Source organism: Serratia sp. CY47444 (assembly GCF_052168635.1).
GTDB classification, from domain to species: domain Bacteria; phylum Pseudomonadota; class Gammaproteobacteria; order Enterobacterales; family Enterobacteriaceae; genus Serratia; species Serratia bockelmannii.
Genome location: NZ_JBJNMH010000014.1, coordinates 55540 through 145934, shown reverse-complemented (window position 1 = coordinate 145934; position 90395 = coordinate 55540). Strand labels below are relative to the sequence as shown.

93 protein-coding genes and 5 tRNA genes (1 of these 98 running past the window's edge) are annotated in these 90395 nt (G+C 58.4%); 44 read left to right on the top strand and 54 right to left on the bottom strand.

Annotation, left to right across the window (positions count from 1 at the left end; genetic code table 11):
• Nucleotides 1-126: 126 nt before the first annotated feature.
• The 5 genes from ssuB to ssuE are packed head-to-tail and all read right to left on the bottom strand — an operon-like array spanning nucleotide 127 to nucleotide 4439.
• Nucleotides 127-900, bottom strand: coding sequence for an aliphatic sulfonates ABC transporter ATP-binding protein (gene ssuB, locus ACJ8IL_RS18085; protein WP_442516716.1), 774 nt, complete (start codon nucleotides 898-900; stop codon nucleotides 127-129).
• Nucleotides 897-1691 (bottom strand): aliphatic sulfonate ABC transporter permease SsuC, encoded by a 795-nt coding sequence (gene ssuC, locus ACJ8IL_RS18080; RefSeq protein WP_167324982.1) that lies wholly within the window; start codon nucleotides 1689-1691, stop codon nucleotides 897-899. The genes ssuB and ssuC overlap by 4 nt, the downstream gene beginning before the upstream one ends.
• Before the next feature lie 11 nt (nucleotides 1692-1702).
• Nucleotides 1703-2851 (bottom strand): FMNH2-dependent alkanesulfonate monooxygenase, encoded by a 1149-nt coding sequence (ssuD, locus tag ACJ8IL_RS18075; RefSeq protein WP_442516715.1) that lies wholly within the window; start codon nucleotides 2849-2851, stop codon nucleotides 1703-1705.
• A gap of 19 nt (nucleotides 2852-2870) precedes the next feature.
• On the bottom strand, nucleotides 2871-3836 hold the full coding sequence (locus tag ACJ8IL_RS18070) for a sulfonate ABC transporter substrate-binding protein (protein ID WP_147823337.1): 966 nt from the start codon (nucleotides 3834-3836) through the stop codon (nucleotides 2871-2873).
• Nucleotides 3837-3860: 24 nt separating this feature from the next.
• Nucleotides 3861-4439 (bottom strand): NADPH-dependent FMN reductase, encoded by a 579-nt coding sequence (ssuE, locus tag ACJ8IL_RS18065; RefSeq protein WP_043137622.1) that lies wholly within the window; start codon nucleotides 4437-4439, stop codon nucleotides 3861-3863.
• A 258-nt stretch (nucleotides 4440-4697) separates the two neighbouring features.
• On the opposite strand from ssuE, the gene pyrD reads away from it, so the two are divergent.
• Entirely contained in the window at nucleotides 4698-5708 is a 1011-nt protein-coding gene (gene pyrD, locus ACJ8IL_RS18060) for a quinone-dependent dihydroorotate dehydrogenase (RefSeq protein ID WP_019454516.1), read from the top strand.
• Between the two features lie 176 nt (nucleotides 5709-5884).
• Nucleotides 5885-6433 carry a cell division protein ZapC gene (locus ACJ8IL_RS18055; RefSeq protein ID WP_442516714.1) on the top strand — a complete coding sequence of 183 codons (549 nt, stop codon included), beginning with the start codon at nucleotides 5885-5887 and terminating at the stop codon, nucleotides 6431-6433.
• Between the two features lie 6 nt (nucleotides 6434-6439).
• On the opposite strand, the gene ACJ8IL_RS18050 is transcribed toward ACJ8IL_RS18055, so the two are convergent.
• Nucleotides 6440-7543 carry a YcbX family protein gene (locus tag ACJ8IL_RS18050; RefSeq protein WP_442516713.1) on the bottom strand — a complete coding sequence of 368 codons (1104 nt, stop codon included), beginning with the start codon at nucleotides 7541-7543 and terminating at the stop codon, nucleotides 6440-6442.
• Nucleotides 7544-7646: 103 nt separating this feature from the next.
• Here ACJ8IL_RS18050 and rlmKL point away from each other — a divergent pair, with 103 nt between their 5' ends.
• The 6 genes from rlmKL to rmf all read left to right on the top strand — a co-directional run bounded on the left by rlmKL (nucleotide 7647) and on the right by rmf (nucleotide 15704).
• On the top strand, nucleotides 7647-9773 hold the full coding sequence (gene rlmKL / locus ACJ8IL_RS18045; protein WP_442516712.1) for a bifunctional 23S rRNA (guanine(2069)-N(7))-methyltransferase RlmK/23S rRNA (guanine(2445)-N(2))-methyltransferase RlmL: 2127 nt from the start codon (nucleotides 7647-7649) through the stop codon (nucleotides 9771-9773).
• Between the two features lie 5 nt (nucleotides 9774-9778).
• The gene (locus tag ACJ8IL_RS18040) at nucleotides 9779-11683 is read left to right on the top strand and encodes an ABC transporter ATP-binding protein (RefSeq protein ID WP_025302303.1); all 1905 of its coding nucleotides are present in this window, start codon (nucleotides 9779-9781) and stop codon (nucleotides 11681-11683) included.
• Nucleotides 11684-11756: 73 nt separating this feature from the next.
• On the top strand, nucleotides 11757-13073 hold the full coding sequence (gene pqiA / locus ACJ8IL_RS18035; RefSeq protein ID WP_071826107.1) for a membrane integrity-associated transporter subunit PqiA: 1317 nt from the start codon (nucleotides 11757-11759) through the stop codon (nucleotides 13071-13073).
• The gene (gene pqiB / locus ACJ8IL_RS18030) at nucleotides 13060-14706 is read left to right on the top strand and encodes an intermembrane transport protein PqiB (RefSeq protein ID WP_025302305.1); all 1647 of its coding nucleotides are present in this window, start codon (nucleotides 13060-13062) and stop codon (nucleotides 14704-14706) included. The genes pqiA and pqiB overlap by 14 nt, the downstream gene beginning before the upstream one ends.
• Nucleotides 14703-15263 (top strand): membrane integrity-associated transporter subunit PqiC, encoded by a 561-nt coding sequence (gene pqiC / locus ACJ8IL_RS18025; protein WP_043137613.1) that lies wholly within the window; start codon nucleotides 14703-14705, stop codon nucleotides 15261-15263. Before pqiB ends, pqiC begins: the two co-directional genes overlap by 4 nt.
• A 270-nt stretch (nucleotides 15264-15533) precedes the next feature.
• Complete coding sequence (gene rmf / locus ACJ8IL_RS18020) at nucleotides 15534-15704, top strand: ribosome modulation factor (RefSeq protein ID WP_004928150.1); 171 nt, start codon at nucleotides 15534-15536, stop codon at nucleotides 15702-15704.
• 64 nt (nucleotides 15705-15768) lie between these two features.
• Here rmf and fabF read toward each other — a convergent pair whose 3' ends face one another.
• The 4 genes from fabF to ACJ8IL_RS18000 form a co-directional block, all read right to left on the bottom strand.
• A complete protein-coding gene (gene fabF, locus ACJ8IL_RS18015; RefSeq protein WP_025302307.1) occupies nucleotides 15769-17046 on the bottom strand; it encodes a beta-ketoacyl-ACP synthase II in 1278 nt (425 codons plus the stop codon).
• On the bottom strand, nucleotides 17043-17570 hold the full coding sequence (locus ACJ8IL_RS18010) for a winged helix-turn-helix transcriptional regulator (RefSeq protein ID WP_099817386.1): 528 nt from the start codon (nucleotides 17568-17570) through the stop codon (nucleotides 17043-17045). The genes fabF and ACJ8IL_RS18010 overlap by 4 nt, the downstream gene beginning before the upstream one ends.
• A 390-nt stretch (nucleotides 17571-17960) precedes the next feature.
• On the bottom strand, nucleotides 17961-18479 hold the full coding sequence (fabA, locus tag ACJ8IL_RS18005; RefSeq protein ID WP_004928144.1) for a bifunctional 3-hydroxydecanoyl-ACP dehydratase/trans-2-decenoyl-ACP isomerase: 519 nt from the start codon (nucleotides 18477-18479) through the stop codon (nucleotides 17961-17963).
• A 68-nt stretch (nucleotides 18480-18547) separates the two neighbouring features.
• Nucleotides 18548-20296 (bottom strand): AAA family ATPase, encoded by a 1749-nt coding sequence (locus tag ACJ8IL_RS18000; protein WP_442516711.1) that lies wholly within the window; start codon nucleotides 20294-20296, stop codon nucleotides 18548-18550.
• 210 nt (nucleotides 20297-20506) lie between these two features.
• Between ACJ8IL_RS18000 and matP the strand changes: the two genes are divergently transcribed.
• Nucleotides 20507-20965, top strand: coding sequence for a macrodomain Ter protein MatP (gene matP / locus ACJ8IL_RS17995; protein ID WP_004928138.1), 459 nt, complete (start codon nucleotides 20507-20509; stop codon nucleotides 20963-20965).
• Between the two features lie 105 nt (nucleotides 20966-21070).
• On the opposite strand, the gene ompA is transcribed toward matP, so the two are convergent.
• Both ompA and sulA read right to left on the bottom strand, forming a co-directional pair.
• The gene (gene ompA, locus ACJ8IL_RS17990; RefSeq protein ID WP_015377358.1) at nucleotides 21071-22150 is read right to left on the bottom strand and encodes a porin OmpA; all 1080 of its coding nucleotides are present in this window, start codon (nucleotides 22148-22150) and stop codon (nucleotides 21071-21073) included.
• Between the two features lie 356 nt (nucleotides 22151-22506).
• Nucleotides 22507-23013, bottom strand: coding sequence for an SOS-induced cell division inhibitor SulA (gene sulA / locus ACJ8IL_RS17985; protein WP_025302310.1), 507 nt, complete (start codon nucleotides 23011-23013; stop codon nucleotides 22507-22509).
• Between the two features lie 229 nt (nucleotides 23014-23242).
• Between sulA and ACJ8IL_RS17980 the strand changes: the two genes are divergently transcribed.
• The gene (locus ACJ8IL_RS17980; protein ID WP_025302311.1) at nucleotides 23243-23899 is read left to right on the top strand and encodes a TfoX/Sxy family DNA transformation protein; all 657 of its coding nucleotides are present in this window, start codon (nucleotides 23243-23245) and stop codon (nucleotides 23897-23899) included.
• Between the two features lie 4 nt (nucleotides 23900-23903).
• Here ACJ8IL_RS17980 and yccS read toward each other — a convergent pair whose 3' ends face one another.
• Nucleotides 23904-26039 carry a YccS family putative transporter gene (gene yccS / locus ACJ8IL_RS17975; protein WP_334273922.1) on the bottom strand — a complete coding sequence of 712 codons (2136 nt, stop codon included), beginning with the start codon at nucleotides 26037-26039 and terminating at the stop codon, nucleotides 23904-23906.
• Between the two features lie 26 nt (nucleotides 26040-26065).
• Nucleotides 26066-26518, bottom strand: a complete 453-nt coding sequence (locus tag ACJ8IL_RS17970) for a YccF domain-containing protein (RefSeq protein WP_089180747.1) — start codon at nucleotides 26516-26518, stop codon at nucleotides 26066-26068.
• Between the two features lie 166 nt (nucleotides 26519-26684).
• Here ACJ8IL_RS17970 and helD point away from each other — a divergent pair, with 166 nt between their 5' ends.
• Complete coding sequence (gene helD, locus ACJ8IL_RS17965) at nucleotides 26685-28739, top strand: DNA helicase IV (RefSeq protein ID WP_197769772.1); 2055 nt, start codon at nucleotides 26685-26687, stop codon at nucleotides 28737-28739.
• Nucleotides 28740-28772: 33 nt separating this feature from the next.
• Here the strand turns inward: helD and ACJ8IL_RS17960 are convergent, their stop codons facing one another.
• Entirely contained in the window at nucleotides 28773-29231 is a 459-nt protein-coding gene (locus ACJ8IL_RS17960) for a methylglyoxal synthase (protein ID WP_016928284.1), read from the bottom strand.
• Between the two features lie 123 nt (nucleotides 29232-29354).
• Nucleotides 29355-30020, bottom strand: a complete 666-nt coding sequence (locus ACJ8IL_RS17955) for a DUF2057 family protein (protein ID WP_025302315.1) — start codon at nucleotides 30018-30020, stop codon at nucleotides 29355-29357.
• A gap of 256 nt (nucleotides 30021-30276) precedes the next feature.
• Between ACJ8IL_RS17955 and ACJ8IL_RS17950 the strand changes: the two genes are divergently transcribed.
• Nucleotides 30277-30690 carry a CoA-binding protein gene (locus tag ACJ8IL_RS17950; protein WP_025302316.1) on the top strand — a complete coding sequence of 138 codons (414 nt, stop codon included), beginning with the start codon at nucleotides 30277-30279 and terminating at the stop codon, nucleotides 30688-30690.
• Between the two features lie 60 nt (nucleotides 30691-30750).
• Here ACJ8IL_RS17950 and hspQ read toward each other — a convergent pair whose 3' ends face one another.
• Nucleotides 30751-31068, bottom strand: coding sequence for a heat shock protein HspQ (gene hspQ / locus ACJ8IL_RS17945; RefSeq protein WP_004928104.1), 318 nt, complete (start codon nucleotides 31066-31068; stop codon nucleotides 30751-30753).
• Nucleotides 31069-31128: 60 nt separating this feature from the next.
• The gene (gene rlmI / locus ACJ8IL_RS17940) at nucleotides 31129-32319 is read right to left on the bottom strand and encodes a 23S rRNA (cytosine(1962)-C(5))-methyltransferase RlmI (protein ID WP_025302317.1); all 1191 of its coding nucleotides are present in this window, start codon (nucleotides 32317-32319) and stop codon (nucleotides 31129-31131) included.
• A gap of 93 nt (nucleotides 32320-32412) precedes the next feature.
• Here rlmI and yccX point away from each other — a divergent pair, with 93 nt between their 5' ends.
• Entirely contained in the window at nucleotides 32413-32691 is a 279-nt protein-coding gene (gene yccX / locus ACJ8IL_RS17935; protein ID WP_025302318.1) for an acylphosphatase, read from the top strand.
• Between the two features lie 34 nt (nucleotides 32692-32725).
• Here yccX and tusE read toward each other — a convergent pair whose 3' ends face one another.
• Together tusE and yccA are read right to left on the bottom strand one after the other, a co-directional pair.
• Nucleotides 32726-33055 (bottom strand): sulfurtransferase TusE, encoded by a 330-nt coding sequence (tusE, locus tag ACJ8IL_RS17930; RefSeq protein WP_004928095.1) that lies wholly within the window; start codon nucleotides 33053-33055, stop codon nucleotides 32726-32728.
• A 111-nt stretch (nucleotides 33056-33166) separates the two neighbouring features.
• Nucleotides 33167-33826, bottom strand: coding sequence for an FtsH protease modulator YccA (yccA, locus tag ACJ8IL_RS17925; protein WP_004928091.1), 660 nt, complete (start codon nucleotides 33824-33826; stop codon nucleotides 33167-33169).
• A 228-nt stretch (nucleotides 33827-34054) separates the two neighbouring features.
• Between yccA and ACJ8IL_RS17920 the strand changes: the two genes are divergently transcribed.
• From ACJ8IL_RS17920 to ACJ8IL_RS17910, 3 genes are all read left to right on the top strand, one after another.
• A tRNA-Ser gene (locus ACJ8IL_RS17920) sits at nucleotides 34055-34142 on the top strand.
• 228 nt (nucleotides 34143-34370) lie between these two features.
• Entirely contained in the window at nucleotides 34371-34586 is a 216-nt protein-coding gene (locus ACJ8IL_RS17915) for a hypothetical protein (RefSeq protein ID WP_016928277.1), read from the top strand.
• Nucleotides 34587-34613: 27 nt separating this feature from the next.
• A complete protein-coding gene (locus ACJ8IL_RS17910; protein ID WP_254599096.1) occupies nucleotides 34614-35006 on the top strand; it encodes a hypothetical protein in 393 nt (130 codons plus the stop codon).
• A 157-nt stretch (nucleotides 35007-35163) separates the two neighbouring features.
• Here the strand turns inward: ACJ8IL_RS17910 and ACJ8IL_RS17905 are convergent, their stop codons facing one another.
• The gene (locus tag ACJ8IL_RS17905) at nucleotides 35164-35424 is read right to left on the bottom strand and encodes a DUF1471 domain-containing protein (RefSeq protein ID WP_173889796.1); all 261 of its coding nucleotides are present in this window, start codon (nucleotides 35422-35424) and stop codon (nucleotides 35164-35166) included.
• A 150-nt stretch (nucleotides 35425-35574) separates the two neighbouring features.
• On the opposite strand from ACJ8IL_RS17905, the gene ACJ8IL_RS17900 reads away from it, so the two are divergent.
• The gene (locus ACJ8IL_RS17900; RefSeq protein WP_060432837.1) at nucleotides 35575-36504 is read left to right on the top strand and encodes a LysR substrate-binding domain-containing protein; all 930 of its coding nucleotides are present in this window, start codon (nucleotides 35575-35577) and stop codon (nucleotides 36502-36504) included.
• A gap of 7 nt (nucleotides 36505-36511) precedes the next feature.
• On the opposite strand, the gene soxR is transcribed toward ACJ8IL_RS17900, so the two are convergent.
• Nucleotides 36512-36982 (bottom strand): redox-sensitive transcriptional activator SoxR, encoded by a 471-nt coding sequence (gene soxR, locus ACJ8IL_RS17895; RefSeq protein ID WP_060432838.1) that lies wholly within the window; start codon nucleotides 36980-36982, stop codon nucleotides 36512-36514.
• A 144-nt stretch (nucleotides 36983-37126) separates the two neighbouring features.
• On the opposite strand from soxR, the gene ACJ8IL_RS17890 reads away from it, so the two are divergent.
• The 3 genes from ACJ8IL_RS17890 to ACJ8IL_RS17880 are packed head-to-tail and all read left to right on the top strand — an operon-like array spanning nucleotide 37127 to nucleotide 41728.
• Nucleotides 37127-37555, top strand: coding sequence for a DoxX family protein (locus ACJ8IL_RS17890; protein ID WP_060432839.1), 429 nt, complete (start codon nucleotides 37127-37129; stop codon nucleotides 37553-37555).
• Entirely contained in the window at nucleotides 37552-38637 is a 1086-nt protein-coding gene (locus ACJ8IL_RS17885; protein WP_442516710.1) for an efflux RND transporter periplasmic adaptor subunit, read from the top strand. The genes ACJ8IL_RS17890 and ACJ8IL_RS17885 overlap by 4 nt, the downstream gene beginning before the upstream one ends.
• Nucleotides 38638-38647: 10 nt before the next feature.
• Nucleotides 38648-41728 carry a MexW/MexI family multidrug efflux RND transporter permease subunit gene (locus tag ACJ8IL_RS17880; protein ID WP_049295354.1) on the top strand — a complete coding sequence of 1027 codons (3081 nt, stop codon included), beginning with the start codon at nucleotides 38648-38650 and terminating at the stop codon, nucleotides 41726-41728.
• 49 nt (nucleotides 41729-41777) lie between these two features.
• Here ACJ8IL_RS17880 and ACJ8IL_RS17875 read toward each other — a convergent pair whose 3' ends face one another.
• The 4 genes from ACJ8IL_RS17875 to ACJ8IL_RS17860 form a co-directional block, all read right to left on the bottom strand.
• Nucleotides 41778-42578 carry a DNA/RNA non-specific endonuclease gene (locus ACJ8IL_RS17875; RefSeq protein WP_015377376.1) on the bottom strand — a complete coding sequence of 267 codons (801 nt, stop codon included), beginning with the start codon at nucleotides 42576-42578 and terminating at the stop codon, nucleotides 41778-41780.
• A 191-nt stretch (nucleotides 42579-42769) separates the two neighbouring features.
• Complete coding sequence (locus tag ACJ8IL_RS17870) at nucleotides 42770-43084, bottom strand: hypothetical protein (RefSeq protein ID WP_016928271.1); 315 nt, start codon at nucleotides 43082-43084, stop codon at nucleotides 42770-42772.
• Nucleotides 43085-43320: 236 nt separating this feature from the next.
• Nucleotides 43321-43920, bottom strand: coding sequence for an NAD(P)H:quinone oxidoreductase (wrbA, locus tag ACJ8IL_RS17865; RefSeq protein ID WP_025302329.1), 600 nt, complete (start codon nucleotides 43918-43920; stop codon nucleotides 43321-43323).
• A 78-nt stretch (nucleotides 43921-43998) separates the two neighbouring features.
• Entirely contained in the window at nucleotides 43999-44616 is a 618-nt protein-coding gene (locus ACJ8IL_RS17860; protein WP_043141841.1) for a LysE family translocator, read from the bottom strand.
• Between the two features lie 68 nt (nucleotides 44617-44684).
• Between ACJ8IL_RS17860 and ACJ8IL_RS17855 the strand changes: the two genes are divergently transcribed.
• Nucleotides 44685-45608, top strand: coding sequence for a LysR family transcriptional regulator (locus tag ACJ8IL_RS17855; RefSeq protein ID WP_197769775.1), 924 nt, complete (start codon nucleotides 44685-44687; stop codon nucleotides 45606-45608).
• Here the strand turns inward: ACJ8IL_RS17855 and ACJ8IL_RS17850 are convergent.
• The gene (locus ACJ8IL_RS17850) at nucleotides 45592-46065 is read right to left on the bottom strand and encodes a helix-turn-helix domain-containing protein (RefSeq protein ID WP_025302332.1); all 474 of its coding nucleotides are present in this window, start codon (nucleotides 46063-46065) and stop codon (nucleotides 45592-45594) included. The two genes, ACJ8IL_RS17855 and ACJ8IL_RS17850, sit on opposite strands and share 17 nt — an antisense overlap.
• Nucleotides 46066-46182: 117 nt before the next feature.
• A complete protein-coding gene (locus ACJ8IL_RS17845; RefSeq protein ID WP_043141833.1) occupies nucleotides 46183-46758 on the bottom strand; it encodes a helix-turn-helix domain-containing protein in 576 nt (191 codons plus the stop codon).
• A gap of 67 nt (nucleotides 46759-46825) precedes the next feature.
• Here ACJ8IL_RS17845 and ACJ8IL_RS17840 point away from each other — a divergent pair, with 67 nt between their 5' ends.
• Nucleotides 46826-47749, top strand: a complete 924-nt coding sequence (locus tag ACJ8IL_RS17840; RefSeq protein ID WP_049204275.1) for a DMT family transporter — start codon at nucleotides 46826-46828, stop codon at nucleotides 47747-47749.
• A 48-nt stretch (nucleotides 47750-47797) separates the two neighbouring features.
• Here the strand turns inward: ACJ8IL_RS17840 and cycA are convergent, their stop codons facing one another.
• Entirely contained in the window at nucleotides 47798-49198 is a 1401-nt protein-coding gene (gene cycA, locus ACJ8IL_RS17835; RefSeq protein WP_043141829.1) for a D-serine/D-alanine/glycine transporter, read from the bottom strand.
• 349 nt (nucleotides 49199-49547) lie between these two features.
• On the opposite strand from cycA, the gene ACJ8IL_RS17830 reads away from it, so the two are divergent.
• Nucleotides 49548-49623: transfer RNA gene (locus ACJ8IL_RS17830), tRNA-Lys, on the top strand.
• A gap of 220 nt (nucleotides 49624-49843) precedes the next feature.
• On the opposite strand, the gene ACJ8IL_RS17825 is transcribed toward ACJ8IL_RS17830, so the two are convergent.
• Both ACJ8IL_RS17825 and ACJ8IL_RS17820 read right to left on the bottom strand, forming a co-directional pair.
• Nucleotides 49844-50347, bottom strand: a complete 504-nt coding sequence (locus ACJ8IL_RS17825) for a DedA family protein (protein WP_173889920.1) — start codon at nucleotides 50345-50347, stop codon at nucleotides 49844-49846.
• A 74-nt stretch (nucleotides 50348-50421) separates the two neighbouring features.
• On the bottom strand, nucleotides 50422-51735 hold the full coding sequence (locus ACJ8IL_RS17820; protein WP_025302337.1) for an MFS transporter: 1314 nt from the start codon (nucleotides 51733-51735) through the stop codon (nucleotides 50422-50424).
• Between the two features lie 384 nt (nucleotides 51736-52119).
• Here ACJ8IL_RS17820 and ACJ8IL_RS17815 point away from each other — a divergent pair, with 384 nt between their 5' ends.
• Entirely contained in the window at nucleotides 52120-52422 is a 303-nt protein-coding gene (locus ACJ8IL_RS17815; protein ID WP_147823345.1) for a putative quinol monooxygenase, read from the top strand.
• A gap of 111 nt (nucleotides 52423-52533) precedes the next feature.
• Here ACJ8IL_RS17815 and ACJ8IL_RS17810 read toward each other — a convergent pair whose 3' ends face one another.
• The 7 genes from ACJ8IL_RS17810 to ACJ8IL_RS17780 all read right to left on the bottom strand — a co-directional run bounded on the left by ACJ8IL_RS17810 (nucleotide 52534) and on the right by ACJ8IL_RS17780 (nucleotide 59626).
• A complete protein-coding gene (locus ACJ8IL_RS17810) occupies nucleotides 52534-53094 on the bottom strand; it encodes a hypothetical protein (protein WP_147823346.1) in 561 nt (186 codons plus the stop codon).
• Nucleotides 53078-53644: a GNAT family N-acetyltransferase gene (locus ACJ8IL_RS17805; protein ID WP_043141821.1), complete on the bottom strand. Its 567-nt coding sequence runs from the start codon at nucleotides 53642-53644 to the stop codon at nucleotides 53078-53080. Before ACJ8IL_RS17805 ends, ACJ8IL_RS17810 begins: the two co-directional genes overlap by 17 nt.
• 123 nt (nucleotides 53645-53767) lie before the next feature.
• On the bottom strand, nucleotides 53768-54487 hold the full coding sequence (locus tag ACJ8IL_RS17800; protein ID WP_060432846.1) for an enoyl-CoA hydratase-related protein: 720 nt from the start codon (nucleotides 54485-54487) through the stop codon (nucleotides 53768-53770).
• Nucleotides 54480-55652, bottom strand: coding sequence for an MFS transporter (locus tag ACJ8IL_RS17795; RefSeq protein ID WP_043141814.1), 1173 nt, complete (start codon nucleotides 55650-55652; stop codon nucleotides 54480-54482). Before ACJ8IL_RS17795 ends, ACJ8IL_RS17800 begins: the two co-directional genes overlap by 8 nt.
• Nucleotides 55649-56860, bottom strand: coding sequence for a 5-aminolevulinate synthase (hemA, locus tag ACJ8IL_RS17790; RefSeq protein ID WP_015377390.1), 1212 nt, complete (start codon nucleotides 56858-56860; stop codon nucleotides 55649-55651). The genes ACJ8IL_RS17795 and hemA overlap by 4 nt, the downstream gene beginning before the upstream one ends.
• Nucleotides 56861-56875: 15 nt before the next feature.
• On the bottom strand, nucleotides 56876-58087 hold the full coding sequence (locus ACJ8IL_RS17785) for an acetyl-CoA C-acyltransferase (RefSeq protein WP_060432848.1): 1212 nt from the start codon (nucleotides 58085-58087) through the stop codon (nucleotides 56876-56878).
• Nucleotides 58088-58096: 9 nt separating this feature from the next.
• Nucleotides 58097-59626, bottom strand: a complete 1530-nt coding sequence (locus ACJ8IL_RS17780; RefSeq protein ID WP_197780655.1) for a 3-hydroxyacyl-CoA dehydrogenase NAD-binding domain-containing protein — start codon at nucleotides 59624-59626, stop codon at nucleotides 58097-58099.
• 334 nt (nucleotides 59627-59960) lie between these two features.
• On the opposite strand from ACJ8IL_RS17780, the gene ACJ8IL_RS17775 reads away from it, so the two are divergent.
• The 3 genes from ACJ8IL_RS17775 (at nucleotide 59961) to ACJ8IL_RS17765 (ending at nucleotide 62144) form a co-directional block, all read left to right on the top strand.
• A complete protein-coding gene (locus ACJ8IL_RS17775) occupies nucleotides 59961-60677 on the top strand; it encodes a LuxR family transcriptional regulator (RefSeq protein ID WP_025302346.1) in 717 nt (238 codons plus the stop codon).
• Nucleotides 60678-60857: 180 nt separating this feature from the next.
• The gene (locus tag ACJ8IL_RS17770; RefSeq protein ID WP_025302347.1) at nucleotides 60858-61286 is read left to right on the top strand and encodes a universal stress protein; all 429 of its coding nucleotides are present in this window, start codon (nucleotides 60858-60860) and stop codon (nucleotides 61284-61286) included.
• A gap of 177 nt (nucleotides 61287-61463) precedes the next feature.
• Nucleotides 61464-62144 carry a hypothetical protein gene (locus ACJ8IL_RS17765; RefSeq protein ID WP_025302348.1) on the top strand — a complete coding sequence of 227 codons (681 nt, stop codon included), beginning with the start codon at nucleotides 61464-61466 and terminating at the stop codon, nucleotides 62142-62144.
• Nucleotides 62145-62189: 45 nt separating this feature from the next.
• Here the strand turns inward: ACJ8IL_RS17765 and ACJ8IL_RS17760 are convergent, their stop codons facing one another.
• Genes ACJ8IL_RS17760 through ACJ8IL_RS17745 form a run of 4 tightly spaced genes read right to left on the bottom strand, consistent with a single transcriptional unit; the run spans nucleotide 62190 to nucleotide 67425 of the window.
• Nucleotides 62190-63203 carry an Ldh family oxidoreductase gene (locus ACJ8IL_RS17760; protein WP_442516709.1) on the bottom strand — a complete coding sequence of 338 codons (1014 nt, stop codon included), beginning with the start codon at nucleotides 63201-63203 and terminating at the stop codon, nucleotides 62190-62192.
• A gap of 20 nt (nucleotides 63204-63223) precedes the next feature.
• Nucleotides 63224-64789, bottom strand: coding sequence for an APC family permease (locus ACJ8IL_RS17755; protein WP_025302350.1), 1566 nt, complete (start codon nucleotides 64787-64789; stop codon nucleotides 63224-63226).
• Nucleotides 64790-64833: 44 nt separating this feature from the next.
• Nucleotides 64834-66450, bottom strand: a complete 1617-nt coding sequence (locus ACJ8IL_RS17750; protein ID WP_442516708.1) for an aldehyde dehydrogenase (NADP(+)) — start codon at nucleotides 66448-66450, stop codon at nucleotides 64834-64836.
• Between the two features lie 54 nt (nucleotides 66451-66504).
• Nucleotides 66505-67425 carry a dihydrodipicolinate synthase family protein gene (locus ACJ8IL_RS17745; RefSeq protein WP_049204282.1) on the bottom strand — a complete coding sequence of 307 codons (921 nt, stop codon included), beginning with the start codon at nucleotides 67423-67425 and terminating at the stop codon, nucleotides 66505-66507.
• A gap of 29 nt (nucleotides 67426-67454) precedes the next feature.
• On the opposite strand from ACJ8IL_RS17745, the gene ACJ8IL_RS17740 reads away from it, so the two are divergent.
• A complete protein-coding gene (locus tag ACJ8IL_RS17740; RefSeq protein ID WP_153266251.1) occupies nucleotides 67455-67625 on the top strand; it encodes a hypothetical protein in 171 nt (56 codons plus the stop codon).
• Between the two features lie 9 nt (nucleotides 67626-67634).
• Here the strand turns inward: ACJ8IL_RS17740 and ACJ8IL_RS17735 are convergent, their stop codons facing one another.
• Entirely contained in the window at nucleotides 67635-68489 is an 855-nt protein-coding gene (locus ACJ8IL_RS17735) for an AraC family transcriptional regulator (protein ID WP_025302353.1), read from the bottom strand.
• 389 nt (nucleotides 68490-68878) lie between these two features.
• Between ACJ8IL_RS17735 and ACJ8IL_RS17730 the strand changes: the two genes are divergently transcribed.
• The 4 genes from ACJ8IL_RS17730 to ACJ8IL_RS17715 are packed head-to-tail and all read left to right on the top strand — an operon-like array spanning nucleotide 68879 to nucleotide 72468.
• Complete coding sequence (locus tag ACJ8IL_RS17730; protein WP_193402858.1) at nucleotides 68879-69826, top strand: 4-hydroxyproline epimerase; 948 nt, start codon at nucleotides 68879-68881, stop codon at nucleotides 69824-69826.
• Nucleotides 69826-70950, top strand: a complete 1125-nt coding sequence (locus tag ACJ8IL_RS17725; protein ID WP_167325000.1) for an NAD(P)/FAD-dependent oxidoreductase — start codon at nucleotides 69826-69828, stop codon at nucleotides 70948-70950. The genes ACJ8IL_RS17730 and ACJ8IL_RS17725 overlap by 1 nt, the downstream gene beginning before the upstream one ends.
• Nucleotides 70947-71207 (top strand): (2Fe-2S)-binding protein, encoded by a 261-nt coding sequence (locus ACJ8IL_RS17720; RefSeq protein ID WP_442516707.1) that lies wholly within the window; start codon nucleotides 70947-70949, stop codon nucleotides 71205-71207. The genes ACJ8IL_RS17725 and ACJ8IL_RS17720 overlap by 4 nt, the downstream gene beginning before the upstream one ends.
• Entirely contained in the window at nucleotides 71200-72468 is a 1269-nt protein-coding gene (locus ACJ8IL_RS17715; RefSeq protein ID WP_025302357.1) for an NAD(P)/FAD-dependent oxidoreductase, read from the top strand. The genes ACJ8IL_RS17720 and ACJ8IL_RS17715 overlap by 8 nt, the downstream gene beginning before the upstream one ends.
• 40 nt (nucleotides 72469-72508) lie before the next feature.
• Here the strand turns inward: ACJ8IL_RS17715 and ACJ8IL_RS17710 are convergent, their stop codons facing one another.
• A complete protein-coding gene (locus ACJ8IL_RS17710) occupies nucleotides 72509-72868 on the bottom strand; it encodes a hypothetical protein (RefSeq protein WP_025302358.1) in 360 nt (119 codons plus the stop codon).
• A gap of 542 nt (nucleotides 72869-73410) precedes the next feature.
• Here ACJ8IL_RS17710 and ACJ8IL_RS17705 point away from each other — a divergent pair.
• Together ACJ8IL_RS17705 and ACJ8IL_RS17700 are read left to right on the top strand one after the other, a co-directional pair.
• Nucleotides 73411-73725, top strand: a complete 315-nt coding sequence (locus ACJ8IL_RS17705; protein WP_127146676.1) for a hypothetical protein — start codon at nucleotides 73411-73413, stop codon at nucleotides 73723-73725.
• Nucleotides 73726-73895: 170 nt separating this feature from the next.
• Nucleotides 73896-74327, top strand: coding sequence for a hypothetical protein (locus tag ACJ8IL_RS17700; RefSeq protein WP_025302359.1), 432 nt, complete (start codon nucleotides 73896-73898; stop codon nucleotides 74325-74327).
• A gap of 17 nt (nucleotides 74328-74344) precedes the next feature.
• Here ACJ8IL_RS17700 and ACJ8IL_RS17695 read toward each other — a convergent pair whose 3' ends face one another.
• A complete protein-coding gene (locus ACJ8IL_RS17695) occupies nucleotides 74345-74686 on the bottom strand; it encodes a GlpM family protein (RefSeq protein ID WP_025302360.1) in 342 nt (113 codons plus the stop codon).
• A gap of 121 nt (nucleotides 74687-74807) precedes the next feature.
• Entirely contained in the window at nucleotides 74808-75032 is a 225-nt protein-coding gene (locus ACJ8IL_RS17690; protein WP_004927950.1) for a DUF2594 family protein, read from the bottom strand.
• A 702-nt stretch (nucleotides 75033-75734) separates the two neighbouring features.
• Between ACJ8IL_RS17690 and uvrY the strand changes: the two genes are divergently transcribed.
• The 4 genes from uvrY (at nucleotide 75735) to ACJ8IL_RS17670 (ending at nucleotide 79043) form a co-directional block, all read left to right on the top strand.
• Nucleotides 75735-76391 (top strand): UvrY/SirA/GacA family response regulator transcription factor, encoded by a 657-nt coding sequence (gene uvrY, locus ACJ8IL_RS17685; RefSeq protein WP_004927947.1) that lies wholly within the window; start codon nucleotides 75735-75737, stop codon nucleotides 76389-76391.
• Nucleotides 76384-78216, top strand: a complete 1833-nt coding sequence (gene uvrC / locus ACJ8IL_RS17680) for an excinuclease ABC subunit UvrC (protein ID WP_442516706.1) — start codon at nucleotides 76384-76386, stop codon at nucleotides 78214-78216. Before uvrY ends, uvrC begins: the two co-directional genes overlap by 8 nt.
• Nucleotides 78217-78274: 58 nt before the next feature.
• Entirely contained in the window at nucleotides 78275-78823 is a 549-nt protein-coding gene (pgsA, locus tag ACJ8IL_RS17675) for a CDP-diacylglycerol--glycerol-3-phosphate 3-phosphatidyltransferase (protein WP_004927937.1), read from the top strand.
• Nucleotides 78824-78967: 144 nt separating this feature from the next.
• A tRNA-Gly gene (locus tag ACJ8IL_RS17670) sits at nucleotides 78968-79043 on the top strand.
• A gap of 148 nt (nucleotides 79044-79191) precedes the next feature.
• On the opposite strand, the gene ACJ8IL_RS17665 is transcribed toward ACJ8IL_RS17670, so the two are convergent.
• Entirely contained in the window at nucleotides 79192-79377 is a 186-nt protein-coding gene (locus tag ACJ8IL_RS17665; protein WP_406903145.1) for a hypothetical protein, read from the bottom strand.
• A gap of 453 nt (nucleotides 79378-79830) precedes the next feature.
• A complete protein-coding gene (locus tag ACJ8IL_RS17660) occupies nucleotides 79831-81018 on the bottom strand; it encodes an isochorismatase family protein (RefSeq protein ID WP_442516705.1) in 1188 nt (395 codons plus the stop codon).
• Between the two features lie 104 nt (nucleotides 81019-81122).
• Between ACJ8IL_RS17660 and ACJ8IL_RS17655 the strand changes: the two genes are divergently transcribed.
• The 3 genes from ACJ8IL_RS17655 to ACJ8IL_RS17645 all read left to right on the top strand — a co-directional run bounded on the left by ACJ8IL_RS17655 (nucleotide 81123) and on the right by ACJ8IL_RS17645 (nucleotide 82733).
• The gene (locus ACJ8IL_RS17655; protein WP_368906567.1) at nucleotides 81123-82016 is read left to right on the top strand and encodes a LysR family transcriptional regulator; all 894 of its coding nucleotides are present in this window, start codon (nucleotides 81123-81125) and stop codon (nucleotides 82014-82016) included.
• A 547-nt stretch (nucleotides 82017-82563) separates the two neighbouring features.
• A tRNA-Cys gene (locus tag ACJ8IL_RS17650) sits at nucleotides 82564-82637 on the top strand.
• A 10-nt stretch (nucleotides 82638-82647) separates the two neighbouring features.
• Nucleotides 82648-82733: transfer RNA gene (locus ACJ8IL_RS17645), tRNA-Leu, on the top strand.
• 178 nt (nucleotides 82734-82911) lie between these two features.
• Here ACJ8IL_RS17645 and ACJ8IL_RS17640 read toward each other — a convergent pair.
• Nucleotides 82912-84252, bottom strand: a complete 1341-nt coding sequence (locus tag ACJ8IL_RS17640; RefSeq protein ID WP_025302367.1) for an anaerobic C4-dicarboxylate transporter — start codon at nucleotides 84250-84252, stop codon at nucleotides 82912-82914.
• A gap of 120 nt (nucleotides 84253-84372) precedes the next feature.
• Between ACJ8IL_RS17640 and ACJ8IL_RS17635 the strand changes: the two genes are divergently transcribed.
• The 3 genes from ACJ8IL_RS17635 to ACJ8IL_RS17625 all read left to right on the top strand — a co-directional run bounded on the left by ACJ8IL_RS17635 (nucleotide 84373) and on the right by ACJ8IL_RS17625 (nucleotide 85881).
• Entirely contained in the window at nucleotides 84373-84942 is a 570-nt protein-coding gene (locus tag ACJ8IL_RS17635; protein ID WP_442516704.1) for a PaaI family thioesterase, read from the top strand.
• Nucleotides 84943-85082: 140 nt separating this feature from the next.
• Nucleotides 85083-85364 (top strand): hypothetical protein, encoded by a 282-nt coding sequence (locus ACJ8IL_RS17630; RefSeq protein ID WP_197780642.1) that lies wholly within the window; start codon nucleotides 85083-85085, stop codon nucleotides 85362-85364.
• Entirely contained in the window at nucleotides 85330-85881 is a 552-nt protein-coding gene (locus ACJ8IL_RS17625) for a hypothetical protein (protein WP_025302370.1), read from the top strand. The genes ACJ8IL_RS17630 and ACJ8IL_RS17625 overlap by 35 nt, the downstream gene beginning before the upstream one ends.
• 67 nt (nucleotides 85882-85948) lie before the next feature.
• On the opposite strand, the gene ACJ8IL_RS17620 is transcribed toward ACJ8IL_RS17625, so the two are convergent.
• The 5 genes from ACJ8IL_RS17620 to proP all read right to left on the bottom strand — a co-directional run.
• The gene (locus ACJ8IL_RS17620) at nucleotides 85949-86218 is read right to left on the bottom strand and encodes a hypothetical protein (RefSeq protein WP_025302371.1); all 270 of its coding nucleotides are present in this window, start codon (nucleotides 86216-86218) and stop codon (nucleotides 85949-85951) included.
• Between the two features lie 102 nt (nucleotides 86219-86320).
• The gene (locus ACJ8IL_RS17615; protein ID WP_256376329.1) at nucleotides 86321-86449 is read right to left on the bottom strand and encodes a hypothetical protein; all 129 of its coding nucleotides are present in this window, start codon (nucleotides 86447-86449) and stop codon (nucleotides 86321-86323) included.
• Between the two features lie 169 nt (nucleotides 86450-86618).
• Nucleotides 86619-88247 (bottom strand): GMC family oxidoreductase, encoded by a 1629-nt coding sequence (locus tag ACJ8IL_RS17610; RefSeq protein WP_442516703.1) that lies wholly within the window; start codon nucleotides 88245-88247, stop codon nucleotides 86619-86621.
• A gap of 110 nt (nucleotides 88248-88357) precedes the next feature.
• Entirely contained in the window at nucleotides 88358-89284 is a 927-nt protein-coding gene (locus ACJ8IL_RS17605; RefSeq protein WP_025302374.1) for a LysR family transcriptional regulator, read from the bottom strand.
• Nucleotides 89285-89383: 99 nt separating this feature from the next.
• On the bottom strand, nucleotides 89384-90395 hold the 3' portion of the coding sequence (proP, locus tag ACJ8IL_RS17600) for a glycine betaine/L-proline transporter ProP (RefSeq protein WP_025302375.1). Its footprint extends 491 nt past the window's final position; only the last 1012 of its 1503 coding nucleotides appear in the window; its start codon lies beyond the right edge, outside the window; it ends in the stop codon at nucleotides 89384-89386.

Below are 90395 nucleotides of genomic sequence, written 5' to 3'. Positions count from 1 at the left end.
TGCGGACTTCATCGTGGCGCGGGTAACGCAGTGTTACCCATCAGACGCCGTATAGATTTAAGCAAGCCCATCATAAATCAAAATCGGTGTTGCAAAAACGGGGGTGACCATAGATTTTTTATCCGTTCAATTCGCTGCCTGACGAGGGCTGGCCGCGGTGACCGGCGGCGATAACACCCGTTCCAGCACTTCGGCCTCCAGTTCCGCCAGCCGGGCCGAGCCTTTTCGGCGTGGCCGCGGCAGATCGATGGTGAGATCCAGCCCGATATGTCCCTCTTCGATCAGGATCACCCGATCCGCCAGCGCGATGGCTTCGCTGACGTCATGCGTGACCAGCAGTACGGTAAAACCGTGTTGTTGCCACAGCGTCTCTATCAGCCCTTGCATCTCGATGCGCGTCAGGGCGTCCAGCGCCCCGAGCGGTTCGTCCAGCAGCAGCAGGCGAGGGCGGTGGATCAGCGCGCGCGCCAGGGCGACCCGCTGCTTTTGTCCGCCGGACAGCGCCGCCGGCCAGTCGCGGGCGCGATCCGCCAAACCGACTGCGTCCAGCGCCTGTAGCGCCGCGTCGCGCCAGTGGCCGCGCAGCCCCAGGCCCACGTTGTCTATCACCGTTTTCCACGGCAGCAGGCGTGCGTCCTGAAACATCAACCGGGTATCCTCTTTGGTGGCGGCAAGCGGCGCGTTGCCGCTGAGCAGCGCGCCGCTGCTGGCCTGTTCCAGGCCGGCCAACAGGCGCAGCAGGGTGCTTTTGCCGCAGCCGCTGCGGCCGACTACCGCCACGAACTGCCCGGCGGAAATGCGCAGCTGGATATTGTCCAGCACCGTGCGGTTGCCGTAACGTTTGCCGATGGATTCCAGCGTCACTGGTGTGCCTTGGGCAAGGCGAGCGGGAAGGGTCATAGCGCTTCTCCCTGTTTCAGTTGATAGGCCGGATGCCAGCGCAACCAGACGCGCTCAAGCAGCTGCGCGCCCACGTCCGCCAGCTTGCCGAGCAGGGCGTACAGCACGATCGCCACCACCACCACGTCGGTTTGCAGGAATTCACGCGCGTTCATCGCCAGGTAGCCGATGCCCGAATTGGCCGAAATGGTTTCGGCGACGATCAGCGTCAGCCACATGAAGCCGAGAGCGAAACGCACGCCGACCATAATCGACGGCAGCGCGCCTGGCAGCACCACCTGTGTAAACAGGCGAAAACCGCTCAGACCGTAGCTGCGCGCCATCTCCAGCAGGCCGCGATCGATGTTTTTGATACCGTGATAGGTATTGAGATAAATCGGGAACAACGTGCCGAGCGCCACCAGAAAGATCTTGGCGGACTCATCGATGCCGAACCACAGGATCACCAGCGGGATCAGCGCCAGGTGCGGCACGTTGCGGATCATTTGCACCGAACTGTCCAACAGGCGTTCACCCCAGCGCGACAGCCCGGTAATAAAGCCGAGGATCAGTCCGATGCTGCCGCCGATGGCAAAGCCGATCAACGCGCGCTGGCTACTGATGCTCAGGTGCTGCCACAGCTCGCCGCTTTGGCTCAGGCGCCAGAAGGCGGCGAGCACCGCGCTCGGCGCCGGCAAAATGCGGTTGGACAGCCAGCCAGTTTCGACGGCGATTTGCCAGAGGATCACCAGCGCCAACGGCAGCGCCCAGGGAGCCAGCCGATACAGGATGCGTTGTACGTTATTTGCCATCGGGGTGCTCCTCAGCTCTGCGACACTTTTTGCGGAACATAAATGTTGGCCACCACTTCGCCCTGCGGGCGCACCGGCTGAAGGCGCGCAGGCGTTTCTTCCTGCGCCAGATCGAGGTGAGGGAACAGCAGTTCTCCGACGCGGTAGGCCTCTTCCAGATGCGGATAGCCGGAGAGAATAAAGGTGTCGATGCCCAGATCGGCGTATTCCTGCATGCGCGCCGCGACCGTCGGGCCATCGCCCACCAGCGCGGTGCCGGCGCCGCCGCGCACCAGGCCGATGCCGGCCCACAGGTTCGGGCTGATCTCCAGGTTGTCCTTCTTGCCGCCGTGCAGCGCCGCCATGCGCCGTTGGCCGACGGAGTCGAAGCGCGCAAAGGCCTGCTGCGCGTTGACGATGGTTTCCTCATCGAGGTGGGCGATCAGCCGATCGGCGGCGCGCCAGGCCTCTTCGGTGGTTTCCCGCACGATGACATGCAGACGGATGCCGAAACGCACCTGTCGGCCCTTCGCCGCCGCTTTGGCGCGCACCTCTTCGATCTTCTCTTTGACCTGCGCCGGCGGCTCTCCCCAGGTGAGGTACATTTCTACCTGCTCGGCGGCCAGATCCTGCGCGGCGGCGGAGGATCCGCCGAAATAGAGCGGCGGGCGCGGTTGCTGCACCGGCGGGAACAGCAGCTTGGCCCCTTTCACCTGAATATGCTTGCCGTCGAAATCGACGGTTTCGCCTTCCAGTACCCGGCGCCAGATATGAGTGAACTCGGTCGAGGCCTCGTAACGCTCTTCATGACTGAGATGTAACCCCTCCGCCGCCAGCTCTTCCGGATCGCCGCCGGTGACCAGATTGAACAGCGCGCGCCCGTTGGACAGGCGATCCAGCGTCGCCGCCTGACGCGCCGCCAGCGTAGGGGAGATGATGCCCGGCCGCAACGCGACCAAAAATTTCAGCCGCTGGGTGACCGGGATCAGCGAGGCGGCCACCAGCCAAGAGTCTTCGCAAGAGCGACCGGTGGGGATCAGCACACCGCCGAATCCCAGCCGATCCGCCGCCTGGGCGATCTGCTGCAAGTAACCGTGATCGACGCTGCGAGCGCCCTGCGCGCTGCCAAGATAGTGGCCGTCGCCATGGGTGGGTAAAAACCAGAAAACGTTCAGGCTCATCGTCAATGTTCCCCCGTATTTATTGCGCGCTTGGGCGCCAGATGCGTTGCGAGATGTCGACCTTCACCGGCACCAACCGGTTGGCGTAAAACAGGTCGGCGGTTTGCTGCTGCGCGGCGATCGTATGCGCATCTAGCGGTGTGATGGCGGTCGGGGGGCGGTGATCCAGATAGCTGGCGATCACCGGTTCCGGCAGCCCCATGGCGTTGGCCAGCAGGGTCACGCTTTGCGCCCGGTCGCTGCGGGTGAGTGCATCGGCCTGGGTTAGCACCGTCAGGACCTGGCTGATAAAGGCGCCATTGGCTTCGACATAGGGGCGCGCCGCCAGATAGAAGGAACCGGTCTGGTTCAGATCGGTGCCGTCGCCGAGCACCCGCACGCCGCCCTGCAGCAGCGCGGCGGAATAATAAGGATCCCAGATAGCCCAGGCATCGACGTTGCCCTGCTGGAATGCGGCGCGCGCATCGGCGGGCGTCAAATAGGCGGGCTGGATATCCGTAAATTTCAGTCCGGCCTTTTGCAGCGATCGCAACAGCAGGTTATGTGAGCTGGATCCTTTCTGGAACGCGACCTTATGGCCTTTCAGATCGGCGACGGTTTTGATCGGGCTATTTTCCGGCACCAGGATTACTTCGGCCTTCGGTTTGGGCGGCTCAACGCCGACATACAGCAGATCCGCGCCGGCGGCCTGCGCAAAGATCGGCGGAATATCACCGGTGCTGCCCAGATCGATGCTGCCGACGTTCAAGGCCTCCAGCATCTGCGGGCCGGCGGGAAATTCAATCCAACTGATGCGGGTGGCGGGGAAGCGTTCCTCCAGCAGCCGGTGGCTTTTCGCCAGCACCAGACTCACCGATCCTTTCTGGTAACCGATGCGAAATTGCGCCGGATCCTGCGCGACGGCGGCGTTGGCCCAGACCAGCGACAGCAGGCCGGTGAAGGCCGCGGTGCTCAGCCAACGTCGCAAAGCGTTGCGTTGTTTCATTCAGGCCCTCCTTTTCCAGGCATGTCAGGCGGTTTGACGCGCCGTCAGCGGCGAGGCGACGCGCAGCGCGGGCGGTTTGCGGCGGCCAAGCGCCAAATAGAAACTGGCGAGCGCCTCTTCCAACCGGGCGGCCACGGCGTCGGTGAGCGTGGCGCTTTCGCCGGTCAGTTGGATCTGGCTGTCGTCGGCGAACACGCCGTGCAGCACCTCTTGCGCTTTCAGCGCCGCCAGCACCGGTTTCAGCGCATAGTCCACCGCCAGCATGTGGCCGACGGAACCGCCGGTCGCCAGCGGCAGCACCACCTTATGATCCAGTGCGCGTTCCGGCAGCAGGTCCAGCAGGGTTTTCAGCGCGCCGGAGAACGACGCTTTATAAACCGGCGTGGAAATCAGCAGGCCGTCGGCCTGCGCCAGCTGCTCGGCAAACGCCTTGATCGCCGGACTGTTGAAGTTGGCGTACAGCAGGTCTTCGGCGTCAAAGTCGTGCAGGGTATAGGCCGTCACTTCCACCCCTTGCTGCCGCAGCCAGTTCTGACTCAGCGAGAGCAGCGCGGCGGAACGTGATGGGATACGTGGGCTACCAGCCAGTGATATAACGCGCATTGCCACTCCTTATAACTAAAAGTTAGGTTTAATTAGAAAATCAATGGGAAGTGTTTTAAACCTACCAGCAACCGGGCGCGTTGTTTAAATCTCATTTTTTGATTTGGATATGCGCAAAAGCGGATTGGCGCCGATTTGGCGGTGAAGTGGGAAAACGATTGCGTAAAAACGGCTTTTTTTGCCTTTAATCAATTCCAATTAGGCGGGGGATACCGGATAATACGCCCCCGGTTTGCAACCGGGAAATCAGGAGAGTCCATGTACTACCCCCTCATCAGGAAAGCGTTGTTCCAGCTCGATCCGGAGCGCGCGCACGAAGTGACCTTTCGTCAGCTCAGCCGTATTACCGGCACCCCATTAGCGTTTCTTGTCCGTCAGTCCGTGCCGACCAAACCGGTCAGCTGCATGGGGCTGTCGTTTAAAAACCCGCTGGGATTGGCCGCCGGTCTGGATAAAAACGGCGAATGCATCGATGCGTTCGGCGCGATGGGCTTCGGCCATGTGGAAGTCGGCACCGTGACGCCGCGTCCGCAACCGGGCAACGACAAGCCGCGCTTGTTCCGCGTGGTTGAGGCGGAAGGCCTGATTAACCGCATGGGGTTCAATAACCATGGCGTGGACAATCTGGTTGAAAACGTTAAGAAATCCCATTTCGGCGGCATTCTTGGGATCAATATCGGCAAGAATAAAGACACCCCGGTTGAACAGGGTAAAGACGATTATTTGATCTGCATGGATAAAGTTTATCCGTATGCCGGTTATATCGCGATTAACATCTCTTCACCGAATACGCCGGGGTTACGATCCTTACAGTATGGCGAAGCGCTGGACGATCTTTTGGCTGCGATTAAAAATAAGCAGCAGGAATTACATGCGCGCCATCACAAATATGTGCCGGTGGCGGTAAAGATCGCGCCGGATCTTTCAGAAGAAGAATTGATCCAAATTGCAGACAGCCTGGTGCGGCATAATATCGATGGCGTGATCGCCACCAATACCACATTGGATCGAAAATTGATCCAAGGGTTAAATTACTGCGAACAAGCGGGCGGGTTAAGTGGGCGTCCGTTGCAATCACGCAGCACCGAAGTGATCCGTCGTCTCTCCACTGAACTGCAAGGGCGTCTGCCGATTATCGGCGTGGGCGGCATCGATTCGCTGACGGCGGCGCGCGAAAAAATGGAGGCCGGCGCGAGCCTGCTGCAAATTTATTCCGGATTTATCTATCACGGCCCGCGTTTGATTAAAGATATCGTTACCCATATCTAATATTTTTCCTCTCATTTTATTCCGGGGGTTTATTTCTGCCCCCGGCTCGTCTATATTTTGTTCGTTAGCATAAATATCGTTCGCGGAATTATCCGATGTTTAAGCTATTTTATCGGTGATAAAATCGCCTTTTAGGGTGAGTGCGGCGTTGGCATAGGCAGCGAGAAGGATACGAAATGAAGATAAAACCTGACGATAATTGGCGTTGGTATTTTGATGCCGAACACGATCGGCTAATGCTGGATTTAGCTAATGGTATGATCTTCCGTTCACGTTTCCCGGCCAAAATGTTAACGCCGGACGCCTTCGATGAATGCGCTTTTTGCGTGGATGACGCCGCCCTTTATTTCACTTATGAAGAACAGTGCAAACAGGTCAAGCTTAGCCATGAACAGCGGGCCGAGCTGGTGTTGAATGCGCTGGTCGCCTACCGCTTCCTGAAACCGCTGATGCCGAAGAGCTGGCATTTCTCGCAGCAACACTACCCGTTGCAGCCGAAAAACGGCGAGCTGGCGGCGGTGAAAGTGATGGAAAGCGGCGCGGAAGCGCGTTTGCTGGTGGTGGAGGCCGGGGATAACGCCAGCCTGTGCCTGCTGGCGCAAAATCAGCTGATGGTCGCTGGCCGTACCATGGTATTGGGCGATGCCATCAAGGTGATGCACGATCGGCTGAAACCCTGCGCGCAGGATGAAAGCGCCGCCCCGGCTTACGACAGGGCGGTATAAGGCGGATTACGCCAACGTCAAATCACTTTTCGGGATGCAGCTGCAGCACAGGATGGTGCCGTTGTCGCCCAGCGCGCTTTTCTTCAGGGGCGCGACCTCACCGCTCAACAACGTAATGCGGCAGCTGCCGCAAATCCCGGCGCGACAGGAGTAAGGTACGCGAATGCCTTGCTGTTCCAACTGTTCGAGCAGGATCTGCTGGTTATTGCCGGTAAACACCTTGCCTTCATATTCGATAGTGACGCTGTGCTCGCTGTCTTGCGGCGCTTGCACGCTCTCCACCACTTTCCCGGCGCCATAAGGGCGCGGCGGCTTAGTCGACAGCACTTCCACCGTATCGCCCACGCGAATGATGCCGCTGTTACGCGCGATCATATTCTGGCCAAAATCGATGTCGCCGTTGTCGGCGGAACGGAATTTTTGCAGCGTGCTCAGCGGTTCGCCGCTCGGATGCTTGCGGCCGCGCTCGGTGCTGACGGTGGTGAGCACGCAGCGGCTGCAGGGTTTCACCAGATCGAACATCACGTCACCGACGCGGATCACCTGCCAGCCGTCCTCGGCCCAGGCGGTTGCGCCGCTCACCACCAGATTGGGGCGGAACTGCTCCAGCTTGATGCTGCCGGGGCAACGCTGCTGCAGATCGTTGAACGAAGCCTGGTTAATCAGCAAATAAGGATAGCCGTCGGCAAACGTCAGCGGGATTTCGGGGTGCTTCTTCACCCGGCGGGTCAACTCCGGCCCCAGCCAGCGCAGCTGCACGTCACGCTGGAAATAGCCGCTCAGCCAGCGGTTGATCTCATCCGGCGCGATCAGCGCGGTGAAATGGTTGCCCCATACCTCGGTCGGCTGCGGCGCGGTGGCGAAGTCGCTGAAGCGAATGGCGGCGCTTTCGCCGTCCGGCGCGGTCAGGAATAGCCCGTCCGGCAGCAGCGCCGGCGTGAACAGCACCATCTGTGGGTATTGGCGTGCGGTAATAAAGGTGCCATCCGGCTCGGTGATCATAAAGTTGCGGTCGAAAGCCAGACCGCTGCTGCCGACCTGGGCGTAAGAAAGCTGCAGGCCACGCAATGATTTAACCGGATGTACGTAGAGTCTGGAAAGCGTGATCACCCTTATCTCCGTGCGATTATTAAATAGAAGGGAGCAACTTTATGACAAGCGGTGCGGATTAGCTATAATGCGCAACAATTTTCTTTTTGGTGATAAGCACGATATGAACTCTCTGTTTGCCAGCACGGCGCGTGGATTGGAAGAACTGTTAAAAAGCGAGCTGGAAGCGCTTGGCGCTCACGACTGCAAAGTGGTGCAGGGTGGGGTACATTTTCAGGGTGACGATCGTCTTCTGTACCAAAGCCTGCTATGGAGCCGCCTGGCTTCGCGCATTCTGTTGCCGCTGAACGAATTCCGCGTGCACAGCGATCTGGATCTGTACCTTGGGGTGCAGGCGATCGACTGGCCGAGTATTTTTGGCGTGGATAAAACCTTTGCCGTGCATTTCAGCGGCGTGAACGAAGAGATCCGCAACAGCCAATATGGCGCGCTGAAGGTGAAAGACGCCATCGTCGACAGCTTCACCCGTAAACTCGACCAACGCCCGACGGTTGCCAAGCAGCAGCCGGATATTCGCGTTAACGTCTTCCTGCAACGCGATATGGCCAGCGTGGCGCTCGATCTGAGCGGCGAAGGCCTGCACCAACGCGGCTACCGCGATCTCACCGGCCAGGCGCCGCTGAAGGAAAACCTGGCGGCCGCCATCGTGCTGCGTTCCGGCTGGCAGCCGGGCACGCCGATGCTCGATCCGATGTGCGGTTCCGGCACGCTCTTGATCGAAGCGGCAATGATCGCCGCCGATCGCGCGCCGGGCCTGCACCGCCAACACTGGGGCTTCAGCGCCTGGAACGGCCATAACGCCGAACTGTGGCGTGAAGTCACCACCGAAGCGCAGGTGCGCGCACGCTGCGGCCTGCAGGAAACCGCCTCGCGCTTCTTCGGCTCCGACATCGATCGTCGGGTGATTGAAATGGCGCGCGGCAACGCCCGCCGCGCCGGCGTCGCCGAGCTGATCACCTTCAACGTCGGTGACGTGGCGCGCTTGACCAATCCGCTGCCGGAAGGCCCGCACGGCACCGTGATCAGCAACCCGCCGTACGGTGAGCGTCTGGAAAGCGAACCGGCGCTGATCGCGCTGCACAACATGCTGGGCCGCGTGATGAAAAGCGCCTTCGGTGGCTGGCAGCTTTCGCTGTTCAGCGCCTCGCCGGAGCTGTTGAGCTGCCTGCAGCTGCGCGCCGAGCGCCAGTTCAAGGCGAAAAACGGCCCGCTGGAGTGCGTGCAGAAAAACTATCAGCTGGCGGCGAACCCGGCCGGCGCCACTACCGGCGGCGTGCAGGTGGCGGAAGATTTCGCCAACCGTCTGCGCAAGAACTTGAAGAAGCTCGACAAGTGGGCGAAACAGCAGGGCATTGAATGCTACCGCCTGTACGATGCCGATCTGCCAGAATACAACGTCGCGGTGGACCGCTACGGCAGCAAGGTGGTGGTGCAGGAGTATGCGCCGCCGAAAACCGTCGATGCGCAAAAAGCGCGTCAGCGCCTGTTCGATGTGATCAACGCGACGCTGGCGGTGCTGGAATTACCGTCGAATCAGCTGATCCTGAAAACGCGCGAGCGGCAGAAGGGTAAAAACCAGTACGAGAAACTGGCGCAGAAAGGCGAGTTCCTGCTGGTGGAAGAGTATAACGCCAAGCTGTGGGTCAATCTGACCGACTATCTCGATACCGGCCTGTTCCTCGATCACCGCATCGCGCGCCGTATGCTGGGCGAGATGAGCAACGGCAAGGACTTCCTCAACCTGTTCGCCTATACCGGCACCGCCAGCGTGCACGCCGGGCTGGGCGGCGCGCGCAGCACCACCACGGTGGACATGTCGCGTACCTATCTGGAATGGGCGGAGAAGAACCTGCGCGCCAACGGCCTGACCGGCCGCCAGCACCGGCTGATCCAGGCCGACTGCCTGTCGTGGTTGAGCAACGCCAACGAACAGTTCGACGTGATCTTCATCGATCCGCCGACCTTCTCCAACTCCAAGCGGATGGAGAACACCTTTGACGTGCAGCGCGATCACCTGGCGCTGATGAAAGATTTGAAACGGTTGCTGCGCCGCAACGGGACCATCATGTTCTCGAACAACAAGCGCGGTTTCCAAATGGATATGGCAGGGCTGAGTGCGCTGGGCCTGGAGGCGAAAGAGATCACCGCCAAGACGCTGTCGCAGGACTTTGCCCGTAACCGTCAGATCCACAACTGCTGGCTGGTGACTCACGCCGGCGAAGGAAAATAATTACTATGTCGTTAATCAGCATGTCCGGCGCCTGGCTTTCTTTCAGCGATGCGCCACTGTTAGACAACACCGAAATTCATATCGAAGACAACGAGCGCGTGTGTCTGGTCGGGCGCAACGGCGCCGGTAAATCTACGCTGCTGAAGATCCTCGGCAAAGAGATCCCGCTGGATGACGGCCGGGTGATCTACGAACAGGATCTGATCGTGGCGCGTCTGCAACAGGATCCGCCGCGCAATATCGGCGGCAGCGTGTTCGACTTCGTGGCGGAAGGCGTTGCGGAGCAGGCAGAACACCTGAAGGCGTATCATGCGATTTCCCACCTGGTGGAAAGCGATCCGAGCGAGAAAAACCTGGCGCGCATGGCGCAAATCATGGAGATCCTCGATCACCAGGGACTCTGGCAGCTCGACAGTCGCATCAGCGAAGTGCTGCTGCAGCTGGGGTTGAACGGCGACGCAGAACTTTCCTCGCTGTCCGGCGGCTGGCTGCGTAAAGCGGCGCTGGGCCGTGCTCTGGTGAGCTCGCCGCGCGTATTGTTGCTCGACGAACCGACCAACCACCTGGATATCGAAACCATCGACTGGCTGGAAGGTTTCCTGAAAGAGTTCGACGGCAGCATCGTCTTCATCTCGCACGACCGTTCGTTTATCCGCAACATGGCGACGCGCATCGTCGATCTGGATCGCGGTAAGCTAGTTTCCTGGCCGGGCAACTACGATCTGTACCTGCAGAGCAAAGAAGAAGCGCTGCGGGTGGAAGAGCTGCAAAACGCCGAGTTCGATCGCAAGCTGGCGCAGGAAGAGGTCTGGATCCGTCAGGGCATCAAAGCGCGCCGTACCCGTAACGAGGGCCGCGTACGCGCGCTGAAGGCGCTGCGCGTCGAGCGTTCAGAACGCCGTGAAGTGATGGGCACCGCCAAGATGCAGGTGGAAGAGGCGACTCGCTCCGGCAAAATCGTATTTGAGCTGGAAGACGTCAATTATCAGGTTGGCGAAAAAGTGCTGGTGCGCGGTTTCTCCGCTCAGGTGCAGCGCGGCGACAAGATTGCGCTGGTGGGGCCGAACGGCTGTGGCAAAACCACGCTGCTGAAACTGATGCTCGGTCAGCTGAAAGCCGACAGCGGCCGCGTGCACTGCGGCACCAAGCTGGAAGTGGCTTATTTCGACCAGCACCGCGCCGATCTCGATCCTGAGCGCACGGTGATGGACAACCTGGCGGAAGGTAAACAGGAAGTAATGGTCAACGGCCGCCCTCGCCACGTCTTGGGCTACCTGCAGGACTTCCTGTTCCACCCGAAGCGAGCGATGACGCCGGTGAAGGCGCTGTCGGGCGGTGAGCGTAACCGCCTGCTGTTGGCTAAGCTGTTTCTGAAACCGAGCAATCTGCTGATCCTCGATGAACCAACCAACGATCTCGACGTCGAAACGCTGGAGCTGCTGGAAGAGCTGATCGACGGCTATCAGGGCACCGTGCTGCTGGTCAGCCACGATCGTCAGTTCGTCGACAACTCGGTGACCGAGTGCTGGATTTTCGAAGGCAATGGCGTGATCAAGGCCTTCGTCGGCGGTTACTACGATGCGCATCATCAGCGCGCGACGGCGAAACCGATTCGTCAGGCGGCGCCGAGCGCGAGCAAACCGGCGGCGGAGAAAAAGGCCGAACAGCCGAAGAAAGCGGCGGCCAAGCTGAGTTACAACCTGCTGCGTGAGCTGGAACAGCTGCCGCAGCGGCTCGAACAGCTGGAAGCGGAAATCGAAGCGCTGCAGGCGCAGATGAGCGATGCCGACTTCTTCACGCGGCCGCACAGCGAAACGCAAGAAGTGCTGACGGCGTTGGCTAACGCCGAGCAGGCGCTCGAGCAGGCCTTCGCCCGTTGGGAAGAGCTGGAAGCGATGAAAAACGGCTGACCGTTGCGATACCGCCCGCGCGCTGCTGCGGGCGGTATCGACGTGCCGGTGAGCAACGTTATTGAGGAGGAATATGGTGTGTTCCCACAACAATCATCAGCAGCATAGTCATTCCGCACCTTCGGCGGCGCAGCAGGATAACCTGATGCTGTGCCCGCAGTGCGACATGTTGGTGGCGCTACCGCCGCTGGCCTATGGCAGCAAAGCGGTATGCCCGCGCTGCAAAACCACGCTCAGCGCCCGCTGGGACGAACCGCGCAAGCGGCCGATCGGTTACGCGCTCAGCGCCTTGTTCATGCTGGTGCTGGCCAACATTTTCCCGTTTATCAACATGCGCGTCGCCGGCCTCGGCAACGAAATCCGGCTGATTCAAATCCCGGAAGTCATGGTGGCGGAAGACTACGCCAGCATGGCCACCTTGTTTATGGTGTTCGTGCAGCTGATCCCGGCATTTTGCATGGTGGCGATCATTCTGCTGTGCGCCAAAGTGCGTTTGCCGCTGGGACTGAAAGAGTGGATGGCCCGGGTGCTGTTCCAGTTCAAAACCTGGTGCATGGTGGAGATTTTCCTCGCCGGGGTGCTGGTCAGCTTCGTCAAGCTGATGGCCTATGGCGATATCGGTATCGGCAGCAGCTTCGTGCCTTACTGTCTGTTCTGCCTGCTGCAGGTGCGCGCTTTCCAATGCGTGGATCGGCGCTGGCTGTGGCAGGACATCGAACCGGCACCGCGTCTCGATCGCCCGCTGACGGTAGGACGCACCGGCATGCGCCAGGGCGTGCGCTCCTGCGCGTGCTGCACGGCGATCCTGCCGGCCGATCAGGTGAGCTGCCCGCGCTGCCACACCAAGGGCTACGTGCGTCGCCGCCACAGCTTGCAGTGGACGCTGGCGCTGCTGGTGACCTCCATCATGCTGTATATTCCGGCCAACCTGATGCCCATCATGGTGACCGAGGCGCTGGGTAACAAAATGAACTCCACCATCATGGCGGGGGTGATCCTGCTGTGGGGGGACGGCTCTTATCCGGTAGCGATGGTGATTTTCATCGCCAGTATCATGGTGCCGTCGCTGAAAATGTTGGCGATCGGCTGGCTGTGCTGGGATGCGAACGGCAGGAAGAAACCGCGCGCCGACAGCGAGCGCATGCACCTGATTTATGAAGTGGTCGAGTTCGTTGGCCGCTGGTCAATGATCGACGTGTTTGTGATCGCCGTGTTGTCGGCGCTGGTGCGAATGGGGCAGTTGATGAGTATTTATCCCGCGACGGGCGCCGTGCTGTTCGCGCTGGTGGTGATCCTCACCATGTTCGCCGCCATGACATTTGATCCCCGGCTGACCTGGGATCGCGCAAGTGAAACAATCAACAAGGAGCCGCAAGGTGACGGAAAATAATCATAGCGTCGCGGACGTCGAGAAGATCAAACGCTGGTCGCCGGTGTGGATCATTCCCATCGTGACCGCGCTGATCGGCGCCTGGATCCTGTTTTACCACTTTAGCCATCAGGGGCCGGTAGTGACGCTGGTGACTACGACGGCGGAAGGGCTGGAAGCGGGTAAAACCAAAATCAAAAGCCGCAGCGTTGACGTCGGCGTGGTGGAAACCGTCACGTTGAGCGATGACCTGAGCAAGGTGATGGTGCAGGCGCGTCTTAATTCCGGCATGGAGAAATTGCTGCGCCAGGATTCCGCCTTCTGGGTGGTGAAGCCGCAGATCGGCCGTGAAGGCGTTTCCGGGCTTGGGACGCTGCTCTCCGGCGCCTATATCGAACTGCAGCCGGGCAACAAAGGCAAAGACGGTAAAGACAACTACCAGCTGCTCGACGCGCCGCCGCTGGCCTCTCCGGATGCCAAAGGGCTGCGTATCGTGCTGGACAGCGAGAAATCAGGCCAGCTTAACGCCGGCGATCCGGTGCTGTTCCGCGGTTATCGCGTCGGGTCGGTGGAAACCAGCTATTTCGATCCTAAAGCGCGCGCCATGCGCTATCAGCTGTTCATCACCGCGCCTTACGATCAGTTGGTCACCACCAACGTGCGCTTCTGGAAAGACAGCGGCGTGGCGTTTGACATGTCGGCGCAGGGCATGCGGGTAGAGATGGGATCATTGACCACGCTGTTCAGCGGCGGCGTCAGCTTCGACGTGCCGGACGGCTGGGATCGCGGCGAACTGGCGAAAGAGAAGGCGGAGTACCAGCTGTTCGACAACCAGCGCAGCACGCAGGATTCGCTGTATACCGTACATAAGGATTACCTGCTGTTCTTCTCCGACTCGGTACGCGGCCTGCAGCCGGGCGCGCCAGTCGAGTTCCGCGGCATCCGTCTGGGTACGGTGGCGCAGGTACCGTTCTATAAAGACGGCATGGCGCAGCGTCTGGATAACGATTACCGCATTCCGGTGCTGATCCGCATCGAGCCGGATCGCTTCCAGAAACAGCTGGGCGGCAACTTCGATATCGAAGGGCACTTGAAAGACGCTGAGTCCCGCGGCATGCGCGCCTCGATGAAGTCCGCCAACCTGCTGACCGGTTCGCTGTATATCGATCTCGACTTCTATCCGCAGGAGAAACCGTGGAAAGGGCCGCGCGAGCTGTTTGGTTATCCGCTGATGCCAACCACCAGCGGCGGTCTGGCGCAGATCCAGCAGAAACTGATGCAGACGCTGGACAAGATCAACGCGATGCCGATCAATCCGATGATCAACGAGGCGACCAAGACGCTGGCGGAAAGTCAGAAAACCATGAAGTCGACGCAGCAGACCATGAAGTCGTTGAACGACATCATCGCCAGCAAAGAGATGCAGGCGCTGCCGCAGGACATGCAGAAAACGCTGCTGGAGTTGAACCGCAGCATGAAAGGGTTCCAGCCAGGTTCGCCGGCTTACAACAAGATGGTGGGCGACATGCAGCGCCTCGATCAGGTCTTGCGTGAGCTGCAACCGGTGTTGCGCACCCTGAATGAGAAGAGTAACGCGCTGGTGTTTGAAGCCGCCGGCAGTAATGACCCTCAGCCGAAGAAGGCCACGAAATGATGAAATGGATCCCGGTAGCCCTGGCGCTGTTGCTCAGCGCCTGCAGCAGTTCGCCACAGAAGACTTACTATCAGTTGCCGGCGCTGGGCGCGCCGGCCGCGGCCAGCAGCAGCGGCGCCTCCACGCGCCAGCTGTGGCTGGAGCACGTGAGCGTGGCGGATTATCTGGCGCAGAGCGGCGTGGTGTATCAGACCAACGACGTGCAGTATGTGATAGCCCAGAACAACCTGTGGGCCAGCCCGCTCGACCAGCAGCTGCAGCAAACGCTGGTCACCAACCTGAGCAGCGCGCTGCCGGGTTGGGTGGTCTCTTCGCAGCCGATGAGCAGCGATCAGGATGTGCTGAACGTGACCATCAGCGGCTTCCACGGCCGTTTTGACGGCAAGGCGATCATTCGCGGCGAGTGGGTGCTGAACCGCCAGGGGCGCTTGATCAAACGGCCTTTCAGCCTGGAGCTGAAACAGGGTGAAGACGGCTATGATGCCCTGGTGCGCACTCTGGCGCAGGGGTGGCAGCAGGAAGCCCAGGCTATCGCCGCACAGATGGGCGGCATTTAGTCATAATTTGGTCTAAAATCGTCTAATCCCTGTCGCCGTGGAAATTCGTTTTTTCTCGCTGGCAGGGATTTCTATTTCATTTCAACTGGTTAACTCCTTCCCCGGCAGATCAGCCACTTAGCACTTTCCTCGGGCGTAGCTCACAAATATGACATTGGCGTGAATTTTGCGCATTGATCTTCTCTTCTTTTAGCGCTATTGATTACTCGTGGCTGCGCAAAAAGCAGCCATTGTTTTCTTTCCACCAGACCAAAATGAGGGAAACGAGGCATGAAGAGACAGAAACGCGATCGTCTGGAAAGGGCGCATTCGAGAGGGTATCAGGCAGGTATTTTAGGGCGTTCCAGGGAACATTGTCCCTACCAATCATCGGTGGACGCCCGGTCTCAATGGCTGGGAGGTTGGCGAGAAGCCATGGAAGACAGGGCTGTGACCGCTTAAGCGGCTCCCTGTCAAATAAAAGGAATAACCTCCGCCCTTTGGCGGAGGTTTTTGTTTCAGGCGTTTATTTATCCTGCCAGCGCTTCAGCAAAATACTCGCATTCACGCCGCCAAAGCCGAAGCCGTTTGATAAGGCGTAGGTCATATTCATCGATTCCGCCTGTTTCGCGACCAGATGCAAGCCTGCCGCCGCCGGATCGGGGTTATCCAGATTTAGCGTGGCAGGGGCTATCTGATCGCGCAGAGCCAAGGCGGTAAAGATGGTTTCCAGCCCGCCGGCGGCGCCCAGCAGGTGCCCCGTCGCTGATTTTGTTGAGGTCACGGCGACAGTCCCGGCCGTGCCAAACAGGTGTTTGATGGCGTTGATTTCGCCCAAATCCCCTACGGGTGTCGATGTCGCGTGCGCATTTAAATGCTGTACCTCCTCGGGAACGACGTTCGCCTGCTTCAACGCGATTTTCATCGCCCGATAGGCGCCGTTGCCGTCTTCAGCGCCGGATGTCATGTGGTAGGCGTCGGCGCTGGTGCCATAGCCGACGATTTCCGCGAGCGGGGTGGCGCCGCGCGCCAGCGCGTGTTCCAGCGTTTCAATCACCAGCATGCCGGCGCCTTCCCCCATGACAAATCCGTCCCGGGCGCTGTCGAAGGGCCGAGAGGCCTGTTGCGCCAATTCGGCCGGCGCGGTGGACATGGCGCGCGCGGCGGCGAACCCGCCCAGGCTGACGGTATCTATAGCGGCTTCGGTACCGCCGCACACGGCGATATCGGCTTCATCATTGCGGATCATACGCACTGCGTCGCCAATGGCTTGCACGCCGGCGGCACAGGCGGTGACCGGCGCGCCAATCGGCCCCTTGAAGTGGTGTTTGATTGAAACGTGGCCGGCCGCCAGATTGACCAGGAATGAGGGGATGGTGAACGGCGACAGCCGTTTGGCGCCGCGGCTGTCGGTTGTGCGCACCGCCTGGGCAATCGCCGGGAAACCGCCAATACCCGAGGCAATGACGGTGGCTGTGCGCTCTTGTTTTTCGTCCGTATCGGCTATCCAGCCGGCCTGACGAATGGCTTCATCCGCCGCCGCCATAGCAAACAGGATAAAGCGGTCCATTTTCTTTTGGTCCTTGGGGGCGACGGAGGCGTCGGGGTTGAAGCCCGCTTCAGCATCTTGCGCCAGCGCCGGGACTTGTCCTCCGACCTTGACCGGTAAATCTGCAACGATCTCGTCAGGCAACGCTCGAATGCCGGATTCTCCTTTTAACAAACGTTGCCAGATGGCTTCAATACCGCACCCTAGCGGTGAAACGGCGCCCATGCCGGTAATGACGATACGACAATTGCTCATGATGGCTCCTTGGTAAATTCGGGTAAATCGGCGAGGCGCCGCTGCCGCATCAGTTCGGCGCGTTGATATATGCCATCGCTTGCCGCCGGCCCTGGCGCCAGCGTAATGAACTGCGGCGGCACCGGCTGTTGGGTATCACGATTGACCAACTGGACTTGGATCGGCCGATTGTTGCGTCCGTCGACCAACAGGGCGCTGACGTCCCCGTCGGTCAGATGATTGTTGCCCCATTGTGAGAGCGCCGCCAACACCGGGAGAAAATCGTTGCCGCGCTCAGTAAGCAGGTAGTGATAGCGCACCGGCCGCGTTTGATAACGTTCTTTATACAGAATGCCGTGGGCCACCAAATCCTTCAGGCGACGCGCCAGTAGCGTGGGTGACATCCCCAGACTTTGTTGGAATTCGTCGAATTTGGACAACCCCTGAAAGGCATCACGCAGGATCAGAATGCTCCACCATTCCCCGACGCGATCTAATGAACGCGCGACGGGGCAAGGTGCATCGCTAAAGCGGGTTTTTTGCATACCTTTCTCACTAAGTACAATAATTGTAGTTACTATGCTAGTCATGTTAGAGGATCTTGAGGGGCAAGAGAATAACCGGATGCAAAAAAAGCGCTATTGCACTGATGCGGGGAGTGAGGGAGGCCGTCTTTCAGGCTGCCTATTGCTTTGGCCGCTTCGGGTAAGAATAGGGTAGAGACCTATGGCGGTGAAGGGTGATGAAATAAGGTACACCCAGCATCAATGCCAACGTGATGAGATATTCCATAACGCCGACGGCGGCTAAAAGAAGATGCGGATAGTCTTTGAAAGCCGGGAAGGGTAAGAGAAAGAAATGCCATCACGTTTCGACGTGATGGCATGCGAAGAGCGTTAGAAGAGAAGGCAGTGGCCGCCTTCTCGCCAGCGTGATTAGAATGCGGTGGTATCTTTGAACAGGCCCACTTTCAGATCGGTGGCGGTATAGATCACTTCACCGTCAACCAGCACTTCGCCATCGGCGACACCCATGATCAGTTTGCGGGTAATGACGCGTTTGAAGTTAATACGATAGGTTACCTTCTTCGCGGTTGGCAGCACCTGGCCGGTGAACTTGACTTCACCGACGCCCAGCGCGCGGCCTTTGCCTTCGCCACCCAGCCAACCGAGGTAGAAACCGACCAGCTGCCACATCGCATCCAGGCCCAGGCAGCCAGGCATGACCGGATCGCCGATAAAGTGGCAACCGAAGAACCATAGGTCCGGATTAATATCCAGCTCCGCTTCCACATAACCTTTGTTGTGAGTCCCGCCGTCTTCGGTCATTTTGACCACGCGGTCCATCATCAACATGTTACCCGCCGGCAACGGTGGGCCACCGGCGCCGAATAGCTCGCCACGGCCGGATGCTTCGAGGTCTTCTTTCGTATAGGAATCGCGTTTATCTACCATGTTCTCAGTAAGCCTTATTTTAATGAAGGACGCAGGTTAGCTAACACGTGTACGCTGAACAAGTCCGATCAGCCGTGGTTGAACCAGTTGAGCCAGCGTAGCGGCCACGGACGGCGGCGTTCCTGCAGGCTCACCTGCGCAATCCGTTCCTGAATGGTCGCCAACAAATTCGGCTGTTGTTCGTCAGAGTAGAGGCAACCTGTGAGTAAAGGCAAGGCTTCCGCCGCGCTCTCTACCGCCCACAGATGGAATTGCCCTTCGCGTACCGCGTCGACGATATCCTGGCGCAAGCACAGGTGGCGCACGTTGGTTGCGGGCAAGACGACACCCTGTTTGCCCGTCAGGCCGCGGCGTAAACAAACCTCGAAGAAACCTTCGATCTTTTCGTTAACGCCACCTATCGGCTGTACGTTGCCAAATTGGTCGACGGAGCCGGTGACGGCGATCTGCTGGGTGATCGGTTGCTGTGACAGGGCGCTGATCAATGCGCACAGCTCAGCCAGCGAGGCGCTGTCACCGTCCACTTCACCATACGATTGCTCAAAAACGATGGAAGCGGAGAAGGGCAGTTGCTGATCAAGATCCAGCTCGGCGATCAGGAACGCCTGCATGATCATCATGCCTTTAGCATGCAGGTTGCCGCCCAGTTCGGCTTTGCGCTCGACGTCGGTGAACTCGCCGTCGCCGAGATGCACAACGCAACTGATGCGCGACGGTTCACCAAAGCTGCGTGGATGGCCCGGATAATCCAGGACTGACAGACCATTGATCTGCCCGACCACTTCGCCCTCGGTCTCAATCAGGATCTGACCCAGCTCGATCTCATCCTGCATACGCTCGGCCAGATAGCTTTCACGCCATTCGCGGGCATTTAACGCCGCTTCAAGCGCTTTGGCCGTAATGCGGTCCTCTTCGGCATACAGTGCGGCTTCGGACAGTTGCTGGCCAAGCCAAACCGGCGAAAGTGGCAGGATGCCCTGGTCGCCACTGTAACGCACTGCCTGAACGATCAGCGGCGGCCAGGCGTCGGTCGCCAGCATCGGCAACTGCTGGTCGGCAATCACGCCGTTGACGTAGCCGCACCACTGCGTCATATCATCAATTTCAGTCAGCTGCAGGTCGTCTTCGAATTCACCGTAGATCGCTTGTTCACTCAGCTCAGGCTCGATATCGTGAAAATCGGCCAGGCCGTGACGATCGCCGACCACAATCAGCCGAAGATCCAGCGGCATCGGTGGAATGGCTACCGGCAGCGGGCGGGTTTCGTCTGGCGAAACCCAATGGAACTCACGCTGGCCGATCATCTGCTTCAGCCGCAGCCACAGTAACGGCTGAGCAAGCAGCGCACGTGCCGACAGAATCAGAATGCCGCCGTTGGCCTGGTGCACCAGACCCGGCTGTAGGGTAATGTCGCCATTGTGGATCCGTACGCAGCCAAACAGCTGTTCCGGTTCAATCCACTCCTGGTACAGGCAAGCACCGCCGGCGGCGAAAGGTTCATCGCCACGGCTGGCCGGTTCTACGCTGACCTTGCCATCGTGAATGACATAGTGGCTGCCGCAGCATGCCGTGTTTTTCGGCAGCAGGGGTTTGACGGCGTTAGCAACCAGTTCCAGATACTCTCGCGTTTCTTGCGCTTTCAACAGCATGAAACGCGGTGGCGATTGAGGGTGGCAAAATAGCGTCAGGGCATTTTCCAGCCGAGGCTGAATGGCGGAAAAGGGCACGGGTGCCAACTGAGCGGCGGTATCAAATATCGCCTGATAAGGCGTTACGTCCGGCAATAAAGATTGCCATTCAAGTCGGTTATTGGTCAAAGTGTTAGATGCAATCGTTAAAAAGGGAAAGGGCGATTATACAAGAATAACGGCGGCTTGATACATGCGGAGTGCCAGTTGGCATCAGGGAGTTTGACATCACGCGGTGACTGTGCAAAAAACAGTCTAAAAGACGGCTTAATTGCCGGGGAAATTCGGCGCAAAGCTGTTATGCTTATTTGAAGTTACGCGGTCACTGAAGAGCTCAAGATGAAATATCAGCAACTGGAAAATCTAGAGAGCGGTTGGAAATGGAAGTACCTGGTGAAGAAGCACCGGGAAGGGGAGCTTATTACCCGCTACATTGAAAACAGCGCTGCTCAGGAAGCGGTTAACGAGCTGCTGAAGCTGGAAAATGAGCCGGTAAAGGTACTTGCATGGATTGCCGCTCATATGAATCCGGAACTGGATAACCGGATGAAGCAAACAATCCGCGCCCGCCGCAAACGTCATTTTAACGCAGAACATCAGCATACGCGTAAAAAATCTATCGATCTGGAGTTTTTGGTTTGGCAACGATTAGCTGCCCTGGCGCGCCGCCGTGGCGTTACGCTTTCGGAAACCGTCGTGCAACTTATCGAAGACGCTGAACGCAAAGAAAAGTATGCAAACCAGATGTCATCGTTGAAAGAAGACTTGAAGGCGATTCTTGGCAAAGATCCCAAGTAAGTGCGTGAGAGCGCCTTTGTGGCGTTTGGCCTTGAAGGGTTGTGGCAACAACAATAGGACGAAAAAAAACCCCGCTAGGCGGGGTTTTTTATTAGGCGAGTAAACTTAGCCCTGAGGCTGAGTTACAACGTCTTTGATACCTTTAACTTCGATCTCTACGCGACGATCTGGTGCCAGGCAAGCGATCTGAGCTTTGGTAGCGCGGCCAGATTTGTAGCCACAGGTGTTGCCAGTAACTGCATCTGCTTCACCCATACCACGTGCAGAGATTTTGTCTGACGGGATGCCTTTGGAGACCAGGTAGTCAACAACGCTTTGTGCGCGCTGTTCGGACAGTTTCTGGTTGTACTGGTCAGAACCAACAGCGTCGGTGTAACCCAGAACAACTACAGAACCGTCTTTAGGATCCATGGAGCTCAGCTGGGTGTACAGCTGATCCAGAGCCTGCTGGCCTTCTGCTTTCAGAGTAGACTTGTTGAAGTTGAACAGCACGTCAGACTTCAGAGTGAAACGCTTGGTTTCAACAACTGGAGCCGGAGCTGGAGCTGGTGCTGGAGCAACTACGTCATCCTGACCGAAGCGGTAAGAAACACCCAGGCTCAGCATGGTGTTGTCTGGACGTGCGCCAACGGTACCTGCGTCACCGATGTTGCTTACGAACTGGTAATCCAGGCGAGTAGCCCAGTTTTTGGTCAGTGCGTATTCAACACCAACAGCAGCCAGCGGAGAAACGCCGGTGTCGTGGTCGCTCAGGCGCTGGCCAGTACGGCCGTAGTTAGCTTTGGAGTCTGCACGCCATACCATACCACCCAGACGAGTGTAGATGTCCAGATCGTCAGCAATTGGGTAGCTCAGTTTAGCGGCCAGTTGAACGCCCTGCGCTTTGAAAGCACCGTTGTTCACGCTGCCTTTGTAAGGCATGCGGCCGAGCCAGTCATAGCCCAGCTCGAAGCCCAGGTATTGGTTTGCCTGGTAGCCCAGGAACGCGCCGGCACCCAGCTGATCTTTGTGGGTTGGGCCGTTGCCGATACCGTTCTGGTAACCGTTACCGTAGAAACCAGTGTCGTGGTACTGGGACCAGCCCAGTTTAGCACCGGTGTACCAGGTGTTATCTTTTGGAGCGGCTTGCGCTACGGTAGCGAAACCTGCCAGTGCCACTGCTAATGCGATAGCTGTCTTTTTCATTTTGCGCCTCGTTATCATCCAAATAGGCAATGAGCTTTAAAGCTGTTTAAGCCCTTGGTTAAATTCCTTCGCCAAGGTTTAAGCCCTCGTTTGTTACTCGCCAGTTTTTCTGACGTTATAGAGCAACCTTGGCGATGTAAAGTCTACAACGTGGCGCGAAAGTTACAAGTGTGATGTGATAAGGCTCTAAAAAAAAACGCGGAATCGTACATATTTGCTAACATTCTTTGCCTAAAAAAACGGCGATTCATCGAGCATTTTTGCTTGCCAAACCGCAGCCGGACTAGCTTTGTGCCTTCCCACGCAAAGGTTCCGCTTAGGGGGTGCGAAAATGATGGGAAAAATCCTAAATTTACTTAATGATACAAAGAAGAGTGAATTTTTAGGGTGGAACAGTGTCCGTGAGTCGGGTTAATGTCACGTTGAGGCCGCATGATAAACCCATAGGCATTACCCAATTCTGCCGCACGTCTTAATTTTAGACGATCCTCCTCCGTTAGCTCAGGCAACCAGCCGAGAACCACGCTGTAATTTCCCGTTTGCAGCGCTTTTTCCATTGCCTCGACCGTATTCACCGGGCTGATCTGGCTCAATTGCATCATCTTATCTACAGGCAGGCCGGATTGCTGCAGCCATTGTTTGCTTAATTTTTGCTGCGGCGTCAGCCACAGAAGCCAGCGAGACTGTTTGCCCAGTTGTTGCAGCAGGGGCAACAGCAATTGGGCCACTGCGGGCTGGCGCTCGTTGTAAACAAGTTCACTGATCAAGCCATTTTCTTTGCCGACATCTGTGTTCTTCGCAACATTGCGCGCTGTATAAGAGCCATGGCCGAAATGAGGTTGGTAGAGTGATTGAGTACGCATAAAGTTCCCGCCCGTCGTGTTACTGTATGTTTATACAGTATCTCTGATTTAGGATAAGATCAACCCAAATTTTCGTAGCGGCTCGCATAATTGCGATCATTTTTTGTACCGATGATTTTTGTGATTGGCAGGCGGGCGGATAGTGCGTATTTTTCTAATTAGTTGTTCACGTTACTTTTTTCATTGATGAGAGAAATAATACGGCCAGAACCTAAAAAGGAGGAACGCTATGAAAAGGATGTCGACGAGAAGAATCGCGCAGGCTAAAAATTGCTTTGCGGCGCTGGGAGCCATCACAACACGGTCACAGTTTGGTGGCTACGGCCTGCTGGCCGAGGGGGTAATGTTTGCGGTGATAGCGGACGGCGAGCTGTACTTGCGGGCTACGGCGAGCATGGAACCGGCCTTTCGTGCCAGAGGGATGGTCAATATGGTCTACTCCAAGCGTGGAGCGCCCATCACTTTGCGTTATTACTGGGTTGACGAGTCGCTGTGGCGGGAACGCAACGAGCTGGTGGGGCTGGCCTGGCAGGCTGTCAGGGAGGCGCGCCGGGAGCAGCGGCTTAAGGCTGGCGATCACGGCCGACTGAAGGCATTGCCGAATATTGACGTTAATATGGAACGTCTGCTGTGGCGAGCGGGCATTCGCAACGCTTATGACCTGCGGCTGCATGGCGCCAAACGCAGCTATCTCCGTTTATTGAAACAGCAGACTAATTTGGGGCTACGAGTGCTGCTGTCGCTGGGCGGGGCGATAGCCGGTTATCATCAGGCGGCGTTGCCGGCCGAATTACGCAGCGAGCTAGTGCGTTGGTTCGATCATACGATGGCGATGCGCCGCCATGGGCATGAGCCGGTTATTCAGGGCCCATCGAACGGGCCCTGAATAGTTAGGCTGCCTTATTGATTTGGGCATGCAGCGCGGTGAGCTCTGGCAGCAGCTCGAGCACCAATCCCACCTGCTGTAAGACCAATTGTTCTTTGCTTTCAGGTTCCGGAACGGCTTTGCTGATGCGCTCCGCCAGCTGTTCCAACGCCTGCGCAATGCGCTGGCTGTTCCGTTCTTCCTGATGCAAGGCGCCGTCCACGTAACACACGGCGTCATTGAGCAGATCGAGCGTGGCCGGGGTATTCAGCCGCTCGCGGTGCGCCCCCAATGCGGAGATATAGCTCAGGAGCGTGTGGTTCAGACAGAGCAAGCGGAAGGCGGCTTCCTGCAGCGCTTTGTCGGCTTTGGGATCGGCGGACATGTTGGAGATGACCGAAGCCAGTTCGGCATCGCTGTTGTGGGCATCACGTCGCGCGATGCGGTAAGCGAGGCCGTTATCCTTACCCTGGTGGTATTGCACCAGAATGGCGTCCAGATAACGGCAGTTGGCATTCAGCGTTTTATCCACCACCGCCGGCAGTTGGCGGAACTTCCAGTCCGGCCAGATAAAGCTGACTGCCGCCCAGGCGATGGCACAGCCCAGCAAGGTATCGTAAACGCGCGGGGCTGCCACTTCGAATCCTTCGCCCAACAGGTTAAAACACAACAGCACCAGCAGCGTGATGAACATCGTCGCGTGGGCATATTGTACGGTGCGGAAAGCGAAGAACAGAACGCCGGTGATGACGATCAACACCAGTTGCCCTTCCAATGACGGCACGAAATAGAGGATTGGCAGGCCGATCAGGATACCGGCCAGGGTACCGATGATGCGTAGCGCCAGGCGTCGGCGGGTAGCGTTGTAGTTCGGTTGACAGACGAACAGGCTGGTCAACAGGATCCAGTAACCGTGCTGCATACCCGTGAACTGGATGAAGGCATAACCCACGCACAGTACCACCGACATGCGGATCGCGTGGCGGAACAGGGCCGACTGAGGCGTCAAATGGCGGCTGATGCGCAGCTGAATATCGCTCCAGCCGGTTAAGCGGTCGTCGGCCAGGCTGTTCTCTTCCGCTTGCCCGCTGGCCAGCGTCTGCTCTGATTCGATATTGGCCAGCTGCGCATCGATCGCATGCAGGTTTTTCAACAGATGCGCCAGCGCCTTGGTCTGCTCGTTATTGCCCTGGGTTTCGGCGATGCGCGCCAACGCCTCCTGAATGCGGCTGAAAGCCGGTTCAAAGCGCGGGTTGTGCTGGTACTTTTGCCGCAGCAGGATCGATTGTGCCAATTGGCGGCAGGCGCGTGCCTGCATGCTCAGCAGACGCTGGAAGCGGAACAAAATGTCGCTGTGACGAAATTGCCGGCTGAGCGCGTGGTACTGAACGTGGGAAGAGCTGGCACGCTCGTGGATATCCTGCGCGACAAAATAGTAGTGCAAGGTGCGGCGGGTGCCGCGCTGGCCACGATCGCCTTTCAGGCGCGTCAGCAGCGAGGCTTTGGTTTGGTTAAGCAACGCGACCAAGGCGCTGTTGGCCATTGCGACATCCATCCATGGCAGGTCGGCGTCGCGTTCGGCGTCGGGATCGAACAGATTGGCTTTGGCATCCAGATAGTTGGCCAGTTGATCGTAACAGCGCGCCAGGTTCTCTTGCAGCGGCCGGATCGGGAACAGCAGGTGGCCTGCCAACGTCAGCAGGTTGTACCACAGCGCGCCGATCACCAGCAGCAGCGGTTGCTGATACCAGGCATCGTACATCGAGGTGCCGAGCATGGTGTAAACCGCGATCAGCAGCGCGCCGAAGGCGATGGTAGCGTAACGCTGCCCCAAGGCGCCGAGCAGGATAAAACCGCAGGTCGACGTGGTTAAGCCAAGGGCGAACAACCAGGGATAAGGGAACAGCAGCTCGATCGAGGCGGAGGCAACAAAGAAGCACACCAGCGTGATCAGCAGGTTGCGTAACCTGCCGGCCAGGCGGTCATCCAAATCGGTCAGGGCTGCTGCCACCACGCCCAGCGTTAGCGGGATGGTCAGCTTGGGTATGCCCAGCCACCAGGGAACGGCGGTGGTGCCGATCAGCGCAATGAGGATGCGCAAGTGATACAGCAGGTTGCTGTTGTAGGTATAACGACGAACTGCGGGTGCAAAAGAGCGCACGAAAAACTCCTCAAACGGAGAAAAAATTAACGCTGATGATAGTGGCGGCGAGCATTCTCAATACGGGCTTGCTGAGCCATTTCTACCGAGACGACGCGGCGCCCCACCGGCCACAGCGCGATGGCGGCTATTTTGAAATTGGCGATACCGACCGGAATGCCGATGATTGAAACGCATTGCACGATACCGGCGGCGATGTGTGACAGGCACAGCCACCAGCCAAACAGCACCAGCCAAATAATGTTGAGCAGCGAGCCGCCGGCGGAGAGCAGCGCATTGCTTTTTTCCGGATACAGTTCATCGACGTGCATCGCTTCGTTGCCGAACGGCACCAGCGACAGCTTGGTGATTTCCCAACAGGAGCGGGTAAGCGGCAGTGTGATGACAAGCAGCACGCTGAACACCGTAGCAATAAGCCAGCCTAGCGTGGTGAAGAAACCGCCCAACACAAAATTAAGAATATTCAGTACAGTACGCATAGACGTCATTCTGCTCTAATGATAGCCAAACCGCGATGCGGGCGTATTCACGATAAAAACGCAAAATCTATTCTACCCTTTTTTTAGCGCTAGAGTGCCACTGCTTATCGCAGGTAAACTGGCAGATATCCGTTATTTAATCTCAACATAGTCATGGCGCGACGATATGGAACTTAAAGCGACATCGCTGGGGAAACACCTGGCTCAGCACCCTTATAACCGCGTGCGGTTGCTGCACGCCGGCGTTGAGGTGAGCGGGGAAAAACATGAATACCTGATCCCCTTCAATCAACTGATTCAGGTCAGGTGCAAGCGCGGCATCGTCTGGGGCGAGCTGGAATTTGAATTGCCGGACGAAAAAGTGGTGCGGCTGCACGGCACCGAATGGCAGGAAACGCAACGTTTTTATCACTATCTGCAGCAGGCGTGGCAGCAGTGGAGCGCCGAAATGAGTGAGGTCAGTGCCGGCGTGTTGCAACAGCAGGTGGCACAGATTCAGCGCATAGAGCAGCAAGATAAATGGTTCAAAAAGTCTGAGCTGGGCAAGCTGCAACAGCAAATCCGTGAGGCTTTCTCCGCGTTGCCGATGCCGGTGACGCGTCTGGAGGAATTCGATAACTGCCGGGCCGATTACCAACTGTGTCTGCAATGGCTGCAGCAGGGGCTACACAGCGTCGAACAACGCAACCGGCAGTGGACCGATCGCATGCTGGAGCAACATCACGACTTCTTCCAGACCGTCGAAAGCTCACCGCTCAATGACTCCCAGAGCCGCGCGGTGGTCAACGGCGAGGATTCCGTTCTGGTATTGGCGGGGGCCGGCAGCGGCAAAACGTCGGTGCTGGTGGCGCGCGCCGGCTGGCTGCTGCGCCGTCAGGAGGCGGAGCCGGGCCAAATCTTGCTGTTGGCTTTCGGCCGCCAGGCCGCCGGTGAGATGAACGACCGCATCAAAGAACGTTTGGGTGATGTCGGCATTCAGGCCAAGACCTTCCATGCCTTGGCGCTGCAAATCATTCAACAAGGCAGCCGCAAAGCGCCGGCCATCAGCCGGTTGGAAACCGATGCCAAAGCGCGCAAAGAGCTGCTGATTACCCATTGGCGCCAACAGTGCGCGGAGAAGAAAGCGCAGGCCAAGGGGTGGCGTCAATGGTTGACCGAAGAGCTGGAATGGGAAGTGCCGGAAGGCGACTTCTGGCAGGATAAGCGCCTGGCGGATCGCCTGGCAAGCCGGTTGGAACGCTGGTTGGGGCTGATGCGCATGCACGGCGGCAGCCAGTCGGAAATGATTGAGCAGGCGGATGAAGACATCCGCGATCTGTTCTCAAAACGTATCAGGCTGATGGCGCCGCTGCTGAAAGCCTGGAAAAGCGCCTTGAAAGAGGAAGGGGCGGTGGACTTCTCCGGCCTTATCCATCAGGCGGTCAACATTCTCGACAAGGGGCGCTTCGTCAGCCCGTGGAAACATATTCTGGTCGACGAGTTTCAGGATATCTCACCGCAGCGTGCGCTGTTGCTGGCGGCATTGCGCCGACAGAACAAGCAGACCTGCCTGTTTGCGGTGGGGGATGACTGGCAGGCGATTTATCGCTTCAGCGGCGCAGAATTGACGTTAACCACGGCCTTCGCCACGAACTTCGGCGAAGGCGCGCAGTGCGCGCTGGATACCACCTATCGCTTCAATGAACGTATCGGCGAGGTGGCCAACCGGTTCGTGCAGCAAAACCCGCACCAGTTGAAAAAACCGCTCAACAGCTTGAGCAAGGGCAATAAAAAGTCGGTGGCGATCCTGCCGCACGAGCAGCTGGAGCCCTTGCTGGATAAACTGAGCGGCTACGCCAAGCCGGATGAGCGCATCCTGGTGCTGGCGCGTTACCATCATCTGAAACCGGAAGCGCTGGCGAAGGCGGGCACCCGCTGGCCCAAGCTGGATCTGGAGTTTATGACCATCCACGCCAGCAAAGGGCAGCAGGCGGAATACGTCATCATTGCCGGTTTACATGAGGGGCGTGACGGCTTCCCCGCCGTGGCGCGCGAGTCGGTGTTGGAAGAGGTGCTACTGCCGCAGCCGGAGGATTTCCCGGATGCCGAAGAGCGCCGTCTATTGTATGTCGCGTTGACGCGCGCCAAACATCAGGTATGGCTGTTGCAGGATCGTGAACGCCCTTCGGTGTTCGTCGAACACCTGCAGGATCTTGGCGTACCGGTGCAGAAAAAACCGTAGGCATCAGGCCTGGCGCCAGCCAGGCCGTGAGGATTATTTCAGGCGGTCTTGCAGGTAGCGCTGATAGTCGGGGATGGCGATCTCCACCTCGTTTTTGAACAGCGGAGAGTCGATCAGAAAATCGGCGGTCGAGCGGTTGGTGGCCACCGGAATATTCCATACTGTCGCCAGCCGCAGTAGCGCCTTCACGTCCGGATCGTGCGGCACCGCGTTCAGCGGGTCCCAGAAGAAGATCAGCATGTCTATCTTGCCTTCCGCAATCAGTGCGCCAACCTGCTGATCGCCGCCCATCGGGCCACTCAGCATGCTGGTGACGGGAATGCCGCTGGCGCGCTGGATCAGATTACCGGTGGTGCCGGTGGCGTACAGCTGGTGCTGCGCCAGAATAGTCTTGTGGCTTTCTACCCACTCCAATAGGGCCTGTTTGCGGTGATCGTGCGCCACCAGCGCAATGTGTTTGCGCGCGGCGATAGTGCGGGTAGTCAATTCCATCTCAGTGTCCTTCGCTCATCGGGGGATGTGCGACAGATTACTGAAACTGTTTTTCACTGCCTAGCGTTTGCGCCTGAAAATGCGAAGAAAAGGCGCCTTTACGGGGAAAGACGCCGGAAGGGATCAGCGAATCGGTTGTTTATTGGCCCAGCGTAGAAAACGTTTCTGTGTTTCCTTGTCGGCCTGTTGGAACCAGTATTGCAACATCTGTTCCGACACGTTTTCACCTTTCAACGTTACCGTCGGGGCGTTCAGCGGCGCGCCGGCCAACGCGAGGGCTGAGGGATTGCCTGCGTTCGCCTGAACAAAGGCCGGAACGGAGGCCGGGCGGTTCTGGCGGTTGTAATCGGTCATCACCTTTTCCAAATCGGTATTGAAGGTGACGCTGTCGGGATGCAGCGCATCATGTCGGAACGGCAGGGCGTTGCCGTCTTTATCGACCACCAGATAATTCAACGTTCTGTCAAAGCGTTGCGCATCACGATCGTTCTCGATGCGCGGCAGTTCGATCGCCACTTGGCTAATCTTTTGCGTATTGAAGGTGGCAACCAGCGGCAGGGACGTATAGGCCTGTGTATGCTGGCCGGAACGTACGGTTTTGGTCACTTTAAACAGCAGCTGGTGCTGCCCGCCGTCCAGTTCAAGGCTGTCGGCGCCTTTTAACAACGAACCTGTCATTTTCTTGCCGTCGACCACCAGCAGGTCGATGTCCGGGGAGAGTTTCAGGGTCGTAGCCGCGGCAGGCATACTGATGCTGAGCAACGCCGCAACCACCAGACCAAATTTCATCATTATCTCCTTATAAAGTGACGTAGCTCTAAGTGTTGAACACGGCATAGGTTGTGTCAAAATTTTTCAATTGGGTATTTTGTTTACATTTTTACATATTTTATCGCGTTTAGACACGACCGTGCGCAGCTGAACCGCGACAGCCTCTGACCATAAGATTACGGTGAAGTTTCCTTCGCATTAGCGTTTAACCGAGCGAATGCCGATCGGTTACACTCGAAATGGAAAGTGACGCAGTGATAAACGGGAGTTGAAGATGCAAGATCAAGAGATTGTTGAGCTGTTGCAGCAGGTGAAAACCATCGCGCTGGTGGGCGCCAGCGATAACCCATCGCGGCCCAGCTATGGGGTGATGGCGTATCTGTTGGCGCAAGGGTATCAAGTGATCCCGGTCAGCCCAAAACTGGCGGGGCAGACGCTGCTGGGGCAGCCGGTTTATGCCACGCTGGCCGCTATCCCACAGCCGGTGGATATGGTTGATGTGTTTCGCAATTCGGAGGCGGCTTACGGCGTGGCGCAAGAGGCGATAGCGATCGGCGCCAAGGCGCTGTGGCTACAGATCGGCGTGATTAACGATCAGGCGGCGGAGCTGGCGCAACAGGCCGGGCTGCAGGTGGTGATGGATCGCTGCCCGAAAATCGAAATCCCGCGTTTAGGGCTGGAGCGCTAAATAAAAAAAGGGCCTGGCGCGATGCCGGGCCCTCTCGGGGTTTCTCAGGTCTTGGCGCGGTCAATTGCGCAAACGTGGCGCCTGTAACTGGTGACGGATGGATTCCGCCAGTTCATCCAGCGATGGTTGCTCGGGGTGCGCTTCCTGGGGCTCGCCATCCAGCTGCGCTTCCGCCAGATAGGTATGCACCGGTTGGCCTTCCTCGTCCTCCATCACCACGTGGTACCAAGGGGCGGAACGCAGTTCGTCGTTCGCCGCTATCTCGTCAGCTTTGGGTTGTTCTAAAGAGTATTCCGGGTCGATATCGATCACGACGCCCAAATACCCCAGCAGTTTATGCCTAACCTGTTGTCCGATACCGAATTTGCTGGCAATCATGATGACCTCCTGAGAAACAATGCCTTGCTCATATATGGGGGCAAGGCAGCGCATTTCAAGTTACATCACCCGACAAGCGAAGCCTTTCAGATACAGCCCCTCAGGATACGTGGCGATCACCGGGTGATCGGCAGCCTGGCGGAACTGTTCTATAAATTGTACATCACGTCCGGCATCTACAGCGGCATCGGCCAAAATTTTCTGGAACAGGTCGGTCGGCATCAGGCCGGAGCAGGAGAAGCTGAGCAGAATGCCGCCTGGATTCAGCAACTGCAGCGCCAGCATGTTGATGTCCTTGTAACCGCGGCAGGCGCTGGCCAGCTGATTCTTGTTCTCGACGAATTTAGGCGGATCCATGATGATCAGATCGAATTTTTCGCCTTGAGCGCGGTAGTTGCGCAGCAGTTGGAACACGTCATCACGAACGAACTCCGCCTTGTTCAGATCGAGCTTGTTGAGCTCGACGTTCTGTTTGGCGATGTCCAGCGCTGCCTGCGAGGTATCCACGCTGATCACCTGTGCGCAGCCGCCCATCAGAGCGGAAACGGCGAAGGCGCCGGTGTAGGAGAAGCAGTTCAGCACCCGGCGGCCGGCAGAGTAGTTCCGCGCCGCCAGGCGACTGTCGCGCTGGTCGAGGTAGAAACCGGTCTTGTGCCCTTGCTGAATGTCCACCAGAAGCTTCATGCCGTGCTCGGTGATAGGCAGCAGTTCCGGCGGCAGATCGCCCAGCACCGGGCCCTGCGCCAGCGGCAGGCCTTCTTTTTTACGCACCGCAACGTCGGAGCGATCGTAAATCGAACATTCCGGGTAGCAATGCTGCAGGGCGGAAAGCAGGGCCGGGCGCTGGTATTCGGCACCGGCGGACAGCAGCTGCAGCACCAGGAAATTCTGGAAGCGATCGATAGTGATGCCCGGCAGGCCGTCGGATTCGCCGGCGATCAGACGGTATCCGTCCAGACCGTCGCGCTGTGCGACCCAATCGCGCCAGCTTTGCGCTTGCTGCAGGCGGCGAATGAAGAAATCGATGTTAATCTCTTCATCCTGCTGGAAAGTCCAGACGCGTGCGCGGATCTGCGACTCGGGCGAATAGGCGCCGCGAGCCAGCCATTTGCCCTGGCTGTCGAGAATATCGATGGTTTCACCGGAGTGGGCTTTGCCCTCAACGCGTTGAACGGCACCGGAGAACACCCAAGGGTGACGGCGGAGTAAGGACTTTTCACGTCCTTTGGCGAGAAACAGGCGTACGGTCATAATTAATAATGCTGCCAGCTAGGATAGAAAGAGTGACACGGCGGTGCAAAGGCACGGCAATGCCATAACGAAAACTTAATTAAGGGGGCGATTATGACACAAGTTTGCATTGCTGCGTATGTGTATGGCGTGGTGCAGGGGGTGGGGTTTCGCTATTCCACTCAGCGGCAGGCCGAGGCGTTGGGGGTGGCCGGCTATGCGCGCAACCTTGATGACGGCAGTGTCCAGGTGGTGGCCTGCGGCACACAGGCGCAGGTGGATAGGCTGGTGGAGTGGTTGAAACAGGGCGGCCCGCGCAGCGCGCGCGTCGAACGCGTGCTGGTGGAGCCACACGGCGTGGCTGACTACGATGGGTTCGGCATTCGCTATTAAACGCTCGCCTGCAGCGGCGCTGCGGGCGGAGCGGTCAGATGCATTTTACCGGTTTGGGCAACCCGGCGATCTTGGTGGCTTGTTTGGCCGGTCCTTTCGGGAACAGGCGATACAGATAGCGGCTGTTGCCTTTTTCTTCGCCGTATTTCTGTGCCATCGCTTTGACCAGCATGCGAATAGCCGGTGAGGTATTAAATTCCTGATAGAAGTCGCGCACGAAGCGCACCACTTCCCAGTGTGCTTCGGTGAGCACGATCTCTTCCTGCGCGGCCAGCAGCGGCGCCAGGCCTTCATGCCAGTCGGCGCTGTTTTTCAGATAGCCCTGCGCGTCAGTGTCAATAACCTGACCTTCAAACTCCAACATACTGCCTCGATAACGGATAATTCGGAACGGCCGCCAGTTTAGCAAATTTTTTCGGCCGCAAAAAACAAAGCCCCGCCGGAGCGGGGCCTGGAAGGCAAGCGTAACGTGCGATCAGTTGCTGCGGGCGAAGCCCAGAATGCTCAACAGGCTGATGAACATGTTGTAGAGCGACACGTACAGACTAACGGTGGCGCGAATGTAGTTGGTTTCGCCGCCGTGAATGATGTTACTGGTTTCCCACAGGATCGCGCCGGCGGAGAACAGGATGAACAGCGCGCTGATAGCCAGGTGCAGGGCAGGGATCTGCAGGAACAGGTTGGCGATCACCGCCACCAGCAGCACCACAAAACCTGCCATCATCATGCCGGACAGGAACGACATGTCTTTACGGGTGGTCAGCACATACGCCGAGCAGCAGAAGAACACGGCTGCGGTGCCGCCCAGCGCCAGCATGATCAGGTCGCCCGCACCGGCGTTCAGGAACGAGCTGAGGATTGGGCCGAGGGCATATCCCATGAAACCGGTCAGCGCGAACGCCGCCAAGATGCCCGCTGGGCTGTTGGCCAGTTTATGGGTCAGGAACATCAGGCCGTAGAAGCCAACCAGCATCAGCAGCAAGCCCGGCGCCGGCAGCCCCAGCATCGTGCTGGCGGTGGCGGTCAGGGCTGAGAAGGCCAGGGTCAGGGATAACAGGAAATAGGTGTTGCGCAGGACTTTATGCGTGCTGAGCAGCGAGTCGCGCGAAGAAGATGAGACGACAATGCGGTCCATAATGCTCTCTCTTATCAAGCCATAACAAAATAATCCCGATAATAGGCAGCGCAAGCGGTTGATTAAAGTTTGTTTACCAATCTTTACCCTTAGTTATCATTACGGCAACAGCGGGGATGCGGACGCGTGTTTGTTCGCCGTTTGCCGCGCCTTCGCTGATTTTTCGCGCGGTTGAACGCGCCCGGGCTTTACAAGCGAATAAGGTCTGTTTATAGTGCGCGTCGTTGCGGAGGGGTGGCCGAGTGGCTGAAGGCAACGGTCTTGAAAACCGTCGACGGGAAACCGTTCCAGAGTTCGAATCTCTGCTCCTCCGCCATACATTCTGACCCCGTGCTCTTTGAGCACGGGGTTTTTTGCTTTTGCGTGCGAAGAAACCGAGGCGTTTCTGCAGGAAACGCGATCGGCTATTGATAAGGGCTACGCATCGGTGAGATTATGCGGTCACCAAGGTCGGCCGCTCGGGTGCCTGCTGCTGTCAGGCGTGACCGGCGCGATAATCAACGCCGCCTTATCTATTTTCGCTTAATGCTCTATGGAGACAGAGATGAACTGGTATCAAGTCGCCTTATGGACCATGATCTTTCTGAAGTCCGGCGCTTTCCTGGTGTTCGTGTGGTGGTGGATGTTCAAGCGTGCGACCAAACCTTATGTGCGCCCGCAAGACGTCGTGGTGGACGATACGCCGTACGACGAGAACCTCACCATGGAAGAGGTGATGAAAAACCATGGCATCGTCCGTACGGATATGTCGGTAAAATAGTCCTCGCTTCTAATCGGTATCTGGGGCGTGTTTGCCACGAGCGCGCCCCATTGTGCTTCTTCGCTGCCTCTCTACTCCCCCCGCAACGCCGGCCTGACGGTCAGATTGCCTAAAATGCGCATGGCGCAGGGGCTGAATAACCACCAACCCGGTTACACGCCGTTCTCGCTGAATATCAACTGCCAGAATATGCGGCAGGAGGGCATTGCCGATCGCGCCGTCGAGATGTTTCTGTCCAGCAATAACCTGCTGGCCTCCGAAGCCAGCGCGCTGACAAATGCCAACGAGGGCGGCGCGCAAGAGGGGGGTTACGCCTGGTCAAACGCGACGCGTCGAGTTCGCCGGTGGTGTTGTCGCCCTCCAATGTCGATCGCGGCAGCGCCACCTAACTGTTTCATGTCACCGTCGGCGGCAGCCTGAACAGTTACTTCATCATCGGCCTGGGCGCTTATTATTACCCTTATCAGCGCGATGGTGTGACGCAGGATGAAATCAACACTTCGGCCACGTTGAACATTATTTATCCATGATGAATGGGGTGGTGCAAAAAAACGGCAGTTACCGCTGCCAGGGTTCGTTATTGATAAGTCATTGCGCTGGCGTGCAGCTTGTTATTACCTACGATCGCGATGATTTTGTAATAACGGGCACCAGCCTTGTCGGTTTTGTCTGCCAACATCTTTTCCGCATCGCTCAGATTCGCGGCACCGCTAACGGTAATCACCTGGCGCGGCGTCAGGGCGTCCGCCTGTTGACTATTGATTTGCGTTGCCGCGACTGTTGCACCTGAAAAGACAAAAGCGCCTAGCAGCATCGTTTTCAACATGACGTTCTTCATGATGTTCTCCTCAAGCACAATACGCTTGTCATTTGCTATGGTTGAATCTTTTTGTTTCGTTATGCTAAAGGATAAGCAGCAAGGTGCCAGCGCGGTAGTGCCTGAAAGCGTAATGCATCGTTTCCAAAATGGGAACAATAAGGGGGGGGCATGCAGGATTTGAACGATCTTCAATTGTTTGCTTTGGTGGTGCGACACGGTGGTTTCGCCGCAGCGGAGCGGGCGAGCGGCGAAGCCAAGTCCAAACTCAGCAAATGCGTGTCTCGCCTGGAGACGAGTTACGGTGCGCGATTAATCGAACGTTCGACGCGCAGTTTCCGTGTTACGGATATTGGCCGCGATGTGTATCGGCAGTGTGAGGCGATTATCGAGCGGTTGGAGGCGACTGAGGCCATCGTCGCCCGTGCTCGGGACGAAGTGAGCGGCTGCCTGCGCATCAGTTCACCGCCCGGTTTGATGCAGTATTATAATTCCCATCTGCTGTTGAATTTTATGACGCGTTACCCGGACGTACGCGTACAACTGTTGATCCATGAGCGCCATGTGGATCTGATCAATGAAAAGATCGATGTGGCGTTTCGCATTACGAGTCATTTCGACCAGGATCAATCATTGATTAAACGCGATCTTGGCGTGCGGCAACGCATTTTGGTCGCCGGCGCACAGCTGGTGGAGAAAGCCGGCGGCTTGCCGCAGTCGTTCGAACAGCTGGCCAGCTTGCCGACGTTATCGATGGGAGAGTGGCTGGATCGCGAACGATGGGAATTCGAGGATAATGCAGGCAATAAACGTTCTTTCGTACATGTACCCCGGCTGTGTTGCGGGGATTACAGCACGTTGCATAGTGCGGCGATTGCCGGGATGGGCGTAGCGTTTTTGCCGATCCATTTGTGTGCCAACGAATTGCGAACGGGTCAACTGCTGCGCCTGCTGCCGCAGTGGCGTGCGCCGAACAGCATTGTTCATCTGGTGTTCACCAGTGGCAAAGGCTTGTTGCCGCCGGTGCGGGCGTTTATCGATCACAGCGTCGCGGTATTCGCCGAAGCCAATCGCCGCCTCTCAACGATGCCGGTTGCCTAGCTGCTTATCACTGCCCATCCGGGTGTTCGAAAATATGCGCGCCGGCTCCTTGCTGGCCCAATATATCGTTTGGGTTGCGCAGCGGGCAGTCGGCGAGGGACAGGCAGCCGCAGCCGATACAGCTGTCGAGATGATCGCGCAGCACCGTCAGCCGCTGTATGCGTTCATCCAGCGTTTTGCGCCAGGAGGAGGATAAAATCCCCCATTGTTCGGCGGTTAGCTTGCTGCCGGTGGGAAAACGCCCCAGCGTGGCGCGGATCTCCTCCAGCGGAATGCCCGCGCTTTGCGCGATTTTGATCACCGCGATATAGCGCAACACCACCGGCGTGTAGCGGCGCTGGTTACCGGCGTTGCGCGTCGCCTGAATCAGCCCTTTACTCTCGTAGAAGTGCAGCGCGGATACCGCCACGCCGCTGCGTTTCGCCACTTCCCCGACGGTCAATAGCCGATTGGCGTCAATCGGTTCATTTCTTGCCATTTTATCTTCCTTAACTTGACCTAAAGTTAACCTGAGGTTTTATAGTTCAGCCTGCCGGGTTTGGCAACCGGCATCTCTCGAGACCTGCCCCCGTCTTATCGGGGAAAAGGATGGCTTTGGCTGTAAAATCAGGAAGAAATCGTTATGCAACGCTTTATCAACACCGCTCTGGACAGTTATTGGCTTTGGCTGCTCGCACGCCTGTGCTTGATGGTGATTTTCATCTCGTCGGGGCTCGCCAAGCTGTTCGACATCGAAGGGAGCCTGGCGGAAATGCGCGCTGCCGGTTTGCATCCGGCCTGGCTGTTCAACCTGGCGTCAGCGGCGGTGCTGCTGACAGGTTCGGTATTGATTCTGCTGAACCGGTGGGTGTGGCTGGGCGCCGGCATGCTGTCGGTATTCCTGATCCTGACTATCGCGATCGTACACACCTTTTGGAATATGTCCGCTCCCAGGATGCAAATTTCCCTCTACTTCGCGCTGGAACACATCTCGGTGATCGGCGGCCTGTGGGTGACGGCCATCGCCAGCCGATTGCGCCAACGTCTGGCAGATGTCTGCGAGGAGTCATGATGAAACGATACCTCATTATTGCCGCGCTGCTGGCGGCACTCGCCGTCGCCGCCGTTGCGATGCGTTCCACCGCGCGACAAAGCGAAGGCGCGCCGGCCTATCCGCCGATTAAAGTGGCGCTGGCGCCCGCCCTGCGTGAGCAGGCGGCACGCAGCTATGCCGGCGTGGGCGAGCTGGAGGCGGCCAGCCAGGTGGAAGTGGCGGCAGAGACCAGCGGCCGCATCACACGCATTCTGTTCGAATCCGGCCAAACGGTGCGGCAGGGGCAACTGCTGGTGCAGCTTAACGATGCGGTTGAACAGGCTGAGCTGGTGCGCCTGCAGGCGCAATTGCGCAATGCCGATCTCCTGCTGGCGCGCATGCGCAAGCTGATGAACCTCAACGCCACCGCGCGGCAACAGCTGGACGACGCGCTGGCCGAGCGGGATATGGCGTTCGGTGCGGTGCAGGAAACGCAGGCCAAAATTGCGCAAAAGGCGGTCCGCGCGCCGTTCTCCGGCACCATCGGCATTCGCCGCGTGCATGAAGGGCAATACCTCAACGCCGCCGAGGCGGTGGCGAACCTGGTGGACGCCGATACGCTGCGCGTCAATTTCTCGCTGGACGAACAAAGCAGCGCCGGGCTGGCATTGGGGCAGGCGGTGTCGGTGCAGGTTGGGGCGTATCCCGATCGCGCTTTCCCCGCCACCATTACCGCTATCGACCCGATGATCGGCAAATCCCGCACCGTGCAGGTGCAGGCGACGTTGACCAACCGTGAGGGGTTGCTGAAGGCGGGCATGTACGCCGGCATTCGCGTCACGCAACGGCAACGCGTGGCGGTGCTGACGGTGCCGGAAACGGCGCTGACCTATACGGCGTACGGCGATACCGTGTTTCTGGCGCAGCAGGGTGAAAAGGGCATGACGGTCAAACGCATTTCGGTCACCGTGGGTGAGCGCAACGACGGGCGCGTCGAGATCGTCAACGGCCTGCAGGCCGGCGATCGGGTGGTGACTTCGGGCCAGCTCAAGCTGAGCGACGGCATGGCGGCCGAGCCGGTGGCGCAGGATACCCTGAGCGCCGCCCCGGCCGGTTCCTGAGGAGAGACCGATGACATTTACCGATCTGTTCGTGCGCCGGCCGGTGCTGGCGTTGGTGGTCAGCACCCTGATCCTGCTGTTCGGCGCGCTGGCGCTCAGCAAACTGCCGATCCGCCAATACCCGTTGCTGGAAAACTCTACCATTACCATCAGCACCGACTATCCCGGCGCGTCGTCCGAGCTGATGCAGGGCTTTGTCACGCAGCCGATCGCTCAGGCAGTGTCTTCCGTCGAGGGCGTTGACTACCTTTCTTCCTCGTCGGTGCAGGGGCGCAGCGTGGTGACGGTGCGTATGGCGCTGAACCGCGACTCCACCCAGGCGCTGACTGAAGTGATGGCCAAGGTCAACCAGGTGCGCTACAAGCTGCCGGAGCAGGCTTACGATCCGGTGATTGAGCGGTCCGCCGGTGAAGCTACCGCCGTGGCCTATGTCGGTTTCTCCAGTAAAACGCTGTCCACACCGGCGCTGAGCGAATACCTGACGCGGGTGGTGGAGCCGATGTTCACCACCATCGACGGCGTCGCCAAGGTGGAAGTGTTTGGCGGGCAAAAAATGGCGATGCGCCTGTGGCTGGACAGCGATCGGCTGGCCGGCCGCGGCCTGACTGCCGCCGACGTGGCCGACGCGGTGCGGCGCAACAACTACCAGGCGGCGCCGGGCAAGGTAAAAGGGCAGTACGTGGTTGCCAACGTGCGGGTGAATACCGATCTCACCAGCGTGGAAGAGTTCCGCAATCTGGTGGTGCGCAACGACGGCAACGGCCTGGTGCGCTTGAAAGACGTTGGCACCGTGGAGCTAGGCGCCGCGGCCACCGAAACCAGTGCCCTGATGGATGGCGAACCAGCGGTGTTCCTCGGCGTCTTCCCTACGCCGACCGGCAACCCGCTGGTGATCGTCGACGGCATTCGTCACCTGATGCCGGCGATCGACAAGATGCAGCCGCCGGGCGTGAAGATGGCGCTGGCGTTCGAGACCGCGCGCTTTATTCAGGCCTCGATCGATGAAGTGGTGCATACCCTGCTCGAAGCGCTGGCGATCGTGGTGGCGGTGATCTATCTGTGTCTGGGGTCGCTGCGCACCGTGTTGATCCCGGTGGTGACCATTCCGCTGTCGATCCTTGGCGCTGCAGGGCTGATGCTGGCCTTCGGCTTCAGCGTCAATTTGCTGACGCTGCTGGCGATGGTTCTGGCGATCGGTTTGGTGGTGGACGACGCCATTGTGGTGGTGGAGAACGTACATCGCCATATCGAAGAGGGGAAAACGCCGCTGGCGGCGGCGATGATCGGCGCACGCGAGGTGGCGGGGCCGGTGATCGCCATGACGCTGACGCTGGCGGCGGTCTATGCGCCGATCGGCCTGATGGGCGGGCTGACCGGCGCGCTGTTTCGCGAGTTCGCGCTGACGCTGGCCGGGGCGGTGGTGGTGTCCGGCGTGGTGGCGCTGACGTTGTCGCCGGTGATGAGCTCGCTCCTGCTGCCGGCCAAACAGAGCGAAGGGCGCGTGGCGCACGCCGCCGAGTGGTTCTTCGGCGGCCTGACGCGGCGTTATGCGCGCGCGCTGGACTTCTCGCTGCACCACCGTTGGTTGACTGGGACGCTGGCGCTGTTGGTGATGATCAGCCTGCCGCTGTTGTACCTGATGCCGCAGCGCGAGCTGGCGCCGACCGAGGATCAGGCCATCGTACTGACCGCCATCAAGGCGCCGCAGCACGCCAACCTGAACTATGTCGAACGCTTTGCTTACAAGCTGGATGAGGTCTACAACCGCATGCCGGAAACCGAAAGCCGCTGGATCATCAACGGCAGCGACGGCACGGCGTCCGGCATTGGCGGTATCAACCTGACGCTGTGGCAGGCGCGCCAGCGCTCGGCGTCGGTGGTGCAGGCCGATCTGCAACGGGCGGTGAACGATGTCGAAGGCACCAGCATTTTCGCCTTCCAACTGCCCGCCTTGCCGGGTTCCACTGGAGGGCTGCCGGTGCAGATGGTGCTGCGTACGCCGCAGGACTACCCGCAGCTGTACCGCACCCTGGAAGAGGTGAAGCAGAACGCCAGAAACAGCGGCCTGTTTATGGTGGTGGACAGCGATCTGGACTACAACAACCCGCTGGCGGAGGTGCATATCGACCGCGCCAAGGCCAACAGTCTGGGGATCCGCATGAGCGACATCGGCGAATCGCTGGCGGTGCTGGTGGGGGAGAACTACCTCAATCGCTTCGGCATGGACGGGCGCGCCTATGACGTGATCCCGCAAAGTCTGCGCGAACAGCGGCTGACGCCGCAGGCGCTGGCGCGGCAGTACGTCCGCACCCAGGACAATACGCTGGTGCCGCTCTCCACCGTAGTATCGGTGGCCGTTAAGGTCGAACCGAACAAGCTGACTCAGTTTAACCAGCAGAACGCCGCCACCCTGCAGGCCATTCCCGCCCCCGGCGTTTCGATGGGCGAAGCGGTGGCCTTCCTCGAACGGCAGGCGAATGCGTTGCCGGCCGACTTTAGCCATGACTGGCAGGGGGATTCGCGCCAATATACCCAGGAAGGCAGCGCGCTGGCGTTCGCGTTCCTGGCGGCGTTGGTGATCATTTACCTGGTACTGGCGGCGCAGTACGAGAGCCTGAAAGATCCGCTGATCATCCTCATCACCGTGCCGCTGTCGATCTGCGGCGCCTTGCTGCCGCTGGCGTTGGGTTACGCCACGATGAATATCTATACCCAGGTCGGGCTGGTGACCCTGATCGGGCTGATTAGCAAGCACGGTATTTTGATGGTGGAGTTCGCCAACGAACTGCAGATGCATCAGGGGCTGACGCGGCGCGACGCGATTTTGCAGGCGGCGCAAATTCGCCTGCGGCCGGTGCTGATGACCACCGGGGCGATGGTGTTCGGTTTGATCCCGCTGCTGTTCGCCAGCGGCGCCGGTGCCGCCAGCCGCTTCGGGCTGGGGCTGGTGATCGTCTCCGGCATGCTGGTGGGCACGCTGTTTACCCTGTTCGTGCTGCCGACGGTGTACACGCTGTTGGCGCGCGATCATGCGGTGGCGTCGCCCCGGCAGCGTGAGTTGGCCGCCGCGCAAAAGGCGCTGACGGAATAAACCGCCGGCGCCCGTATGAAAAATAAACCCGCCTCGGCGGGTTTTTTCGTCAGTTTTTGCAGCCCATCAACTCCGGCAGGACGCCGGGCTTGCTCTTCAGCGAAGCCTGCACGTCGTCCGGCAGACCGGCCCAGATGATCAGGCCGGTACGCTTCTCGATCTCGTCCACCGTCACGCGGAACTGGCAGAAATCGGCGCCCTTCGGCGTGTTCTGATCGAACAGGAAGGCGGCATAGTGGTTCACCGCCGGGCTGTTGTTGATGAAAATCACCTTCCAGTAGGCGCTGGGGATGGTATGCGCTTTCTGGGTGCCCGGCAGTTTGCCCATATCGCGTTCATACAGCGGCCCGGTCACGGTATAGACCGAGGAGATATCGGCGCGATCGATCAGCTTGCGTTCCTGATCTTCCAGCCGCGCCCAGGCGCCCTGGTTAAGATCGGACTTTTGCGGCGTGATGTTGGACAGGTAGTTCAGCGATTCCCAGTCGGAAACGCCCGCCAGCGAAGCCAGCGGCGCCTGATGACCGCGATCGACCTTCAGCGCCGCATTGGCGCCGGTGTAATCGGCGGGCGCTAACGTGTCCGCCGGGTTGAGCGCCGGATCGGTTTTCCAGTTGCGCGTCTTGCCGCTGGCCGGTGTGTCTTTGGTGATGTGATAGGCCACCCAGTTGGCGAACTTGGTGGTGCTGTTGTTGTTCAACGTATAAGCATGACGCACGATAGACACGTTGCTGCTGCCACCGGTCGGGCAGCCGACCGCGCAGTTGTCGATGGATTCGAGCGTGTCGGCCGACGCCTGTGCGGCGAACAGCAGGGCGGCCAGGGCCAACATCTTGTTGTTAAAGCGCATATTCATATCCTCAATAAGTTAAAAAGTACTGTATATATTTACAGTAAAATAAACTTATCGCAGTGAAACGAATACAACAATGCAACATATTCATGTTGTGAATGTGTCAGTCATGGTACAGCCAAGCCGCACGTGAAATGCGGCAGAAATGAAAACGGCGTCCAACAGACGCCGTTTCAAAGGGGGGAGGATTACTCCAGCAGGTCGTTGACCGTGCGGCGAACGTAATGCGTCATCTGCGCCAGATCGTCCGGTGATACCGGGCCGCCGCCGGCGCGCACCACCTGCTGTTCGATCTGCGCGATTTCCTGCTCGACCTTGTTGGCGATCTGTACTTTGACTATCTTGTCCACCGAAGACAGCAGCACCTTCAAGACGACTTTCAGCGCGATGTTTTCGCAGAACGAGTCGTAGTGATGAACCGGCGGCGGCGGGGCCGGAGCCGGCTCGGGCGCGCGCGGAGCCAGAGCCTTGAAGCTGTCTACATTTTCAATAATAAGATCCATGTCTCTTATTAGTTCATCAAAATCTTTAGACACTGACTTATTCCCTTCGCTGTGCGCAAAAAACAGAACGCCCGTCCTCGGGCTGAAAGCGGATGAGCGACGGGCAGAACGAATTCGGGCCTGGCCTTCAGACGCTGAATGGCCGGGGGAGGGGCATTCTAACCTTGCGGCGGGTTGGCAACAAGATGGGGCCGTGCGAATGCGCGGCCCTTTGGATCACGGGGGCTGGAGGGTGCTTAACTTTTCAGCTTGGCGGTGATTTTAGCCACGTGTTCGCCCTGATAACGGGCAATGGTCAGCTCTTCGTTACTCGGCTGCCGCGAACCGTCGGCGCCGGCGATGGTGGTGGCGCCATACGGGGTGCCGCCGCGTACCTGCGAAACGTCAAACAGCTCCTGCGTCGCATAGCCGATCGGTACGATGATGAAACCGTGGTGCGCCAGCGTGGTCCAGGTCGAACTGATGGTGTGTTCCTGGCCGCCGCCGGTGCCGGTGGAGGAGAAGACGCTGCCTACCTTGCCGTACAGCGCGCCGGAAGCCCACAGCCCGCCGGTTTGATCGAGGAAGGTGCGCATTTGCCCGGCCATATTGCCGAAGCGGGTTGGCGTGCCGAAGATAATGCCGTCATAGTCCGCCAGTTCTTGCGGGCTGGCGACCGGCGCCTGCTGGTGTTGCTTGCCCCCGGCTTTGGCGAAGGCCTCCGGCGTCATGGTTTCCGGCACGCGTTTAATCGTCACGTCCACGTCGTTGACACGGTTCGCCCCTTCAGCCACCGCCTGCGCCAGGCGTTCGATGTGGCCGTACATTGAGTAATAAAGCACCAACAGTTTCGTCATGTTTCGTACTCCCGCTCAGATGATTAACAAAAAACCCTGATAAGCATAGAAGCGAATGACGAACTTGGCGTCGTGGCGTTACCTGATGCCGGCGATCGCCAACAGGGCGCCAAAGACAATCAGCAGCCCGCCAAAGGTGCGGTCGATGCCGCGGCGTAAACGCAAAAAGCGCGCATTGACGCCAGGCGCGGAAAACAGCAACGCAACGGCAGCGAACCAGAACACATGGACGGCGGCAATAAAGAGGCCATAGCCAATTTGTACACCGAGCGGGGTGTGCGGAGAGACGACCTGCATGAATAGGCTGACGATGAAAATGGTGGTTTTCGGGTTTAACGCGTTGGTGAAAAAGCCGGTTTTCAGCGCGCCGAAATCGCTGATGGCGGCCGGCGCGGTGCTGGGCGTGGCATCCTGATGCGCCGCGTTGCGCAGCAGCGTAAAGCCAAGATAGATCAGATAAGCGGCGCCGATGCCTTTGAGCAGGTTAAACAACCAGGGCGATTGTTGAATCAACACGCCGACGCCAATCAGCGTATAGCTGACATGAACCAGTACGCCGGCGCCGATGCCACAGGCGGTCAATATGCCGGCGCGGCGTGAGAGCAGCAGACTGTTGCGCGAGACCATGGCGAAGTCCGGCCCTGGGCTTATCACGGCGAGTAAAGTAATGGTGACGACAGCGATGAGTTCAGTCATAGTTATCCTTGCGATGTTTAACAATAGAGTGACTGATTTATAAGAGTAATTTTTCTCGGTGACAAACGATGAATAGTGACAATATCGGTGAGAAAAACTCACGCAAAACCGGCAGGCCGTTGCCGTTGGGCGGACTGCGCTGCTTCGAGGCCGCCGCGCGGCTGGAAAGTTTTACGCAGGCGGCGCAGGGGCTGAATTTGACGCATGGCGCCGTCAGCCGGGCGGTGCGGGCGCTGGAAGAGGAACTGGGCGTGGCGTTGTTTGAGCGCCGCCATCGGCGGGTACTGCTCACGGCGGCGGGGCGCAAGCTGTTTCAGGCGACGCAGCAGGCCTTCGGCATTCTGGATCATACCGCGCTGGAACTGCGTCAGCAGGCGCTCGACGCGTCGCTGGTCTTGTCCTGTGAACCGACCTTATTGATGCGTTGGCTGATCCCGCGTCTGCCGGCTTTTCAGCAGGCGCATCCGGACATCAACTTACAGCTGGTGGCCGGTGGCGGGCCGTTTTCGTTCCATGACGGCATTACGGCGGCGATCAGGCGCAATGACTTCGATTGGGGAAAGCAGGTGCATAGCCTGGCGCTGTTCAGTGAAAAGGTTGGGCCGGTGTGCCAACCCGGGGCATTGGCAAGGATGACGATCGCTGAGGGCAGCCTGCTGAGTTTGCGGCCCGGCGCGAAGCTGCTGCATGCCGCCACCCGGCCGGATGCCTGGTGGCATTGGGCGCAGCAACAGGGGATGGCCTTGGTGGGGCATCCAGAGCAGCGCTTTGATCATTTCTATTTCAGCCTGCAGGCGGCGGTCGCCGGTCTTGGCATTGCGATGGGCCCGTGGCTGCAAGTGCGAGACGATCTGGCCGCCGGCTTGTTGAGCGCGCCGTTCGGTTTTATGCCCGACGGCAGCGGCTATTACCTGCTGTCGCCGCAGCCGATCGTGCCCGGCAGCGCGCTGGCTCGGCTGGCCGAGTGGTTGAGGCTCACGGCAGACGCCTGAGTTTTTGCGCCAGCCGCTGTTCCTGCCAGCGGCTGAAGACGTTACGAAGCAGCAGAGTGCGCACCGCCCGCATGACCAGCGCGAGGCTCATGCCGCCGATCGCCCACAGCGACCAGAGATAGTGCGGATGGGTAAAGACGTTGACAGCGAGCAATATCGCACCGATGACGGCGAAACGCACCGCCATGCTCAGCAGTTTGCCTTCTGCCGCGACCTGGCGACGAAGACGTTGTTCGTCAGGCGTCTCCTCCCCCATTGTCGTCTGTTGCGGCTGTGCGTTGAGATTGCTGACCTGCACGCCCAGCGCGGCAGCGATCGCGGTCAAGGTTTCCAGGCTGGCCTGTTCGCCGTTTTCAATCCGCTGTACGGTGCGGGTGCTGAGGCCGGCGATGGTCGCCAGCTGCTCCTGCGACCAGCCTTTTTCCAGACGTAATGGCCTGATGCGATACTTTTGCATGGTGCACTCCTGAGTTCGCTGTCACTGCCATTCAGTGTAGGGCGGGCGGGGTAGCTGCGCCACGACAGCGGCACGACAGCGACACGACACCCGCCGCCGGCGCGGGCTGGCGAGCAGTCAGAAGGCGACGTTGCGGATAAAGCGCAGCGGGAGATCGCCGTGGTTGGCGTAGGCGTAGCGTTGATCGCTGTTGAAGGTTTGTGCGGTGCCCGCGCTGAGCGTCAGCGTGCCTTGTTCCAACTCCAGCGTCAGGGTACCGGCAATCACGTAGATCATTTCATTCCAGCCTTCCGCGTCCGGCGCAGAGTCATAGCGCTCGCCCGGCATCAGCGTCCATTCCCACAGCTCGGCCCGTTGGCGCGCCGGCACGCTGGCGGCGAACAGCGCCTGGCTGCCCGGTTGCGCGCCTTGCCAGGCCAGTTCCCCCACCAGATGGTTGCCGCGCGCTTCCGGCGCCTGGATCAGATCGGTGAACGAAATCTTCAGGGCAGCGGCGATCTTGTCGAGCACCGCCAGGCTGACGTTGCGATCGCCGGCCTCGATGCCCGCCAGCATGCGGCGGCTGACGCCGGAAAGTTCGGCCAGCGCCATCTGGCTCAGGCCCGCCTGTTGGCGGTAGCCGCGCAGATTGCTGCTCAGGTACTGCAGCACCTTGGGGGGATCGGTTTTCGCGTTATGCGCCGTATTGCTCATCGCCGGACTTTATCTCATACTGGCAGGATCTGTGCATTATATTGCACTCAGCAGGAAGGGCAAGCCGGTGTCAGCAGCAAAAAAATCCTTTATTTCCGCCGTGGTTCCGCAAATCAGGTTGCCGGAAGCGGTGTTGATTTTCATCACCATGATCTGGGGCGGCACCTTTTTGGCGGTGCATCACGCGATGCAAGTCAGCGGGCCGTTCTTTTTCGTCGGTCTGCGTTTCGCCACCGCCACGCTGGCGTTGACGCTGTTTTCGCTGCGCGTTCTGCGCGGCCTGACCCTGTATGAACTGAAGGCGGGCGTACTGATCGGGCTGGCGATCATGTTCGGCTACAGCATGCAAACCGTCGGTCTGCAGACGATTACCAGCAGCCAATCGGCGTTCATCACCGCCATGTACGTGCCGATCGTGCCGCTATTGCAATGGCTGGTACTGGGGCGGTTCCCCGGCATCATGTCGTGGATCGGTATTCTGCTGGCTTTTACCGGCCTGATGCTGCTGGCGGCACCGAGCAGCACGGACATGACGCTGAGCCTTGGCGAAATGCTGACGCTGGCTGGCACGCTGGGCATGGCGGCAGAGATCATTCTGATCGGTGCCTTCGCCGGTAAGGTCAATATCCGCCGGGTGACCATTGTGCAGCTGGCGACCGCCTCGCTGGCCTCGTTTTTGATGATGGTGCCGACCGGCGAGTCGCCGCCGCCGTATTCGGATTACCTGTTGTACAGCGCCATTGGGCTGGGGCTGGCCAGCGCCTTGATTCAGCTGACTATGAACTGGGCGCAGCGCAGCGTTTCGCCGACGCGGGCCACGGTGATTTACGCCGGCGAACCGGTCTGGGCGGGCATTGTCGGGCGGCTCGCCGGTGAACGTTTACCGGGCGTGGCGTTGTTGGGGGGCGCGTTGATCGTGATTGGGGTGGTAGTCAGCGAGCTGCGCATACGGCGCAAGGGGAAAGCAGCGGTGGCGACGGAAGCGGATTAGCGCAGAGGCGTAGAAAGAAAGGGGCGGAGAGATCCGCCCCTTTTTGCATCACGCGGTTTTCTTCTTGCGCAGGAACACGTAAGACAGGCCGAGCACGATGAACCACAGCGGGGTGACGATCAGCGCCTGGCGGGTGTCTTCGCGCAGCGACAGCAGCACCAGCACGAACACGAAGAACGCCATGCATACCCAGCACATCAGCTTGCCGGCAGGCATCTTGTAGATCGATTTCTGGTGCAGCGCCGGGCGCTGTTTGCGGTAAACCAGATACGAGCACAGGATGATGGTCCAGACGAACATGAACAGAATCGCCGATACGGTGGTCACCAGGGTGAAGACCGTCATCACGTTCGGGATCAGGTAAATCAGCACCACGCCGCCCAGCAGGCAGATGCAGGAGAAGGTGAGGCCGTTGGCCGGCACCGCGCGCTTGGACAGGTTGGCGAACGATTTCGGCGCGTCGCCTTCCTGCGCCAGCCCGAACAGCATGCGGCTGGTGGAGAACACCCCACTGTTGGCGGAGGAGGCGGCGGAGGTTAGCACCACGAAGTTGATCACGCTGGCCGCGGCCGGCAGGCCAATCAGCACGAACAGTTCAACGAACGGGCTCTTGTCCGGCACCACGGAGTTCCACGGCGTCACCGACATGATGACGATCAGGGCGAACACGTAGAACATGATGATGCGGATCGGAATCGAGTTGATGGCGCGCGGCAATGACTTCTCCGGATCCTTGGTTTCCGCGGCGGTAGTGCCCACCAGCTCAATGCCGACGAAGGCGAATACTGCGATCTGGAAGCCGGCGAAGAAACCGCTGATGCCTTTCGGGAACATGCCGCCGTCATTCCACAGATGGGTGAATGAGGCCACGGTGCCGGTCGGCGATTGGAACTGCATGGCGATCATCACCAGCCCGGCGACGATCAGCCCGACGATGGCGACGATTTTGATCATCGCAAACCAAAACTCCATTTCGCCGAACATTTTCACCGTCGCCAGATTAAGGCCGAGCAGCAACAGCACGCACAGCAGTGAAGCAATCCACTGTGACAGTCCGGGGAACCAGAACTGGGCGTAGGCGGTGATCGCCACAACGTCGGCGATGCCGGTGACCACCCAGCAGAACCAGTAGGTCCAGCCGGTGAAGAAACCCGCCCACGGGCCGAGCAGATCCGCGGCGAAATCGCTGAACGATTTGTATTCCAGGTTAGACAGCAGCAGCTCACCCATGGCGCGCATCACGAAGAACAGCATAAAGCCGATGATCATGTACACGAAGATGATCGAAGGGCCGGCCAGGCTGATGGTTTTACCGGAGCCCATAAACAGACCGGTGCCGATGGCGCCGCCGATGGCGATCAGTTGAATATGTCGGTTAGTAAGGTTTCGCCGTAGATGATCTTCTGAAGCGGGCGTCGCGTCAGTCGCTATTTTAGAGTGATCTACCATCTGATGATGTCCTGTTTTACCTGTCATTAGTGAAGTCGTGAGCTCTGAAGTGGCTCTTTTTTATACATTTATCCGGTTGGTCCGGCTTTAGTAAGGTAGTGCAATAACGCCACCTTTGTGCAACATGTTTACAACATTTATACGTGGGATAAAAGTCGATCAATCTTTACACGGAGGAGGCAAATCGGACGTTCAGGGAGCGGAAGATTACTCTTCAAAAGGTGGGATTAACAGACCTTATGCGGCTTATCTCGTTGATTAAACAAAGAGTTGTAAAAATCGCATGAGAAAAAGTAATGAGTGGAAGCGTTTGACAGCGGCACTGGCGAGGAGGACAATTTATCGCGTTGGGTCGTTAGCTCAGTCGGTAGAGCAGTTGACTCTTAATCAATTGGTCACAGGTTCGAACCCTGTACGACCCACCAACCAAATCAGCGTGTTACGCACAGACTTTTCTCTGTTTTTTCCCTCATGGCGCCGTTTTAAGCGCGCATTCTGCAAAAAAATTCGCATTTTTCGACTGATGTTCAGAAAGGTGATCTGGCGCAAACTGCGATGTTGCACCGTACTTTATACGGCAAGGGAGGCTGTGCGCTGGCGCAACGTCGGCGCAGGGATGGGGTATTTGCCCAAGAATCTTTCAGGTCAAGAAGCGGGGAATAAATGCGCGGCCGACATCAAGAGGAGTGCCCAAACGGCGGCTGAAAGCGCGGCGGTGGCATAGACGTGCCTCGCCGGCAGTTGCAGCATGCCGGCCATCAGCGGCACGGTGTAGCGCATCACCGCCAGGAAACGCGAGGCGAACAGCAGCGGTAGCCCGCGCTTTTGCAAGGAACGTTGCGCTTTGTGCAGCGGAGTGTGAAAGCGTGCCGGCAGCCGGCGGCCAAGATCGTGGCGGCACAGCAGCGCGCCGCCGTGGAACGACAAGATCGATCCCAACGTGGCGCCGAGGGCGATGGCCGCCCAAACGGCACCGAGGGGCAGCGTGTGTTTGCCTGCAAGGATGCCTACCAGCAGCGTCACCGAGGCGGGCGGCAAGGCGGAAGACACCACGATCACGGATTTTCCCAGCGCGAACAGGCAAATCAGCAGCAGCAACATCTCCGGTTCCGGGCTGTATTTAGCGATAATGTGCGTCAATTCATCCATTTCATACCTGCGGGGGAGAGGGCTGAGTGCCAGTGTCCCATCCGCAGGTTCAATAATGGCTAAATAACGCGCCGCTATCCGGCAATCTCTGCGTCTTGCTTGCTCACGTCGGCGCGCCGGTTTCTGAGCGCCCACAACAGCGTGGCGCACAGCAGTGAAAAGGCGGCCAGCACCAGCGGCCCGGCATGCGGGCTGTGAAAACGCTGTTCCGCCTCCGTGCGGATCAGCGGGGCTAAGAAGCTGAATGCGGCGCCGAGCGTGGTGCAAAAACCGATGCCGGCCGCCAGCGCCGGGCCGGTGAGCACCTGCGCGGGAAACGTCCAGAAAATCGGCTGTACCGCCAGGAAACTGACTGCGCAGCAGCTCAGGGCGACGATAGCGAGCAGAGGGCCGGCATAGGAAGAAACGACCAACCCCAGCGCTGCCGCGACCATGCACCCCACGGCGATCGGTAATCTTCTGGCGGTTTTTCTGTCGGCATAGCGCGGCAGGAAATAGACGCCCAGCGCGGAGAACGCCCAGGGAATGGCGGCCACCAGCGAGGCCTTGAAACCGAGATGGGTGCCCATCAGCGAGGCGACCTGCGACGGCAGGAAAAACATCAGGCCGTACACGCCGATTTGCAGGGTGCCGTAGATCAACGCCAGATGCCAAACGGTGCCGCTTCTCATTGCCGCTTTGACGCTGCTGGTTTCAGTCTGCTGCTGTTCGTCAGCCAACTGTGTGACCAATGCCGTGCGTTCTTCCTCGGTCAAAAAGCGAGCCTGCCGAGGGTTATCGTCGAGATAGAAAAAGGCGAAGACGCCGAGGGCGACGGCCGGCAGCCCTTCCAGCACGAACATCCAGAACCAGCCGGGTTTACCCAACACGCCGTGCATCTCCAGCAATGCCCCCGACAGCGGTGAGCCGAGCGTCAGGGCCGCCGGCACGCCGAGCACGAAAATGCCAATGACCGAGGCGCGCACCTTATTGGGAAAATAGATCGACGCCAGCAACAGGATGCCAGGGTAAAAGCCGGCTTCGGCGATCCCCAGCAGAAACCGCAGGATGATAAATTGCTGTTCGTTGGTCACCAGCCCGGTACAGGCCGACAGCGCCCCCCACAGTGCGGTGGTGGCGCTAAGCCAGCGTTTGGCGCCCCAGCGGTTCATCAGCAGATTGGCCGGGATGCCGAACAGCGCATAGGCGGCAAAAAATATCCCGGCGCCCAATGCGAAGGCGGATTGCGACAGCGCGATGTCGATAGCCATCGCGTCCTTGGCAAAGCCGACGTTAACCCTGTCGATAAACGCGATGAAGTACATGGCGAACATCAAGGGCACCAGTCTGCGCCAGGTTTTGCGGATGGCGGCGTTGAGCGCTGGAACGGCATAGGTGGCGTGATTCACTGGCGATAACCTCTCTTCTGAGAATGACAAGCGTCGGTCATAAGGACCGTCCTGGCGCCGTTGCCCTCAACACGACGGTCACAGCGGATTTTTTTCGTGAGCCTTAAAGGTCTAAAGGACTAATGGTCAGGCCTTTAAGGGCGAAAAAAATGCCGCGTATCGGGTCGGCAGGTTGATGCAGACATCACCATAGTGAATGGTGTGTTGCTTTTTTGTTAATCAAACGTTCACACAGGGCTATGGCGCGTTCAAGCGTTTTGATCGAGATCTGTGTGCGTTATCACCGAATTGGCAACCCGGTGATAGACCTGGAGCAGGGCGCTTTCATCTCGGGAGTGAGGACGATAAGGTGAAGCACGGCAAAACAGAATGCAGGAGCGCAACATGCTGAAGGTCATCGCTGAAGATTTTATCCATCCGGAACACATTGACACCGTTATGCCATGGTATCGCGAGCTGGTGGCGAAAACCCGTCAAGAGCCGCTGTGCATCAGTTATGAACTGTGCATCGACCAGCAGGATCCCGGGCACTTTATTTTTATCGAAAGCTGGCCGGACCGCGCCGCCCTGGACGTGCATTGTCAGACCGAGCATTTCACCCGGCTGGTGCCGCAGATCAATCAGTATCAGCGCAAGCCTTGCACCTTCCTGTTTATGCAGGCGTTTCCTGAAACAGGCGATAAATAGGCGAAAAAATCCCCGCAGGGGGCGGGGTCAATGGCTTCTCACTACTATCTTGTTGTGATTAAAAAATAGGCTGATAATGATTTTCATTCTCTAAGAATGCTCTTAAATGAATCAGCTTGGTGAATGATTCACTACCCGCTTTTCGCTGGCGGTTTTAATGGCGCGCAGCATGCGGCGTCTTATCAACCCGCTCACCAGGCGAATAGCATACCAATACGGGGTAAACCGCCGCCGGCTGGCGTCGTCGGGGCAGAAGATGCGCGTTTCCGTCACCAGACGGCAGCGCCCACCCTCGAGGGGACTCACGACATACCCCAGCGCCAGTTTGGCGACGCCGGGCTGAGCGAAGGCCAGAAAGCCCGCTCCGTCAGCGACCTGCTCCAGACCGTACTCAGCCTGCCAAAAGCGGCCGATCAGGCCATAGACCAACGCGCTGTCATCCTGCTCAAGCAGGCAAAAATTATGCAGGCCAAACGGCGGCGGGCTGGGCTTATCGCGTGGCATCAGCCGCGCGGGCAATTCGCGCAGCGCTATCATGCTGCGGAAGAAACGATCGTGCTTGGGATCGTAGGCGGCCACGGCCGCCAGGATCCGAGCCTGCGGCGCGGCGATGGCGATCGCATGCCGTTCCGAGAACTGGTATTGCCCAAGGTATTTATTCAGCAGCGTCATGCCTTGCATTCTCCCGCCATTCGCTTTGCAGCAGGGCAAAGCCGAATTCGTCGCCCCATGCGCCTTTGAAAAACACGTTTTGCCGCCAATAGGCCTCGCGGCGAAAACCCAACTTGCCGAACAGCGTGGCGGCGCCAAGATTACGCGTGTCCACCACCGCAGTAATACGGTGCTTCGCCAACGGCCCGAACAGCAGAGCGATGACGGCGCTCAGCGCCTCGCGCGCCAGCCCTTGCCGCTGGTGGCTGGGCGCGAAGGTCACGCCCAGTTCAGCCTGGCGCCCCTCATCGAAGAAATGCACCGCGACATCGCCGAGCAACGCGCCGTCCTCACGGCGCTCGACCGCCAGCTGGAACCAGCTGTCGTCACGGTTGAACGCGAGCTGCCGTTGCCGTTCGAAAAAGGCCTGCGCATCGGTGGCGCTGTAGTCGCTCCAGCTTTGATAGCGCGCCACGTCAGGGTGACTGCGGTAGGCGGTAAAGTGGGGCAGATCGTCGGCCGTGAACGGGCGCAGGATCAGTCTGGGGGTCTGCAGAGGCAAAAGGCGCATTATTTTTCCTTATCAGCGCATTAGGACTACCGGCAGTGTAACCCAGCGCCGAGAGGCGGGCTGCGTAAAATGAGCGGTGGAGGACAAACGGGAAATGCCGGTTCAGACGAACCGGCAGGGGCATTATCGGCGGGCGGCGGCCTGACGCAGGCGCTCGACCGGGCCTTGTTGAAAATCGAATGAGGGGGCTTCTTGCCGTGCCAGCCCCTGGCGCACGATGGCCTTCACCGCTTGGCTGGCAGCAAGATCTTTTCCGGCGATCTGTTCGGCGATGCGCAGCGCTTCTTCCCGGGCCGTCCCCTCGCTGATACGGGAAATGGCGCCGTGTGACAGCGCCTCCTGTGCGCCGACGGTTCTGCCGGTCAGCAGCCAGTCGAGCGCGACATAGGGGGAGATACGCGTCGGCAAGCGCGCGCACCCACCTTGTGCGGCGACTAACCCGAGCCCGGTTTCGGGGAAGCTGAAGCGTGCGTTCTGGCCGGCGACGAGCAGATCGCACGCCAGCGCCAGCTCAAATCCGCCTCCGTACGCGATGCCGTCAACGGCGGCGATGATCACCTTGGCAATCTGTGCATGGATCAGCCCGCCAAACCCCTCCGGCGTGACGATGGGCAGTTCACCCTGATGAAAGGCGTTGATATCCATGCCGGCGGAAAATACCGCCGGGTGGCCGGCCAGCACGATCGCTCGCACCGAGTCATCGTTATCCGCCCGCCGCAGGTAGGTGCGGATCAACTCGGCCATCTGCAGGTTGATGGCGTTCTTTTTTTCCGGCCGATTAAGGGTGATGACCGCAACCTGCGCGCCATGGCGCTCATAAAGCACCGGAAGAACTTCACTCATCGCTGGCTTCTCCCCGGAAAAACAACAGCGTCAGCAGCAGGGCGATGGCGCCGAGCGGCAGCGAAAACAGCGGCAGGTAATAGGCCGGCAACGCGTAGAGCGTCAGGCCGCCCAGCATCCCGCCCGCCGCGATGCCGGCGTACAACACCGAGCTGTTGAGCGACACGGTCAGCGCGCCAAAGCGTTTCGATAGCGACAACAGGTGATGCTGGATCGGTACTAGGTACATCCAGCCGGTAATGCCCCAGACGAGGAAGATGGCCAGTACCCACCAGGGCGAGGTGACATAAAAGGCCAGCAAAAACAGAGACAGCGTCTGGATCGCCACGGAAAACAGCAGCACGAACTTGCTGCCGAGGGCATCGGTTAACGCGCCGGAGGCAAAATTGCCGATCACCGCGCCAATGCCGAACACCAGCAACGCGAGGGGCAGGATCGCCTCAGGGCCGAACTGGGTGTTTTTCAGCAACACGCTGACGTAGCTGTAGACGATGTGTTCCGAGCAAACGGCAAAAAAGGTGATCAGCAGCGTAGTCAGCACCGCCTTTTGCCGCAGCGGGGCGAGCCGCTCTTTCAGCGAATGCTTGCCCGATGGCGCAATGGCGCGCAGCGCCAACGACAGGCCCAGCAGCGCAATCGCCCCCAGCAGGGCGATGAACAGAAAGATTTCACGCCAGCCGATCAGTTTGGCGAGAAAGGTACCGAACGGAATGCCGAGCGCAATAGCCAACGTCATGCCGCCATAGACGATGGAAATAGCCAGGCCGCGGCGTTTTTCCGCCACCAGTCCCACCGCGGCGGCGGCGGCCTGCGGCGTGTAACAGGCCGCCCCCAATGCCGCCAGCACTCTGCCGAACGCGATCTGCAGATAGCTGGTGGCCCAGGCGCAGGCCAGGTTGCCGGCGATGAACAGCACCAGCGCCAACTGCAGGATATGCTTGCGGTTGACGTTGCCCAGCAGCCAGGCGGTGAGGGGGGCGAACAGCATATAGGCCAGCGCGAATACCGATATCAACTGCCCCGCTTGCGCGGGGCTGACGGCAAAGGTGTCGGAAATATCGCTGAGTACGCCGGCGACGATAAAAGCGTCGGTGCCGATGGCGAAGGTACCGGTCGCCATCAGGCAGAGCGTGATCAGATGGCCGTTATAATCCGCTAACTTCATCCTGCCCTCCGCAGATCGTTCGCTGCCCAGACCCGGCCTAGTGCCGCCAGGAAGGTCTCCACGTCGGCATGGGAATGTGCCGAGGTCGGCGTTACCCGTAGTCGCTCGCTGCCTGCAGGCACCGTCGGGGCATTGACCGGTTGCACGTAAATATCATGCTCATCGAGCAGCACTTTACTGATGTGTTTGTTGCGGTGCGGATCGCCGACCAGCAGCGGCAGGATATGGCTGTCTGCCGACACCAGCGGGATGCCGGCGGCGCGCAGGCCGGTTTTCAGGTGATCGACGATCGCCAGCAGGTGCTTGCGCTGGGTGTCATGCTCGAGGTTGTATTTAAAACTGGCCAACGCGGCGGCTACCACCGGCGCCGGTGACGAGGTGCTGAAGACGAATGCCGGCGCCCAACTGCGCACCGCTTCCACCACCGAGCGGGGCGCGGCGATATAGCCACCCGCCGCACCGTAAGACTTGCCGAATCCGCCTTGGATAATAGTGATTTTATCCAACAGGCCCAGCTGTTCGGCATAGCCCAATCCCCGTTCGCCATACACGCCGGCCGAATGAATTTCGTCGAGATAGGTCAGCGCCTGATACTGTTCCGCCAGCGCCACGATCTGCGCCAGGGGAGCAAAGTCACCGTCCATGGAATACAGCGACTCGAAGGCAATCAGCTTTGGCCGCGCCGGATCGGCGGCCTGCAGCAGCTCGGCGAGGTGTGCTACATCATTGTGGCGGAAGATTTTTTTCTCCGCTTTACTGTAGCGAATCCCGTAAATCATCGAGGCGTGATTCAGTTCGTCGGAGAACACGATCAGATCGGGAATGGCGTCGCACAGGGTGGATAAGGTGGCGTCGTTGGCGCCGAAACCGGTGGTGAACAGCAGCGCCGACTCTTTGCCGTAGGCGCTGGCCAGCAGCGTTTCCAGCTCGCTGTGGTAGACCGAGGTGCCGGAAATGCTGCGGGCGCCGCAGGTGCCCAGCCCGACCCGGTTAACCGCGTCGGTGGTGGCCAGCAGCACTTTGGGGTGGTGGCTCATTGCCAGATAGTCGTTCGAGCACCAGACGTTGAGACGGCGCTCGCCGTGGTGCCCGTGGCTGGTGGCCCAGGGTTTGTCCTGCACGCCGCGTTCAAGGTTGAGAAACTCGCGAAAACGCCCCTGTTTTTTGGTTTCCGCCAGCTTTTCTTCAAGAATGTTCAGTACGCTCATCGTATGTTCCTTGTGTTAAACGGCTTTAAGGTTTAATGACAGGCCCTGACCGACGCCGACGCACATCGTCACCAATGCGTTGCTTGCCTGTCGGTCGCGTAATTCCAGCGCCGCCGACAGCACCAGGCGCGCACCGGACATCCCCAGCGGATGACCGAGCGCGATGGCGCCGCCGTTCGGGTTGACCCGCGCGTCGTTGGCGTCGATGCGCCAGTGTTTCAGCGCCGCCAGAACCTGTGAGGCGAACGCTTCGTTAATCTCGATGATGTCGAAGTCGTTCAAGGTGAACCCGCCGCGCTGCAGTAAGCGCTCGGTGGAGGCGATCGGCCCCAGCCCCATCAGCGCCGGTTCAACGCCGGCGGCCGCGCTGTCGCCGATCTCCGCCAGCGGTTGCCAGCCCTGGCGTTTCACGTAGCGACCGGAAGCCAATAGCAGCGCGGCGGCGCCGTCGTTGATGCCGGAAGCATTGCCCGCCGTGACCGAACCGCCGGCGGAGAACGCCGGTTTCAGCGCCTGCAGCTGTTGCAACGTGCTGAGCCGGGGAAATTCATCCTGCGCGAATGTGCGGGTGTTTTTACGATCCGCCGGCACGTCCACGGGCGTGATTTCCCGCGCCAGCCGGCCGCTGTCGATCGCCCGGCGGGCCTTTTGCTGCGAGGCCAGCGCGAACAGGTCCTGTTCCTCGCGTGAGATATGTTGCCGTTGGGCCACGTTTTCCGCCGTGATGCCCAGCGGGTCGCTGCCGTAGCGCTCCGCCAGCCGCGGATTGACGAAGCGCCATCCCAACGTGGTGTCATACAGCTTCACGCCTTTGTCGAACGGCGTTTCGCCCTTGCTCAGCACATAGGGTGCGCGGCTCATGCTTTCCACACCGCCGGCCAAAACCAGTTCGCTAAGACCGCTGCGGATTTTCGCCGCGGCGTAGATCACCGCATCCAACCCGGATGCGCAAAGGCGGTTGAGGGTGATGGCCGGCACCGACGGGTCCAACCCGGAAAGCAGTGTTGCCATGCGAGCGACGTTGCGGTTGTCTTCGCCGGACTGATTGGCGCAGCCCAGAACCACTTCGTCCAGATTCGCTTCCGCCGCCGGATGGCGCTGCAGCAGGCCGCGAATGATCGTCGCCGCCATGTCGTCGGGGCGGGTATGCGCCAGGCTGCCGCCATAGGCGCCGATCGCCGTGCGCGTGCCGTCGATCAGATAAACGCCGTCATCGTTAATGTTCATCATGGCTCCTCAAGGCGTGGTCGTCAGCGCCGGTTGCGCGGCGTGCAGAAGGGTGTAATGCGGCGCATAGCGCGCTGCGTGCAGCAGCTGCGCCAGATTGCTCAGCGTCGTCCTGACGTTTTTCTCCCCCAGTTTGCCGAGCCAGTCGAAAATGCCGCCGGCGTAGTTAACGCCCGCGACGGCGGCGACATCAATGTCTTCCCGGCTGCAAACGCCGCTTTCCACCATGATCACCGACTCATTGATCAGGCTGCTGAGGACACGAGCGACGATCAGCGCCGGGGAGTCTTTGATAAATTCAACCTGCGGGATCGCAGTGTGCAGCAGGCGTAAAAACAGCGCCTTATTGGCCGCAGAGGCATAGCGATTGTGCGCCGCAACCAGATACGCCGTGTCGGCGTAGTTCAGGGCGATGTCGACCACAAAAGCGTCAGCCGTCGTCTGCTCGGCTAACTGGCTCGCCGTGCGGCCATCGGTGATGCTGACGGTGAATGCGTCATTGATCTGGACGGCCGGCCCCAGGCTCGCTAAGGCCGGCCGTTGTTCCACGCGCAGCTGTGGCCACTGACGTGCGGCTCGCTGTTGCAACAGGGTAAAAAAAGGGTGTTCGCCGTAAACGCGCAGCGTCTCGACGTCTGCATCGATGGCGGCCGTCACTGGCGGGGCGGTTTCTTCGGCGGTAAAATAGGAGCGGCCGTTCTTTTTCCCCAACAGACCGGCATCGACCAGCGAACGCTGCAGATGGCCGGGGGTATAGCGCGGGTCGTATTGCATGTCCTGCCAGATTTGCCGGCTGACCTGATAGTTGATGTCCTGGCCGATAAAATCGGTCAGCTCGAGCGGCCCCATGCGGAAGTGTCCGCCGGCCTTGAGGGCACGGTCGATCTGCGGCGCGCGCGCCACGTGCTCTTCCAACAGGCGGAACCCTTCCAGGTAGTAGGGGCGGGCCATGCGGTTGACGATAAACCCCGGCGTGGCCTGACAGACGACATCGCGTTTCCCCAACGCGGCCACCAGTTGACGGCAACGTTCCGTGGTGGCGTGTGCGGTAAAGTAGGCCGGGATGATTTCAATCAGTTTCATCAGCGGCGCAGGGTTGAAAAAGTGCAAACCGATAAACCGCTCGCTGTGCGTCACCGCGGTTGCCAGCTTGTTAAGCGACAGTGAGGAGGTATTGGTGGCGATCAGCGTATCGGGCTTGACCACCGCGGCGATGGCCGCCAACACCTCAAGTTTGGTTTGTTCATGCTCGGCGATGGTTTCTATCACCAACTCGCTGTCGGCGATAGCCACAAGCGCCGTCGAGAACACCAGATTGGCCAGCACTGAGCTTTTATCCTGCAGCGCGATCTTGCCCTGTTCGACTTTCTTGTTCAGGTCTTGCGCGATATATTCGCGAGCCTGATTGAGGGTATTGCCGTTGCGATTATAAAGCACCGTACGAATGCCTTTTTGCGCGAAAAGATAAGCGATGCCTCTGCCCATCGTTCCCGCGCCGATAATCGCAGCCGATTGAATTGCCGCATTACTTTCTGCCATAGAAAATCCCCGTCACTGTATGCCATGCGAAATTCGCAAATGCTTATTATCTCTTTGGATTTACGGCGGCACCGGGTGCCTGTTTGGAAAGTAATTGGCGGTGTCCTGGCTGTCTAACGGTAGAAATGACAGGTTTACGTCCTGAAGGGATTATGCTATTCGCGTAGTTTTCCTGTTCGGCGCAATAAAAAGGCTTATTTTGAGGGGAATAGCTGTTTTCGTTATAGCGTTGGTATTTTTTATTATATGAAACGGCTACTGGCGCCGGGCGGCGATATTCTATAGTGAGTCTGACCTATCGATAATCGGCATCGCTATATGGAGAACCTGCGTTATGGATACCCGCACTCAACGGCTCATGGCGGAGGTGATTGGCAGCCTGGCCGATCGCGAATGCTTTCTGACGCAACTGGGGCCCTGCGCCGAGGCGTTGGGGTTTGATTATTTCTCCTACATCGTGTTTTCCTGTTATCCGGCCAGCCGCCCCAAGATGCTGATCGAAGGTAATTTTTCAGCAGAGTATCTCGAAGATTATCGGCGGCAGCGGGTGTATTTGCAGGATCCGGTCATTGAGCGCGCTCACCATTCCACGCTGCAGTTCCAGTGGGACGAACGTTTTTATCACGATCGGCCGACGCTTTGGCGACGTATGGCGCAGTTTGGCCTGTGCGCCGGTTGGTCGCAGTCGGTCAAGGATTGCTATGGCAGGCTGGGGATCCTGACGTTTGCCGGCACAGCGCTACCGGAGCAAACGCCACAAGCGCGTGCGGCAAATGAAACCTTTTTCCTTTGGCTGGCGCAAACCGCCCATAAAACGCTGCGTGAAGCCTTGATATCGGTGAACGACGACGCGATAAAAGACGTGCTGACGCTGCGCGAAAAAGACATTTTACGCTGGTGCAGCGAAGGGAAAACGGCGGAAGAGATCGCGCTGTTGATGGGGGTGAGCGAGCGCACGATCAATTTCCACATAGGCAACTCGATTAAAAAACTTTCTGTCGCCAATAAGACCGCCGCCACCGCCAAAGCGGTTTATTTACAGCTGATTTAATCTCGAGAAATAAATAATTAATCGCCTATCCGTTATCGGTGTGATGTTTATATTTTGTTAAATTAAAAGCTATCCTTATCAGTATTTACCCCCCGATCACAAAAGCGTGATAAAGCGATTCACCGCGCCCGTACGCGGCAGTATTCTGTTGGCACCCGGTTTACATAGAAAGGATGTGATATGTACAAGACTATTTTAGTGCCGATCGATATTGAAGAGGATCTGTTGACCGAGCATGCGCTGAAGCATGTGGAATATTTGGCGAAGATGTCCGGCGCTAAAGTGCATTTCTTCCATGCGCTACCGGATGCCTCGGCTTTTGTTACTGCCTATTCGTTCGGTCTCAAGGAATTTGAGAATCAGGCGGAGGTGAAGGCGGTGGACAAACTGAAGAAAATCATGTCGGAAATCGATCTGCCGTTGGATCGCCTTAATTACACCGTCAGCTTCGGTTCTGCGCGCGATCAGGTGTTGGAACTGGCGGAAGAGATCGACGCCGACCTGATCATTATCGGTTCACGGCGCCCGAGCGTGAAAACCTATCTGCTGGGATCTAACGCCGCCGCCATCGTTCGCCATGCCAATATTTCGGTGATGGTGGTCAGATAATCCCTCTTAAGCCCACCGTTTTCGGGCGCGCTCTGCGGTTGCCGGTCTGCGGCAGAGCGTGCCTTGCGTTTTATTGCCATCTCAGTGTGAGCTGCTACGATTTTAGCTGACGTTTTTATGCCACCCGGGTCACCGGCCTTGCGCATATTCTTCATCTCAGCCAGAAGAGGGGCAGCTATGCCATTAGAAGTCGATGGGATCATTAGAGGCGATCGGGGCAGTGAACCGAGCCGTTGGCAACATGCGTCAACCAAACCGCTTATCACGCTGACCTGGCATCACACCATTCCTTGGAACTGTTTGCGTAATGTCTGGAATGGTCTGGTGGCGGGGCAGCATTGGAACGCGCTGGACGAGTTTATGAACCTGATCGGTGTGCCAAACCGTGCCGAGGTGATCACACAGATCAAGAATAAAAACCTGCAGGATCGCGATGGATTACACACTCTGGTGACCTGGCAAGGATGGAACATCGTCGAGGGGCCTGGTAATGAGTATCGTGCGCAGGGGGACGATCCCGGTGAAAACTTCGACGGTTGGTCGGGTAAGGGGATGAGCACTAATCAGCAAGCGACGCTGCAGCAGGTCAACGTGTTGTATCAGGTGATGGCGCCGCTGGGAAGCCGTGCGCTGGACGCCGCCAGACAGGCGCCGAACATTTCTGCGGAAGAAGCGAGCGTCTTGCAACGGACGATTAAACAGACCCGTCCAACGTTGCGAGGAAAGGAACCGATCCGGTGGCAAGAAGACATGTGGCATCAGGTGCAGCCGGGTAAAGAGGCGAAACACTTCGCCCGTTGGGACACCAAACCGGTGTGGCGCAAGCGCCTGCACAGCGATCTGGCTCAGGCTGGATAAGCCTTTCCCCGCGCCGGGTTGCCGGCGCGGGGCATCAATCCGGCGCTAATCGCACAGCGCCATTATTTCGTCGTACAATGTCCTGGGAATTTCCACGCCGTATTGCTCGCTCTGCCGCCGTTGTCGATAACGCCGCTCGCCGGGGATGCGTGCGCCTTGCGCCTGCATATCGGCAAACATCGCTTCTGCTCCGGCGAAATATTTCGCCTTATCCGCACCGAGAAAACGCTTGGGATCCAACGCGATGATCAACTCACCGCCGTAAGGCGACGAACCGGTGCCGTTGTCATAGGCCAGCGATTCCTTGCTGGTCATATCGCCGATCAGCGGCCCTGCCAGCAATTCAACCATCGCCGCCAGCGCCGAGCCCTTATGCCCACCGAAGGTCAGCATCGCGCCCTCCAACACGCTGGCGGCATCGGTGGACGGATTGCCTGCCTTATCAATGCCCCAGCCTTCAGGCAGCGGGGTGCCAGCGCGGTGGTGCAGTTCGATTTCGCCGCGCGCCGCCGCGCTGGTGGCCATATCGAATAAAAACGGCGGCCGATCCGGGCGTGGCCAGCCGAAGGCGATGGGGTTGGTGCCAAACAGCGGACGCGAACCGCCGGCCGGCGTCACCCACGCGTGGCTGGGTGTGCAGGCTAAGGCCACCAACCCCTGTTCGGTTAGCGGTTCTATGTCGGCCCACAGCGCGGAGAAATGCACGCAGCGGTTGATCGCCAGCGCGGCGATGCCATTGGCGCGCACCTTACCGATAAAGGCCGGCAGAGCGGTGCGGTAGGCCAGCAGGGAAAACGCGCCGCCGGCGTCGGCACGCAAGATGGCCGGCGCCTGGTCGAACAACTTGGGTACCGCATCGGCAGAGACCTTGCCTACCCGCAGCGATCGCACGCAGCCCAACAGCCGGTATAAGCCGTGAGAAGCGCAGCCGTCGCGTTCGCCCTGGGTGACATTTTGCGCCACCGCTTCGGCATGTGCCTGATTGAAACCGTTGCTGCGCAGCGTACGCAGCGCCAGTTGATAAGCCTGTTCCAACGACAGAACGTGCATGGATGTCATCTCGATGTCCCCCCCTGGGTTCATTCTTCTTCATCGCCGATAAAATTGGCCTGGGGTAAACAGGTATAGGCGCCCCAGTAGTAAATCGCCAGCGCAATCACCGCCATGGTGAAGGTGTCCCACGGATGGGCAATGGCACCGATGCCGCCGAAGCTGCTGAGGTAGGAAAGCCCGATCACCAGCGCATAGAAGACGATCAGCCACAACGAGGACCAAATTTGCTGCCGAAGGCTAACGGCGTGGGTCGGCACCTGATTTTTGAACAGGATATAGATGAAGAACATCAGGATCTGCAAGCCGAGCAGCCAGGAGACGGTGTCCCAGCCGGACCAGAAGACGATCAACGCCGAAATGATAAACGACAGCGGGCCGAGCACGCAGAAAGCGCGCACCCGGAACGGACGCGGCATATCGGGCGCATTGCGCCGCAGCCCGGCGGCGGTGACCGGGGCGATGGCGTAGCTCAACACCAGTGCGGCGGACACCACGCCGATCAGCTTTTCCCAGGACGGGAATGGCAGCGTCCAGAATACCGAGAGAGCGAAGGTCAACCACAGCGCCGGACGCGGGATACCGGACTCGCTATCCACCCGGGTGAACAGTTTGAAGAAGGTGCCGGCGCGCGCCCAACCGTAGATCACGCGAGGCGTGGCGTTCATATAGATGTTGCCGGTGCCGCTCGGCGAAACGATCGCGTCGCTGACTACCAGAAACGCCAGCCATCCCATGCCCAGCGTGATGGCGATGTCGCGGAACGGGAGGGAGAACTGTTGGCTGATGCCGGCCCAGCCACCGCTTAGCATCTCGCTAGGGATACTGCCGAGAAACGCTATCTGCAGTAGCACATAGATGATGGTGGACAGCACCACCGACAGGATCAGCGCGATAGGAATGGTGCGCTGCGGCCTTTGCACCTCGCTGGCGACTGAAATGATCGGCGTCAGGCCGAGGTAGGCGAAGATGATGCCGCCGGCGGAAATGGCGGCCTCAACCCCGGCGGAACCGAAAGGGGCAAAGCCCTGGCTGTGCAGGTTTTCCGGTTTGAAAAAGCTGAACAACACCACGATCACCAGCAGGGGCACCAGAAACTTCAGCACGCTGATCAGGTTATTGGATTTGGCGAAGGTTTTGACGCTGTAGTAGTTGAGCGCGAAGAAAAAACACAGCAGCGCCAGCTGCACCAGCCAGCCGATCGCTGTTGGATCGCCGGACCCCGGCTGGCTGAGGAACGGGAACCAGGCGGCAGCGTACTGCCGGGCGGCGACGACTTCGATGGCGATCAGGCTGGAGAAGGCGATCAGCGTGATAAACCCCAGCAGATAACCCATTAGTTCACCGTGCGAGAATACCGGATAGCGAATGATGCCGCCGGCGCGCGGCAGAGCGGCGCCCAACTCGCAGTAGACGATGCCGAGCAGCAGCACCGCCAGGCCACCGATCAGCCAGGAATAGATGCCGGCCGGGCCGGCGATGGAGGAGACGTGGCTGGCGGCGAACAGCCAACCGGAGCCGAAGATGGCGCCCAGACCAATGAACGTCAGATCGGTGAGCGTAAGCTGCTTCTTGAATTTGCCTTGGGTTGTCATGGTATTACCCTTTTGTTATTGAGTGGCAGGCAGATGCGGCCGGGCTAATGTTGGGCAGGTGAAACCAGGGGATCTCGGGTGTAAGCGCCGTTAACCAGTCGCAGCAGGTTGAGCGGGTTGGCGTCCTGCAGCGCCGGCGGCAACAGCGCCGCAGGGGTGTTTTGCAAACAAACTGGCCGCAGGAAACGCTCGATCGCCAGCGTGCCTACCGAGGTGCCGCGTGCGTCGCTGGTGGCCGGGTAAGGGCCGCCGTGTACCATGGCGTCGCACACTTCCACCCCGGTCGGGTACCCGTTGAATAGTACCCGACCGGCTTTGCGCGCCAACAGTGCCGTTAGCCCGGCGGCCATATCGAGATCGTCGTCGTCCGCCAGCAGCGTGGCGGTCAACTGGCCTTGCAATGCCGTTAGCGCCGCATGCAGCTGCGCTTCGTTATCCATCGCCACCAGGATGCTGGCCGGGCCGAAGACCTCCTGTTGCAGCAGCGGGTCGGCCTGCAGCAACAGCGCCTCCTCCGCCTGATAAAGCTGCGCCGCCGCCCGAAGAGCAGGCGTTTCGCTTCGGCCTGCCAGCCGCCGCATACCCGGGTGGGCATCGAGGGCCGCCAGCCCGTGACGGTAGTGCTCCAGGGTGCCGGCATTCAGCATCGGCTGCGGCTCGGCGGCGTTGACCAGGGCGCTCATCGTTTCGGTTAACCGATCGAAGGCGGCGCCGCGCAGCGCGACGATCACGCCGGGCTTGGTGCAGAACTGACCGCAGCCGAGCGTGAAGGAAGAGACCAGTTCCTGCGCGATGTGCTGCCCGCGCCGCGCCAGCGCCTTGGGCAGGATCATTACCGGGTTGATGCTCGACATTTCGGCGAAGACCGGAATAGGTTGGGGACGTTGCATCGCCAGATCGAACAGCGCCCGGCCGCCTTGCAGCGAGCCGGTGAATCCCACCGCCTGAATCGCCGGATGTTGTACTAAATCGGCCCCCACGCGGTTGCCGAAGAGCATGTTGAAGACGCCAGAGGGCATCCCCGTGCGTTCCCGTGCGCGCTCGATCGCCTGAGCGGTTAGCTCGGCGGTGATCATATGGCCGATGTGTGCTTTGAACACGACCGGGCAGCCGGCGGCGAGCGCGGCGGCGGTATCGCCACCCGCGGTGGAAAACGCCAGCGGGAAGTTGCTGGCGCCGAATACCGCCACCGGGCCGAGCGCCGTGCGGTATTGACGCAGATCGGGGCGCGGCAGGGGGGAACGCTGTGGCAGCGCGCAGTCGATGCGTACGCCCTCGACATCGCCGCGCCGCAGCAGCGTGGCGAACAGCCGCATCTGACCGCTGGTTCTGGCGCGTTCGCCGCTCAAGCGCGCCGGCGGCAGGGCCGTTTCCTGTGTGGCGAGGGCGAAGAAGGTTTCGTCCAAGGCCTCTAGCTCCTCGGCGATGGTGTCCAAAAAGTTCGCGCGTTGCTCGGCGCTGAGTTGCGAATAGGGCACAAAGGCCGTGGCAGCGGCTTCGGCGGCGGCGGCGGTTTCAGCCGCCGTGGCTTGGTGGAAGCGGTAGCCGGTCGGCTGACCGTCGTCGGCGCGCAGGCTGAGCAGCGCAGCTTCCCCTGCGGCGCGGCGCTGGCCGCCGATAAATTGTTGGCCGCTGATGGCGACGTGGCGTTCGTTGGGCATGGATTCCCCCGGTAAATAAAGAGCGACGCCCGGCCTGGCCGGGCGGTGAAGGCATTACAGGCCGACGTTCGGCAGCGCCGGACGAGTGGCCAGCGCTTTATCGATCACGGCATTGATCTCGGTGAGCGTTTCCCCCTGCAGCGCCAGGCGCGGTGGGCGAGTGACGGCGCTGCCGCGGCCAACCCGCTGTTCGCAGAGCTTGATGCATTGCACCAGATCGGGGCGGGCATCGAGGTGCAGCAGCGGCATGAACCAGCTGTACAGCGCCAATGCTTCCTCATAGCGCTTTTCCTTAGCCAGACGGAACAGGGTTTCCCCTTCGCGCGGGAAAGCATTGGACATGCCGGAGATCCAGCCTTGCGCGCCGACGGCGATGCTTTCCAGCACCACATCGTCCAACCCGGCGAACAGCACGAAGCGATCGCCGACTTCGTTGCGTAGGTCGATAAAGCGGCGCGTATCGCCCGAGGAGTCTTTGAAACACACGATGTTCTCGCAGTCGACCAGCGAGGTCAGGATGTCGGGTGTGACGTCATTTTTGTAAATGGGGGGGTTGTTGTAGACCATGATCGGCAGATCGGTCGCGCCGGCGACGCTGCGGAAGTGTGCGGCGGTTTCGTGCGGCTTGGCGGAATAAACCAGCGCCGGCATCACCATAATGCCATCGACACCGGCCTTTTGCGCTTCACGCGCCATGTTCTGCGCGAAGGCGGTGGTGAACTCGGCGATGCCGGCGATCACCGGCACTTTGCCGTCGGCGGCGTCTCTCGCCACTTCGATCACCGCCAACTTTTCCTGCATCGTCATCGAGGTGTTTTCACCGACGGTGCCACACACCACCAGACCGGAGACGCCGTCGCGCACCAGGTTTTTGATCACCGTATGGGTGGCGTCGAGGTCCAGAGAGAAATCGTTGCGGAACTGGGTCGTCACCGCCGGGAATACGCCGCTCCAGCTTATGGCTTTATGGCTCATAGTGTTTGTCCTGTCGTCCGAAAGTGTTAATGAAAAGTGAATCTTTAGTAAGGCTCACCGACAGATTGACCGGTATTGCGCAGGGAGGCTTGACGCTTTTCGCCGATTGCCGCGACGAAATTGGCACAATGGCGGCGGAAAGCGGGCATGAAAAAAACCAGGCGCCGGTGCGCCGTGAAGAGAGGGAGGTAACCAGGTAAATCAGCGCGTTAAGCGGAAAGCGTCAGGCGGAAATCGCGCGGCGTGGAGCCGGTCATCGCTTTGAACTGACGGCTGAAGGCGCTGTGATCGGTATAGCCGCACTGTAGCGCGATGTCGGTGATTGGCAGATCGCCGGCCAGCAGTTCCGTGGCCTTTTCCAGCCGCACTTTATGGATCATCTGGCGCGGGGTGAGGTGGAAGATACGTTTGCAGTAGCGTTCGATCTGCGCCACCGACAACCCGGTCAGCGCCGTCAGCTCTTCAAGCGCGATCGGTCGCGCGTAGTGGCGGCGGATATGCACGTCGATCGCCGCCAGCCGTTGGTAGGCCGGGTGATTGGCCCTGGCCTCCTGCAGGTCGTGAGAAATACCCGCCATACCGATGATTCTTCCCTGCGCGTCATACAGCGCCAGCTTTTGCGTCAGGCACCAGCCGGTTTCTCGGCCATTGTACAGGTGCATCTCCAGTTGATCCTGGATCAGCACGCCGTGGCGCAATACCCGCAGATCCTGCTCGGTGTAGCCGGATCCGAGCTGAGCGGGAAAAACGTCGGCGGAGGTCTTGCCCAGCAGCGGCGTGACGGTTTTGAAACCGCAGCGCTTGGCCAGCGTGAGGTTGGCCAGCAGGTAGCGAGCCTGGGCGTCTTTGATAAAGAACACCACGTTCGGGATCGCGTTCAGCAACGGCGCGATCAGCGCCAGCGTATTCAGCAGATCGCGCAGGTTGTTCGGGCGCTGTTGCGCCAGTCCGTCGCACAGACGCGACAGATGTTCGACGGCAAAAACGTCCTCCTGCTCCGGCAACCCAACAAGCGAAGGCGGCGAGAGAGAAACCGGAGGCTGATAGTCTGAAGTGGATCGCATAACAGTCCCTTTTCGGTCGTTAGCCGGAAAAACAGGCGGGCCAGGTTGGCACTTTCGCATCAATATTAACTTTTCTGTAACGAAGCAAGCGCTATTTCCGGCCGGCTGCTAAATATGCGGATTGCCGCATACTTTTGCCGGGCGGTGTTTGGCAGTTGCTTGAAAACTGCGGTGTTTCTCGCTACACAAAGGTTTAGCATGGAAATAACAATATGATAAATAAGTCATTATTATGGCATTCGTTAAGCGTATACCCGCGCCGCGTCAGACCTGACTTTTATCACTGTGCTGATTTCTTCATTCGCCGCGCCGAAACGCATCAAGCCGCCATGCCCACATTCGTTCAGGCTAATGCCATTGGTAACATCTCATTAACTCAGGAGACGCCGATGGCACTTTCTGCGCATATCACCGCTTTGCGGGCGATCGATTCTCATACCGGCGGAGAGCCGACACGTCTGATCGTGGAAGGGTTTCCCGATCTCGGCGAGGGCAGCATGGCGGAACGGCGGGCGCGTTTCGCGCAACATTATGACGATTGGCGCTGCGCGGTGATGCTCGAACCGCGCGGCAATGACGTGCTGGTGGGGGCGCTGCTGTGTCGCCCCTGCTCGCCGCAGGCCACCGCTGGGGTGATCTTCTTTAACAACAGCGGCTATCTGGGTATGTGCGGGCACGGCACTATCGGGCTGATCGCTTCGCTGGCGCACCTGGGGCGCATCCACGCCGGGTGCCATCTCATCGAGACCCCGGTCGGCACGGTAAACGCCACGCTGCATGACGACGGCAGCGTCACGGTGGAGAACGTGGCGGCTTATCGTTACCGTCGCCAGGTGCGGCTTGAGGTTGGGGGATACGGGCCGGTGACGGGGGATATCGCCTGGGGCGGTAACTGGTTCTTCCTGATCGGCGAGTCGCCGTTACCTATCGATAGACAAAATCTGGAGGCATTGACCGCGTTCACCTGGGCGGTGCGGCAGACATTGGAACAGGCGGGCATCTGCGGTGAAGACGGCGGAGTGATAGACCATATCGAACTGTTCGGTGACGATCCGCAGGCCGACAGCCGAAGCTTCGTGTTGTGCCCCGGCAAAGCCTATGATCGTTCTCCGTGCGGTACCGGTACCAGCGCCAAACTGGCGTGTCTGGCGGCGGACGGCAAACTGCCACCGGAAACGCAGTGGCGGCAGGTCAGCGTGATCGGTAGCGAATTCCAGGCCTATTACCGCTGGAATGGCGAACGTATTACTCCTTTTATTCGCGGGCAGGCCTATGTGTGTGCCGATAGCCAACTGCTGCTCGACGAACGCGATCCCTTTGTCTGGGGAATACGCTGATGGGCACCGGACAGAAAGCCGATGTCATCGTGATCGGCGCCGGCATCATCGGCGCTGCCTGTGCCTGGCGGTTGGCGCGGGAAGGGTATCGTGTCTCGGTAGTGGACGATCGTCGCGCCGGTGCGACCGCCGCCGGCATGGGGCATCTGGTATGCATGGACGATAATCCGGCTGAGCTGGCGTTGAGCGCTTATTCGCTGCGGTTATGGCGTGAAGTGACGGGGCGGATGCCGCAAGCGTGTGCCTGGCGCGGCTGCGGAACGCTATGGCTGGCGGATAAAACGGATGAAATGGGCATTGCCGAACAAAAGCGGGCGCGGCTGGCGGAGCAGGGTGTGACTGCGGAACTGCTGACGGCGGAGCAGATCGCCGCCGTGGAGCCGATGCTGCGGCACGGCCTGGCCGGTGGGCTGCGGGTGCCGGCCGACGGCATTGTGTATGCGCCGCTCGTGGCTCGCTGGCTGTTGGACGACGGTAGTGCGGCGATCGAGGTGGTACATGGTGAAGCGACAGCACTGGAGGAAGGGGCAGTGAGGCTGGCGGATGGCAGGCGCCTGGCTGCGCCACTGGTAGTCCTGGCCTGTGGCCTTAGGGCCAATAGCCTATTGCCGCAGGCTTTGCTGCACGCCAAGAAGGGCCATCTGGCGATCACCGATCGCTACCCGCCGCGGGTGCGGCATCAACTGGTGGAGTTGGGATATGGCGCCAGCGCGCATGCCAGCGACGGTACGTCGGTGGCATTCAATGTGCAGGCACGGCCCACCGGACAATGGCTGATCGGCTCTTCCCGCCAGTTCGATGCCGTCGATTCGGCGTTGGACATGCCAGTGTTGGCGGCGATGCTCAAGCGTGCGCAGCATTTCTTGCCCGCACTGGCGCAGATGAACATCATTCGCTGCTGGGCCGGGCTGCGCGCTGCCTCTGCAGACGGGCTGCCGTTGTTGGGCGCACATCCGCGGCATTCCTGGCTGTGGTTGGCGCTGGGGCACGAGGGATTGGGTGTCACAACCGCCCTTGGTAGTGCCGCGCTGATTACTGCGCAGATCGGCCGGCAAACGCCGGAGATTGATGATTCCCCCTATTTGGCGGCGCGCGCGTTTGCCGTCGAGGAGCTGCCTGTATGAATGAAAGACAAAATACGCTCTCGTTGAGTATCGATGGAGAGCACCGGCGGGTGCCGGTTGGCCTCAGCGTTGCTGCGGCACTCAGCCTGTGCGGTGCCGATCGTTGCCGGTTGTCGATTTCACACCAACCACGGGCCCCCTTTTGCGGCATGGGCATTTGTCAGGAGTGCCGGGTGACCATTAACGGTCTGCGTCGCCTGGCGTGCCAGACGCTGTGCCAAGCCGGCATGCGCATCGAGAGGAGCGATGATGAGTAACTTCGACTGTGAGGTGCTGATCGTCGGCGCTGGGCCGGCCGGCATGGCGGCGGCGCTGGCCGCTGCGGAAAGTGGTGGTCAGGTACGAATGATTGATGATAATCCACATCCAGGCGGACAAATCTGGCGCGATGGACCGCAGGTGGCATTGCCTGAAATGGCGAACCGCTATCGGCAGGCGGTGGTGACGAAGGAAAATATTGCGCTGCAGTCCGGCTGCAAGCTGGTGGCGCAGTGTGGCGCTAACCGATTGGCATATGAAGATGCCGAAGGCTGTGGCGTGATTCGCTATCAAAAGTTGATTTTATGCAATGGCGCTCGTGAACTCCTGTTGCCGTTTCCCGGCTGGACGCTGCCGGGGGTGACCGGCGCCGGTGGTCTACAGGCGCAAATCAAGCAAGGGCTGACAATCCGCGGTGAGCGAGTAGTGATAGCAGGCAGTGGTCCACTGCTGTTGGCGGTGGCGAACAGCGTAAAACAGGCCGGTGGCGAGGTGGTGCTGGTGGCTGAGCAGGCACCGCTTTGGCGGTTGGCGGCGTTTGCGGGCGGCTTGTGGCGCTGGCCAGCCAAGCTGCATCAGGCGTTTTCTCTGATGCCGCATCGTTATCGTGCCGGTAGCCGGGTGCTGGCGGCGTTGGGGCAAGACCGTTTAACCTCGGTGCACGTCAATAACGGTGGGCGGCAAAGAACGATCGCCTGCGACAGGTTAGCCTGCGGTTTTGGATTGGTGGCGAACATTGAGTTGGCCATGCTGCTGGGGTGTCGGATAGAACACGGTGCCGTAGCGGTGGATCATTGTCAGCAAACCAGCCAGGCGCAAATTTATGCCGCCGGGGAATGTACCGGCATCGGCGGCAGTGAATTGGCGCTCACCGAAGGCGCCATCGCCGGTTATGCCGCCACCGGTCAGAAGGAAAAAGCCGATTTTATGATGGCGCAGCGGCAGCGGTGGCGGCGTTTCGCCACGGCGACAGCGGCCGCTTTTACGCTCGATGAACGCATGAATTCTCTGGCCAAACCGCAGACGCTGCTGTGCCGCTGCGAAGACGTCGCGCTGGAACAGGTCCGCCATCAGCCGGATTGGAACACGGCTAAGCTAAGTAGCCGCTGTGGCATGGGGGCATGCCAGGGTAAAGTCTGCGCGGCGGCGGCGAGGCAGCTTTTGGGCTGGCCTTTGCCACCGCCGCGTGTGCCTTTAACGCCGGTCAGGGCGGAAACACTGGTTGCGCTGGGGCTAAACCGAAGTGATGACGACGGCTGAATGGATTAGCGGCATGTCACCCTAGGCAAACGCCGCCACATCACCATTGCGGCCAATAGTAGGTTTTCTCTCGCCAACCTTTGCTGTACATACAGGCTTCGATGGTGGCGTTTCGGGCGGACTGATTGCGGTCGGTCTGCACCGTCTTAATCGACGGCTCTTTGTCATAGCGGTATCCCGATGGGCAATCTTTCTTATTTTTCTCGCAAGGGATGTATTTGTTTTCGTAGCTGAACTCCACGTCCCGCACCACGTCCGGCGGAAAACGATCGTAGCCGCGGCTGCGGCATTCGGCATATTCGGCATCCCGGGTACTCTCGACCGCGCCGGGCCTTTCCCATTGGGTGCAGGCGGTCATCATCAAAAGCGGCAAAACAATCAAACAACGGTAATTCTTCATGGTGTCCCTAACTCTTTCTCTGTCCTGAGGCTCTCCGACTAGGAATGTTCCTAACTGGCGAGGTAGGAAAGTGTAATAAACTGGCGGAATAATTGGAAATGATAATGGTTATTGTTTAGGTATGATTGAGGAAGTGCCGCGTTGAGAGAGGATGTGGCACATTGGGGAAGTCTGTAGGGATCTGCGACCACACGACGAAGGTGGGTCGATGTGGTGCTGGTTTTATTCATTCTTTTTATGCCGTAATGATCCGAGCGCAATTGCATCGTTTTGATGAGTGAAATAATACGCATGCTAAGTATATTCTTATCTTGCCTGACTATTATTTTTATTTAGGATATTTACCCATGCCAAGGATTTAATACTCGGTATTAATACTCTATTTTTTTATTTCTGTTTTTTTATTGGGGTTTTATTTCCGGGTTTTTTCTGGGGAAGGCTTTTAGTTACAGGGAATTCATTTGCATTTTAAATTTGGATTTTTTAAATTCATTTTAGAGGAAGGGTAATCGTACGCGACAGCGTCAAAAAAGGAGTTTATTTTGTCTGGGATAAAGAAAACGCCTGAAAGTCATGACGGTTTACCTTCACCATCAGAGGATTATGATACTTTCAAGCACCTCTCCGATGTGGGGGCCGTGTTGGGATATGGGCGAACTCGCTTTTATCAGTGGTGCCGCGGACGCGGATTTCTAACCCCAATGAACGTTCCATCACATGAAATGATCAGCCTGGGATATATGGTGGCGGTGTTATCAGAGACCGGTCATACCCGAGTTTACGTCACGCAGGATGGTTTCAGTTACGTCAGTGGTGCTTTTGCGGCAGATATCCAACGTGGCATGGTCAAGTTTTAAATCTGCAAGAATCGCCTTTATTTCAATAGCTTTAATACAGAATCTTCTTATTCCTGCCGGTTTGTGGGGGAGTGGGAAGTTATCCGATTTTTTCGTCTCTGCAGTATGAATGCTACTGGAGACAGCTATTCTCTTGTTACGATAAGCATTATTTTCTTCAGGAGCCAAGGATGAAGCATTACGCCGCGTTGTTATTTGCCTCTGCACTGTTGACGGGATGTGCGACTCAAGTCGTACCGCCGCAACAGGCTGAATTGCCGCCCCCAAGCCGTCTGATGCTCTATCAGAATATCCCGGATACGCCTTACGCTACGGTAGTGGTGGTGCGCGACAGCGGAATGCTAGCGGGGAGCTGTCGCACCGGCGTCTATGTGAATGGGGAGTTCGCCGCTTCGCTGGGGTCGAAAGAGAAAGCAGAATTTCGCGTGCCGCCAGGCAATATTACGGTCAGTATCGGGCAAGATATGATCGAGAATAATCTGTGTATTTGGCGTGAGACCGGCGGCAGTGTACCGATGACGCTGCGCGCCGGTGAAAGCCGCTATCTGCGTATCGCGGGCGATCGGCAGAGAGGCTTCGTTTTGCAGGCAGGGCGGCCGTAACATTTCCGGCAAGGGCGTTAACGCCCTTGCCACCATCCCCACAGCGTAATGAGTAGCCACGCCGCTGCAATCCAGCACAGTACCGCCGCGCCCAGCGCTAACGACAGCCGCAGACTGTTAATCAGGAAATACAGCGAAATCAAATACACCAGGTAGGGCAACACCGCCCACATACCGAAAATCAGCGTCGTTTTTAGCGCCGCTATTGAACGTTCGCTGCCGACAACATAATGCGCAATCAAAGCAAAAGTGGGGAAGAGCGGGACTAAACCGGCGATATAATAGTTGCGCGTTTTGGCCAACAGGCCAATCAGAACCACGACCAGCGCGCCGATCAGCGCTTTGACAAGGATGCCCATAACGGTCTCGGGTGTGGGGGAAAGTCAACACACTGCCCGAAAGTCTGTGCAAGATCAATGGCGTGTTGCGTAGCGCGGGGAAAAACAGACCCGCATGAAACGCGGGTCTGAGAGGCAACGTTTACTGGCGGTAAGCGTGCTTGATTTGCTGAATGCTGTTCTTGAAGATTTCCGCCTGAGTCGGATCTTCAATCTGGGCAATGAAACGTTCCATGTTGATGATGACTTTCCCGGCGTCGGCCTGGCCGATCGACTTCAGGATCAGCGTCAGCGTAGCTTTGAGGCAGGCAACCTCGGTCGCCAAGATTTCCGGGTTTGCAGACGTAGTGAAATCAACGTTGCTCATTTTCTCTCCTGATTTTTTGAGGCCGTAGCCTGATACAAGCTGCTTTGGCGCACCGCGCGTGGGCTAAACAGTTGTCGCGCGCGGTGGCGAATTTAACTGGGCGCGGAGTATAGCATAGCATGCGTCCATCATCTGCACCGGGCTTGCTCCGGTCACGCGGGTGGGCAACGTTCGCTCATTGCTTGTCCGAATCATCCTCTATCGGCAAGTTATTTCGAGGTGGTTAACAAGTATTTGTCCGGCACGTTATTGTTGAACGATGGGGTTATTATAATTATTTGGAGCGTAGTACACCGATTTTAGCGGCGTTTGCCGGGAATAATAGTTTCGACCGTGGGTTGCCAGACCCGCGTTGGCAGCGGATTTTGCTACGCCTTTAAATATCAAATGATTACAAATAGCCAATAGCCGTGTTAATATTATTCATGTCGTGATTGCTTACACAGATTTCTCACTCGCAGCATGATTGTCGCGCTATCCTGTGTCTGGTACAGCGCCGCGGAATTATTTTCGTCGCCTGATGTTTTCCGACGTGACGATTTATCGGCGGCATAGACGGCTAAAATTGAAAAATCAGCTCTGCTCCGCAAAGTTATTCGAAAGTATGTATTAATCTGTGTTCATTCTTGTCTGAAAAACAAGTAATATCTCTGGCGAAAACAGAGGCCGATTGCGTTACTCCCTTTTTTTGGAGATTTTTCCTTGATTAGCGTTCTTCTTGTTGATGACCACGAACTGGTGCGCGCAGGGATACGACGCATTCTTGAAGATATCAAAGGTATAAAAGTTGTCGGTGAGGCCCAGTGCGGTGAAGACGCCGTAAAATGGTGCCGTGGCAACGCTGTCGATATCGTGCTGATGGACATGAATATGCCGGGCATTGGCGGGCTGGAAGCCACGCGCAAGATTGTGCGTTATGCGCCCGACGTCAAAGTCATCATGTTGACCATCCATACTGAAAATCCTTTGCCCGCGAAGGTGATGCAGGCGGGGGCCGCCGGTTACCTGAGCAAGGGCGCCGCGCCGCAAGAAGTGATTAACGCCTTGCGTTCCGTGCATGCGGGGCAGCGCTATATCGCGTCTGACATCGCTCAGCAGATGGCCTTGAGTCAGCTGGAGCCGCAGGCTGAAACGCCGTTCAGCTGCCTGTCTGAACGCGAGTTACAGATCATGTTGATGATAACCAAAGGCAAAAAAGTGAATGAGATCTCGGAGCAACTGAGTCTCAGCCCAAAAACGGTGAACAGCTACCGTTACCGCATGTTCAGCAAACTGAATATCAGCGGCGACGTCGAATTGACTCACCTGGCCATCCGACATGGATTGTTCAATGCGGAGACGTTGTTAAGCAGTGAATGATCGTTTTGATGCCAAAGCCTTCCTGAGTACCGTCACCAGCCAACCCGGCGTCTATCGTATGTACGACGCCACGGGGACGGTGATCTACGTCGGTAAAGCCAAAGACCTGAAAAAGCGTCTCGCCAGCTACTTTCGGCAGCAGGTCAGCAGCCGTAAGACCGAGACGCTGGTTAAAAATATCGCGCAAATAGACATAACGGTTACCCATACCGAAACGGAAGCGCTGTTGTTGGAACATAACTACATTAAATTGTACCAACCGCGATATAATGTTCTTTTGCGAGACGATAAATCTTATCCGCTGATTTTTCTCAGCGCGGATACCCATCCCCGTTTGGCGGTGCATCGCGGCGCCAAACACGCCAAGGGCGAATATTTCGGGCCTTTTCCCAACTCTTACGCCGTACGCGAAACGCTGGCGCTGCTGCAGAAGCTGTTCCCGATCCGCCAGTGCGAAAACAGCGTGTATCGCAACCGTTCACGTCCGTGTCTGCAGTATCAGATCGGCCGCTGTCTGGGGCCTTGCGTCGCCGGCCTGGTGAGTGAAGAAGAATATCGGCAGCAGGTGGACTACGTGCGGCTGTTCCTTTCAGGCAAAGATCAACAGGTATTGCACCAGCTGATTGCGCGCATGGAAGAAGCCAGCAAACTGCTTAATTTCGAAGAGGCGGCGCGCATTCGCGATCAAATTCAGGCCGTACGCCGCGTCACGGAGCGGCAGTTCGTGTCGGGCGACAGCGACGATCTGGACGTGATTGGCGTGGCGTTCGATGCCGGTATGGCGTGCCTGCACGTGCTGTTCATCCGACAGGGCAAGGTGCTGGGCAGCCGCAGCTATTTCCCTAAAGTGCCGGGTGGTACGGAGATGAGCGAGGTGGTGCAGACCTTTGTTGGCCAGTTCTATCTGCAAGGCAGCCAGGCGCGCACGCTGCCCGGCGAGATCTTACTGGATTTCAGCCTGCCGGAAAAAGACCTGCTTGCGGAATCGCTCTCCGAGTTGGCGGGGCGCAAGATCCAAATTCAAAGCAAACCGCGCGGCGATCGCGCCCGTTATCTGAAGCTGGCGCGCACCAATGCGGCAACGGCGTTGACGACCAAGCTGTCGCAGCAGTCGACTATTCATCAGCGGCTGGCGGAATTGGCCAAGGTGCTGAACCTGACGGAAATCAACCGTATGGAGTGCTTTGATATCAGCCATACCATGGGCGAGCAGACCGTGGCTTCGTGCGTGGTGTTCGACGGTAATGGCCCCGTGCGAGCGGAGTATCGGCGCTATAATATCAGCGGCATCACGCCTGGCGATGACTACGCGGCGATGACGCAGGTGCTGAAGCGCCGTTACGGCAAGGCGCTGGAAGAGAAAAAGATCCCGGATGTCATCTTCATCGACGGCGGTAAAGGGCAACTCGGCATGGCGATCGAGGTATTCAAATCGCTGAACGTCACCTGGGACAAGAATAAGCCATTGCTGATCGGCATCGCCAAAGGCGCCGACCGCAAGGCCGGGTTAGAAACGTTGTTCTTCGTCCCGGAAGGCGAGGGAATTTCTCTGCCGCCGGATTCGCCGGCGCTGCATGTGATCCAACACATCCGCGACGATTCGCACAATCATGCGATTACCGGTCACCGGCAGAGAAGGGCGAAAGTCAGAAATACCAGCGCATTGGAGCTGATTGAAGGCGTAGGGCCGAAACGGCGCCAGGTGCTGTTGAAGTATATGGGCGGACTGCAACCTTTGTTGAACGCCAGCGTGGAGGAAATTGCAAAAGTGCCGGGTATTTCACAAGCATTGGCAGAAAAGATCTACAATGCATTGAAACACTGAGGGCAATGTAGCAACATACTCTTAATTTCCACTCTAGCCAGATAGTTACCGTAGCATTATGCAATTGAATATACCGACTTGGCTTACCCTGTTTCGCGTAGTTCTGATCCCATTCTTTGTGCTGGCGTTTTATCTGCCGTTCAACTGGGCTCCGATGGTTTGCGCCGTTATCTTTGTGTTTGCCGCCGTCACCGACTGGTTTGACGGCTTCTTGGCACGCCGCTGGAAACAAACAACGCGCTTCGGGGCGTTTTTGGATCCGGTCGCGGACAAAGTGATGGTGGCGGTGGCGCTGGTGCTGGTGGCGGAGCACTACCACAGCTGGTGGATCACGCTGCCGGCGGCCACCATGATCGCCCGTGAAATCATCATTTCGTCGCTGCGTGAGTGGATGGCGGAAATTGGCAAACGCAGCAGCGTGGCGGTGTCCTGGATTGGCAAAGTGAAAACCATGGCGCAGATGATGTCGCTGGTGGGCTTGCTGTGGCGGCCGGATCGCTCCGTAGAGTATGTGGCGATTGGTTTGCTGTATATCGCGGCGGTGCTGACTTTCTGGTCGATGTTCCAATATTTGAACGCGGCACGCAACGATCTGCTGGAACCGTGATCGATACGCTGCAAAAATCGGCAAACGATCGTGATGCGCCAACAATTTTATTGACTCATCACGTCAGGTAAGTAGAATGCATCGCATCAGACGACAACGATGAATTGCCGAAAGATAGCAAAGAAATCAGTCAGTTCTGGTAATGCGGGAATAGCTCAGTTGGTAGAGCGCAACCTTGCCAAGGTTGAGGTCGCGAGTTCGAGCCTCGTTTCCCGCTCCAAACATTAGCCTGTTGAATCCTCGTGATTCGGCAGGTATGAGAAAGGGGCTTCGGCCCCTTTTTTGCACTCTAAATCCACTCGCTTGGATCCAGTCCCAGCCAACACTTTTAGTCTATCGATGCGAGCGCGAAGCCTGTGCTGCCGTTTTTACTGTCCGGCGATACCCAGAAGCAGGCTGTTGATGGTGACGATGTTGGCTCGGGGCGGCCTCTGGAAGTGGCCGAAATCCCTATTCAGCAGGGTTTGCAGACCTATGTCGACCTGTGTGAACGTTGGCCGCCGATCGTTCTCAATATCCTTGTCTCGAACACAGAAGATCACTTGCGCAACCATGGTGTCTTCTGGCTCCGGGGAGCGGGTGGCGGCTGTCTGAAGCTTACAATATGAACCCTGTGCCTTTCGTCAATGGTATGAAGCTCAGTATTACTGATGCAGACAACGCTTTGGATCTTGAGTTGGTTCGTGAAGTCGCTCATTATTTCCGATCGAGGTCTGCGGACGCCAATGAGATTATCGCGAACTTTCATGGCGGTGTCGGCCGATGGAGAACGATTGCTGATGCGCTGAGGCTCCCTGCTTGCGGAGGACTGAGTGCGTAACCGATTTGACTTCTTGGTCATTTCGCAATGGGTCCATGAACGGCCACATTATGTCTCAGCAAGCTCTGGGATCAATATTCCTCCTGCTACGGTGAGTTTGGAGGTGACCGTCATTTTATCGCGCCGCTGTATTTAATAAAACGGCGGTGCGATAAACTTCTTCCCTCCAACTTGTCAACGAACGAGGTCAGACTGCGGTTTGAGACGCGGCGGGTACAGCAACCGCATCGATTTCGACCAGCACATCTTGTCGGAACAGAGTTTCTACGCCGATCAAGGCGCTGGCGGATTCATGCCCTTTGAGCCAACGATCGCGGATCTTGCGAATTGTGGCCAACTGATCGGGACGATAATTGCGCACGTACAGCGTCATTCTGACAATATTTTCGGGTGAACTGCCCGCATGCTGCAGTGTGTCGTTCAAATTCTTGAATGCCAATTCCAATTGCTTCTCCAGCCCTAAAGGGACTTTGTTGTCAGCAGTTACTGGGACATGGCCACTGAGAAACAGCAGGCCACTCTGTGTTTGCACAGCGCCGGAGACGCCGGGGATTTTCTGGCCTGGGGGCGTCAGCAGACGTAGCGATTGGACTCTTTCCGGTGCGGGCGCCGGGGCAGTGGTGGAGCTCGCTTTCAGTGCTGTCTGATCGCCGAAAGACAGAGTTTCGATAAACGCTTGTGTCATCATGGCCCAGCCAAAATGATGCACTACGTCGTTCAGAACGTGTTGCTGTTGCTGAGTGGTGAAAGCGGCCGTCGCGTCGCTGAGGATCACTGGCTCATAGCCCAGATCGTGTGCGGCACGTAATGTGGACTCGATGCAGACGTGGGTGGCGTAACCGGCCAGGTACAGCCGGGTAATGCCTTGCCCGCGCAGATAGTTGTCCAAATCGGAGGCGGCGAATGCGCTGGCACCCGCACGCCCGCTGATGACAAACTCATTTGATCGCGGAGCGAATGGTGGATAGAACAGCCAGCCTTTATCCTGTTTTTGCCAGGTGCCGGCTTTGGGGATGGCGCCGCGTAGCCCAAATGGTTTGCGCCCGACTTCACGGTAGTCTGGCGACAGTTGCAGCGTAGCGTGAATGACCGGCATCCCCGCCTGGCGAGCAGCCTCCAGGGCGCGTTTGCCCGCTTCCTGGGAACGGGCGAGCGATCGCTTGTCCTGGATCAAACCATGCAACTTACCTTGCGGATCCAGCCACTCATTGACGAACTCGATCATGACCAGCGCCGCACGCTCTTCTCTCGGCTGCTGTTGCGGTATTAAGTGTTGCGCTGTGGTAGCCACAGCTGCTGCGGCTTGGCTTGCCGTTACAGCCATAGTAGAAAGCAAACATAGTCGCGAAAACAGACCGTTGGTAAATTTCAACATGTTGTATCCCTCATCAGTTAGTGGAGGAATAACTATATGGATGATGAACAGGAATGATAATGCCTTTATAATCAAATTTACTGTGAATTAAGGGAATAATAAGAATGGATCCATTCAGTGATATCAGCACCTTTGTCAGAGCCGCCGAAGCCGGTAACTTCACGCGCGCTGCACGTGTGCTGCGTATTACGCCTTCTGCGGTGAGCAAGTCGGTGGCGCGTCTGGAAGCAGAACTTGGCGTGAAATTATTCCACCGCTCACCGCGGCAGATCACATTGACCGGCGATGGCGAAGTTTTCTTCGACGTTTGCAGGCAAGGCATGACGGCCATTGAAGACGGACGCAGTCTGCTGGGTGGTAGCGCCCAACCGTGGCGCGGAAAACTGCGGATTTGTGTACCGGTGAGTTTTGGTCAATGCGTGGTTGCGCCGGCACTCAGCGAGTGGCTGGTTGCCCATCCGGGACTAGATATCGAGCTGACATTGACCGACCGACATGTTGACATGACGGCCGAACGTTTCGATCTGGCTGTTATGTTGGGCGAAGTGCCGGATTCTCGTCTGGTTGCGCGCGCTTTGCCGCCACATCGTTTCCTGACCGTTGCGGCACCGGCTTATCTGCAGCGGCATGGTGCACCCAGTTTCCCCAGCGATCTTGGCGAACATGCTTGCCTACGCTATATCATGGCCAATAGCGGCCAGTTTCGTACCTGGACATTCTCCCGATCCGGGGAAGCATATCGCCACTTTCCTATCGGACCACTGGCCAGCGATCACGTCGCCGTGCTGCTGGCATTGGCCGAAGGTGGGCAGGGCATTCTCCAGGCGCCGCATTACGTTGTGGCACCGGCGTTAGCTGCAGGTAGGCTTGTCACCGTGCTGAACGAGTTTGACAGCGTCGGCGCGCCGTTGTCTGTAGTGTATGAAAAGGCGCGTCATGCTTCTGCCCGAAACAGACTGGCTGTCGATTTCTTACTCGAACTCGGTAGCCGGCTTTAGCCGACTTGATGTATCTGTCGAACGATGCGGCAATCGCTGTCAGGGGCGAGGAATTGCGGTCAGGGAAAGCAGAAGGTGTGACGGGCAGATAGTCTGTCTCACTGTTGCCGGCGACTCTATGCGTGTGGGCCGAAGATTGCGCGATGTCCCCATGATGATGTTTTACATGATATCCCATCATCATAAGCAGGTGAAAAGACGGAGAGGGGGAGGTAAGCGATTCCTGTAGAGAAAAAAAGATCCGATTTGCCCGTGAACTCCCGAGCCGACGCATATAAAATCAACATTCCGCTTGCCTTTCCGTCGGCATTGTGAACAGTGCGCCCACAAAATAAGCAGTTGAAAGCGTTAGAGAACTTTTTGCTATTTCGGGGGGTTGCCAAGGTGGGGGGTTTAGTCCATAATGCAGTCCATCGATTCGGCGGTAACGAAATAAATTACTTAAGAATCAGATGATTAGGATAAGCGATTTCAACATCGCCAACCAAAAGAACAAAACGAAGTGGGTGAATCACCGGCTTTGGCCTGAAAAGGCAAACAGAATAAAGGCGCGTTAACAAAGCGGTTATGTAGCGGATTGCAAATCCGTCCAGTCCGGTTCGACTCCGGAACGCGCCTCCAACTTTCCCGAGCCCGGGTGGTGAAATCGGTAGACACAAGGGATTTAAAATCCCTCGGCTTATGGCTGTGCGGGTTCAAGTCCCGCCCCGGGTACCAGGGAATAAAAATACCGAATAATCAAAGCAATAAGTAGTAATGTCGTAGACCGCCGAGAGGCGGTTTTTTTGTTTCTGGAATTCGCATTACACCTGCATTCTGCCCTTTCTTGCCATACCCTATCCCCATGGATTGTCATCCTGCTTGCAGGGAGCCCCGCAGGGCTCCGAAGTACAACTCATAAGAAACCGAACGCCGCGGCGAGGATCCAACCGAAGACGCAGGAGACGCTGACGCCGATCAGGCCGGGCAGAATAAAGCTGTGGTTGATCACGAAGCGGCCGATGCGGGTGGTGCCGGAGCGGTCGAACTGGATCGCCGCCAGATCGCTGGGGTAGGTTGGCAAAATATAGTAGCCATAGCAGGCCGGCGCCGAAGCGACGATATAGGCCGGGTTGACGCCGATTGCCAACGCCACCGGCACCAACGCCGCCAGTGCGGCGGCCTGCGAATTGACGAATTTCGACACCAGCAGCAGGATCAGCGCATAGGCCCAAGGGTACTCTTTCACCAGCACGCCCAGCGTGGCTTCTATCTGCGCCAGGTGCGCGCCGAACATGGTTTCCGCCATCCAGGCGACGCCATACACCGCCACGATGGCGATCATGCCGGAACGGAACACCTCGTTTTTAGAGATAGACGCCGGGTTGGTGCGGGTAATGATGACGATCAGCGCCCCGGCCATCAGCATACACATCTGGATCACCAGGACCATGGAGAGCGGCTTGCCACCGAAGCTGGGCCGCAGGTCGGAAAAGGCTCCCAGCACCGCCACCAGGGCGATAGTGGCGAGGAAAATCCACATGGCGATCCAGTTGCTGCGCGGTAATACCCGGTCCAGCAGGGTGGCGGCGTCGCCATAGACGTAGCGATGGTTCTCCGGCACCGAGATGAATTTCTGGAACTCGGGATCTTTGTCCAGGTCTTTGCCGCGGAACCAACTGAAGATGCCGATCGCCAGAATGCCGCACAGGGTGGAAGGTATGGTGATAGACAGCAGATCGAGGAATTCCAGATGGCGGCCATTGAAGGTGTAGCTACTGAGCATCGCCACCAGTGAAACGACCGCCACTGAGACTGGGCTGGCGATAATGCCCATCTGCGCGCCGATCGAGCTGGCCGCCATCGGCCGTTCCGGGCGGATGTTATTTTTGATCGCCACGTCATAGATGATTGGCAAGATGGTGTAGACCACATGGCCGGTGCCACACAGGATCGTGAGAATGCAGGTGACGAACGGTGCGATGATCGAGACATAACGCGGGTTGCGCCGCAGCATCCGCTCGGCGATCTGCAGCATGACGTCCAACCCGCCTGAGGCCTGCAGGGTGGCGGAGGCCGCCACCACCGCGATGATCACCAACATCACGTCTACCGGCGGTTTGCCGGGCTGCAGGTGAAAGCCGAACACCAGGATCATCAAACCGATACCGCCCAGTAACCCCAGCGCAATGCCGCCCTTACGTGCCCCATACAGCAAGCATGCCAATATAACCGCTAATTGCAGAAAGAAATCCATGATAGATACGCCTTAATAATGTTGAACTTAACTGCGTTCAGTTTCCGGCGGCGTTTACAGCAGAAAGTTGTTTTAAATCTAAAGGCACTAAAAAACTGTGGTTATTAACTCTAAAGAGTGATGGCGGTCACGTTCAGAGAATCTGAAGAGCAGGCGGCTGACGACATCAGCACGAAAAAGCAAGTCAAGAGGTCAGACCTCTTCTATATAACCGGTTCACCACCAGAGGAGAGAACAATGGATCCGACAAAAATGACGGGGTTGGCGTTATTACAGGCTGCGATGGCCGGCAAAATTCCACCGGCTTCAATCGCTGAAACGGTGCCCATGAAACCGGACGCGGTTGAAGAGGGGTATATCCGTATTGTGGCGCGAGCAGACGGGCGCCATCTGAATCCGTTGGGGGGCGTACATGGCGGTTTCGCCGCTACGGTATTGGACTCGGTGACCGGTTGCGCGGTGCACAGTACGCTGGGCGCAGGGATTGGTTATGGCACCGTCGATCTGCAGGTTAAAATGTTGCGCCCGGTGCCAAAGGAGAGTGATCTGATCGCCGAGGGGCGTCTGGTCTATGCGTCGAAAAATGTCGCTTTCGCCGAAGGCACGCTCAAAACGGCGGAAGGGAAGCTGCTGGCCTCGGCAACCGCCACGTGTTTTATCATTCGTCCTACCGATCAAGCCCCGCAATAACCTGCCTTTATCGGGCTTCGGGCTATCAACCCGGGGCCTGATGCATTTCTCTTCGGCTGCATACCTTGCTGCGCTACGATGACAGGCGCGATACGCCATTGTGGTCTAGTATTCTTGGGTAAAAATTTATCGGGGTGGTTATGCAGCCGTATAAAGAGGTTGAGTTTGATCATGAGCTTTGTCTGGCGATCGGCAAAGCCGTATTAGGCGTGGTGGCGCAGGGGGAAGAAACCAGCGCTCCGGCGGTGATGAACGCGATTGAGCGCTCGGTGGAACAGGGGCTGAATGACGACGAAACCGCCATCGCCGACGACGCTCTGGATTTGATGGCTCGTCTCATCCACGGCTTCAGGTTCATTAATCTAGAGGGTGAAGAGGACAGTCCCCATGCATTGGTTGAATTTCAAGCGCTACAAGAGTGACGTTGCCAAACAGGCCGTGCCGCCGCATTTGAATGCGGCCGAATTTGCACGGCATTACGCCGATAAGCCGCAAACCGATACGGAAGAGTATCTTTCGCTCAGCGGGGAGATGTGCTGGGATGCGGTGGTGCTTTGTGCTCACCGTTCTGGCGCGCTCAGCAAGGCGAAATACAAGCAGTTGTGGCAGACGGTGTTCGATAAGCAATACAAACATTTCGTTAGCCCGGATGATACCGAGATCCGCACTATGGCCGATATGCTGCGCGCGCCGCAGGGATGTTTTATCGGCATATTCTCCCTGCGCGACGCGGCTGCGCCCCGTTTGCTGCATGCCATGATCGGTACCGGTGCGGGATTTGCCGCAGGCAATAAAAATCTTTGCATCGGCGTGGGGGGCGCGGTCGGCTGGGAAAATCTCAATCTGGCGCGCGATCTGCGCTGGCAGCCGGAAGGCGGTTTTTTACGCCAGGGTGATAACGAAGTGCTGCGCATTTTTTATCGGCCTTTCCCCGCCTGAGCCGGTCCGGATGCTTTTAGAGTAAAAAAACCGCCGTCTGGCGGTTTTTTGTTGGCGCGTATCCCCCTTATTTAAACCCGCCGTTGCGAATGAATTCAAGGCCGGCGGCGGTGATCCGCGTTTGATGCGGGTCGATATCATAGTTGTTCTCGTCGATGTCGCTCATCACATAGGCCTGTATCAGCCCCTTGGTTTTGAGATAGGCGAAGGGATCGGCGAAGGCGTGCGGGCTGGTGGCGTCCTGCTTCCACAGTTCGTAGGTTTTCTCATCCAGCGTGCCGGGGTGATTGGCGGCCAGCCGGGTCAGGATTTGATTGTAGAATCCATAGTCGGTCATGATGCGGTCCTCTTTATCGCGCGCGACAGTCTCGGAAAATGACGTAACGTCTTTCAATCATAGCCGATGTTTGCTCGCTGCCTGCGTTATCGCGAACCCAGGTTATCCACGTTGGCTTTCGAACCAGTGAAACAGGCGCGAAATGGTGAGGCTGAGATCGCCGATGTTGAAGAGCGCGCCGAGCCATAGGGTTAGCATAACCAGGATGCCGATGATGACGGGAAGATCCATTTTTCCCATGAGAATGTTTTGCAGAGGTGACGGTGGCCACGAGGGTAACATCGTTTCCCGGCAGGATAAAATGTGCCGCCGTTATTTCGATTGTGCCGCTGCGGAATGGCGAAGGCCGGCCATCAGGATGACCGGCCGGGTTTCAACAGCCTATCTTGCCGCCAAACGGTCAGGCGTAGTGTCGGGCGATATGCTCGGCGGTGGCGATCGTCGTCACATTAGTGGCGACGGAGGGAACGTCGGGGAAGATGGATGCGTCGACGACCCGAAGCCCGTATACGCCGTGTACGCGGCCCTGAAGGTCAACGACCGCCTTCGGTTCGCCGGCATTTCCCATCGGCGCGGAAGAGGTCGGGTGATGATAGGTATCCAACGTCGCCACCATCGAGGCAAGAATGGCCTCGTCGCTGTCTGCAGCGGGCGCAAGCTCGCTGTGGATAAGCGTAGACAGCGGAGCGGTTTGCCCTATTTTTCGCGCCAGTTTAACCCCCTCCAGCAAGCGAACGCGGTCGCTCTCTTGCGCCAGGAAGTTAAGGTCAATGTGAGGGGCTGCCGCTGGATCGCGGCTTTCCAGCCAGACTCGTCCGGTGGATTGTGGCCGAGTCAGCGCCACCGCCAAGACAAAACCGACGCCGGTAGGGCTTTGGTCATGAGGAAACAGATGCGTCGCGGTAATGTGCAGATCGAGCTCTCCCGGTTCCGCCTGGCTGCTGTGGGTCCACAGCTTGGCACCGATAACCGGCGATTGGCTGCCGATGACATCGGGGCGGGCGGCGTAGGCATTGTAATAAAAGGGGTGATCGACCAGGTTTTCGCCGACGGGGAGATCGGCGACGACGGGGATCCCCAGACGCTTCGACTGTTGCGCAGGCGCGATGCCGGATCGCATCAAAACGGCGGCGCTACCGTAGGTTCCCGCGCTCAGGATCACTTCAGCGGCATGGATTTCTTCGCCGCTGGCCAGGCGGACGCCGATCGCGTGCTGCCCGTCAAATATCACGCGGTCGACCAGCGTATCTGCACGGAGGGTAAGATTGTCTCTGGCGCGGGTTTTCTCATCCAGATAGGCCATGCCGGTGTTAACGCGTACGCCGTTGACGATATTCATCGGGTAGGGGCCGACGCCATTGGCTGAAGGGCCATCAAAATCGTCAATCGCGTCATAGCCGTTGGCGCGCGTGGCGGCGACGAAAGCGCGTTGCATTGGCGTGATGTCATCCAATGTGAGTTGCACGACGGGAAAAGGGCCGCTATCGCCATGGATTGCGCGGTCGTGCAGGCCATGACGAGTCTCCAGTTTTTTGAAGGCGGGCAGCAGGTCCTGATAGCCCCATCCCGGCAGATCCCAGCGGTTGAAATCTTCCGGACGGGCGCGGATCGCCATGGCACCGTTGACGCCTGAACTGCCACCCAAGACTTTACCGCGGATAGCGCCGATCGCGTGGCTGACATAGCCGGGTTCTGTCCGGTATCCCCATTCGAACTCCGGGTTGCCATTGGCGCCGAGGACGTCGCTGTCCGCGATGAGGCGCGGATAATCGTAGGGCGCGTAACTGTGCCCGGCTTCTAACAGCAGGACCCGGCGCGCAGGGTTTTCGCTGAGGCGAGCCGCCATCACCGCGCCGGCGGAACCGCCGCCGACGATGACTACGTCGAAAGTAGGGGATGTCTCTCTGGTCCGTTGGGCCGGTTGTGATTGCGCCGATAATGCGGAAACCGATGTGGAAGCGCCGAGCGTGGCGGCGGCTGAAGCGACAAGCGTTTTTGATATCAGCTGACGGCGTGATAAGTCTTTCATGGCAGAGTCTCCAGAGCGGGCAGAAAGTGTGTGTTCTGCAGACTAAAACCCTGAAGCACAAGCAACAAGCAGGCGAAATTCGAACCTCGGGTTCGCGTTCTGCGAACCTTTCAGGTTGACGTCAGGAAAGAGGAGAGTGCGGTTTCCCAACTGGGCGTATGGCCAATGTGTTCACTCAGAAAGTCCACCAGCGCCTTGATCTTGGGGGATGCGCGTTTTGAACGGCGATAGACGGCGGAAATGTCGCCGCCGTCGGGTGAATAGGCGGCCAACACAATGCGCAGTTCCCCCGCGCGTATCGCGTCGGCGGCGATAAATGCGGGCAGGATGGCGAGGCCCAAACCGGCTTTAGCCGCCGCCAACAGGTGAAAAGCGTTATCGGTGCGCAGCCGTTTACCGATACGAAACGACCGGATTTCGCCCTCGATGGGGAGCTGCAGCATGCCGGTCGGTTCGCGCTGAATATACAGCAACCCCTGGTGCTGTTGCAGGTGTTGCGGGTGCATCGGCGTGCCTTTCTGGGCAAGATAGGCTGGGCTGGCGCAAATCAAATGGCGGTTGGCGCAGATGCGCTGCGCGATCAGGTCGGAATCCGCCAAGGGGCCGATACGGATGGCGACATCGAAATTCTCCTGATTCAGATTGGCCAGGCGATCGCTGTACTCCACGTCCAGATTGAGGCTCGGGTACTGTGCCATAAAGGTGGATAACAGCGGTGCCAGATAGCGGATGCTGAACGCCATCGGCGCGGTTAACCGCAGCGGGCCCTGCAGTTGGCCGTGCAGTGTTCGCACCGACTCTTCGGCATCACTCACTTCGCTTAATATGAGAACGGCGCGCTGATAGAACAGGTGGCCGGCGTCGGTCAGCCCAAGCGTTTTCCCGCGTTCGAACAGCACAGTCCCAAGGCGCGTCTCCAACTGCTGGATGCGTCTGCTGACCACCGACTTGGTGGTGCCCAAGCGGCGGGCGGCGGCGCTGATGTTGGCGGCCTCGACCACGGCGATATAGGTCGCCATCTCCTGAAACTGATTCATTCATCTCTCCTTCGGCATCCGCCGGGTCAAGTTACCACTCTCTGCACGCCAGGCAAAAAAAACCACCCGGATGGGTGGTTTTTTGCTTGTCAGAGCGAATCAGTCCAGTTTGGGGTGCTGGTCGATCAGGATCTGTTTTTTCTTTTCCAGTTCGGCGATCTGCGCGTTGATGTCCTCGACTTTCTGTTCGATGTTGTCGTAGGTTTCCTGCAGCAGCTCTTTTGCCTCGGAGCGGTCAGAGGCGGCCGGCGTCGCGCCGCGCAGCGGCTTGTTGGCGGTTTCTTTCATGTACAGACCGGTGATAAGACCGATCACCGCAACGACCATCAGGTAGTAGGCCGGCATGTACAGGTTGCCGGTCGCTTCCACCAGCCAGGCGGCAACGGTCGGCGTCGCACCGGCGATCAGTACCGAAATGTTGAACGAAATCGCCAGCGCGCTGTAACGGATGTGCGTCGGGAACATCGCCGGCAGGATGGAGGCCATCACCCCGGTGAAGGAGTTGAGCAGCACCGCCAGCACCAGCAGGCCGACGAAAATCAGGCCGATGACGTTGCTGTTGATCAGAATGAAGCACGGGATCGCCAACGCCAACAGGCCGATGCTGCCACCGATAATGAACGGCTTACGGCCGATGCGGTCACTGGTCAGGCCGATCACCGGCTGCACGAACAGCATGCCGATCATGATGGCGATGATGATCAGAACGCCGTGATCTTCCGAGTAGTGCAGGTTATGCGAGAGGTAGCTCGGCATATAAGTCAGCAGCATGTAATAGGTCACGTTGGTGGAAATCACGATACCGACACACACCAGCAAACTTTTCCAGTGTTTGGCCGCGATCTCTTTGAACGAGGTCTTTGGCGGATTTTCGATGGCGTTGCGATCCTCTTTCTCCATCTTGTCCACGTGCTGCTGGAACGCCGGGGTTTCTTCCAGCGCATGGCGCAGGTAGAGGCCGATCAGGCCGAGCGGCGCGGCGATGAAGAACGGGATACGCCAGCCCCAGTCGAGGAAGTTGGCTTCGCCGACGATGCTGGAGATCAGCACCACTACGCCTGCGCCCATCACAAAGCCGGCGATGGAGCCGAAGTCCAGCCAGCTACCCATA

Coding starts and splice junctions, on each gene's coding strand:
- ssuB (WP_442516716.1), bottom strand. CDS start 900: ATGACCCTTCCCGCTCGCCTTGCCCAAGGCACACCAGTGACGCTGGAA.
- ssuC (WP_167324982.1), bottom strand. CDS start 1,691: ATGGCAAATAACGTACAACGCATCCTGTATCGGCTGGCTCCCTGGGCG.
- ssuD (WP_442516715.1), bottom strand. CDS start 2,851: ATGAGCCTGAACGTTTTCTGGTTTTTACCCACCCATGGCGACGGCCAC.
- ACJ8IL_RS18070 (WP_147823337.1), bottom strand. CDS start 3,836: ATGAAACAACGCAACGCTTTGCGACGTTGGCTGAGCACCGCGGCCTTC.
- ssuE (WP_043137622.1), bottom strand. CDS start 4,439: ATGCGCGTTATATCACTGGCTGGTAGCCCACGTATCCCATCACGTTCC.
- pyrD (WP_019454516.1), top strand. CDS start 4,698: ATGTACTACCCCCTCATCAGGAAAGCGTTGTTCCAGCTCGATCCGGAG.
- ACJ8IL_RS18055 (WP_442516714.1), top strand. CDS start 5,885: ATGAAGATAAAACCTGACGATAATTGGCGTTGGTATTTTGATGCCGAA.
- rlmKL (WP_442516712.1), top strand. CDS start 7,647: ATGAACTCTCTGTTTGCCAGCACGGCGCGTGGATTGGAAGAACTGTTA.
- ACJ8IL_RS18040 (WP_025302303.1), top strand. CDS start 9,779: ATGTCGTTAATCAGCATGTCCGGCGCCTGGCTTTCTTTCAGCGATGCG.
- pqiA (WP_071826107.1), top strand. CDS start 11,757: ATGGTGTGTTCCCACAACAATCATCAGCAGCATAGTCATTCCGCACCT.
- pqiC (WP_043137613.1), top strand. CDS start 14,703: ATGATGAAATGGATCCCGGTAGCCCTGGCGCTGTTGCTCAGCGCCTGC.
- rmf (WP_004928150.1), top strand. CDS start 15,534: ATGAAGAGACAGAAACGCGATCGTCTGGAAAGGGCGCATTCGAGAGGG.
- fabF (WP_025302307.1), bottom strand. CDS start 17,046: ATGAGCAATTGTCGTATCGTCATTACCGGCATGGGCGCCGTTTCACCG.
- ACJ8IL_RS18010 (WP_099817386.1), bottom strand. CDS start 17,570: ATGCAAAAAACCCGCTTTAGCGATGCACCTTGCCCCGTCGCGCGTTCA.
- fabA (WP_004928144.1), bottom strand. CDS start 18,479: ATGGTAGATAAACGCGATTCCTATACGAAAGAAGACCTCGAAGCATCC.
- matP (WP_004928138.1), top strand. CDS start 20,507: ATGAAATATCAGCAACTGGAAAATCTAGAGAGCGGTTGGAAATGGAAG.
- ompA (WP_015377358.1), bottom strand. CDS start 22,150: ATGAAAAAGACAGCTATCGCATTAGCAGTGGCACTGGCAGGTTTCGCT.
- sulA (WP_025302310.1), bottom strand. CDS start 23,013: ATGCGTACTCAATCACTCTACCAACCTCATTTCGGCCATGGCTCTTAT.
- ACJ8IL_RS17980 (WP_025302311.1), top strand. CDS start 23,243: ATGAAAAGGATGTCGACGAGAAGAATCGCGCAGGCTAAAAATTGCTTT.
- ACJ8IL_RS17970 (WP_089180747.1), bottom strand. CDS start 26,518: ATGCGTACTGTACTGAATATTCTTAATTTTGTGTTGGGCGGTTTCTTC.
- helD (WP_197769772.1), top strand. CDS start 26,685: ATGGAACTTAAAGCGACATCGCTGGGGAAACACCTGGCTCAGCACCCT.
- ACJ8IL_RS17960 (WP_016928284.1), bottom strand. CDS start 29,231: ATGGAATTGACTACCCGCACTATCGCCGCGCGCAAACACATTGCGCTG.
- ACJ8IL_RS17955 (WP_025302315.1), bottom strand. CDS start 30,020: ATGAAATTTGGTCTGGTGGTTGCGGCGTTGCTCAGCATCAGTATGCCT.
- ACJ8IL_RS17950 (WP_025302316.1), top strand. CDS start 30,277: ATGCAAGATCAAGAGATTGTTGAGCTGTTGCAGCAGGTGAAAACCATC.
- hspQ (WP_004928104.1), bottom strand. CDS start 31,068: ATGATTGCCAGCAAATTCGGTATCGGACAACAGGTTAGGCATAAACTG.
- rlmI (WP_025302317.1), bottom strand. CDS start 32,319: ATGACCGTACGCCTGTTTCTCGCCAAAGGACGTGAAAAGTCCTTACTC.
- yccX (WP_025302318.1), top strand. CDS start 32,413: ATGACACAAGTTTGCATTGCTGCGTATGTGTATGGCGTGGTGCAGGGG.
- tusE (WP_004928095.1), bottom strand. CDS start 33,055: ATGTTGGAGTTTGAAGGTCAGGTTATTGACACTGACGCGCAGGGCTAT.
- yccA (WP_004928091.1), bottom strand. CDS start 33,826: ATGGACCGCATTGTCGTCTCATCTTCTTCGCGCGACTCGCTGCTCAGC.
- ACJ8IL_RS17915 (WP_016928277.1), top strand. CDS start 34,371: ATGAACTGGTATCAAGTCGCCTTATGGACCATGATCTTTCTGAAGTCC.
- ACJ8IL_RS17905 (WP_173889796.1), bottom strand. CDS start 35,424: ATGAAGAACGTCATGTTGAAAACGATGCTGCTAGGCGCTTTTGTCTTT.
- ACJ8IL_RS17900 (WP_060432837.1), top strand. CDS start 35,575: ATGCAGGATTTGAACGATCTTCAATTGTTTGCTTTGGTGGTGCGACAC.
- soxR (WP_060432838.1), bottom strand. CDS start 36,982: ATGGCAAGAAATGAACCGATTGACGCCAATCGGCTATTGACCGTCGGG.
- ACJ8IL_RS17890 (WP_060432839.1), top strand. CDS start 37,127: ATGCAACGCTTTATCAACACCGCTCTGGACAGTTATTGGCTTTGGCTG.
- ACJ8IL_RS17885 (WP_442516710.1), top strand. CDS start 37,552: ATGATGAAACGATACCTCATTATTGCCGCGCTGCTGGCGGCACTCGCC.
- ACJ8IL_RS17880 (WP_049295354.1), top strand. CDS start 38,648: ATGACATTTACCGATCTGTTCGTGCGCCGGCCGGTGCTGGCGTTGGTG.
- ACJ8IL_RS17875 (WP_015377376.1), bottom strand. CDS start 42,578: ATGCGCTTTAACAACAAGATGTTGGCCCTGGCCGCCCTGCTGTTCGCC.
- ACJ8IL_RS17870 (WP_016928271.1), bottom strand. CDS start 43,084: ATGGATCTTATTATTGAAAATGTAGACAGCTTCAAGGCTCTGGCTCCG.
- wrbA (WP_025302329.1), bottom strand. CDS start 43,920: ATGACGAAACTGTTGGTGCTTTATTACTCAATGTACGGCCACATCGAA.
- ACJ8IL_RS17860 (WP_043141841.1), bottom strand. CDS start 44,616: ATGACTGAACTCATCGCTGTCGTCACCATTACTTTACTCGCCGTGATA.
- ACJ8IL_RS17855 (WP_197769775.1), top strand. CDS start 44,685: ATGAATAGTGACAATATCGGTGAGAAAAACTCACGCAAAACCGGCAGG.
- ACJ8IL_RS17850 (WP_025302332.1), bottom strand. CDS start 46,065: ATGCAAAAGTATCGCATCAGGCCATTACGTCTGGAAAAAGGCTGGTCG.
- ACJ8IL_RS17845 (WP_043141833.1), bottom strand. CDS start 46,758: ATGAGCAATACGGCGCATAACGCGAAAACCGATCCCCCCAAGGTGCTG.
- cycA (WP_043141829.1), bottom strand. CDS start 49,198: ATGGTAGATCACTCTAAAATAGCGACTGACGCGACGCCCGCTTCAGAA.
- ACJ8IL_RS17825 (WP_173889920.1), bottom strand. CDS start 50,347: ATGGATGAATTGACGCACATTATCGCTAAATACAGCCCGGAACCGGAG.
- ACJ8IL_RS17815 (WP_147823345.1), top strand. CDS start 52,120: ATGCTGAAGGTCATCGCTGAAGATTTTATCCATCCGGAACACATTGAC.
- ACJ8IL_RS17810 (WP_147823346.1), bottom strand. CDS start 53,094: ATGACGCTGCTGAATAAATACCTTGGGCAATACCAGTTCTCGGAACGG.
- ACJ8IL_RS17805 (WP_043141821.1), bottom strand. CDS start 53,644: ATGCGCCTTTTGCCTCTGCAGACCCCCAGACTGATCCTGCGCCCGTTC.
- ACJ8IL_RS17800 (WP_060432846.1), bottom strand. CDS start 54,487: ATGAGTGAAGTTCTTCCGGTGCTTTATGAGCGCCATGGCGCGCAGGTT.
- ACJ8IL_RS17795 (WP_043141814.1), bottom strand. CDS start 55,652: ATGAAGTTAGCGGATTATAACGGCCATCTGATCACGCTCTGCCTGATG.
- hemA (WP_015377390.1), bottom strand. CDS start 56,860: ATGAGCGTACTGAACATTCTTGAAGAAAAGCTGGCGGAAACCAAAAAA.
- ACJ8IL_RS17785 (WP_060432848.1), bottom strand. CDS start 58,087: ATGAACATTAACGATGACGGCGTTTATCTGATCGACGGCACGCGCACG.
- ACJ8IL_RS17780 (WP_197780655.1), bottom strand. CDS start 59,626: ATGGCAGAAAGTAATGCGGCAATTCAATCGGCTGCGATTATCGGCGCG.
- ACJ8IL_RS17775 (WP_025302346.1), top strand. CDS start 59,961: ATGGATACCCGCACTCAACGGCTCATGGCGGAGGTGATTGGCAGCCTG.
- ACJ8IL_RS17770 (WP_025302347.1), top strand. CDS start 60,858: ATGTACAAGACTATTTTAGTGCCGATCGATATTGAAGAGGATCTGTTG.
- ACJ8IL_RS17765 (WP_025302348.1), top strand. CDS start 61,464: ATGCCATTAGAAGTCGATGGGATCATTAGAGGCGATCGGGGCAGTGAA.
- ACJ8IL_RS17760 (WP_442516709.1), bottom strand. CDS start 63,203: ATGACATCCATGCACGTTCTGTCGTTGGAACAGGCTTATCAACTGGCG.
- ACJ8IL_RS17755 (WP_025302350.1), bottom strand. CDS start 64,789: ATGACAACCCAAGGCAAATTCAAGAAGCAGCTTACGCTCACCGATCTG.
- ACJ8IL_RS17750 (WP_442516708.1), bottom strand. CDS start 66,450: ATGCCCAACGAACGCCACGTCGCCATCAGCGGCCAACAATTTATCGGC.
- ACJ8IL_RS17745 (WP_049204282.1), bottom strand. CDS start 67,425: ATGAGCCATAAAGCCATAAGCTGGAGCGGCGTATTCCCGGCGGTGACG.
- ACJ8IL_RS17740 (WP_153266251.1), top strand. CDS start 67,455: ATGAAAAGTGAATCTTTAGTAAGGCTCACCGACAGATTGACCGGTATT.
- ACJ8IL_RS17735 (WP_025302353.1), bottom strand. CDS start 68,489: ATGCGATCCACTTCAGACTATCAGCCTCCGGTTTCTCTCTCGCCGCCT.
- ACJ8IL_RS17730 (WP_193402858.1), top strand. CDS start 68,879: ATGGCACTTTCTGCGCATATCACCGCTTTGCGGGCGATCGATTCTCAT.
- ACJ8IL_RS17725 (WP_167325000.1), top strand. CDS start 69,826: ATGGGCACCGGACAGAAAGCCGATGTCATCGTGATCGGCGCCGGCATC.
- ACJ8IL_RS17720 (WP_442516707.1), top strand. CDS start 70,947: ATGAATGAAAGACAAAATACGCTCTCGTTGAGTATCGATGGAGAGCAC.
- ACJ8IL_RS17715 (WP_025302357.1), top strand. CDS start 71,200: ATGAGTAACTTCGACTGTGAGGTGCTGATCGTCGGCGCTGGGCCGGCC.
- ACJ8IL_RS17710 (WP_025302358.1), bottom strand. CDS start 72,868: ATGAAGAATTACCGTTGTTTGATTGTTTTGCCGCTTTTGATGATGACC.
- ACJ8IL_RS17700 (WP_025302359.1), top strand. CDS start 73,896: ATGAAGCATTACGCCGCGTTGTTATTTGCCTCTGCACTGTTGACGGGA.
- ACJ8IL_RS17695 (WP_025302360.1), bottom strand. CDS start 74,686: ATGGGCATCCTTGTCAAAGCGCTGATCGGCGCGCTGGTCGTGGTTCTG.
- ACJ8IL_RS17690 (WP_004927950.1), bottom strand. CDS start 75,032: ATGAGCAACGTTGATTTCACTACGTCTGCAAACCCGGAAATCTTGGCG.
- pgsA (WP_004927937.1), top strand. CDS start 78,275: ATGCAATTGAATATACCGACTTGGCTTACCCTGTTTCGCGTAGTTCTG.
- ACJ8IL_RS17665 (WP_406903145.1), bottom strand. CDS start 79,377: ATGGTTGCGCAAGTGATCTTCTGTGTTCGAGACAAGGATATTGAGAAC.
- ACJ8IL_RS17660 (WP_442516705.1), bottom strand. CDS start 81,018: ATGTTGAAATTTACCAACGGTCTGTTTTCGCGACTATGTTTGCTTTCT.
- ACJ8IL_RS17655 (WP_368906567.1), top strand. CDS start 81,123: ATGGATCCATTCAGTGATATCAGCACCTTTGTCAGAGCCGCCGAAGCC.
- ACJ8IL_RS17640 (WP_025302367.1), bottom strand. CDS start 84,252: ATGGATTTCTTTCTGCAATTAGCGGTTATATTGGCATGCTTGCTGTAT.
- ACJ8IL_RS17635 (WP_442516704.1), top strand. CDS start 84,373: ATGGCGGTCACGTTCAGAGAATCTGAAGAGCAGGCGGCTGACGACATC.
- ACJ8IL_RS17630 (WP_197780642.1), top strand. CDS start 85,083: ATGCAGCCGTATAAAGAGGTTGAGTTTGATCATGAGCTTTGTCTGGCG.
- ACJ8IL_RS17625 (WP_025302370.1), top strand. CDS start 85,330: ATGCATTGGTTGAATTTCAAGCGCTACAAGAGTGACGTTGCCAAACAG.
- ACJ8IL_RS17620 (WP_025302371.1), bottom strand. CDS start 86,218: ATGACCGACTATGGATTCTACAATCAAATCCTGACCCGGCTGGCCGCC.
- ACJ8IL_RS17615 (WP_256376329.1), bottom strand. CDS start 86,449: ATGGATCTTCCCGTCATCATCGGCATCCTGGTTATGCTAACCCTATGG.
- ACJ8IL_RS17610 (WP_442516703.1), bottom strand. CDS start 88,247: ATGAAAGACTTATCACGCCGTCAGCTGATATCAAAAACGCTTGTCGCT.
- ACJ8IL_RS17605 (WP_025302374.1), bottom strand. CDS start 89,284: ATGAATCAGTTTCAGGAGATGGCGACCTATATCGCCGTGGTCGAGGCC.